The organism is Acidovorax delafieldii, assembly GCF_007993815.1.
In the GTDB taxonomy this organism is placed as follows: Bacteria; Pseudomonadota; Gammaproteobacteria; order Burkholderiales; family Burkholderiaceae_C; genus Acidovorax; species Acidovorax delafieldii.
On the sequence record NZ_VJWE01000012.1, the window covers coordinates 1 to 114,101 of the forward strand.

Annotated in this window: 100 protein-coding genes and 2 tRNA genes; 55 read left to right on the forward strand and 47 right to left on the reverse strand. The window is 64.9% G+C overall.

All coding sequences use genetic code 11. The annotated features are described in order from the left end of the window. Positions 1–63: 63 nt before the first annotated feature. Positions 64–357, reverse strand: coding sequence for a hypothetical protein (locus ATF69_RS09380; RefSeq protein WP_056639501.1), 294 nt, complete (start codon positions 355–357; stop codon positions 64–66). Between the two features lie 275 nt (positions 358–632). Between ATF69_RS09380 and ATF69_RS09385 the strand changes: the two genes are divergently transcribed. The 3 genes from ATF69_RS09385 (at position 633) to ATF69_RS09395 (ending at position 5,192) form a co-directional block, all read left to right on the forward strand. Further along, a complete protein-coding gene (locus ATF69_RS09385; protein WP_056744415.1) occupies positions 633–3,002 on the forward strand; it encodes a Tex family protein in 2,370 nt (789 codons plus the stop codon). Positions 3,003–3,089: 87 nt separating this feature from the next. Then, the gene (locus tag ATF69_RS09390; RefSeq protein WP_056063447.1) at positions 3,090–3,920 is read left to right on the forward strand and encodes an HDOD domain-containing protein; all 831 of its coding nucleotides are present in this window, start codon (positions 3,090–3,092) and stop codon (positions 3,918–3,920) included. 99 nt (positions 3,921–4,019) lie between these two features. Then, a complete protein-coding gene (locus ATF69_RS09395) occupies positions 4,020–5,192 on the forward strand; it encodes a patatin-like phospholipase family protein (protein WP_146870758.1) in 1,173 nt (390 codons plus the stop codon). A 60-nt stretch (positions 5,193–5,252) separates the two neighbouring features. Here the strand turns inward: ATF69_RS09395 and ATF69_RS09400 are convergent, their stop codons facing one another. Next, positions 5,253–8,075, reverse strand: coding sequence for an EAL domain-containing protein (locus ATF69_RS09400; protein WP_146870759.1), 2,823 nt, complete (start codon positions 8,073–8,075; stop codon positions 5,253–5,255). Positions 8,076–8,342: 267 nt separating this feature from the next. Beyond that, on the reverse strand, positions 8,343–9,479 hold the full coding sequence (locus ATF69_RS09405; protein WP_099730428.1) for an iron-containing alcohol dehydrogenase: 1,137 nt from the start codon (positions 9,477–9,479) through the stop codon (positions 8,343–8,345). A 96-nt stretch (positions 9,480–9,575) separates the two neighbouring features. Here ATF69_RS09405 and ATF69_RS09410 point away from each other — a divergent pair, with 96 nt between their 5' ends. The 3 genes from ATF69_RS09410 (at position 9,576) to ATF69_RS09420 (ending at position 12,338) form a co-directional block, all read left to right on the forward strand. After that, the gene (locus tag ATF69_RS09410; RefSeq protein WP_099730427.1) at positions 9,576–10,448 is read left to right on the forward strand and encodes a 2-keto-4-pentenoate hydratase; all 873 of its coding nucleotides are present in this window, start codon (positions 9,576–9,578) and stop codon (positions 10,446–10,448) included. Between the two features lie 61 nt (positions 10,449–10,509). Then, a complete protein-coding gene (locus ATF69_RS09415) occupies positions 10,510–11,472 on the forward strand; it encodes an alpha/beta hydrolase (protein ID WP_056744423.1) in 963 nt (320 codons plus the stop codon). Between the two features lie 8 nt (positions 11,473–11,480). Then, a complete protein-coding gene (locus ATF69_RS09420; protein ID WP_056744425.1) occupies positions 11,481–12,338 on the forward strand; it encodes a YbgC/FadM family acyl-CoA thioesterase in 858 nt (285 codons plus the stop codon). Between the two features lie 63 nt (positions 12,339–12,401). Here ATF69_RS09420 and ygfZ read toward each other — a convergent pair whose 3' ends face one another. After that, on the reverse strand, positions 12,402–13,319 hold the full coding sequence (ygfZ, locus tag ATF69_RS09425) for a CAF17-like 4Fe-4S cluster assembly/insertion protein YgfZ (RefSeq protein ID WP_056744427.1): 918 nt from the start codon (positions 13,317–13,319) through the stop codon (positions 12,402–12,404). A gap of 45 nt (positions 13,320–13,364) precedes the next feature. Here ygfZ and mltG point away from each other — a divergent pair, with 45 nt between their 5' ends. From mltG to ATF69_RS09455, 6 genes are all read left to right on the forward strand, one after another. Next, complete coding sequence (gene mltG / locus ATF69_RS09430; RefSeq protein WP_235511566.1) at positions 13,365–14,351, forward strand: endolytic transglycosylase MltG; 987 nt, start codon at positions 13,365–13,367, stop codon at positions 14,349–14,351. Positions 14,352–14,375: 24 nt separating this feature from the next. Next, positions 14,376–15,053 carry a dTMP kinase gene (gene tmk / locus ATF69_RS09435; RefSeq protein WP_099730425.1) on the forward strand — a complete coding sequence of 226 codons (678 nt, stop codon included), beginning with the start codon at positions 14,376–14,378 and terminating at the stop codon, positions 15,051–15,053. After that, positions 15,050–16,057 (forward strand): DNA polymerase, encoded by a 1,008-nt coding sequence (locus ATF69_RS09440; RefSeq protein ID WP_056063416.1) that lies wholly within the window; start codon positions 15,050–15,052, stop codon positions 16,055–16,057. Before tmk ends, ATF69_RS09440 begins: the two co-directional genes overlap by 4 nt. Before the next feature lie 15 nt (positions 16,058–16,072). Next, on the forward strand, positions 16,073–16,432 hold the full coding sequence (locus ATF69_RS09445; RefSeq protein WP_015013859.1) for a PilZ domain-containing protein: 360 nt from the start codon (positions 16,073–16,075) through the stop codon (positions 16,430–16,432). 63 nt (positions 16,433–16,495) lie between these two features. Beyond that, positions 16,496–17,302 carry a TatD family hydrolase gene (locus ATF69_RS09450; RefSeq protein WP_056744435.1) on the forward strand — a complete coding sequence of 269 codons (807 nt, stop codon included), beginning with the start codon at positions 16,496–16,498 and terminating at the stop codon, positions 17,300–17,302. Further along, the gene (locus tag ATF69_RS09455) at positions 17,299–17,973 is read left to right on the forward strand and encodes an ankyrin repeat domain-containing protein (protein WP_146870760.1); all 675 of its coding nucleotides are present in this window, start codon (positions 17,299–17,301) and stop codon (positions 17,971–17,973) included. The genes ATF69_RS09450 and ATF69_RS09455 overlap by 4 nt, the downstream gene beginning before the upstream one ends. Positions 17,974–18,064: 91 nt before the next feature. On the opposite strand, the gene msbA is transcribed toward ATF69_RS09455, so the two are convergent. After that, complete coding sequence (msbA, locus tag ATF69_RS09460; protein WP_146870761.1) at positions 18,065–19,867, reverse strand: lipid A export permease/ATP-binding protein MsbA; 1,803 nt, start codon at positions 19,865–19,867, stop codon at positions 18,065–18,067. Positions 19,868–20,007: 140 nt separating this feature from the next. Here msbA and tolB point away from each other — a divergent pair, with 140 nt between their 5' ends. From tolB to ATF69_RS09485, 5 genes are all read left to right on the forward strand, one after another. Continuing rightward, on the forward strand, positions 20,008–21,327 hold the full coding sequence (tolB, locus tag ATF69_RS09465) for a Tol-Pal system beta propeller repeat protein TolB (protein WP_146870762.1): 1,320 nt from the start codon (positions 20,008–20,010) through the stop codon (positions 21,325–21,327). 44 nt (positions 21,328–21,371) lie between these two features. After that, a complete protein-coding gene (gene pal, locus ATF69_RS09470; protein WP_056744443.1) occupies positions 21,372–21,914 on the forward strand; it encodes a peptidoglycan-associated lipoprotein Pal in 543 nt (180 codons plus the stop codon). Next, positions 21,914–22,705, forward strand: a complete 792-nt coding sequence (gene ybgF, locus ATF69_RS09475; RefSeq protein WP_146870763.1) for a tol-pal system protein YbgF — start codon at positions 21,914–21,916, stop codon at positions 22,703–22,705. The genes pal and ybgF overlap by 1 nt, the downstream gene beginning before the upstream one ends. Beyond that, complete coding sequence (locus ATF69_RS09480) at positions 22,705–23,544, forward strand: tRNA threonylcarbamoyladenosine dehydratase (protein ID WP_146870764.1); 840 nt, start codon at positions 22,705–22,707, stop codon at positions 23,542–23,544. The genes ybgF and ATF69_RS09480 overlap by 1 nt, the downstream gene beginning before the upstream one ends. Positions 23,545–23,586: 42 nt before the next feature. Further along, a tRNA-Lys gene (locus ATF69_RS09485) sits at positions 23,587–23,662 on the forward strand. Between the two features lie 140 nt (positions 23,663–23,802). Here ATF69_RS09485 and ATF69_RS09490 read toward each other — a convergent pair. After that, a complete protein-coding gene (locus tag ATF69_RS09490; RefSeq protein WP_146871093.1) occupies positions 23,803–24,867 on the reverse strand; it encodes an AI-2E family transporter in 1,065 nt (354 codons plus the stop codon). A gap of 243 nt (positions 24,868–25,110) precedes the next feature. Between ATF69_RS09490 and ATF69_RS09495 the strand changes: the two genes are divergently transcribed. The 5 genes from ATF69_RS09495 (at position 25,111) to ATF69_RS09515 (ending at position 32,696) form a co-directional block, all read left to right on the forward strand. Then, positions 25,111–27,990 (forward strand): 2-oxoglutarate dehydrogenase E1 component, encoded by a 2,880-nt coding sequence (locus tag ATF69_RS09495; RefSeq protein ID WP_056063390.1) that lies wholly within the window; start codon positions 25,111–25,113, stop codon positions 27,988–27,990. A gap of 51 nt (positions 27,991–28,041) precedes the next feature. Beyond that, the gene (gene odhB, locus ATF69_RS09500; RefSeq protein ID WP_146870765.1) at positions 28,042–29,307 is read left to right on the forward strand and encodes a 2-oxoglutarate dehydrogenase complex dihydrolipoyllysine-residue succinyltransferase; all 1,266 of its coding nucleotides are present in this window, start codon (positions 28,042–28,044) and stop codon (positions 29,305–29,307) included. Positions 29,308–29,397: 90 nt separating this feature from the next. After that, positions 29,398–30,825: a dihydrolipoyl dehydrogenase gene (gene lpdA, locus ATF69_RS09505; RefSeq protein ID WP_146870766.1), complete on the forward strand. Its 1,428-nt coding sequence runs from the start codon at positions 29,398–29,400 to the stop codon at positions 30,823–30,825. Between the two features lie 81 nt (positions 30,826–30,906). Further along, complete coding sequence (gene zapE / locus ATF69_RS09510; protein WP_056063379.1) at positions 30,907–32,004, forward strand: cell division protein ZapE; 1,098 nt, start codon at positions 30,907–30,909, stop codon at positions 32,002–32,004. Continuing rightward, a complete protein-coding gene (locus tag ATF69_RS09515) occupies positions 32,001–32,696 on the forward strand; it encodes a hypothetical protein (RefSeq protein ID WP_146870767.1) in 696 nt (231 codons plus the stop codon). Before zapE ends, ATF69_RS09515 begins: the two co-directional genes overlap by 4 nt. 133 nt (positions 32,697–32,829) lie before the next feature. Here the strand turns inward: ATF69_RS09515 and ATF69_RS09520 are convergent, their stop codons facing one another. Beyond that, positions 32,830–33,636 carry a PP2C family protein-serine/threonine phosphatase gene (locus tag ATF69_RS09520; protein ID WP_056063373.1) on the reverse strand — a complete coding sequence of 269 codons (807 nt, stop codon included), beginning with the start codon at positions 33,634–33,636 and terminating at the stop codon, positions 32,830–32,832. Positions 33,637–33,743: 107 nt separating this feature from the next. On the opposite strand from ATF69_RS09520, the gene ATF69_RS09525 reads away from it, so the two are divergent. Both ATF69_RS09525 and yoaA read left to right on the forward strand, forming a co-directional pair. Next, positions 33,744–33,947, forward strand: coding sequence for a YdcH family protein (locus ATF69_RS09525; RefSeq protein WP_146870768.1), 204 nt, complete (start codon positions 33,744–33,746; stop codon positions 33,945–33,947). After that, entirely contained in the window at positions 33,947–36,019 is a 2,073-nt protein-coding gene (yoaA, locus tag ATF69_RS09530; RefSeq protein ID WP_146870769.1) for a DNA repair helicase YoaA, read from the forward strand. Before ATF69_RS09525 ends, yoaA begins: the two co-directional genes overlap by 1 nt. Here yoaA and ATF69_RS09535 read toward each other — a convergent pair. Further along, complete coding sequence (locus ATF69_RS09535; RefSeq protein WP_056744462.1) at positions 35,982–36,779, reverse strand: outer membrane protein assembly factor BamD; 798 nt, start codon at positions 36,777–36,779, stop codon at positions 35,982–35,984. The two genes, yoaA and ATF69_RS09535, sit on opposite strands and share 38 nt — an antisense overlap. Positions 36,780–36,988: 209 nt before the next feature. Between ATF69_RS09535 and dnaE the strand changes: the two genes are divergently transcribed. The 3 genes from dnaE to clpA all read left to right on the forward strand — a co-directional run bounded on the left by dnaE (position 36,989) and on the right by clpA (position 43,394). Continuing rightward, the gene (gene dnaE, locus ATF69_RS09540) at positions 36,989–40,522 is read left to right on the forward strand and encodes a DNA polymerase III subunit alpha (protein ID WP_146870770.1); all 3,534 of its coding nucleotides are present in this window, start codon (positions 36,989–36,991) and stop codon (positions 40,520–40,522) included. Between the two features lie 97 nt (positions 40,523–40,619). After that, positions 40,620–40,988, forward strand: coding sequence for an ATP-dependent Clp protease adapter ClpS (gene clpS / locus ATF69_RS09545; protein WP_146870771.1), 369 nt, complete (start codon positions 40,620–40,622; stop codon positions 40,986–40,988). A 57-nt stretch (positions 40,989–41,045) separates the two neighbouring features. Next, complete coding sequence (clpA, locus tag ATF69_RS09550; protein ID WP_146870772.1) at positions 41,046–43,394, forward strand: ATP-dependent Clp protease ATP-binding subunit ClpA; 2,349 nt, start codon at positions 41,046–41,048, stop codon at positions 43,392–43,394. A gap of 111 nt (positions 43,395–43,505) precedes the next feature. Here the strand turns inward: clpA and ATF69_RS09555 are convergent, their stop codons facing one another. Further along, positions 43,506–45,701, reverse strand: coding sequence for an AsmA family protein (locus tag ATF69_RS09555; RefSeq protein ID WP_342212239.1), 2,196 nt, complete (start codon positions 45,699–45,701; stop codon positions 43,506–43,508). A 191-nt stretch (positions 45,702–45,892) separates the two neighbouring features. Here ATF69_RS09555 and ATF69_RS09560 point away from each other — a divergent pair, with 191 nt between their 5' ends. Together ATF69_RS09560 and ATF69_RS09565 are read left to right on the forward strand one after the other, a co-directional pair. Beyond that, the gene (locus ATF69_RS09560) at positions 45,893–46,801 is read left to right on the forward strand and encodes a pseudouridine synthase (RefSeq protein WP_146870774.1); all 909 of its coding nucleotides are present in this window, start codon (positions 45,893–45,895) and stop codon (positions 46,799–46,801) included. A 284-nt stretch (positions 46,802–47,085) separates the two neighbouring features. Next, the gene (locus ATF69_RS09565; protein ID WP_280178996.1) at positions 47,086–49,026 is read left to right on the forward strand and encodes a Cache 3/Cache 2 fusion domain-containing protein; all 1,941 of its coding nucleotides are present in this window, start codon (positions 47,086–47,088) and stop codon (positions 49,024–49,026) included. A gap of 73 nt (positions 49,027–49,099) precedes the next feature. On the opposite strand, the gene ATF69_RS09570 is transcribed toward ATF69_RS09565, so the two are convergent. Beyond that, positions 49,100–49,173, reverse strand: a tRNA-Gly gene (locus tag ATF69_RS09570). Between the two features lie 244 nt (positions 49,174–49,417). Here ATF69_RS09570 and ATF69_RS09575 point away from each other — a divergent pair. From ATF69_RS09575 to ATF69_RS09585, 3 genes are all read left to right on the forward strand, one after another. Then, the gene (locus ATF69_RS09575; RefSeq protein WP_208758713.1) at positions 49,418–50,311 is read left to right on the forward strand and encodes a sulfurtransferase; all 894 of its coding nucleotides are present in this window, start codon (positions 49,418–49,420) and stop codon (positions 50,309–50,311) included. Positions 50,312–50,436: 125 nt separating this feature from the next. Beyond that, complete coding sequence (locus ATF69_RS09580) at positions 50,437–51,660, forward strand: YeeE/YedE family protein (RefSeq protein ID WP_146870777.1); 1,224 nt, start codon at positions 50,437–50,439, stop codon at positions 51,658–51,660. Between the two features lie 38 nt (positions 51,661–51,698). Continuing rightward, entirely contained in the window at positions 51,699–51,965 is a 267-nt protein-coding gene (locus ATF69_RS09585) for a hypothetical protein (RefSeq protein WP_146870778.1), read from the forward strand. Between the two features lie 139 nt (positions 51,966–52,104). Here ATF69_RS09585 and ATF69_RS09590 read toward each other — a convergent pair whose 3' ends face one another. The 6 genes from ATF69_RS09590 to gabT all read right to left on the reverse strand — a co-directional run bounded on the left by ATF69_RS09590 (position 52,105) and on the right by gabT (position 59,510). After that, complete coding sequence (locus ATF69_RS09590; RefSeq protein ID WP_146870779.1) at positions 52,105–53,601, reverse strand: NAD-dependent succinate-semialdehyde dehydrogenase; 1,497 nt, start codon at positions 53,599–53,601, stop codon at positions 52,105–52,107. Positions 53,602–53,795: 194 nt separating this feature from the next. After that, complete coding sequence (locus tag ATF69_RS09595; protein WP_108499256.1) at positions 53,796–54,614, reverse strand: ABC transporter permease; 819 nt, start codon at positions 54,612–54,614, stop codon at positions 53,796–53,798. A 31-nt stretch (positions 54,615–54,645) separates the two neighbouring features. Then, positions 54,646–55,890 (reverse strand): ABC transporter permease, encoded by a 1,245-nt coding sequence (locus tag ATF69_RS09600; protein ID WP_146871094.1) that lies wholly within the window; start codon positions 55,888–55,890, stop codon positions 54,646–54,648. Between the two features lie 101 nt (positions 55,891–55,991). Then, positions 55,992–57,026 carry an ABC transporter substrate-binding protein gene (locus ATF69_RS09605; protein ID WP_146870780.1) on the reverse strand — a complete coding sequence of 345 codons (1,035 nt, stop codon included), beginning with the start codon at positions 57,024–57,026 and terminating at the stop codon, positions 55,992–55,994. Between the two features lie 51 nt (positions 57,027–57,077). Continuing rightward, entirely contained in the window at positions 57,078–58,187 is a 1,110-nt protein-coding gene (locus ATF69_RS09610) for an ABC transporter ATP-binding protein (protein ID WP_146870781.1), read from the reverse strand. Positions 58,188–58,217: 30 nt separating this feature from the next. Further along, positions 58,218–59,510 (reverse strand): 4-aminobutyrate--2-oxoglutarate transaminase, encoded by a 1,293-nt coding sequence (gene gabT, locus ATF69_RS09615; RefSeq protein WP_146871095.1) that lies wholly within the window; start codon positions 59,508–59,510, stop codon positions 58,218–58,220. A 201-nt stretch (positions 59,511–59,711) separates the two neighbouring features. Here gabT and ATF69_RS09620 point away from each other — a divergent pair, with 201 nt between their 5' ends. After that, entirely contained in the window at positions 59,712–61,148 is a 1,437-nt protein-coding gene (locus ATF69_RS09620; protein ID WP_146870782.1) for an aminotransferase-like domain-containing protein, read from the forward strand. Between the two features lie 278 nt (positions 61,149–61,426). Here the strand turns inward: ATF69_RS09620 and ATF69_RS09625 are convergent, their stop codons facing one another. From ATF69_RS09625 to ATF69_RS09665, 9 genes are all read right to left on the reverse strand, one after another. Further along, entirely contained in the window at positions 61,427–62,101 is a 675-nt protein-coding gene (locus ATF69_RS09625; protein WP_056744569.1) for a GntR family transcriptional regulator, read from the reverse strand. A gap of 67 nt (positions 62,102–62,168) precedes the next feature. Next, a complete protein-coding gene (locus ATF69_RS09630; protein ID WP_146870783.1) occupies positions 62,169–63,188 on the reverse strand; it encodes a TRAP transporter substrate-binding protein in 1,020 nt (339 codons plus the stop codon). Positions 63,189–63,246: 58 nt separating this feature from the next. Further along, on the reverse strand, positions 63,247–64,512 hold the full coding sequence (locus ATF69_RS09635) for a TRAP transporter large permease (protein WP_146870784.1): 1,266 nt from the start codon (positions 64,510–64,512) through the stop codon (positions 63,247–63,249). A gap of 37 nt (positions 64,513–64,549) precedes the next feature. After that, on the reverse strand, positions 64,550–65,185 hold the full coding sequence (locus tag ATF69_RS09640; protein WP_146870785.1) for a TRAP transporter small permease: 636 nt from the start codon (positions 65,183–65,185) through the stop codon (positions 64,550–64,552). A 149-nt stretch (positions 65,186–65,334) separates the two neighbouring features. Then, complete coding sequence (locus ATF69_RS09645) at positions 65,335–66,702, reverse strand: NAD(P)/FAD-dependent oxidoreductase (protein ID WP_244303691.1); 1,368 nt, start codon at positions 66,700–66,702, stop codon at positions 65,335–65,337. Continuing rightward, on the reverse strand, positions 66,699–66,959 hold the full coding sequence (locus tag ATF69_RS09650; RefSeq protein WP_199737542.1) for a 2Fe-2S iron-sulfur cluster-binding protein: 261 nt from the start codon (positions 66,957–66,959) through the stop codon (positions 66,699–66,701). Before ATF69_RS09650 ends, ATF69_RS09645 begins: the two co-directional genes overlap by 4 nt. 23 nt (positions 66,960–66,982) lie before the next feature. Further along, positions 66,983–68,098 carry an NAD(P)/FAD-dependent oxidoreductase gene (locus ATF69_RS09655; protein ID WP_146870786.1) on the reverse strand — a complete coding sequence of 372 codons (1,116 nt, stop codon included), beginning with the start codon at positions 68,096–68,098 and terminating at the stop codon, positions 66,983–66,985. A gap of 25 nt (positions 68,099–68,123) precedes the next feature. After that, entirely contained in the window at positions 68,124–69,059 is a 936-nt protein-coding gene (locus ATF69_RS09660; RefSeq protein WP_146870787.1) for a 4-hydroxyproline epimerase, read from the reverse strand. A gap of 34 nt (positions 69,060–69,093) precedes the next feature. Continuing rightward, positions 69,094–70,011 (reverse strand): dihydrodipicolinate synthase family protein, encoded by a 918-nt coding sequence (locus tag ATF69_RS09665; RefSeq protein ID WP_055398099.1) that lies wholly within the window; start codon positions 70,009–70,011, stop codon positions 69,094–69,096. Between the two features lie 255 nt (positions 70,012–70,266). Here ATF69_RS09665 and alaS point away from each other — a divergent pair, with 255 nt between their 5' ends. Together alaS and ATF69_RS09675 are read left to right on the forward strand one after the other, a co-directional pair. Further along, positions 70,267–72,894, forward strand: coding sequence for an alanine--tRNA ligase (gene alaS, locus ATF69_RS09670; protein WP_146870788.1), 2,628 nt, complete (start codon positions 70,267–70,269; stop codon positions 72,892–72,894). Positions 72,895–72,994: 100 nt separating this feature from the next. Next, complete coding sequence (locus ATF69_RS09675; protein ID WP_146870789.1) at positions 72,995–75,976, forward strand: HD domain-containing phosphohydrolase; 2,982 nt, start codon at positions 72,995–72,997, stop codon at positions 75,974–75,976. A gap of 104 nt (positions 75,977–76,080) precedes the next feature. On the opposite strand, the gene ATF69_RS09680 is transcribed toward ATF69_RS09675, so the two are convergent. The 5 genes from ATF69_RS09680 to ATF69_RS09700 form a co-directional block, all read right to left on the reverse strand. Beyond that, positions 76,081–77,136, reverse strand: a complete 1,056-nt coding sequence (locus ATF69_RS09680) for a GGDEF domain-containing protein (protein WP_146870790.1) — start codon at positions 77,134–77,136, stop codon at positions 76,081–76,083. Between the two features lie 39 nt (positions 77,137–77,175). Further along, entirely contained in the window at positions 77,176–77,949 is a 774-nt protein-coding gene (gene trmB / locus ATF69_RS09685; protein WP_146870791.1) for a tRNA (guanosine(46)-N7)-methyltransferase TrmB, read from the reverse strand. Next, a complete protein-coding gene (gene gluQRS, locus ATF69_RS09690; protein WP_244303692.1) occupies positions 77,946–78,959 on the reverse strand; it encodes a tRNA glutamyl-Q(34) synthetase GluQRS in 1,014 nt (337 codons plus the stop codon). Before gluQRS ends, trmB begins: the two co-directional genes overlap by 4 nt. Next, positions 78,956–79,960: an NAD(P)/FAD-dependent oxidoreductase gene (locus ATF69_RS09695; protein WP_233584327.1), complete on the reverse strand. Its 1,005-nt coding sequence runs from the start codon at positions 79,958–79,960 to the stop codon at positions 78,956–78,958. Before ATF69_RS09695 ends, gluQRS begins: the two co-directional genes overlap by 4 nt. Positions 79,961–80,195: 235 nt before the next feature. Continuing rightward, the gene (locus ATF69_RS09700) at positions 80,196–81,134 is read right to left on the reverse strand and encodes a LysR family transcriptional regulator (protein WP_056063168.1); all 939 of its coding nucleotides are present in this window, start codon (positions 81,132–81,134) and stop codon (positions 80,196–80,198) included. A 104-nt stretch (positions 81,135–81,238) separates the two neighbouring features. Between ATF69_RS09700 and ATF69_RS09705 the strand changes: the two genes are divergently transcribed. The 5 genes from ATF69_RS09705 to ATF69_RS09725 all read left to right on the forward strand — a co-directional run bounded on the left by ATF69_RS09705 (position 81,239) and on the right by ATF69_RS09725 (position 84,449). Beyond that, complete coding sequence (locus ATF69_RS09705) at positions 81,239–81,940, forward strand: pirin family protein (protein ID WP_146870792.1); 702 nt, start codon at positions 81,239–81,241, stop codon at positions 81,938–81,940. Between the two features lie 40 nt (positions 81,941–81,980). Further along, entirely contained in the window at positions 81,981–82,394 is a 414-nt protein-coding gene (locus tag ATF69_RS09710) for a DoxX family protein (protein WP_056744599.1), read from the forward strand. Positions 82,395–82,537: 143 nt separating this feature from the next. Beyond that, entirely contained in the window at positions 82,538–83,092 is a 555-nt protein-coding gene (locus tag ATF69_RS09715) for a flavodoxin family protein (protein ID WP_056744601.1), read from the forward strand. 59 nt (positions 83,093–83,151) lie between these two features. Further along, positions 83,152–83,559: an OsmC family protein gene (locus ATF69_RS09720; protein WP_099730380.1), complete on the forward strand. Its 408-nt coding sequence runs from the start codon at positions 83,152–83,154 to the stop codon at positions 83,557–83,559. After that, entirely contained in the window at positions 83,556–84,449 is an 894-nt protein-coding gene (locus ATF69_RS09725) for a pirin family protein (RefSeq protein ID WP_146870793.1), read from the forward strand. Before ATF69_RS09720 ends, ATF69_RS09725 begins: the two co-directional genes overlap by 4 nt. Before the next feature lie 63 nt (positions 84,450–84,512). On the opposite strand, the gene ATF69_RS09730 is transcribed toward ATF69_RS09725, so the two are convergent. The 4 genes from ATF69_RS09730 to ATF69_RS09745 all read right to left on the reverse strand — a co-directional run bounded on the left by ATF69_RS09730 (position 84,513) and on the right by ATF69_RS09745 (position 88,801). Next, positions 84,513–85,295 carry a sulfurtransferase gene (locus ATF69_RS09730; protein WP_099732121.1) on the reverse strand — a complete coding sequence of 261 codons (783 nt, stop codon included), beginning with the start codon at positions 85,293–85,295 and terminating at the stop codon, positions 84,513–84,515. A gap of 87 nt (positions 85,296–85,382) precedes the next feature. After that, positions 85,383–86,237 (reverse strand): MinD/ParA family protein, encoded by an 855-nt coding sequence (locus ATF69_RS09735; protein WP_146870794.1) that lies wholly within the window; start codon positions 86,235–86,237, stop codon positions 85,383–85,385. Positions 86,238–86,247: 10 nt separating this feature from the next. Further along, on the reverse strand, positions 86,248–87,021 hold the full coding sequence (locus ATF69_RS09740) for a GGDEF domain-containing protein (protein ID WP_056065041.1): 774 nt from the start codon (positions 87,019–87,021) through the stop codon (positions 86,248–86,250). A 91-nt stretch (positions 87,022–87,112) separates the two neighbouring features. Further along, positions 87,113–88,801: a SulP family inorganic anion transporter gene (locus ATF69_RS09745; RefSeq protein WP_146870795.1), complete on the reverse strand. Its 1,689-nt coding sequence runs from the start codon at positions 88,799–88,801 to the stop codon at positions 87,113–87,115. 145 nt (positions 88,802–88,946) lie between these two features. Here ATF69_RS09745 and ATF69_RS09750 point away from each other — a divergent pair, with 145 nt between their 5' ends. The 4 genes from ATF69_RS09750 to ATF69_RS09765 all read left to right on the forward strand — a co-directional run bounded on the left by ATF69_RS09750 (position 88,947) and on the right by ATF69_RS09765 (position 91,978). Further along, a complete protein-coding gene (locus tag ATF69_RS09750; protein WP_056063145.1) occupies positions 88,947–89,438 on the forward strand; it encodes a BON domain-containing protein in 492 nt (163 codons plus the stop codon). 100 nt (positions 89,439–89,538) lie between these two features. Continuing rightward, positions 89,539–90,777, forward strand: a complete 1,239-nt coding sequence (locus tag ATF69_RS09755) for a PLP-dependent transferase (protein WP_146870796.1) — start codon at positions 89,539–89,541, stop codon at positions 90,775–90,777. A gap of 104 nt (positions 90,778–90,881) precedes the next feature. Then, entirely contained in the window at positions 90,882–91,751 is an 870-nt protein-coding gene (locus ATF69_RS09760; RefSeq protein WP_244303693.1) for a DUF2189 domain-containing protein, read from the forward strand. 47 nt (positions 91,752–91,798) lie between these two features. Further along, the gene (locus tag ATF69_RS09765) at positions 91,799–91,978 is read left to right on the forward strand and encodes a hypothetical protein (protein WP_146870797.1); all 180 of its coding nucleotides are present in this window, start codon (positions 91,799–91,801) and stop codon (positions 91,976–91,978) included. Between the two features lie 181 nt (positions 91,979–92,159). Here ATF69_RS09765 and ATF69_RS09770 read toward each other — a convergent pair whose 3' ends face one another. Continuing rightward, positions 92,160–92,840 (reverse strand): arylesterase, encoded by a 681-nt coding sequence (locus tag ATF69_RS09770; protein WP_146870798.1) that lies wholly within the window; start codon positions 92,838–92,840, stop codon positions 92,160–92,162. A 15-nt stretch (positions 92,841–92,855) separates the two neighbouring features. On the opposite strand from ATF69_RS09770, the gene ATF69_RS09775 reads away from it, so the two are divergent. The 4 genes from ATF69_RS09775 to ATF69_RS09790 all read left to right on the forward strand — a co-directional run bounded on the left by ATF69_RS09775 (position 92,856) and on the right by ATF69_RS09790 (position 96,537). After that, complete coding sequence (locus ATF69_RS09775; RefSeq protein ID WP_146870799.1) at positions 92,856–93,557, forward strand: ABC transporter ATP-binding protein; 702 nt, start codon at positions 92,856–92,858, stop codon at positions 93,555–93,557. A 117-nt stretch (positions 93,558–93,674) separates the two neighbouring features. Continuing rightward, positions 93,675–94,421: a 23S rRNA (guanosine(2251)-2'-O)-methyltransferase RlmB gene (gene rlmB, locus ATF69_RS09780; protein WP_056063133.1), complete on the forward strand. Its 747-nt coding sequence runs from the start codon at positions 93,675–93,677 to the stop codon at positions 94,419–94,421. A gap of 34 nt (positions 94,422–94,455) precedes the next feature. Then, on the forward strand, positions 94,456–95,181 hold the full coding sequence (locus ATF69_RS09785) for an SIR2 family NAD-dependent protein deacylase (RefSeq protein ID WP_146870800.1): 726 nt from the start codon (positions 94,456–94,458) through the stop codon (positions 95,179–95,181). A gap of 189 nt (positions 95,182–95,370) precedes the next feature. After that, positions 95,371–96,537: an ABC transporter substrate-binding protein gene (locus ATF69_RS09790; protein ID WP_146870801.1), complete on the forward strand. Its 1,167-nt coding sequence runs from the start codon at positions 95,371–95,373 to the stop codon at positions 96,535–96,537. Positions 96,538–96,658: 121 nt separating this feature from the next. Here the strand turns inward: ATF69_RS09790 and ATF69_RS09795 are convergent, their stop codons facing one another. Together ATF69_RS09795 and ATF69_RS09800 are read right to left on the reverse strand one after the other, a co-directional pair. Further along, positions 96,659–97,273 (reverse strand): chromate transporter, encoded by a 615-nt coding sequence (locus ATF69_RS09795; RefSeq protein WP_146870802.1) that lies wholly within the window; start codon positions 97,271–97,273, stop codon positions 96,659–96,661. Further along, the gene (locus tag ATF69_RS09800) at positions 97,270–97,866 is read right to left on the reverse strand and encodes a chromate transporter (RefSeq protein WP_099732119.1); all 597 of its coding nucleotides are present in this window, start codon (positions 97,864–97,866) and stop codon (positions 97,270–97,272) included. The genes ATF69_RS09795 and ATF69_RS09800 overlap by 4 nt, the downstream gene beginning before the upstream one ends. A gap of 256 nt (positions 97,867–98,122) precedes the next feature. On the opposite strand from ATF69_RS09800, the gene ATF69_RS09805 reads away from it, so the two are divergent. Further along, a complete protein-coding gene (locus tag ATF69_RS09805; protein ID WP_146870803.1) occupies positions 98,123–98,968 on the forward strand; it encodes a fumarylacetoacetate hydrolase family protein in 846 nt (281 codons plus the stop codon). Positions 98,969–99,038: 70 nt separating this feature from the next. Here the strand turns inward: ATF69_RS09805 and ATF69_RS09810 are convergent, their stop codons facing one another. Continuing rightward, a complete protein-coding gene (locus tag ATF69_RS09810; RefSeq protein WP_146870804.1) occupies positions 99,039–99,323 on the reverse strand; it encodes a 7(1) septoil knot domain-containing protein in 285 nt (94 codons plus the stop codon). A gap of 237 nt (positions 99,324–99,560) precedes the next feature. Here ATF69_RS09810 and ATF69_RS09815 point away from each other — a divergent pair, with 237 nt between their 5' ends. Further along, entirely contained in the window at positions 99,561–100,268 is a 708-nt protein-coding gene (locus ATF69_RS09815) for a VIT1/CCC1 transporter family protein (protein WP_146870805.1), read from the forward strand. Positions 100,269–100,379: 111 nt separating this feature from the next. On the opposite strand, the gene ATF69_RS09820 is transcribed toward ATF69_RS09815, so the two are convergent. From ATF69_RS09820 to ATF69_RS09835, 4 genes are all read right to left on the reverse strand, one after another. Then, positions 100,380–101,441 carry a phytanoyl-CoA dioxygenase family protein gene (locus ATF69_RS09820; RefSeq protein WP_235511576.1) on the reverse strand — a complete coding sequence of 354 codons (1,062 nt, stop codon included), beginning with the start codon at positions 101,439–101,441 and terminating at the stop codon, positions 100,380–100,382. A 42-nt stretch (positions 101,442–101,483) separates the two neighbouring features. After that, entirely contained in the window at positions 101,484–102,836 is a 1,353-nt protein-coding gene (locus tag ATF69_RS09825; RefSeq protein WP_146870806.1) for a type II toxin-antitoxin system HipA family toxin, read from the reverse strand. Positions 102,837–102,880: 44 nt separating this feature from the next. Continuing rightward, positions 102,881–103,183 carry a helix-turn-helix transcriptional regulator gene (locus tag ATF69_RS09830; RefSeq protein ID WP_056744627.1) on the reverse strand — a complete coding sequence of 101 codons (303 nt, stop codon included), beginning with the start codon at positions 103,181–103,183 and terminating at the stop codon, positions 102,881–102,883. Positions 103,184–103,253: 70 nt separating this feature from the next. Further along, positions 103,254–104,231 (reverse strand): LysR substrate-binding domain-containing protein, encoded by a 978-nt coding sequence (locus ATF69_RS09835; RefSeq protein ID WP_146870807.1) that lies wholly within the window; start codon positions 104,229–104,231, stop codon positions 103,254–103,256. 93 nt (positions 104,232–104,324) lie between these two features. Between ATF69_RS09835 and ATF69_RS09840 the strand changes: the two genes are divergently transcribed. The 4 genes from ATF69_RS09840 to ATF69_RS09855 are packed head-to-tail and all read left to right on the forward strand — an operon-like array spanning position 104,325 to position 109,491. Then, on the forward strand, positions 104,325–105,689 hold the full coding sequence (locus tag ATF69_RS09840; protein ID WP_146870808.1) for a D-serine ammonia-lyase: 1,365 nt from the start codon (positions 104,325–104,327) through the stop codon (positions 105,687–105,689). Positions 105,690–105,748: 59 nt separating this feature from the next. Continuing rightward, the gene (locus ATF69_RS09845) at positions 105,749–106,735 is read left to right on the forward strand and encodes a Bug family tripartite tricarboxylate transporter substrate binding protein (protein WP_146870809.1); all 987 of its coding nucleotides are present in this window, start codon (positions 105,749–105,751) and stop codon (positions 106,733–106,735) included. 34 nt (positions 106,736–106,769) lie between these two features. Continuing rightward, the gene (locus tag ATF69_RS09850; RefSeq protein WP_146870810.1) at positions 106,770–108,332 is read left to right on the forward strand and encodes an amidase; all 1,563 of its coding nucleotides are present in this window, start codon (positions 106,770–106,772) and stop codon (positions 108,330–108,332) included. 13 nt (positions 108,333–108,345) lie between these two features. Next, positions 108,346–109,491 (forward strand): NAD(P)/FAD-dependent oxidoreductase, encoded by a 1,146-nt coding sequence (locus ATF69_RS09855; RefSeq protein ID WP_146870811.1) that lies wholly within the window; start codon positions 108,346–108,348, stop codon positions 109,489–109,491. 28 nt (positions 109,492–109,519) lie between these two features. On the opposite strand, the gene ATF69_RS09860 is transcribed toward ATF69_RS09855, so the two are convergent. From ATF69_RS09860 to ATF69_RS09870, 3 genes are all read right to left on the reverse strand, one after another. Next, entirely contained in the window at positions 109,520–109,735 is a 216-nt protein-coding gene (locus tag ATF69_RS09860) for a YjfB family protein (protein WP_056744641.1), read from the reverse strand. Positions 109,736–109,835: 100 nt separating this feature from the next. Next, positions 109,836–111,251 (reverse strand): dihydrolipoyl dehydrogenase, encoded by a 1,416-nt coding sequence (locus ATF69_RS09865; protein WP_146870812.1) that lies wholly within the window; start codon positions 111,249–111,251, stop codon positions 109,836–109,838. Positions 111,252–111,405: 154 nt separating this feature from the next. Further along, the gene (locus ATF69_RS09870; protein ID WP_056744645.1) at positions 111,406–111,999 is read right to left on the reverse strand and encodes an IMPACT family protein; all 594 of its coding nucleotides are present in this window, start codon (positions 111,997–111,999) and stop codon (positions 111,406–111,408) included. A gap of 226 nt (positions 112,000–112,225) precedes the next feature. On the opposite strand from ATF69_RS09870, the gene ATF69_RS09875 reads away from it, so the two are divergent. Continuing rightward, the gene (locus ATF69_RS09875) at positions 112,226–112,426 is read left to right on the forward strand and encodes a hypothetical protein (protein WP_146870813.1); all 201 of its coding nucleotides are present in this window, start codon (positions 112,226–112,228) and stop codon (positions 112,424–112,426) included. 41 nt (positions 112,427–112,467) lie between these two features. Here ATF69_RS09875 and ATF69_RS09880 read toward each other — a convergent pair whose 3' ends face one another. Both ATF69_RS09880 and ATF69_RS09885 read right to left on the reverse strand, forming a co-directional pair. Next, positions 112,468–113,013 (reverse strand): GNAT family N-acetyltransferase, encoded by a 546-nt coding sequence (locus ATF69_RS09880; protein WP_146870814.1) that lies wholly within the window; start codon positions 113,011–113,013, stop codon positions 112,468–112,470. A gap of 63 nt (positions 113,014–113,076) precedes the next feature. Continuing rightward, positions 113,077–114,039 (reverse strand): bifunctional helix-turn-helix transcriptional regulator/GNAT family N-acetyltransferase, encoded by a 963-nt coding sequence (locus ATF69_RS09885; protein WP_146870815.1) that lies wholly within the window; start codon positions 114,037–114,039, stop codon positions 113,077–113,079. Positions 114,040–114,101: the final 62 nt, after the last annotated feature.

Below are 114,101 nucleotides of genomic sequence, written 5' to 3' on the forward strand. Positions count from 1 at the left end.
GTGCCACCGCCATGGGAAGTCCCGCAACTGCTTCAAACCAATCTCAGCAGTTGGTCTGCCAAATTACATGGCGCTGAATTCGCCCGAAGGGATCTGGCCGGTGCGCACGGCTTCGGCAGCTTGGGCACGCACGGCAGCGCGGTCGGCGGTGGACTTATAGGTCACCACACGCGAGCCTGCGGGTTCCATGTTGTGGGTGCGGGCTTCGACAACAGCTTCGGCAGCCACTTCAGCGCGGGTGCGGTTGGTGTCGAACTTCAGGGCAAATTGCGAGCCATCGGCTTCATCGGCATGGGCGCCAAAGGCGGCGAAAGCGGCAACAGCGGCGACGGAGAGGAAACGGGCGGTCTTGTTCATGATGAAAATCCTTAAAAGCTAAAAAAGCGTCTCAAAAAAGCCGGGTCAAAAACCATTCCTGAACCGGGTTCGGTGAGTCGCCTTGCGGGTTCGGCTCATCGATGGGATGAACTGTACGTCGATGGTGTTCAGGGAAAAACCACCCAGTCGCAAACTAACTGTTCCAGTATTGGGAACAATCCGCCGAGCGGTCTAAGGGCTGCCAGAACCGCCTGTGGCAAACTCGCGCGCTTCGCTTTTTTGTTTGACCGAGTCTCAGAGAGTCCGCCCCACCCATGCAGCAGATCGTTCGGCAGTTGGCCGCAGAAATCAAAGTCAGTGAACAACAGGTGCGCGCAGCGGTGGAGCTGCTGGATGGCGGTGCCACGGTGCCCTTCATTGCGCGCTATCGCAAGGAAGTAACGGGCGGGCTGGACGACATTCAGCTGCGCGAACTGGAGGCGCGACTGTCCTATCTGCGCGAGCTGGAAGACCGCCGCGTGGCCGTGCTCAAGGCGATTGACGAGCAGGGCAAACTCACCGATGCACTGCGTGCCGCCATTGCGGCCGCCCCGACCAAGCAGGAGCTGGAAGACATCTACCTGCCGTTCAAGCAAAAGCGCCGCACCAAGGGCCAGATCGCCCGCGAGTTCGGCATCGAACCGCTGGCCGACAAGCTGTTTGCCGACCCCACGCTGGACCCCGCCGTCGAAGCTGCGGCGTTCACCAAGCCACCCGAAGTGCTGGATGACGGTAAGCCCGGTGCCGATTTCTCCACCGTGCCCGCTGTGCTGGATGGTGTGCGCGACATCCTCAGCGAGCGCTGGGCTGAAGACCCGGCGCTGGTGCAGAACCTGCGTGAGTGGCTGTGGGCCGAAGGCCTGCTGCGCAGCAAGAAGGTGGACAGCAAGAACGAGAACGACCCCGAGGTCTCCAAGTTCCGCGACTACTTCGACTACGACGAACCCATCGGCCGCGTGCCCTCGCACCGCGCACTGGCGGTGTTTCGCGGGCGCGGACTCGAAATTCTGGAAGCCAAGCTGGTATTGCCGGTGGAGCCCGAACCCGGCAAGCCCAGCATCGCCGAAGGCAAGATCGCCCTGCACCTGGGCTGGAGCCATCAGGGCCGCAAGGCCGATGACCTGATCCGCAAGTGCGTGGCCTGGACCTGGCGCGTGAAGCTCAGCCTCTCGACCGAACGCGACCTGTTCGCCCGCCTGCGCGATGAGGCCGAGAAGGTGGCGATCAAAGTGTTTGCCGACAACTTGCGCGATCTGCTACTGGCCGCACCGGCCGGCCCGCGCGTGGTGATGGGGCTGGACCCAGGCATCCGTACCGGCGTGAAGGTGGCCGTGGTGGATGCCACGGGCAAGCTGGTGGAGACGGCCACGGTGTACCCGCACGAGCCCAAGCGCGACTGGGATGGCTCGCTGATCACACTGTCCAAGCTGGTGGAAAGACACGGCGTGAACCTGATCGCCATTGGCAACGGCACAGCCAGCCGCGAGACCGACAAGCTGGCCGCTGACCTCATCAAGATGGCCGCCAAGGCCGACCGCGCCATCGAGAAGGTGGTGGTGAGCGAGGCGGGGGCTTCGGTCTATTCCGCCAGCGAATATGCGTCGCAAGAGATGCCCGATGTGGACGTGAGCCTGCGCGGTGCGGCGTCCATCGCCCGCCGCCTGCAAGACCCGCTGGCCGAGCTGGTGAAGATCGACCCCAAGAGCATCGGCGTGGGCCAGTACCAGCACGACGTGAACCAGAGCGAGCTGGCCCGCACGTTGGGCACGGTGGTGGAGGACTGCGTGAACTCGGTGGGCGTGGACCTGAACACGGCCAGTGTGCCGCTGCTCAGCCGCGTGTCGGGCCTGTCGGGCAGTGTGGCCAAGGCCGTGGTGCGCTGGCGCGAGGCCAATGGTGCTTTCAAGAGCCGCAAGCAGCTCATGGATGTGGCCGGGCTCGGTGCCAAGACCTTTGAGCAGAGCGCGGGCTTCTTGCGCATTCGCGGTGGTGACAACCCGCTGGACATGACGGGCGTGCACCCCGAGACCTACCCGGTGGTCGAGCAGATCATGGAAAAGACTGGCAAGCCGGTGGCCGAGATCATGGGCCGTACCGACATGCTCAAGACCCTGAAGCCCGAGCTGTTTGCCAACGAGAAGTTTGGCGTGATCACTGTCAAGGACATCCTGGCCGAGCTGGAGAAGCCCGGCCGCGACCCGCGCCCCGACTTCAAGGTGGCGCGCTTCAACGACGGCGTGGAAGACATCAAGGACCTCAAGGAAGGCATGATCTTGGAGGGCACGGTGAGCAACGTGGCCCAGTTTGGCGCTTTCATCGACCTGGGCGTGCACCAGGACGGCCTGGTGCATGTGAGCCAGCTGGCGCACAAGTTCGTGAACGATGCGCGCGAGGTGGTCAAGACCGGCGACATCGTCAAGGTCAAGGTCATGGAAGTGGACGTGGAGCGCAAGCGCATCGGCCTGTCGATGAAGCTGGATGCCGCGCCACCGCGCCAGGGCGGCGACCGGGGCGCACCCCGTGACAACCGCTTTGAGGGCGCAGGCCGTGGCTACGCACAACCCCAGCGCCGTGGGCCCGAGCCTGTGCAGCAGTCGGCCATGGCGTCCGCATTTGCGAAGTTGCAACAGGCCAAAGGCCGCTGACGCAGCCGGCTGTGCCGCCGGTGGTTTTTTGGCCGTGCAGGGGCCCATAATCGCCAGCACCTGAACCAACCACCGGCGCCGTACCCCATGGAGTTGAACGCACTGCTGGCCCAACCTGTGGCACTGCCCAGCCTTCCGCGCGCCGTGGCGCTGCTGATGAGCGAGCTGGCCCAGAACGAACCCAGCTTGCGGCGCCTGAACCAGCTGTTTGGCACCGATCCGGCCCTTGCGGCTCGTTTGCTGGAACTGGCCAATTCCCCCACCTTCCAGCTGCCCGGGCAGATCGCGGGCATCCCCGAGGCGCTGGCGCTGCTGGGCACCGCACAGCTGCGCACGTTGGTCACTTCGGCGCCGCTGGGCACCACGTCGCGCTCGGTGCCAGGGGTGAACATGCAGCAGTTCTGGCGTTACAGCCTCAACACCGCCAAGCTCGCGCGCTCGCTCGCTGGCATCGTCCACCACAACCAGATCGCGGCGTATACCGCCGGTTTGCTGCATGCCCTGGGCGAGCTGGTGATCCACCTGGCCGACCCCGAGAAGGCACAGTCGGTCAACACCCTGGTGGCACCGTTTGACCTGCGCCGCGACAAGATCGAGCAGCGCATCTTTGGCTACAGCTACGGCCAGGTCACTGCGGGCTGCGCGCGCCGCTGGCAACTGCCCGAGGTGGTGATTGACGCCCTGCAGCACCAGCACGCACCGTTTGACAACAAGGTCTACGAACCCCTGGCGGGCGTCATCCACCTGGCCGCCTGGCGCGCCCGCGCCCGCGAGGCCGAGCTCAACGAAAAAGAGCTGGCCGTGTCCTTCCCTGGCGAAGTGGGGCTGGCCCTGGGGCTCGACATCGACATGGTGCTGCAGCAAGACCCCATCGACTGGACCGCTCGACCGGATGCGGCGGCGGATTTCATCGTCTAGTTGCCCGGTTGCGGGTCAGGCGGTTGCCGGGGAAGGCGCTGTTGAGTAAGGTCTACGGATTGACGGTGCTGCCCCAGCCGCTTTGCGACAATCAGCGCCATGAAAGCACTGCGCATCCATGCTGGCCCCCGCGCCCGCCAACACCTGGAACAACAGGGCCTGCGGCCCGCTGACGTGAGCGTAATCCCGGCAGCGGCTGGCGGTCCCAAGGGACTGATCCTGGGGCCGATGGACCGGTTCATTTTTGGGGAGTGGCTGCCGCGCTCCGATCAGCCCGTGCACTTGGTGGGCGCCTCGATTGGCGCCTGGCGCATGGCCACGGCCTGCCTGCAGCAATCGGTGGCGGCTTTTGAGCGGCTGGAGCATGACTACATCCACCAGGACTACGAGCTGCCACCCGGCAAAAAGCGCCCCACGGCCGCCCATGTGAGCGAGCGGTTCGGCCAGAACCTGGAGGCCTTCTACGGCGGGCGGGTGCAGGAAGTGCTCAGCCACCCCCGCTACCGCCTGCACATCGTCACGTCCCGGGGCCGCCATGTGCTGGGGCGGGAGCATGCGCTGGGCACGCCGCTGGGGTATCTGGGGGCGTTTGTGACCAACACCGTGCACCGCAAGGCGATGGGGGCCTGGCTGGAGCGGGTGGTGTTTTCCTCGTCGGGTGCGGCCTTGCCTTTTGCCACGACCGACTACCGCACCCGGCAGGTGGGGCTGAACGCAGACAATTTCATGCAGGCGCTGCAGGCCAGCTGCTCGATCCCGTTTGTCTTGCAGGCCGTGCACAACATCCCGGGCGCCCCGCGGGGCGCTTACTGGGACGGCGGCATCACCGACTACCACCTGCATCTTGCCTATGGTTTGCCGAATGGTGTTGCTTCTGAATTGATAGCTGCTCAGGCAATAAGCACTAGCGCTCCCAGCGAAAAAGGCTCAAAAACTGCGGCCGAGCCGCTGCGCGCGGGCCCCGGGGGCATCGTGCTCTACCCCCACTTCCAGCACCGCGTGGTGCCGGGCTGGCTGGACAAGGGGTTGAAGTGGCGCCACAAGGCCACGTCGGCGCTTGACAACATGGTGGTGCTGTCGCCCGACCCGGACTGGGTGCGCCGCTTGCCCAATGCCAAGCTGCCCGACCGCAATGATTTCACCCACTACGGCACGGACAGCCGTGCCCGGGCCCAGGCGTGGCTCGCGGCCACGCGTGCCAGCCAGCAGCTGGTGGACGAGTGGCGCGAGTGGCTGGAGCGGCCTGACATGGGCGCGGTGCAGCCGCTGTAGGCCACCAGGGCGGACGCGCCTCTGGGGCTCATTGGGTCTCCTGCGCTGGCCGAAGGTTTCTCAGTTCGAGGCAGAACGACGTGCCGCCTCTTGCACCGCCCGGGCAGCATGGCGTGCAGCGTGGTCCCGGGCCCAAGGCAGCACGTCGGCCGCGGGCATGGGTCGGGCAATGCCATAACCTTGTGCGCGTTCGCAACCCAGCTCTAGCAGCTTGGCGCAGTGCTCGGCGGTTTCGACGCCTTCGGCCACCACATGGCGGTGGAACGCAGCCGCCAGCGCCACGATGGCTTTGACGAGGGTGAGGTCGTCGCCATCCTCCAGAATGCCGCGCACGAAGGACTGGTCGATCTTGATGGTCTCCGCGGGCAGGCGCTTGAGGTAGGACAGGGACGAAAAGCCGGTGCCGAAGTCGTCCAACGCAAAACGCACGCCCAGGGCCTGACAGCTTTGCATCATGCGGCGCATGTACTGCATGTCTTCGAGCGCGGCGGATTCCAGGATCTCCAGCTCCAGCCGCGAGGGAGACACCTCGGGGCAGGTGTGCAGGATGTCCTTGAGCCGCTGCACAAAGTTGGGCCGGTGAAAGTGGGGCGCTGCGATGTTGACGCTGACCTCCCATCCCATGCCCGCATCGCTCCACACCCGCATCTGCGCCAGGGCCTGGCGCAGCACCCATTCGCCCAGCTCGACCTGCAGGTCCGTGTCCTCCACCAGCGGCAGCACATGCTGCGGGCCCAGCAGCCCCTCTTGCGGGTGTTGCCAGCGCAGCAGGGCTTCGAGCCCGATGATCTCGCCCGTGCGCAGGTTGACCTTGGGCTGGTAGTGCAGCACCAGCTCGCCCGCGTGCAGTGCGCGGGCCACCCGGGTCTGGCGGGTGTGCTGGGTCTGCACGGCGTGGTCGTGTTGCACGTCGAACACGTGCAGCTGGTTGCGCCCGAAGCTCTTGGCCTGGCACATGGCCTGGTCGGCATGGCGCAGCAGGGTGTCGGGGTTGGCGTCGTCTTGCGGAAACACGGCCACGCCAATGCTGACGGTGATGTTCACCAGGCGGTCGTCAATCGCATAGGGCGCGGCCAGTTGCTGCATCAGCACGGCCAGGCGCGCCTCGATGGCGGGCACATCGGGCTGTTCGCCCAGCAGCAGCACAAACTCGTCGCCGCCCATGCGGGCCACGGCTTCGTGGGCCGTGATGAATGCGCCCAGGCGCCGCGCCACTTCCTTGAGCAGACGGTCGCCCACGCGCTGGCCAAAGGTGTCGTTCACGGCCTGGAAGTGGTCCAGGTCCAGCATGCACACCGCCAGCAGCAGCTGCTTGTTGCGGGCCACAAACAGGGCGTGTGTGAGCTTTTCGGCCAGGGCCGCACGGTTGTACAGACCGGTGAGCGCGTCGTGGCGGGCGTGCCACGAGATCTGGTGGCGCAGGTTGCGTGTTTCGGTCACGTCGCGGAATACCAGCACGCAGCCCGCCGCGTGGCCGCTTCCTTCGCGGATGGCGGCTGCCGTGTACTCGATGGCATAGCGCTCGCCAGAGCGGTGGATCAGCACCTCGTAGGTGGCCTGCTGCAGCCCACCCGGCTGGGTGTCGCGTTCGGCGGCCGCGCTGGCGGTGCGGCTGGCGGGCTCTTCGTAAAGACGGAACACGTCGTCCAGCTGCCGGCCCAGCGCCTGGTCGGCCGTGAACCCGGTCATGAGCTGTGCGGCCTCGTTGATGGTCTCGATGCGCCCGCCCGGGTCGGTGGTGATGACCCCGTCGCCGATGGAGGCGAGGGTGACCTCGGCACGTTCCTTTTCAGCGCGCAGGGCTTCCTGGGCGCGCTTGCGCTCGGTCACGTCCACCAGCGTGCCGATGGTGCCAGCCAGTTCGCCGTTGGTGCTGGTGAAGGGCGCTTCGAAATAGGCCATGTCCAGCGGGGGCTGGTGGGGCGGGCGGATGCGGATCTCGTTGTCGTGCGCGCTGGCGATCCGGGCCGACCGTTCCGGGGCCAGTTCGGCCGGCAGGCTGGCCCCTGTAGCGCCGTCAGCACCTGGCTGCGACTGGAACAGGCGCTGCCATGCGCGGTTGGCGTCCAGGTAGGTGCCGTCGGCATGGCGCACAAACACGGGCAGGGGCAAGGCATCGATCAACTGGCGGGTGAAGTGCAGTTGCTCGCTTTGCTGGCGCTGCGTTTCGTGCAAGGACAGCACCAAGGACTGCACCTTGCCCGCCATGTCGTTGAAGGTCTCGGCCATGGCGCGGGACTCCAGCGTGCCGGTGACTTCCATGCGGGTGCTCAGATAGCCTTGGCGAAACGCGTCGGTGGCCTGGGCCAGGCGCTGCAGCATGCGGGCATTGGCCCGCAGCAGCAGCGTCAGCAGAAAGAAGATGGTGAAGATGTTGAGCGCCGAGATGCGCGCCTGTACCAGCACCGTGGCCCACACCTGGTCCGCCAGGGGCTGCGGGTGGGCCGTCACCGTCAGTCGGCCCGATGTGCCGTCTGCCAGCGCGAGGCCGGACTGCTGCACAGGGGCGGAGAGGTCCAGCCAATCGGTAAACCATTTCGGAGCATTGGCGGGGTAGGGAAGGGCGGTGACCTCAATGGCGGGCTGGTCGGCGGCCTGCCATTTGATGGACGCCACCGCTGGCGCCGCCTGCGCCAACCCCTCGGTCAGGATACGGGTCACGGTGTCGGCATCGGGCGCGGGCACGGCGGCCAGGCGCAGCTGCAAAGGATCGCTGGCGCGCCGCAGTTCGGTAGAGCCTTGCTGCAGGGCTTCGTCGGTTTCCGCGGCCAGCAGGTAGTGGTAACGCACCCCGGTGACCAGCAGGATGATCGCCACGATGGACACATACAGCCGGGGGTAGGTGCCCCGCAGAAGCCAGGTGGTGAGATTTCCGGTGCGCATTGACGGTGGTCCTCCCCTACAACCCCAGTGGTAATGAATGGTTAATTAATTGTTGACAGCGGCGAGTCTATCTTGTGAGAAGTTGTGAGCGTGGTTTTGCATCGCGCTACCGGCGCGGTGTTGCTGATGTGTGACGTTTTGTAAAACTGCGGAGCTGCCCGCACGCGCAATGCGCGCCTGACAAGTGCCCGGGCACGCGCTGGCTCCCCGCCATGTGCCCCCGCGCCCAGGTGCGCGGCAGTTGGCCCAAGGGTGAGGCGGCTGGGTTCAGAGCGACTGGGCCAGCATGTCGCGGTATTCCTCGGGTGTGGCGATGCGCGGGTTGGTCTTGTGGCAGTGGTCGGCCATCGCGCCCTTGATGATGTCGTCGAACATCGCCTCGTTCACGCCCATCGCGGCCAGGCCGGTGGGCAGGCTCAGGCGGGCGTTCATGTCGCGGATGGCTTCGGGAATATCGCCTGCGCTGGCCAGGCCCATGGCGTGGGCCATGCGTTCCAGGCGCTTTTCCTTCTGCACCGATTCCGCCTGCGCATTGAAGCGCACCACGGCGGGCAGGAACATGGCGTTGAGCGTGCCGTGGTGCAGGCGCGGGTTCACGCCGCCCAGGCTGTGGCTGAGCGAGTGCACGGCGCCCAGGCCCTTCTGGAAGGCCATGGCGCCCTGCATGCTGGCGCTCATCATGTGCAGGCGTGCATCGCGGTCGCTGCCGTTTTTGGTGGCCTGCTCGATGTTCGCCCAGCCGCGCGTGAGGCCGTCCAGCGCAATGCCGTCAGCGGGCGGGTTGAACGCGGCGGACATGAAGGTTTCCATGCAGTGCGCAATCGCGTCCATGCCCGTGGCTGCTGTGAGCATGGGGGGCAGGCCGAGGGTGAGTTCGGGGTCGCAGATGGCGGTCTTGGGCACCAGGTTCCATGAGTGGAAGCCGAGCTTGCGGTGGTCGTCCACGATGATGATCGCGCCGCGCGCCACCTCGCTGCCCGTGCCGCTGGTGGTGGGCACGGCGATCAGCGGCGCGGCGCGGTCGGTGATGCGGGGCGAGCCGCCTTCGATGGTGGCGTAGTACGTCAGCGGCCCCTCGTGCGTGGCCGCAATCGCGATGCCCTTGGCGCAGTCGATGGCGGAGCCCCCGCCCACGGCGATCAGCCCGTCGCAGCCCTGGGCCTTGTACATGTCCACGGCGGCGCGCACGGCGGCCTCCGTGGGGTTGGAGGGGGTCTGATCAAACACGGCCACCGTCATGCCGGGCAGCGCGTCCAGCGCCTTTTGCAGCACGCCGGCGGCCTTCACGCCGGGGTCCGTCACGATCAGAGGGCGGGTGATGCCCACGCGGTCGCATTCCTGCTTCAGCAGCTGGACGGCGCCGAATTCAAACTGGATCTGGGTGACGTAGTAGATGAAAGCCATGGTGCAACAAGGTGTGTGAATGGGGGTGCCAGCGATTACGATAGCTCGCCAGCCTTTGAAAAGGTTCTGAGCCCACTTTATAAGGAGGAGACAGCCTTGAAAACGAAGCAAACCCTGATGGCGGCCCTGGTGGCCGTCGCATCTGTGACAACAAGCGCCCAGGCCCAGTGCCTCACGGACGCGCAGGCCGCCGACCTGGTGGCCAACTATGTGGCCAAGACCCCGGCAGCCAACCCCGAGAACCTGACGGACGCCGACGGCGCCTGCACACGCGGCAAGGTCAACGCCTTGCTGGCCCAGCGCATGGGCAAGGTGATTGGCTACAAGGCGGGCCTGACCAACCCCGCCGTGCAAAAGCGCTTCAACACCGACAAGCCCGTGTGGGGCAAGCTCTACGAGGGCATGGTGCTGCCCAGTGGCGCCACGGTGGATGCAGCCTTCGGTGCCCGCCCCCTGTACGAGGCCGACATGCTGGTGCGCGTGAAAAGCGCCGCCATCAACCAGGCCAAGACCCCCATGGACGTGCTGGACGCCGTGGACCAGATCATCCCCTTCATCGAGCTGCCCGACCTGATGGTGCAGGCGCCGCCCAAGCTCAACGGCGCGGGCGTGACCGCCATCAACGTGGGCGCGCGCCTGGGTGTGGCGGGTGCCCCGATTGCCGTGCCGGCGTACCGGGGCGAGCGTTTTGCCATGCTCCAGGCCCTGGCCGACATGAACGTGTCGCTGACCGATGGCGCGGGTGCGCGCCTGGGTGGCGGCAAAGGCAGCGACATCCTGGACCACCCGCTCAACGCGGTGGTGTGGCTGGCCGGTGCGCTCGCGCAGGAAGGCCTGGCCATGCAGCCGGGCGACCTGATCAGCCTGGGCTCGTTCTCCGCATTGCTGCCGCCCAAGGCTGGCTTGTCGGTGACGGCCACCTACGACGGCTTGCCCGGCGCGGCACCCGTGCGACTGAGCTTCAAGTAACCCACCCCTGATCGGCCCGCCGCCTTGCGGGCCGTTGTCTTTTCTGCCGAGACCCCGACCGTTGATCGACCTGCACATCCATCACACCCGCCTGACCCCCCAGATGCGCAGCGTGCTCGAACGCATGGCCCGCGCCGGGCACCCGCCGCTGCACACACGCACGCCGCAGGAGGCACGCATCGCCTACCAGGCGGGCGCCGACGTGCTGGAGGTGCCCAAGGCCGCGCTGGCGCGGGTGGAAGACCTGCAGATCCCCGCCCGCGACGGTGCCATGCTGCCCGCACGGCTGTACGCGCCCAGCACCGACAAGGGCTTGCCCGTGCTGCTGTACACCCACGGCGGCGGCTTCACCATTGGCAACATCGCCACGCACGACATCCTGTGCCGCGAGCTGGCGCGTCTGGCCGGTTGCATGGTGGTGTCGCTGGACTACCGGCTGGCGCCGGAGCACCGCTTTCCCACGGCCAGCAACGATGCGTGGGATGCGCTGCAGTGGCTGGCTGCCAACGCCGAGCGCCTGGGTGCCGACCCGCAGCGCCTGGCCGTGGGGGGCGACAGCGCGGGGGGCACGCTGGCCGCGGTCAACGCCATTCTGGCGCGCGATGCGGGCCTGCCGCTGGCGCTGCAGCTGTTGATCTACCCCGGCTGCGCGGCGCACCAGGACACTCCTTCGCACGCCACCTTTGCACGTGGCCTGGTGCTGGAGGAGCCCGCCATCAGTTGGTTCTTTGGCCACTACGTGACCACCCGCGAGGAGCGCGAGGACTGGCGTTTTGCGCCGCTGCTGGCGCCGGACGTGGAGGGCGTGGCGCCCGCGTGGATCGGCCTGGCCGAATGCGACCCGCTGGTGGACGAAGGCGTTGACTATGCCGACAAGCTGCGCCTGGCGGGCGTGCCGGTGGACCTGGACATCTACCGGGGCGTGACCCACGAATTCATCAAGATGGGCCGCGCCATCCCCGAAGCGCGCAAGGCCCATGCCGACGCAGCCCGCGCGCTGCGGCTGGCTTTTCATCTGGAGTAAACGAACCCATGCAAAGCAGTGATTTCCGTTGTTTCCACCGCCTGCGCGTGCGCTGGGCCGAGGTGGACATGCAAAAGATCGTGTTCAACGCGCACTACCTCATGTACGTGGATACCGCCATGTCCGAGTACTGGCGCGCGCTGGCGCTGCCGTACGAGGCGAGCATGCTGGCGCTGGGCGGCGAGATGTATGTGAAGAAGGCCACGGTGGAGTACCACGCCTCTGCGCGGCTCGACGACACGCTGGACGTGGGCCTGAAGTGCGCGCGCATCGGCAATTCGTCGTGCCTGTTCACGGCGGGCATTTTCTGTGGTGACCGCCTGCTGATCTCTGCCGAGCTGGTCTATGTGTTTGCCGACCCGGCCACGCAGACCTCGCGTCCGGTGCCGCCCGCACTGCGTGCGATCTTTGAAGGTTTTGAAGCGGGCGCTGAGATGGCCGAGGTGCGCACCGGCGATTGGAACACCCTGGGCCGCGATGCCGGCCGCGTGCGCACCGATGTGTTTGTGCACGAGCAGGGCATTCCGGCCGAGGTCGAGGCCGATAGGCACGACATTTCGGCGCGCCACGCTGTGCTGTACAACCGGCTGGGCATGCCCGTCGCTGCGGGCCGCCTGCTGCAGCACGCACCCGGCGTGGGCCGCATCGGCCGCATGGCGGTGGACCGGTCGGTGCGCGGTGCGCAGTGGGGCCGCCAATTGCTGGATGCGCTGGTGGACGCGGCGCGTGCCCGGGGCGATGCCGAAGTGCAATTACACGCTCAGCGCAGCGCCGAGGGCTTTTACCGCCGCGCGGGGTTCACGGTGGTGGGCGAGCCGTACGAAGAGGCAGGCATTGCGCACATCGCCATGGCCCGCAAGCTTTGATGGTTTGCTATTAAAAGGAGAGCTACTCGGGCATGTTGGACTAGCGCCTGTGCCCGATTTGGCTCAAATATCGTCCAGCAGCGGGTAGGGCAGGGGCAGCAGCGACAGCGCCACGCCGCCTTCTGCGCCCACTTGCAGAGAGCCCTCTTGGGCGGCGCTGATCTGTAGCGACACGATGCTGTCAAACCCGCCGCCCGGCGCAGCGGCCACCTGCACCACGGTGCCGCAGGGTTGTTCGAGGTCGCTGGTGCTGAACACCTCGGCGCCCACCGCCACCTCGGCTGCTGCATGGGCAATGTAGGCGCGGCGCTTGAGCGTGCCACGGAACTGGCTGCGCGCCACCACTTCCTGGCCGGGGTAGCAGCCCTTCTTGAAGTTCACGCCGCCCACCGATTCGTAGTTGAGCATCTGGGGCACAAAGGCTTCGACCACCGGCGTGGTCAGCGTGGCGACACCGCTGATGACTTCGCTCCAGAGCCACAGCGTGGCATCCAGCGCAGGGCCTGCGGGCGCGGGCTCTGTGGCGGGGGCTAACCAGAGGGCGCGCGGGGTGCCATCGGCGGGGTACAGGTGCACCACGGTGGCGGCACCCACATCGGCCTTGGTCCAGGCGGGCTGGGCGCTGCCAGCTACGGAGTTGATAGCGTCTCCGGCAACGCCATAGAGGGCGATGTCGGCGGTGGCATCGGTCAGCTTGGCCTTGGCGCGCAGCACAAACATCGACAGGCGTTTGAGCGTGGCGGGCAGCAGGTCGCGGCTGCAGACCAGCAGCACCTCGCTGGCGCTGCGCTTGAAGCCGATGAAGCTGGCCTGCATGCGGCCCTTGGCCGACAAGAAGGCCGCGAGGCGGGCCTGGTCCATGCCGAGCAGGGCGAAATCCTGGGTGAGCTGGCCGTGCAGAAACTTGGCGGCGTCTTCGCCTTCCACGCGAATCACGCCGAGGTGGGACAAGGGGGCTATGCCATTCAAGGGGTAGGTCATCGCTGAATTATGATGCCCTGATTCATACATATTGGTAGCAGGGTTGTGCGACGTTTACTGGCTTTGATCGTGTTGGTGGGGATCGCACTGGGCGGCGCTGCGTATTGGTGGCTGCACCAGCCGCTCGACGTGGGCCCCGAGCCGCTGGAGCTGGCCATCGAGCCCGGCACCACGCCGCGCGGCGTGGCCCGCGATGTGGTGGCGGCCGGGGTGAAGACGGACGCGCGCCTGCTCTACGCCTGGTTCCGTGTCTCGGGGCAAGACCGCGCCATCAAGGCGGGCAACTACGAAATCCCGCCCGGCACCACGCCCATCAGCTTGCTGCAAAAGCTGGCCCGGGGCGAAGAGGCCTTGCGCGCACTCACCCTGGTCGAAGGCTGGAACTGGCGCCAGGTGCGCCAGGCGCTGGCCAAGGAGGAGCAGATCAAACACGATGCTGCCGCCTTGACCGACGAGGTGCTGATGGCCCAGCTGGGCCGCCCCGGCGTGGCGCCCGAGGGGCGGTTCTTCCCGGACACCTACACCTACGCCAAAGGCTCCAGCGACATCGCCTTGCTGCGCCGGGCTATGCACGCCATGGACCGCCATCTGGAGGCGGCCTGGGCTCAGCGCGCGGCCGACACCCCGCTCAAGTCGGCGGACGAGGCGCTGACGCTGGCCAGCATTGTCGAAAAGGAAACTGGCAAGGCCAGCGACCGGGGCCAGATTGCAGGCGTGTTCGTCAACCGCCTGCGGGTGGGCATGTTGCTGCAGACCGACCCCACGGTGATCTATGGCCTGGGCGAAAAATTTGACGGCAACCTGCGCAGGCGCGACCTGCAGACCGACACCCCCTGGAACACCTACACCCGCCCCGGCTTGCCGCCCACGCCCATCGCCATGCCCGGCAAGGCCTCGCTGCTGGCCGCCGTGCAGCCGCAGGCCACGCGCGCGCTCTACTTTGTGGCCAAGGGCGACGGTACCAGCCATTTCAGTGCCTCGCTGGAGGAGCACAACCGCGCCGTCAACCGCTACCAGCGCGGGCAGCAGTAAACAGTTTCTTGAACCAAGGCGCCCATGTCACGACCCGGTCTGTTCATCACGTTTGAAGGCATCGACGGTGCGGGCAAGTCCTCGCACATCGAAGGCCTGGCCGCGGCCTTCCGCACCCAGGGCCGTACTGTCACCGTGAGCCGCGAGCCCGGTGGCACGCCGCTGGCCGAAAAGCTGCGCGAGATGGTCCTGAACGACCCGATGGATGCGCTCACCGAGTCCTTGCTGATCTTTGCGGCCCGCCGCGACCATCTGCGCAACGTGATCGAGCCCGCGCTGTCCCGTGGCGACGTGGTGCTGTGCGACCGGTTCACCGACGCCACCTTTGCCTACCAGGGCGCGGGGCGGGGCTTCGATCTGGGTGTGCTATCAACTTTAGAGCGCCTGGCGCAGACGGGACTAGCGCCTGAGACCAGTTTGATGCGTGAACCCGACCTGACGGTGTGGTTTGACCTGGCGCCCGAGGTGGCGGCCGAGCGGCTGGCCGGTGCGCGTGTGCCTGACCGCTTCGAGGCCCAACCGGTCGAGTTCTTCCGCCGCGTCGCCCAGGGCTATGCAGACCGCGCAGCCGCTGCACCGCAGCGGTTTGCGCGCCTGGATGCGGCGCAGGACCGCCACCGCGTGTGGCAGCAGCTCACCAGCGTGTTTGTGCGCAAGGGCTGGCTTGCCATCATGGTGGCTACGCAGGGAGGGGCGCAATGAGCGAGACCGCCGTGGCCCTGGCGCCCTGGATCGCTGCGCAGCGCACCAGCCTGCTGGCCCAGCGCGGCCACGCGTGGCTGTTGCAGGGGCCGTCGGGTCTGGGGCAATACACCCTGGGGCTGGAAATGGTGCGCGCGTGGCTGTGCGATGCGCCGACAGAGCAGGGCGCCTGCGGCCACTGCGGCAGCTGCCACGCCATCGACGTGCGCACCCATGCCGACCTGTGCGTGCTGATGCCCGAGGTGCAGATGATGGCGCTGGGCTGGCCTCTGTCGGAAAAGGCCCAGGCCGACATTGACGACAAAAAGCGCAAGCCCAGCCGCGAGATCCGCGTGGAGGCCATGCGCGATGCGGTGGAGTTTTCGCAGCGCACCTCGGCGCGTGGCAAAGGCAAGGCCGTGCTGGTTTACCCCGCCGAGCAGATGAACCATGTCACGGCCAACGCGCTGCTCAAGACGCTGGAAGAACCGCCGGGCGACGTGCGTTTTGTGCTGGCCAGCGAGGCTGCGCACCAACTGCTGCCCACCATCCGCAGCCGCTGCCTGGGCCACACCATGGTCTGGCCTGTGGAGGCCGACAGCTTGGCCTGGTTGCAGGCCCAGGGCGTGGCCCGGGATGCGGCATTGTCGTTTCTGCGTGCAGCAGGCGGGCGGCCCGAGGACGCCCTGGCGCTGGCCCAGTCGGGCCGCAGCCCGCAGGCCTGGTCCGCCTTGCCCCAGGCCGTGGCGCGGGGTGATGTGACGGCGCTGGGCGACTGGGCCCCGGCCCAGGTGATCGACGCGCTGCAAAAGCTCTGCCACGACCTGCTGGCCGCCAGCGTGGGCGCCGCGCCGCGCTACTTTGCGCAGGCCGACCTGCCCAAGACGCCGCCACTGGGTGCGCTCACACGCTGGTCTCGCGCACTGTCCAAGGCGGCGCGCACGGCAGACCATCCGTTCAATGGCGGGCTCATGCTGGAGGCGCTTGTCGCCCAGGCGCGAAACACCCTACACTCCAGACACTAAGCCGCACACCCACCCATGAGCAGTCCATCCACCGCGCCCCGTCCCAGCGTCATGCAGCTGGCCATCAAGGAAAAGGCCGCTCTCTACGCCGCCTACATTCCTTTTTTTGCAGAAGGGGGCATCTTCGTGCCCACCCAGCGCGACTACAAGCTGGGCGACGATGTGTATGTGCTGCTGACCCTGCCCGACGACACCCAGCGCTACCCCGTGGCAGGCCGCGTGGCCTGGGTGACACCGGCCCGTGCTGCAGGCAACCGCACCCAGGGCGTGGGCATCCAGTTCCCCAAGGACGAAAAATCCCGCCAGCTCAAGGCCAAGATCGAGGAATTGCTGGGAACTGCGCTGGGCTCCGACCGTCCTACCCAGACGATCTGACCGCGCCACCGCCGCCCCCGTGCCGACCCGCGCTGGCTGGTCGGCTTTTTTGTTTTTCATCACATGTTCACTGATTCGCACTGCCACCTCAACTTCCCGGAACTGGTCAGCCAGCTGCCCGCCATCCGCCAGGCCATGGCCGAGGCGCAGGTCACCCGGGCCCTGTGCATTTGCACCACCATGGAAGAGTTCGAGGGCGTGCACGCCCTGGCCCTGGCCCATGACAACTTTTGGAGCACGGTGGGCGTGCACCCCGACAACGAGGGCGTGACCGAGCCCAGCGTGCAGGATCTGCTGGACCGCGCGGCGCTGCCCCGCGTGGTGGCGATTGGCGAGACCGGCCTGGACTACTACGGCATGGAAGATCGCAAGGGCGGGCGCAGCATTGCCGACCTGGAGTGGCAGCGCGACCGCTTCCGCACCCACATCCGCGCGGCGCGCGCCTGTGGCAAGCCCCTCATCATCCACACGCGCAGTGCCTCCGACGACACGCTGGCCATCCTGCAGGAAGAGGGCGAGGATGGCGCAGGCAATCTGGCGGGCGGCGTTTTCCACTGCTTTACCGAATCGATGCAGGTTGCGCGGGCCGCGCTGGATCGGGGCTACTACATCTCGTTCTCGGGCATCGTCACCTTCAAGAGCGCGCAGGAGCTGCGCGACGTGGTGGCCTTTGTGCCGCTGGACCGCATGCTCATCGAGACCGACAGCCCCTACCTGGCCCCGGTGCCCTACCGTGGCAAGACCAACAATCCATCGTATGTGCCCCATGTGGCCCGGCAGGTGGCCGAGACCAAGGGCCTCACGCTGGAGGTGGTGGCGGAGGCCACCAGCCGCAATTTCGACCGCTTGTTCCCTGAGGTGATGGCATGAGCCTGCAACGACGTTCTGCTTTGGCCGCCGTGGCGTTGGGCCTGGTGTCAGTCCGGGCCTGGGCCGGTGCCTATGAAGATTTTTTTGTGGCCGTCCTGCGCGATGACGGTGATGCAATCACTGCGCTGCTGCGCCGGGGGTTTGATCCGAACACCCGTGATCCCAAGGGGCAGGTGGGGCTCATGATTGCCCTGCAAAACGGCGCGAACAAGGCCGTTGCTGCGTTGCTGGCATCCCGTCGGCTGAATGTGGAGGCCCGCAATGCCAAGGACGAAAGCCCGTTGATGATGGCTGCCATCAAGGGCAACGTGGAGGCCGTCAAGGCGCTTATCGCGCGCGATGCCGATGTCAACAAGACGGGCTGGACCCCGCTGCACTACGCCGCGTCGGCAGGTTCGCCGCAGCATGCGGTGATCATTTCATTGCTGCTCGAAAACCACGCCTACATCGACGCAACATCGCCCAACGGCACCACGCCGCTGATGATGGCGGCGCATTACGGCTCTACCGAGGCGGTGCAACTGCTGCTGGACGAAGGTGCCGATCCCACGCTCAAGAACCAGCTGGGCTTGACCGCCGCCGATTTCGCCTTGCGTGTGAGCCGTACCGAGTCTGCAGAAAGAATCGCCGTGGCCATCCGCCGCCGCCAGCCCAACCGGGGCAAGTGGTAACCACAGCAGGCGACGGCAGCACGCTGGTGCAAGGCGGAGCACGGCGGCTGCATTGAAGCCATCGGCGGCCACCCTGGTGGGCCGTGCGTGCTTATTCGGCGATGGCCCCTGTGCCCGACGCGGCGCGTGTCTGCAGCCGCGCATACAGCCCACCCTGCGCCATCAGCTCGCTGTGGGTGCCTTGCTCGGCGATGCGCCCGCGCTCCATCACCACGACGCGGTCGGCATGCTCGATGGTGGACAGCCGGTGTGCAATGACCAGGGTCGTGCGGCCCTGCATCAGGCGCTGTAGGGCCTCTTGCACCAGGCGTTCCGATTCGGTGTCCAGGGCAGACGTCGCCTCGTCCAGGATGAGGATGGGGGCGTCCTTGTACAGGGCCCGCGCAATGGCCAGCCGCTGACGCTGCCCACCTGACAACTGCGTGGCGTTGTGTCCCACCACCGTGTGGATGCCCTGCGGCAGACCTTCTACATGCTCCGCCAGGTTGGCGGCAGCCAGGCATTCCCGCACCCGGGTTTCGTTCACGGCCTGGCCCAGCGCCACATTGGTGGCAATGGTGTCATTGAACATCACCACATCCTGGCTCACCATGGCAAATTGCGACCGGAGGGAGGGCAGGTCCCAGTCCGGCAAGGCATGCCCGTCGACCGCGATGGTGCCCGCTGAAGGCATGACAAAACGCGGGAGCAGGTTGACCAGCGTGGTCTTGCCGGCGCCAGAGGGCCCCACCAGTGCCACGATCTCGCCCGGGGCCACCTGCAGGTTGACCCCGTCCAGGGCGGGGGCGTGGTCGGCGCCAAACGATACAGTGACATTGCTCAGCGTGAGTGCGCCTTGCACGCGGTCCTTGCGGTAGATGCCACCAGTTTCTGCACCCGTGTCGCCCAGCAGCCCAAGGCCGCGTTCCAAAGCTGCTACACCCCGGGTCACGGGGCTGGCCACATCAGCCAGGCGCCGGATGGGCGCAATCAGCATCAGCATGGCCGTAATAAAGGACACAAACCCGCCCACGGTCACGTCCTTCGTATCGACCGCACCCCGGCTCTGCCAGAGCGCAATGCAGATCACCACCGACAGCGCAGCGGCGGCCAGCAACTGGGTCAGCGGTGTCATGGCTGCGGAGGCGATGGTGGACTTGATGGCCAGGCGGCGCAGGCTGCGGCTCAGGTCGGCAAAACGCTGCGCCTGCCCGCCTTGCGCGCCATGCAGGCGCACCATACGATGCGCCAGCACGTTTTCTTCGACCACATAGGCCAGCTCATCCGTGGCCTGCTGGCTGCTTTTGGTCAAGTGGTACAGCCGCCGCGACAGGGTCTTCATGATCCAGGCGACCCCCGGAACGACGACGGCAACAATCAGTGTGAGCTGCCAGTTGAGGTACAGCAAATAGACCAGCAGCGCGACCAGCGTGAAGCCATCGCGCGACAGGCCGAGCAGGGCCTGCACCAGCAACGTGGCACCGGTCTGCACTTCATAGACCACGGTGTTGGAGAGGGCACTGGCCGACTGGCGCGCAAACAATCCCATCTCTGCGGCCAGAACACGATCAAACAGCGCCTGGCGCAGTGTCAGCATGCCTTCGTTGGCGATGCGCGCCAGTGCATATTGACCCACAAACTGGGCTACGCCGCGGACGAAAAAAACCCCCAGAATCGCCAGGGGCACCATCCACAGCTGCAAGGTCCCTTGGGTAAAGCCCTTGTCCAGCAGCGGCTGCAGCAGGGCAGGGATCAAGGGTTCGGTGATTGCACCCACCAAGGTTGCAACAATGGCCAGACTCCAGGCCATTCGCTGGTCGCCAAAGTACACCGACAGCCGCCTCAGGCGCGCCATCAAGGTCGTGGGGGGAGTAGGGGCTGTGGCGGGCTTGGTGCCCGTGTCGGTGGCTTGCATGTCGCCCGGATTCTACGTTTGTGCCATGCGCAGCCTGTCCGGCACGGTGGGTCGCGCACAGTTTGTCACAGGGGGCTCGCCGCTGTGTGTAACATTCGGGTTTGCCCTTTCGGCACTTGTTCGGCCACTGCTGGATGCCAATGACCACAGATCGAATCTCCCAACACCCATCTTTCGCAGCTCCGCTGCTTCCCCTGCGCCGCCAGTTGCTGGCCGCACTCATCGCCTCACCATCCATTCCAGCGCTTGCTCAGTTCCGTGTGGAAGTCACCGGCGTTGGGCTGACCCAATTGCCCATCGCCATTGCTCCGTTTCGGGGCGAGGCGCAATCGCCCCAAAAAATTGCGGCCATCGTCCAGGCCGACCTGGAGCGAAGCGGGCAGTTCCGCGCCATTGACGCCTCCGGCGCAGCGCTGGACGAAACCGCGCGGCCAGACGTCGCGCTGTGGCGCCAGAAAAGTGCGGATTCGCTGGCCACTGGCAGCGTCACGCGTTTGGCTGATGGGCGTTTTGATGTGCGGTTTCGTTTGTGGGATGTGGTCAAGGGCCAAGACCTGGGCGGACAGAGTTTTGTGGTCACGCAGGGCGACCTGCGCCTGGTGTCGCACCGCATTGCCGACTTCATCTACGAAAAGCTCACGGGTGAGCGCGGTATCTTCTCGACGCGCATCGCCTATGTGACCAAAACCGGCCCCCGTTACAGCCTTTGGGTCGCGGATGCCGACGGCGAGAACGCCCAGTCCGCACTGTCCAGCCCCGAACCCATCATCTCGCCTGCATGGTCGCCCAACGGGGGGCAACTGGCCTATGTGTCGTTCGAGTCGCGCAAGCCGGTGGTCTATGTGCACGATGTGGCCACAGGTCGCAGGCGCCTGATCGCGAACTTCCGTGGCTCCAACAGTGCGCCAGCCTGGGCGCCGGATGGCCGTACGCTGGCGGTCACGTTGAGCCGCGATGGCGGCTCGCAGCTGTACACCATTGATGCCAACGGCGGCGAGCCGCGCCGCCTGATGCAAAGCGCAGGCATCGATACCGAACCTGTGTTCTCGGGCGATGGCCGCAGCATTTTCTTTGTGAGCGACCGGGGCGGTGCCCCGCAAATCTACAAGGCGGGTGCGTCCGGTGGCAATGCGGAGCGCGTGACCTTCACCGGCACCTACAACATCTCACCCAGCGTGAGTCCGGACGGTCGCTGGCTCGCCTACATCTCCCGCGTGGGGGGCGCATTCAAGCTGCATGTGATGGACCTGTCCACGGGCACCGTCAATGCTGTGACAGACACGACGGCCGACGAAAATCCCAGCTTTGCGCCCAACAGCCGTCTCATTGTTTACGCCACCCAACAGCAAGGCCGTGAAGCCCTCATGACCACCACCCTGGACGGCAAGATCAAGGCGCGTCTTGCCGGTCAGGCGGGCGACATCCGCGAGCCGGACTGGGGCCCGTTCCAAAAGCAATGAACTTATCTGCACTTTCAGTTATCAAGCCTTCAGGAGAAATTTGGATGATGAAACGTATTACCCTTGCCCTCACCGTTGCCGCTCTCGTGGCGGGCTGCAGCTCTGGCGTGAAGCTGGATGATGTGCCGGTCGAAGACAAAAATGCCACCTCCACCATGGGTGGAGCCAACAACGGTGCCAACTCCGGCAATACCTCGCAAAGCGGCGTGGCGGGCGTGGACCTCGGCCAGTCCGGCCGTGACGGTGCAGGCCCCGTGGGGGTCGCGCGCGTCGTGTACTTTGATTACGACAGCTACGTGATCAAACCCGAGTTCCAGTCGCTGATTGAAGCGCATTCCCGCTTCATCAAAGCGGTCCCCAACCGCAAGGTCATGATCGAAGGCCACACCGATGACCGTGGTGGCCGCGAGTACAACCTGGCACTGGGCCAGAAGCGTGCAGAAGCCGTGCGCCGCTCGCTGGGCTTGCTGGGCGTGCCTGACAGCCAGGTCGAGGCCGTGAGTTTTGGCAAGGAAAAGCCTGCAGCCCAAGGGGCTACCGAAGATGCACGCGCCCAGAACCGCCGCGCTGAACTCTCGTACCGTTGATGACATCCGCTGCACCGGTTTTCTCGTTGCGGGCGCTGGCCACGGCGGCACTGCTCGCCGTGTCGCTGTCTTCTGCCCATGCCGCCATCTTTGAAGATGGCGAAGCGCGACGGGCTATCCTGGAGATGCGACAGCGCGTTGATGGTCTGCAGTCATCTCAGCAGCGTTCTGCCGAAGAGGTGCGCAAGCTGGGCGAAGAAAACGCTCAGTTGCGCCGCAGTCTGCTGGATTTGCAGACGCAGATCGAAACCTTGCGTGCCGAGCAAGCCAAACTCAACGGCCAGAATGAGCAGCTTTTGCGCGATGTCGGTGAACTGCAGCGTCGGCAGAAAGACATCGCGCAGGGTGTGGATGAGAGATTGCGGCAGTTTGAGCCCATCAAGGTCAATGTGGATGGCCGCGATTTCCAGGCAGATCCTGCCGAAAAGCGGGATTTTGAGGCGGCTCTGGCTGTCTTTCGCTCCGGCAAATTCCCTGATGCAAGTGTCGCTTTCGCGGGCTTTGTGCGGCAGTATCCGCGCAGCGGCTACGTGCCCTCTGCGCGTTTCTGGTTGGGAAATGCCCAGTACGCTACGCGTGAGTACAAGGAAGCCATCGGCAATTTCAAACAAATGCTGACCGATGCCCCCACGCACGCCCGTGCGCCCGAGGCAGCTCTGTCCATCGCCAATTGCCAGATTGAGCTCAAAGATACACGCACCGCGCGCAAGACACTGGAAGACCTCATCCGGGCTTATCCGCAGTCTGAGGCCGCTGTGGCCGCTAAAGAACGCCTGTCGCGGCTCAAGTGATGGCGGGTGATGTGGCTTTTGCCTCGCAGGCTGCGCCAGATGGTGGTGCGGAGCACGCTTCGGAGCACGCTTCGGAGCGCCGCTTTGGTGGGCTTCAGCGGCTCTACGGAGTGCAGGGCGCAGCCAGAATTCGCTCCGCACACGTGGCCGTGGTTGGTATTGGTGGAGTCGGGTCGTGGGCCGCAGAGGCCCTCGCGCGCAGTGGCGTCGCGCAAATTACCCTGATCGATTTGGACCATGTGGCTGAATCCAACATCAACCGACAGATCCATGCGCTCACCGATACGGTGGGACAGGCCAAGGTTTTGGCCATGCGTGATCGCATCGCACAAATCCACCCGGACTGCATCGTTCATTGCGTGGAGGAGTTTGTGGAGCCTGGAAACTGGCCTGCCTTGCTGCAAACGTCCGTAGACGCTCTCATTGATGCCTGTGACCAGATCAAAGCCAAAACTGCACTGTCCATATGGGCGCAGGCCCATGGGGTGCTGCACATCACCGTGGGTGCAGCAGGGGGCAAGCGGCATGCGCACAAGGTGGATGTGGATGATCTCGCACTGACCACCCATGACCCGCTGTTGGCCCAAATGCGCTATCAGCTGCGCAAACACCACGGTGCACCGCGGGAGGGCAAGAAGATCGGGGTCACCTGCGTTTTCAGCCGTGAGGCCGTAGCCCCGCCAGATGCTTCCTGCAATATCGATGGCGATGGTTCTTTGAACTGCCACGGCTACGGCTCGGTGGTCGCTGTGACCGCGACCTTCGGCCAATGTGCCGCAGGCTGGGTGCTCGATAAACTTGCAACCAATTCCCAATCGGCTGGAAAAAAGACGCTATAATTCAAGGCTTTGCAGCAATCGACACGATAGCTGCAATCGGTCGGGACGTTAGCTCAGTTGGTAGAGCAGCGGACTTTTAATCCGTTGGTCACAAGTTCGAATCTTGTACGTCCTACCACCCGATTCAAAGCGCATCATTGAATGTGTGTTCATCCAAAAGCCTCCCTTGGGAGGCTTTTGTTTTTGGCGGCCATTTAAAGCGCCAGTCAAAGGCCATCGATGCCCCTGACTGGTAAATGTGGCCGAGGCTGGAGGGGATCACCGGGTGGGTGCGTCCGTCTCCGGCGGTGGTGAAAAAAGGTCCCAGCTGGCCATGAACAGTGCAGCTATCACTGGACCGATCACAAACCCCGTGAGTCCGAACAAGGCCATGCCGCCCAGGGTAGAGATCAGCACGATGTAGTCGGGCATCTTGGTGTCTTTGCCTACCAGGATGGGGCGCAAGATGTTGTCCACGAGTCCGATCACGCAGATGCCGAATGCAGTCAGCACCACGCCTTGCCACACAGCGCCTGTTGCCAGAAAGTAGATGGCCACAGGCACCCAGATCAGCCCGGCGCCGACGGCTGGCAAAAGGGACAGGAAGGCCATGAGCACCCCCCACAGCACCGGTCCCTGGATGCCCAAGATCCAGAAAATCATGCCGCCCAGCGCGCCCTGAGAAGCCGCCACCACAATGTTGCCTTTGACCGTGGCCCGGATCACGGTCGTGAATTTACCGACCAGCTGGCGCTTGTGCGCTTCTTCCAGGGGGGTGGCCTGCCCGATACGCTGTGCCAGACTGGCTCCGTCTCGCAGCAGGAAGAACAACAGGTACAACATGATGCCGAAGCTGACAATGAACTCCAGGGTGTTTTGACCGATGCTCAGCGCCTGTGTCGCAACGAATTGACTGGTCTGTACCGCGAAGGACGAGAGCTTTTGCTGCAACTCGCCTACGCTGGTCAGTTGGAGGCGGTCAAGCAGGCCTGCAGCCCAAGCTGGCAGTGCAGCAATGACCTGCTGCAGGTACAGCCCAAAATTGATTTGGCCTGAGCGCACCCGTTCGTAGATTGCTGTGGCTTCCTGAATGAGCGACACCGTGATGGCCGTCATCGGCAAGATCACCACCACAAGGCACAAACCGAGTGTGCATAAGGCCGCAAGCGTGGGCCGCTTGGGCATTTTTCGCAGCAGTTTGCGGTGCAGTGGGGCAAAAAGAATGGCGAGGATGACGCCCCAGAAAACGGCTCCGTGAAACTGCCACAGGATCGCACCGAACGCGACGGTGACGAGGGTGAGCAGCAGCAAAAAGGCTTTGTCCTGGAGGTGTTGATGCGGCATGGAGTGGGGTTTGCAATGAGATACCCGGAATGTACGCGAGGCGTCGATCAGCGCGGCTTCTTGCGCTGTGCGGCGATGGTTTGGATCCACTTTTTGGGGGTGGACTTCGGTTCGGTGGCACAATGGCGCCCGTACCAAGGCCCTTCCCCAGCCACAGTCGCATCCGCCAACCGGTTCAGCCGTGTCGCGGAAGGTTTCTCAACCAGCTAATGCTTTCCCAAGGAAAGCGGAGGTCAGCGGAATATGAGCGATACGACATCCGTCTATCAAGCCTACCAAGGCAACACCTACCTCTTCGGCGGCAATGCGCCCTATGTCGAAGAGATGTACGAGAACTATCTCGCCAATCCCGGTAGCGTGCCAGATACCTGGCGCGAGTACTTTGACGCGCTGCAGCATGTCCCCGCCGTGGATGGCAGCAACGCCAAAGACGTTCCCCATCTGCCTGTCATCAATGCCTTTGCCGAGCGTGCCAAGCAAGGCGGCACCAAGGTTGTGGTTGCGACGGGCGCCGACTCTGAACTGGGCCGCAAGCGTACCGCCGTTCAGCAGCTGATCGCCGCTTACCGCAATGTGGGTCAGCGCTGGGCCGATCTGGATCCGCTCAAGCGCACAGAGCGTCCCGCAATTCCTGAACTGGAGCCTTCGTTCTACGGTTTCAGCGACGCTGATCAGGAAACGGTGTTCAACACCAGCAACACGTTCTTCGGCAAAGAGTCGATGACGTTGCGTGAACTCATCAACGCGCTGCGTGAGACCTACTGTGGCTCCATCGGCGCTGAATACATGTACGCCACCGACCAGAACCAGAAGCGCTGGTGGCAGGAGAAGCTGGAAAAGATCCGCAGCAAGCCCAGCTTTGGTGCTGACAAGAAAAAACAAATCCTTGACCGCCTGACGGCTGCTGAAGGGCTGGAGCGCTTCCTGCACACCAAGTACGTGGGGCAGAAGCGCTTTTCGTTGGAAGGCGGCGAAAGCTTTATTGCTGCGATGGATGAACTCATCCAATCTGCAGGCGCCAAGGGCGTACAAGAAATCGTGATCGGCATGGCCCACCGCGGCCGCCTGAACGTGCTGGTCAACTCGCTGGGCAAGATGCCCAAGGACCTGTTCGCTGAGTTCGATCACACCGCTCCCGAAGACCTGCCTGCGGGTGACGTGAAGTACCACCAGGGCTTCAGCTCGGATGTGACGACCCCCGGCGGTCCGGTTCACCTGTCGCTGGCATTCAACCCCTCGCACCTGGAAATCGTGAACCCCGTGGTCGAAGGCTCTGTGCGTGCTCGAATGGACCGCCGTGCCGATCCACACGGCAAGCAGGTTTTGCCAGTGCTGGTGCACGGTGACGCAGCCTTTGCAGGTCAAGGTGTCAATCAGGAAACTCTGGCGCTGGCCCAGACCCGTGGCTACTACACGGGTGGTACGGTGCACATCATCATCAACAACCAGATCGGCTTCACCACGTCTGATCCACGTGACACCCGCTCCACGCTGTACTGCACCGACATTGTCAAGATGATCGAGTCGCCCGTACTGCATGTGAACGGTGATGATCCGGAAGCAGTGGTGTTGGCCACTCAGCTCGCGCTTGAGTTCCGCATGGAGTTCAAGAAAGACGTGGTGGTGGACATCATCTGCTTCCGCAAGCTGGGTCACAACGAGCAGGACACCCCGGCTCTGACGCAGCCGCTGATGTACAAGAAGATCGGCGCACACCCTGGCACACGCAAGCTGTACGCCGACAAGCTGGCGGCGCAGGGTCTGGGCGAGTCACTGGGCGACGACATGGTCAAGGCCTACCGCGCTGCTATGGATGCGGGCAAGCACACGGTCGATCCCGTGCTGACCAACTTCAAGAGCAAGTACGCGGTGGACTGGAGCCCGTTCCTGGGCAAAAAGTGGACCGATGCTGGAGACACGGCTATTCCTCTGGCCGAGTGGAAGCGCCTGGCTGAGAAGATCACCACCATCCCCGAGAGCGTGACGCCGCATCAGTTGGTGAAGAAGGTGTATGACGACCGCGCGGCCATGGGCCGTGGTGACATCCCTGTGGACTGGGGCATGGGTGAGCACATGGCATTTGCCTCGCTGGTGGCCAGCGGCTATCCCGTGCGCCTGTCCGGTGAAGACTGCGGCCGCGGCACGTTCACGCACCGCCACGCCGTGATCCATGACCAAAAGCGCGAGAAGTGGGACATTGGTACCTACGTGCCGCTGCAGAACGTGGCCGACAACCAGGCCCCGTTTGTTGTGATCGACTCCATCCTGTCCGAAGAGGCCGTCCTGGGCTTCGAGTACGGCTATGCGTCGAACGACCCCAACACACTGGTGATCTGGGAAGCGCAGTTCGGCGACTTCGCCAATGGCGCCCAAGTGGTGATCGACCAGTTCATCGCCTCCGGCGAAGTGAAGTGGGGCCGGGTAAACGGCATCACCCTGATGCTGCCCCACGGCTACGAAGGCCAGGGCCCGGAGCACAGCTCTGCCCGCCTGGAGCGCTTCATGCAATTGGCTGCCGACGCCAACATGCAGATCGTGCAACCCACTACGGCCAGCCAGATCTTCCACGTGCTGCGTCGCCAGATGGTGCGTGATCTGCGCAAGCCGCTGATCATCATGACGCCCAAGTCGCTGCTGCGTAACAAGGATGCGACCTCGCCGCTGTCCGAGTTCACCAAGGGCAGCTTCCAGACGGTGATTCCCGAGCAGGATGAAGCCATCGTCAAGAAGGCTGCCAAGGTCAAGCGCGTGATCGCATGCTCTGGCAAGGTTTACTACGACCTCGTGAAGAAGCGCGCAGAGAAGGAAGCCGACGACGTGGTGATCCTGCGCGTCGAGCAGTTGTACCCCTTCCCGCACAAGGCGTTTGCCGCTGAATTGAAGAAGTACCCCAACGCCACCGACGTGGTGTGGTGCCAGGACGAGCCGCAAAACCAGGGTGCCTGGTTCTTCGTGCAGCACTACATCCACGAGAACATGCTCGAAGGCCAGAAGCTGGGCTACTCCGGCCGCGCTGCTTCGGCATCGCCAGCCGTGGGTTACTCGCACCTGCACCAAGAACAACAAAAGGCGCTGGTGGACGGCGCGTTTGCCAAGCTCAAGGGTTTTGTCCTGACCAAGTAAGGCCAGCTGCGACCCGACAACAGAACAAAACCCCATTCCGAAAGAATTGATATGGCTATCGTAGAAGTCAAAGTCCCCCAGCTGTCCGAATCCGTGGCCGAAGCCACCATGCTGACCTGGAAGAAAAAGGCCGGTGAGGCCGTGGCGGTGGACGAGATCCTGATCGAGATCGAAACCGACAAGGTTGTGCTCGAAGTGCCCGCACCGTCCGCTGGCGTGTTGGCTGAAATCATCCAGGGCGACGGCGCCACGGTGGTTGCCGACCAGCTCATCGCCAAGATCGACACCGAAGGCAAGGTTGGTGCCGCGGCTCCTGCTCCGGCAGCAGCAGCTCCAGTTGCCGCCGCAGCGCCTGTTGCTGCCCCTGCCGCTGCCGGTGGCTCCAAGGGCGATGTGGCCATGCCTGCCGCCGCCAAGCTGCTCGCCGACAACAACCTGTCTGTGTCGGCCGTGGCCGGTTCGGGCAAGGATGGCCGTGTGACCAAGGGTGATGTGCTGGCCGCTGTGGCCGGTGGCGCCAAGGCTGCCGTGGCAGCCCCCAGCGTGATCCCCACCGGTGTGCCTTCCAAGACACTGCCCCAGGTGGCAGCGCCCGCTGGCAAGGAAGACCTGAGCGGCCGCCCCGAGCAGCGCGTGCCCATGAGCCGCCTGCGTGCCCGCGTGGCCGAGCGTCTGCTGCAGTCGCAATCGACCAACGCCATCCTGACCACGTTCAACGAAGTGAACATGGCTCCGGTGATGGACCTGCGCAAGAAGTTCCAGGACAGCTTCACCAAAGAGCACGGCACCAAGCTGGGCTTCATGTCCTTCTTCGTCAAGGCTGCTGTGCATGCCCTCAAGAAGTACCCTGTGCTGAACGCCTCGGTGGACGGCAACGACATCGTCTACCACGGCTACTTCGACATCGGTATCGCCGTGGGCTCGCCCCGTGGCCTGGTGGTGCCCATCCTGCGCAATGCAGACCAGATGAGCTTCGCCGACATCGAGAAGAAGATCGCCGAGTTCGGCAAGAAGGCTGCGGAAGGCAAGCTGGGCATTGAAGAAATGACCGGTGGCACGTTCTCCATCTCCAATGGCGGCACGTTCGGCTCCATGCTGTCCACCCCCATCATCAACCCGCCCCAGTCGGCCATCCTGGGCGTGCACGCCACCAAGGATCGCGCCGTGGTCGAAAACGGCCAGATCGTGATCCGCCCGATGAACTACCTGGCCATGTCCTATGACCACCGCATCATCGACGGCCGCGAAGCCGTGCTGGGCCTGGTGGCGATGAAGGACGCGCTGGAAGACCCATCGCGCCTGCTGTTCGACATCTGATCCCCTGACTGTATCGACCCACCCGCGTGGCCCGGCCTCTGGTCCTGCCCGCCGGTGGGTCTTTCTCCAACTGACTGAACGAGATTTCCCATGAGCAAACAATTTGATGTGATCGTCATCGGTGGCGGCCCCGGCGGCTACATCGCCGCCATCCGCGCCGCCCAGCTGGGCTTCAATGTCGCGTGCATCGACGAATGGAAGAACGAAAAGGGTGGCCCCGCACCGGGCGGCACTTGCACCAACGTGGGCTGCATTCCCTCCAAGGCCCTGCTGCAGTCGTCAGAGCATTTCGAGCATGCCAACAAACACTTTGCCGAGCATGGCATCACCGCCACTGGCGTCAAGATGGACGTGGCCAAGATGATTGCCCGCAAGGACACCGTCGTGAAGCAGAACAACGACGGCATCCTGTACCTGTTCAAGAAGAACAAGGTCAGCTTCTTCCATGGCCGTGGCTCGTTCGTGAAGGCTGCCGAAGGCGGTTACGAGATCAAGGTGGCAGGTGCCGCTGAAGAGACGCTGACTGGCAAGCAGATCATCATCGCCACCGGCTCCAACGCCCGTGCGCTGCCCGGCACGCCGTTTGACGAAGAGCTGGTGCTGTCCAACGATGGCGCGCTGCGCGTGGGCGCCGTGCCCAAGAAGCTCGGCCTCATCGGCTCGGGCGTGATCGGCTTGGAAATGGGCTCGGTCTGGCGCCGCCTGGGTGCTGAAGTCACCATCCTCGAAGGTCTGCCCACTTTCCTGGGCGCGGTGGATGAGCAGATCGCCAAGGAAGCCAAGAAGGCCTTCGACAAGCAGGGCCTGAAGATCGAGCTGGGCGTGAAGGTCGGCGAGATCAAGACCGGCAAAAAGGGTGTGAGCATTGCCTACACCAACGCCAAGGGCGAAGCCCAGTCGCTGGACGTGGACAAGCTCATCGTCTCCATCGGCCGCGTGCCCAACACCATCGGCCTGAACACCGAAGCGGTGGGCCTGCAGCTCGACGAGCGCGGCGCCATCGTGGTGGATGCCGACTGCAAGACCAATCTGCCCGGCGTCTGGGCGGTGGGCGACGTGGTGCGCGGCCCCATGCTGGCCCACAAGGCCGAGGAAGAGGGCGTTGCCGTGGCTGAGCGCATTGCCGGCCAGCATGGCCATGTCAACTTCAACACCATCCCCTGGGTCATCTACACCAGCCCCGAGATCGCCTGGGTGGGCCGCACTGAGCAGCAGCTCAAGGCTGATGGGGTCAAGTACAAGGCGGGCAGCTTCCCGTTCCTGGCCAATGGCCGCGCACGTGCGCTGGGCGACACCACCGGCATGGTCAAGATGCTGGCGGATGCCGAGACCGACGAGATCCTGGGCGTGCACATCGTGGGCCCACAGGCCAGCGAGCTGATCTCCGAGGCCGTTGTGGCCATGGAATTCAAGGCCAGCAGCGAAGACATCGCACGCATTTGCCATGCGCACCCCAGCTTGAGCGAAGCCACCAAGGAAGCAGCGCTGGCGGTGGACAAGCGCACGCTGAACTTCTGATATTGGGTCTCAATCGGTTGCAAGCGCATGATTAACATGCGCTTGTAGCTATTAATTTTGTAGTATCAGAGCAACCGCAAAGTGACCGTCAAACAGGCTTACCTGGCCGAGCTGGCCGCCAAAGGCTATCAAAGCGACCCCGCCCAGCTGCGAGCAGTGGAAGCCCTGCAGCGCTGTGCTGACGAGTGGGCCCAGTACAAGGCTCGGCGCTCCAACGCGATCAAGAAGCTGATCAACCGCCCGGAGATTCCCCGCGGTGTCTACATGTATGGCGGGGTGGGGCGCGGCAAGAGCTTTTTGATGGAGTGCTTTTTTGACGCTGTGCCCCTGAAGCGTAAGGTGCGCTTGCACTTTCACGAATTCATGCGTGAAGTGCATCGCGAACTGGCAGCCCTTCAGGGCACGGTCAATCCGCTGGATGTGTTGGGCGAGCGCATTGCCAAACGCTACAAGCTCATCTGTTTTGATGAGTTCCATGTGGCGGACATCACGGACGCGATGATCCTGCACCGATTGCTGGTGGCGTTGTTCGACAACGGCGTCGGCTTCGTGACCACTTCCAATTTCAAGCCTGACGACCTTTACCCCGGTGGCTTGCATCGGGACCGCATCTTGCCCGCCATTGCACTGCTCAACGAGCGGCTGGAGGTGGTCAATGTGGACAATGGCACCGATTACCGCCGGCGTACGCTGGAGCACGTAAAGCTGTATCACACGCCACTGGGCGCAGAGGCGGATGCCGAGATGAACCAGGCGTTCGACCAACTCGCTGAAGTGCACGATGAAGATCCCGTGCTGCATATCGAGGCGCGCGAAATTCGCGCCCGTCGCAAGGCTGGCGGGGTGGTGTGGTTTGACTTCAAAACACTGTGTGGTGGTCCTCGATCGCAAAACGACTACCTGGAAATTGCAACGCAGTTCCACACGGTGTTGCTGTCCGATGTTCCTTACATGCCTGTGAGCATGGCGTCGCCTGCGCGGCGCTTTACCTGGCTGGTGGATGTGCTGTACGACCGCCGGGTCAAACTCATCCTGTCGGCGGCTGTACCGCCCGAGCAGTTGTATACCGAAGGGCCTTTGGCTCACGAGTTTCCGCGCACAGTGTCCCGGCTCAACGAGATGCAGTCCAAGGAGTTTCTGGCGCTGGAGCGCCGCATGGTTGATACGGGGTTGACATGAACAAGACCGGTGGTCGCTTTTTGGCGGTAGTGCTGGCGCTGGCTTGCTCAATACTGCCTGTGCTGGTAGCCCCGGCCCGGGCCGCGACGGGGGTAGAAGTAGATGCCGCATCCGCGTCGACCGCTGCACATCGCAAAGTGGAGCGTGACCGAATCAAAATGGAGCGCGAGGCACTGACGGCCCGGCGGCAGCAGGATGAGGCGGTGTGCTACCAACGCTTTGCTGTGGAGGATTGCTTGCGCGGCGTACGTGCCAAGGCACGGGAGTCCCACGACCGATTGCGTGCGCAGGAAATTGAACTCAACGATGCCGAGCGCAGGGAGAAAGCGGTGGAGCGCCTGCGGGCCATTGAAGACAAGCTAATGGCCGTACCGCCAGCGAGCAAACGCGCTGACGCGCAGGTTCGCAAGCCATCCGCCGATCCGGATGTTGCCAAGGCACAGAGGGACCAGGACGCACACCAACGCGCGCAGCAACAAAATAGCCGTGCCCAGGTTCAGGCCAGTGAACAGGCGGCCCGCGCTGCGGGGACTGCTGAGCGCGCTGCCCAATCGCGTGCCAAACATACCCAGGCGCTCCAAGCGGCGGAGGAGCGCCGCGCGCGGGTCGAAAAATCTCAAGCTGATGCCCTGGCTCAGGGCCGCAAGCCTGCAGCGCCCTTGCCAGCGCCTGCTACTTCTGCGCCTCGCTGAGTTTGGAAGGGCCGCTGAGCCACGCAATCAGTGGCCGAGTGGCTGACGATAGGGTAGCGGCGACTACCTGCTGGTTGCTCGATGGGTTTGCGTTCACCCGTCGATACACCGACGGGTGGTGCAGACAAGGCCCTCAGGGCCGACCCGTGTCCAGCGGCGTCAGGCGCGCAATCTTTTTCTCTTCGGCCAGGGCTTCGATCTTGACGACCACCAGCGACAGGTTGTCGCCGCCTCCGCGTGCCCGGGAGCGGGCTTTTTCAATCAGGAACTCCGTCGCTTCGCGGGGCGACAGCGAATCGACCACTGATGCCAGTTCGGTGGGAGAAAAGTAGTGCCAAACCCCGTCGCTGCAGGCCAGCAAGACATCGCCCGGCTGAAGTTGGGGAATGACGTGGGTAGTGATGGGCGGGTCACTCTCTGTGCCCAGGCAACCCACCAGAATGTTGGAATGAGGATGGTTGTTGGCCTCGGCTTCCGTCAGCTCACCCCGGTCCACCAGGGCTTGCACATAAGAGTGGTCGCTGGTGCGGAATGCCAGCCGTGACCCTTGAAAGTGGTAGATGCGCGAGTCGCCCGCATGCACCCAATGGCAGTCGCCCCGGGGATTGATGAGAAACGCAGCGATGGTGCTGTGAGGTTCCTGCTCTGCCGATATGGCAGTCAACCGGATAACGATGTGGGCCTCTTCAACCATGTTCTTGAGCATTGCCACCGGGTCATCGGTGTCGGGCGAGTACCGCTCGAACAGTTGTCGTGCTGTCATCATGACCTGGTCTGATGCCTTGCGCCCCCCGCTGCGGCCGCCCATCCCGTCGGCAACCACACCCAGAACGCAGCCGTTGTGCCGCTCGTGGGAGATCAGGGCCACCTGGTCTTGCTGGTATTCGCGGTCACCCTTGTGGATGCCGGTGGAGGCGATGAGGCGAAACGCTTTGGTCATGCTGCAGATTGTGGGGGCGCCTACGCGAACGCCTGTCGTGGAAAGCGGGCCAAGCGCGTATTATCCGCCCGCCTGTGGCATTTTTGCCATGCCCATGGCCTCCTGCCTTGAAACCCAGTCTGCACTCTCCCCACCGTCAGTTGATCGAGCTGCGCATGGAACATGCCGATCTCGACGCACTCATCGACCGGTGTACGCCCGAAGCGGCACCCGACGAACTCACCCTGCGCCGTCTCAAAAAGCGCCGACTCGTGTTGCGTGACGCGATGGAACGGCTGGAGCGGCAACTTCAACCGCAAGAGCCCGCCTGATGTCACTGGAGGCCATGGTGCCCGAGGTGTTTGCCTCCGATGGTGTGCTGGCGAGGGCGGATGGGCATTTTCAACCGCGTGACGGTCAGACCCAGATGGCCATTGCGGTGGCCCAGACCATTACAGAGGGAGGGGCGCTGGTGGTGGAGGCAGGCACCGGAGTGGGCAAGACCTTTGCCTACCTGGTGCCGGCCTTGCTGAGTGGCGAGCGGGTGCTGTTGTCTACGGCCACCAAGGCCTTGCAAGACCAGTTGTTCGCCCGCGATCTGCCCCGCTTGGCGCACATCCTGGGGCTGCCCGTTCGCATGGCCCTGCTCAAGGGGCGCGCCAGTTACTTGTGCCTGCACCGAATGGAGCAGGCGCGGCAGGATGCTCAGGCCTTGGACCGAGGCGTCGCCCGTGTGCTGGCCAAGGTGGAGGATTGGTCGCGCCAGACCGTATCCGGCGATCTGGCCGAGCTGACAGGGTTGGACGAGCGATCGCCCGTGATCCCCTTGGTCACCTCGACGCGTGAGAACTGCCTGGGGTCTTCCTGCCCGCGCTTTCGGGAATGCCATGTTCATCGGGCGCGGCGCGAGGCGTTGGCGGCTGACATCGTGGTCATCAATCACCATCTGTTCTTTGCGGATGTGGCGGTACGCGAGTCAGGCATGGCCGAGTTGCTGCCGACGGTGCGTGTGGTCGTTTTTGATGAGGCCCACCAGATCAATGAGACTGGCGTGCAGTTCTTGGGTACGCAGATTTCCACGGGGCAATGGATAGACTTTGCCCGTGACCTTTTGATAGCCGGGCTGCAGCATGCGCGCGGTCTGGCTGACTGGACAGGCCTGGCGCAGCTTCTGGAGTTGTCTGCGCGGGACCTCCGTCTGGTCGTGGGCACCGCTGCTTTCCAGGGGCTGAATGGCATTTCGGGAGGGGGCAGATTGCGCTGGACGGAGGAGGCACCCGAAGGTGTCTCGGGCGCCGTATGGCAGTCCGCGCTGCGCGCATTGGCCTCGGCCTGTGCTCAGGCGCTGGAGGCCCTGGACACCGTGAGCGAAATGTCTCCCGATCTGGAGCGCTTGTACGAACGGGGCAGTGCACTATTGGCCCGGCTGGCCAGGTTTTCAGGCCCGTGCCAGGCCGATGCGGTGCGTTGGCTCGATGTCGGCAACCAGTTGCGCCTGATCGAGTCCCCGCTGGACATTGCAGACGCCATGCGCACCCGGATTCTGGCGTCGCCCGCTGAAACCTCGGACGGCGAAGCTTGGCCCGAGGAGCCTGGCTCAAACGCCGGCAGGGCGTGGATTTTCACCTCTGCGACCCTCGGTGCGGACGACGCGTTGACCTGGTTCACCGAACGAGCTGGGCTCACGGATGCTCGCATCCTTCGGGTGGCCAGCCCCTTCGACTATGCGCGGCAGGCGGCTTTGTATGTGCCGCGCCAGTTGCCGTCGCCTGCAGATCCGTCCCACAGCCGTAGTGTGGCGGACTGGGTTGCACTGGCCGCCGAGCCGCTGGGCGGGCGCACGCTGGTGCTGACCACTACGCTCAAGGCCTTGCGCACCATTGGCGACGCACTCAAAGCACGTTGGCAGGCTTCAGGCACGTTGGAGGTGCTGGTGCAGGGCGAGTGGCCCAAGCGGCGCCTGATGGAGCGTTTTCGCGAGGGGGCATCGCACGGGCGGCCGGGTTGTGTGCTGGTGGCTTCGGCGTCCTTCTGGGAGGGGTTTGATGTGCCAGGCGATGCTCTGCAACTGGTGGTTATCGACAAGCTGCCTTTTCCGCCCCCGGGAGATCCATTGGTGGAGGCTCGCACCCAACACATCGAAATGGCCGGTGGCAAAGCGTTCACTGCCTACGCTCTGCCAGAGGCGGCGGTGGCACTCAAGCAGGGTGCCGGGCGTTTGATCCGGCATGAAGCGGATCGGGGTATTTTGGTGGTGGGCGACACGCGCCTCATCACGATGGGCTATGGCAAGCGCTTGCTGGCAGCTTTGCCCCCCATGCGCAGGCTGGAATCGCTCGAAGAGTTTCAGTCTGCGCTGATGGCGCTTACCAAACCTTCCACCACGGATCCGACTTGCCTTTGACGCCGCCATTCAGATAGGCGCTTTGAGGGTAGGACTTGTCCATCACGCGGCGTGCATCGTCTCGCAGCTGGGTCATTCCGAGCGCGTCGTACGACTGGATCAGGATGTACAACGCCTCTTCCAGCGCGGGCACGCCCTGGTAGTCTGCCAATGCGACCTGCGCGCGACTGATGGCAGCCACATAGGCGCCACGCTGGAAGTAGTACCGCGCCACATGCACTTCATATTGGGCCAGCGAGTTGACGATGTAGGTCATGCGCTGGCGCGAGTCCTGCGCATAACGGGACTCAGGAAAGCGTGTGACCAGTTCGCTGAATGCTTCAAAGGAGTCTTTGGCCGCCTTTTGGTCACGCTCTGATAGATCCTGGCGCGAGATAAATGAGAACAGACCCAAGTTGTCGTTGAAGTTGACCAGGCCCTTCAGGTACAGCGCATAGTCCAATGCAGGGCTGGCAGGGTGCAGCTTCATGAAGCGGTCCAGCGTTGCGACGGCTTGCGCCTTTTCGCCCGCCTTGTAGTGGGCATAGGCTTTGTCAATCTGGGCCTGCTGTGCCAGTGGCGTGCCTGCCGCACGGCCTTCCAGCTTTTCCAGCAGAGGAACGGCCTTGTCATACGCCCCGCTGTTCATTTCGTCCTGGGCTTCCGAGTGGATGCGATTGGGACTCCAGCCTGCCGTTTTATCAACTGTGGTGCTGGAGCAGCCAACCAGCAAACCAGCCAGCAGCAGGGCGGAAACAAGGGGCAGTGGGGCACGCAGCATCGCAAGCAGCTTTCAGCAAAGAAGGAAAAAGGTGCACAAAGAAAGGCCCGAGGGTTCAGTCATAGGGGAGTGCGCTCTGCGTACTCGTCACGGAAGCCTTCGGCGCCATTTCGGGCACGAAAAAGCATTGTACTGGTGGCGCCAGCAGCGCCAAGGCGCTGCCGACGCAAGTCCTGTTGGAGAGTCGCAGGGGTTTCTACAATGCCTGCATGTTTGTTCATTTGCGCCTGCACACCGAGTTCTCCGTCGTTGACGGTACCAATCGCATCGACGAGGTGGCCAAAGCGGCCGCCAAGGACGGCCAGCCCGCTCTGGCCATCACCGATCTCAATAACCTTTTCGGGGCGATCAAGTTCTACAAGGAAGCGCGAGGTAAAGGTGTCAAGCCCATCTTGGGTGCAGAAATCTTTCTTGAAGGCGAGGCGGGAGGTGTCCCATCGCGCCTTATCCTCCTGGTGCAGAGTCGCCAGGGGTATCTGAATCTGTCGGAGCTGCTGGCCCGGGCCTGGACGCGCAATATCGTCAAGAATCTGGCGCTGAGCACTTGGACGTGGCTGGAAGAGCTGTCAGAGGGATTGATTGCCCTGTCTGGCGCGCAGGCGGGCCCGGTAGGGCAAGCGCTGATGAAGGGGGATGAGTCAGGTGCCGCCGACGTTGCGTTGCGCTTGGCGGGCATTTTCCCGCACCGGTTTTACATCGAGCTGCAACGGGCCGGCCGAAACGACGATGAAGCCCATGTGGTGGCAGCCGCTCAGCTTGCTGCCCGGTTGAACCTGCCGGTGGTGGCGACCCACCCCGTTCAGTTTGCCGAGCCCGATGATTACGAGGCCCACGAGGCGCGCATCTGTATCGCCGAGGGGGAAATCCTGGCAAACCCGCGTCGTGTCCGCAAGTTCACCCGCGACCAGTATTTCAAGTCCTCGGCGGAGATGGAGGCCTTGTTTGCCGACCTGCCATCGGCCATCGCCAATACGGTCGAGATTGCACAACGCTGCAACCTGACCCTGGTGCTGGGCAAGCCGCAGCTCCCGGATTTTCCGACGCCCAACGGCATGCCCATCGACGAGTATTTCCGCTACGCGTCGTTCGAAGGGCTGGAGGAGCGCCTGAAACATCTTTTTCCTAACGAAGCTGAGAGGGACAAGGAGCGCCCGCGCTATGTCGAGCGTCTGGAATTCGAGCTGGGCACCATCCTCAAAATGGGGTTCCCGGGCTACTTCCTGATCGTGGGTGATTTCATCCAGTGGGCGAAGCAGAACGGCTGCCCAGTGGGGCCCGGCCGTGGCTCCGGCGCCGGTTCGCTGGTCGCTTATGCGCTAAAGATCACTGACCTGGACCCGCTGCAATACAACCTGCTGTTCGAGCGGTTCCTGAACCCGGAGCGCGTGTCGATGCCCGACTTCGACATCGACTTTTGCCAATCTAACCGCGACCGGGTGATTGACTACGTCAAGGACAAGTACGGCAAGAACGCCGTGAGCCAGATCGCTACCTTCGGCACGATGGCGGCCAAGGCGGCCATCCGCGACGTGGGCCGGGTCATGGACATGAGCTACACATTTTGTGATGGCATCTCCAAGCTGGTGCCAGGCAAGCCTGGCATGTCCTACACCCTGGCCTATCCGCCTGAGGTGAAAAAGGACGGCGACAAGAACAACTATGCGCTGGAACTGGAGCCCATGCTCTACGAGCGCGTGCGCAAGGAAGAAGACGTCAAGACCGTCATCGAGATGGCACAAAAGCTTGAGGGTATGACGCGAAACATCGGCATGCATGCCGGTGGCGTTCTGATCGCGCCCGGCAAACTCACCGATTTTTGTCCGCTGTACCAGCAGCCGGGTAGCGAGTCCGCCGTGAGCCAGTATGACAAGGACGACGTGGAAGCCATCGGCTTGGTGAAGTTCGACTTCTTGGGGCTTGCCACGCTCACCATTCTGGAAATTGCGCGCGAGTTCATCATGAAGCGGCACAAGGGCCAGGAGAATTTTGCGTTCGAGAATATTCCCCTCGACGACGGACCCACTTATCGGCTGTTCTCTGAGGGTAAGACCGAAGCAGTGTTCCAGTTTGAAAGCCGCGGCATGCAGGGCATGTTGAAAGAGGCGCGGCCCAGTCGGCTGGAAGACCTCATTGCCCTGAATGCGTTGTACCGGCCGGGGCCTATGGACCTGATTCCCAGCTTTGTGAACCGCAAGCATGGCAAGGAAGAGGTCATCTACCCCCACCCGCTGGTAGAGCCGGTGCTGGCCGAAACCTACGGCATCATGGTGTACCAGGAGCAGGTGATGCAGACCGCCCAGGTGCTGGGCGGATATAGCTTGGGCGGCGCCGACATGCTTCGGCGTGCCATGGGGAAAAAGAAGGCCGAGGAAATGGCCGAACACCGCGCCATTTTCCGCAAGGGTGCAGCGGAGAAAGGCATCAGCCAGGAGAAGGCCGACGAGGTGTTCGACCTGATGGAGAAGTTCGCGGGCTATGGCTTCAACAAGTCACACGCGGCTGCTTACTCCCTGCTGGCGTACCACACTGGCTGGCTCAAGGTGCACTACACGGCCGAGTTTTTCTGCGCCAACATGACCGTAGAAATGGACGACACCGACAAGCTCAAGGTGCTGTTCGAGGATGCACACAAGATGGGGCTGTCGTTCGAGCCGCCGGACGTGAATCGGGGCTTTTATCGGTTTGAACCAGTCACCGACAAGATCATCCGTTACGGTCTGGGGGCGGTGAAAGGCACTGGACAGCAGGCGATCGAAGCTATCGTCGGGGCCCGTGAAGGGCGCGGTGAAGGCCCCCAGGGTTCGACCAAAGGGCCCTTCAAAAGTCTGTTTGACTTCTGCGTGCGAGTGGACAAGGCCCGCATGAACAAGCGCACGGTCGAGGCCCTGATCAAGGCGGGTGCCTTTGATTCGATCCATCTCAATCGGGCGGCCCTGGTGGCCTCTATTGATCGGGCCTTTGACTTTGCTGCCGCAACGCTGGCCAACGTCAATCAGGGCGGCTTGTTTGACATGATGGGTGATGATGCCCATGGCTCCGGCACCCAAGAGCCCGATCTGGTGGACGCAACGCCCTGGGGTATCAAGGAGCGGCTTACGCTGGAGAAAACCGCCGTCGGGTTCTACCTGTCTGGCCATCTTTTTGATGAAGTGGCGACCGAGGTGCGCCGTTTTGTGCGCACCCAGATCGATGAGCTGCTTGACAGCCGAGAGCCCCAGGTACTTGCCGGCATCATCAGCGACTTTCGGGTCATCAACGGGCAACGCGGGAGGCTGGGACTCTTCAAGCTGGACGACAAGTCCGCTGTGATTGAGGCTTCTGCCGATGAGGCGTTGCTCAATACCTACCGCAATCAGCTCAAGGAAGATGAGTTTGTAGTGATGATGGGCCGGCTGCAGCTGGACCACTTCAGTGGCGGTCTGCGCGTCAAGGTGCAGCAGGTGTGGGACCTGGCGGGCGCGCGTTGCCGGTTTGGCAAATACCTGCATGTGACTGTGGGTGATAAGGCGCCAGATGTGCCGCGCTTGGTACGCGAGTTTCCGCCGTTGCGCGAAGAGGTCGCCGAAGGGGGGTTGGTGCACGGGTTGCGCGTGCGCATGGGCGTGCGCTGCCAGTCGGACGATGCTGCTGCAGTGGCAGAGTTGCAACTGGGTGAAAACGCGCGTTTCTACCCCAGCGATGCTGCGTTGGCGGCATGGACCGCCCAAGTGGGTGCCGGTGCCGCCAATGTGGTGTACGAGTGATTGAGTTCCCCGCAGAAGTTTCTGTAAGCCGTGGGTTGAAAAATACCTGGTCAACAACCAGCTTCTCCTGCAGCGGCACCCTGTTCGGGTCGCTAGAATGATTTTCATGGCAACAAAACCACCTTCACCCCCCACCGCGCCGCCCGTGACCCGGCCTGCGCGGGATGATGGCGGTTCGGTCGTGCTCGAGAGGCGCACCCAAAAGACCCAGCCGCCGCAGATGTACCAGGTGGTCATGCTGAACGACGACTACACGCCCATGGAGTTCGTCATCGTGGTTCTGCAGGAGTTTTTCAGTAAAGACCGCGAAACTGCCACCCAGATCATGTTGAAGATCCACCTCGATGGCAAAGGCGTCTGCGGCGTTTATTCGCGCGATGTGGCAGCCACCAAGGTAGAACAAGTGCTTGACGCCGCCGCCAAGGCGGGCCACCCACTGCAATGTGTGAGTGAACCTGTTGCATAACAGGTTTTTCATCCCCACTTAGAGTTATCTTTTCCACGCAAGCACAAAGGAGTTCACATGATTGCCCAGGAACTGGAAGTCAGCTTGCACATGGCCTTTGTTGAGGCCCGCCAGCAGCGCCACGAGTTCATCACCGTGGAGCATCTGTTGCTTGCACTGCTTGATAACCCCAGCGCAGCGGAAGTGCTGCGCGCGTGTTCGGCCAACATCGATGACCTGCGCTCATCGCTGGCCAACTTCATCAAGGACAACACCCCCCAGGTGGCCGGCACCGACGAGGTGGACACCCAGCCCACGCTGGGTTTCCAGCGCGTGATCCAGCGCGCCATCATGCACGTGCAGTCCACCGGCAACGGCAAGAAAGAGGTGACGGGTGCCAATGTGCTCGTGGCAATTTTTGGCGAAAAGGACTCGCACGCCGTGTACTACCTGCACCAGCAAGGTGTCACGCGGCTGGATGTGGTGAATTTCATCGCCCACGGTATCAAGAAGGGCGAGCCGCCCGAGCCTGCTAAGGCCGAGAATCAGGCCGAGGGCGAAGAGGGCGGAGGTGGTGAGCGTAACGAAAAGGCGTCGCCGCTGGAGCAATTCACCCAGAACCTGAACCAGGCCGCCAAGGATGGCAAGATCGATCCATTGATCGGCCGCCATTACGAGGTCGAGCGCACGATCCAGATTCTGTGCCGTCGCCGCAAAAACAATCCTCTGCTGGTGGGCGAGGCAGGGGTGGGCAAGACTGCGATTGCCGAGGGCCTGGCTTGGCGCATCACGCAAAACGATGTGCCCGAGATCCTGGCCGAGGCAACGGTGTACTCCCTGGACATGGGTGCGTTGCTTGCGGGCACCAAGTACCGCGGCGATTTCGAGCAGCGCCTGAAGGGTGTGCTCAAGTCGCTCAAGGACAAGCCCAACGCCATCTTGTTTATCGACGAGATCCACACCCTCATCGGTGCGGGTGCAGCGTCGGGCGGCACGCTGGATGCGTCCAACCTGCTCAAGCCGGCGCTCTCCAGCGGCCAGCTCAAGTGCATCGGCGCCACCACGTTCACCGAGTACCGCGGCATCTTCGAAAAAGACGCCGCCCTGTCGCGCCGCTTCCAGAAGGTGGACGTGGTCGAGCCGACCGTGGCCGAGACCATCGACATCCTCAAGGGCCTGAAGTCGCGCTTTGAGGAGCACCACAGCGTGAAGTACGCCGCTGCCGCCCTGCAGGCCGCTGCCGAGTTGAGCGCCAAGTACATCAACGACCGCCACCTGCCCGACAAGGCGATCGACGTGATCGATGAGGCCGGTGCGGCCCAGCGCATCATGGTGCCCAGCAAGCGCAAGAAGACCATTGGCAAGACTGAGATCGAGGAGATCGTCGCCAAGATTGCGCGCATTCCGCCCGCCAACGTTTCCAACGACGATCGAGGCAAGCTGCAGACGCTGGAACGCGACCTCAAGAGCGTGGTGTTCGGCCAGGACAAGGCCCTGGAAGTGCTGGCCAGCTCGGTCAAGATGGCGCGCTCGGGCCTGGGCAAGGGCGACAAGCCGATTGGCTCGTTCCTGTTCAGCGGCCCCACCGGCGTCGGCAAGACCGAGGCGGCCAAGCAGCTGGCCTACATCATGGGCATCGAGCTGCTGCGTTTTGACATGTCGGAGTACATGGAGCGCCACGCCGTGAGCCGCCTGATTGGCGCGCCCCCGGGCTACGTGGGGTTCGACCAGGGTGGCCTGCTGACCGAAGCCATCACGAAGAAGCCGCACGCGGTGCTGCTGCTCGACGAAATCGAGAAGGCGCACCCGGACATCTTCAACGTGCTGCTGCAGGTCATGGACCATGGCACGCTGACCGATAACAACGGACGCAAGGCCGACTTCCGTAACGTGCTCATCATCATGACCACGAACGCCGGCGCCGAGACCATGAACAAGGCGACCATTGGCTTTACCAACCCGCGGCAGGCGGGCGATGAAATGGGTGATATCAAGCGCCTGTTCACGCCTGAGTTCCGCAACCGGCTGGATGCCATCGTCAACTTCAAGGCACTCGATGAACAGATCATCCTGCGCGTGGTGGACAAGTTCCTGCTGCAGCTGGAGACGCAGTTGGCCGAGAAGAAGGTGGAGGTCACCTTCACCGATGCCCTGCGCAAGCACCTGGCCAAGAAGGGGTTCGATCCGCTGATGGGCGCGCGCCCTATGCAGCGCCTGATCCAGGACACCATCCGCCGCGCCTTGGCCGACGAGTTGCTGTTTGGCCGCCTGACGGAAGGGGGACGCCTGACCGTTGATATCGACATGAAGAAGGACGACAAGGGTGTGGAAACACCCGACGTGCTGCTGGATATCCAGCCTTTGCCGAAGAAGGAGCGTTCGGCGAAGTCCGAGCCTGCAGAGCCTGAAGAGGCGACGGCCGACTGACCTCGGGTTCCTCGCAGATCCACGAAAAGCCCACGGTTCACGCCGTGGGCTTTTTCATTGGCGATGGCCGCCGGGGCCCATACACCCGCCGAGGCGGTGTTGAACTGTTTTTTAGCGTGATGGCGTGCGCGCGACCGGCGCGCCAGCGCGCCCTGCCTTGACCGGTTGTGTAGCTTGAGCAAGCAAGGGCGCACACTGCGCGTCGTCGTCAGCTCCGGGTACCGTTACAGGCAACAATGCCAAGGCGGCAGGCGCGGCCACCGCAGCGGCAATGGCTGCCCCGGCGCGCAACAGCAGGGGGCCTGGTTCTGCGCCCACATCGGGTTTGCCCAGCGTGCCGCGCACGTACAGCGGAGTGCGCAGCGAGAAGAACTTCCACTCCAGCGACGCTGGTTTCACGCTCAGGTTCAGGCGTTCCTCTGCCATGTCGATGGTGCCCGTGACATCCACCACCGCCTCGTTGGTGCTCAGCTTGGCGGTGCGGACCGTGGCAAGGCCTTCGCGCACCGCCAGATCTGCCACCGCGCAATGCAGTTGCACTTCTTTGTTGTCGCCAAACAGTTTGCCCACCACGATGCTGCCCACGTTGAGTGCAGCGCGGTCGAGTAGTTCGCGGCTCAGAGTGCCATCGCGCACATACAGGCGGGCCTCGCCGCTGCTGCTGCCAAGCCACTGCGCTACGGAATTCCCCTGGCCATTCAGCGCCATGGCGCCATCGAGTCGCCCCAGGCTTTTTTGGGTCAGTTCCACCTCGGGAAACAGCGCAGCGAGCCGCAGGTTTTGCACGCGGGTGTCCATGTGTACCGTCAGCGGTCGTTTGCGGCTGTCCAGCACCAGTTTGGATTCAATCTGGCCTTTGGCCACACCAAAATGCAAGGGTTCCAGGCGCAGCACGGCATCGTCCAATACAGCATGCACGCTAAGGTCCTCCAGCGGCAGGCTGTTGGGTCGGATCACACGCTGCCCCGCAAACTTGAGATCCATATCCATGGTGCTCCAGCGATCGGTGGCAAACGCAGCGTTGGGCAGTACCTTGCCATTGCGGCCAGGCTGGGCAGTCGCCGTGGTGGCTGTACCGAGCACTGGTCCCAGGTCCACCAGGCGCAACTGATTGGATGTGATAGCGCCTGAAAGTTTGCCGCGTGGCGCAGCCGACACGAAGCGCAGATTGCCGTGCAGATCGCTCTGGCCTACCGTACCAGTGAAGTCACGGTAGTCCCATACAGCACGGCCTGGTTGCAGACTGCCCTGCAATCGTCCCTGGGTCTGAAATGCGGGCGTATTGGGCAGTACAAGACCCGTGAGTGCATACAGGTCTGCCATGCTGGCGCCTTTGAGCATGACTTGGAAATCCATTCCTGACAGCGCACCAGGGTTTGCCAGAATGCCCCGAACGGCCGTTTCTACGCTGCCCGCCTTGGCGGTGAATTGCAGGGGGTAGTTCACCTCTTTGTCGCGTAGCGAGAGCACAGAGCCGGCCTGACCCTGACCCTCGATACGCGCCTTGCCCAGCGTGCCCTTGAGGTCGAAGCGCACGCCATAAACTGGGGTGCTGGAGGCACTCGCCGTGCCAGACGCAGGCGATGCAGCATTCCCCGATGCAACGACTGTCTGCCCTTCGCTCAGGGTGTCGACGCGGGCGGTCAGATCAAGGTCTTGCTTGGCGTCGTTATATGCCAAATGCCCCCCGCGGACCGCTAGCTGATGAATGCTGAACGCCCAGCGCGGCGTGGCGTCATCGGGATCCCTCTTTGGGAGCAGTGTCCAATTGTTGCTACCGTCGCGCAGGCGGGCGAGGGAGATGTCCGGGCCAGACAGCTCCAGGGTATCAATGACCACTTGCCGCCCCAGTAGTGGCCAAAGCTTGAGCGATGCGCGCGCCATCTCGGCGCGTGCCGTGGTTTGGGGCGTTGCGGCTTTGCCAGGACGGGCAAATCCTGGCGGGTCTTGCAGAACCAGCTGGGTTCCCTGCACAGTGATGCCGGGAACCCAGCGGTGCCACCCTTCTTCAAGGGGCTGTGGCCAGTGCCAGGATGCGGATAAATCGCCCTCCACCGCAAACTGTCGTCCGGCTGCCTCGCTGAGGGTTTGGTTGATCCAGGGTTTGGAGCGGTTCCAATCCCACTGGCTCAGCGTTACCGCGCCTATCAGCAGCAGTCCTACCATGACTCCCGCTACGCCACAGGCAATGCGGACCCTGCTATGGCCCTGCCTCGGGCGAGGCGTTGAAGTCACTCCCGCTGGTGCCATTGCCGTCGCCATTGCGCGTGCAGATGTGGTGTGCTGGTCCGTTTGGGGCCTTGTCATAGAGCAGCCATGCTAGCCCGCAGAACGCAAATTTGCGTCGATTGCGTTGGTCAAAAGGCCTTTTGGCGTGCTTGTCCTACAGCGTTGCTCTGCATGGGCTTTGTGCTCCACCTGTATGCGCGGGTGAAGCGCTATCCCCGGTCGGGACTGGCGTATCTTGACGCCGACCAACCCCCTAGAATTTGCACGCCATGCACAACCCTCGCCATCCCCATGTATTGCCCGTGCGCGATGGGGTGAGCCCCAGCTGCGTGGTACTGCCTGCGCGAGGGCAGGGCAGCATGCTGGATTTTTTGACAGAGCGGCTGCCGGCCGTATCCCGTGAAGGGTGGCAGGAGCGCATGGAGGCGGGTGTCGTGGTGGATGAACGCGGGCGGGCCGTGTTGCCTGATCGGGCTTTTGAGGGAGGGCTGCGCCTTTACTACTATCGTAGCCTTCCCTCCGAGCCCGCCTTGCCGTTCAGTGAAGCGGTGGTGTACCAGGACGAGCATCTGGTGGTGGCAGATAAGCCGCACTTCATGCCGGTAACGCCCTCAGGCCGGTATCTGCATAACACCTTGCTGGTACGCCTCAAACGGCGGTTGGGGCTGCCCGAGCTCTCGCCATTGCACCGCATTGACCGTGATACGGCTGGGTTGGTGATGCTGTCAGTGCATCAGGCAACGCGCGGAGCGTATCAGGCGCTGTTCCGCGATCGACAGATCATCAAGCATTACGAGGCCGTTGCGCCGTGGCGCGCCGACCTGACCTTCCCGCGTGACCACCGCAGCCGGTTGGAGGAGAGTCCGCAGTTCTTTCGTATGCAGGAGGTGTCGGGCGAGCCCAATAGCTACACCCATATCCAGGTGCTAGAGGTCACAGGCGACTGGGCTCGGTACCTGCTGTCGCCCGTCACTGGCAAGCGCCACCAGTTGCGCGTGCATATGGCGGCCCTGGGGCTGCCACTGCGCAACGACCCTTTTTATCCCGTCGTCAACGACCCGCCCGAAGGCGACTACTCGCGGCCTCTGCAGCTGTTGGCGCGGTCTCTTGAGTTTGTGGATCCCGTAACTGGGGTGCAAAGGGTTTTTGAAAGCAGACAGGCGCTGAGCCTGCCTTGAACACGCTGGGACCTCGACGCAGACCTGCATGACCACTTCTGTGTGCAGCAGCGAGTTGTTGTTGTGGTGAGTTTTTGCAAGGGTTTTCCCTATGCCTAAAAAGGCCATTGCACTGGCGATGGTTTTGTTTTTGCGCGACTTCGGGTACTTTGGTTCTCCGTATGCAAGTCGATGCATAAATTACCCAAACGCACCAGATGATTCCCTCAAGCTCCCGCCATTCCGTCGCCTTCAAGCTGTCCTTGACGGCTTTGCTCAGTCTGTTGGCGGTTTTGTTGGCCACGATGGGCATCGTCAGTACCCTGCTCTGGAAAGACTTCGGTCGCCTCGCGCGTGGTGATGCCATGCAATACGCCGCCCAGGTACGCACTTTGGTCCAGACCTTTGATGAAACGGCGCAAGAGCAGGCCAAGCGCGACTTCACCCTGTTCAAGGCGAATTTCCCAGGTCAATTCACCGTCGCAGAGTCGCCCGGGGCCGATGGAAAGCCCGAGGCGGTGCTGTCTTTCCAGGGGGCCTCCGTCAACGGCGACTTTGAAGTGGTGGACCGATTCTCCAAGGACAGCACGGGAGCAGTGGCCACGATTTTCGCGCGCACCGGCGACGATTTCATTCGTGTGACCACATCCCTCAAAAAGCAGGATGGTGAGCGTGCTTACAAGACCCTGCTGGACCGTAAGCACCCGGCCTATGCCCTCATGAATGAGGGCAAAACCTATATCGGCCGTGCCAGCCTGTTTGGCCGTGAGTACATGACCGTGTATGAGCCCATCCGCGACGGGACTCGCACCATCGGCATCCTGTTCATTGGCTCCGACATGGGTGCCATTCTGGGCAAGCTCGACACCGTGATGGCGGGACAAAAATTGTTTACCTCGGGTGCTGTGTATGCCGTCAATCTCTCATCAGGCCCCGCACGGGGCAGTGTTTTCGGGTTGCCCGGCGCTGGCAAGTCCCTGAAGTTGGATGACAAGGACGACAACGCCAAGGCTTGGCTGGCGTCGTTGGCTGCGGTCCAGTCCTCTGGCGATCTGGAGTCCGGTTGGTCGCCCCGTCGAAGCGGTGAGAGTGATACCGCCACCCGCTACGTGGCGGTTGAGCACTACAGACCCTGGAGCTGGGCCATCGTTGCCGAGGCACCTTTGACAGAGATGATGAGTGAGGCGCGCGGCGTGCTCACCTGGCTTTGGCTGGGTGTGGCGGTGGCACTCGCGTTGCTCACTGTGGTGCTGTTGGTGGCTACGCGCAGGCTGGTGGGTGCCCCCGTGCAGCAGCTAAGCACAGCCCTTGGCTATCTGGCGCAGGGGGATCTCACGCACGCGGTGTCCGTCCGGTCGCGCGATGAAATCGGCTCTCTGGCCCAGGCCATGGAAGGCTTTCGCGTCCGGTTGGTGGAAAGTTTGGGCACGGTGCGTACCAGTGCCGACAGCGTATCTGCTGCCAGTACGGAGATTGCACAGGGCAACCAGGACCTGTCAGGCCGTACCGAAAGTCAGGCCAGTGCGTTGGAGCAGACGGCGGCCAGCATGGAGCAACTGGGCGCCACCATACGCCACAACGCCGACAGCGCAAGCCAAGCCAACCAACTGGCCGTGGGGGCCAGCCGGGTTGCCCAGCAGGGTGGTGAGGTGGTGTCCAAAGTGGTCCGCACGATGCAGGACATCAACAGCAGCAGCCAGAGGATTGCCGACATCATTGGCGTGATCGACGGCATTGCCTTTCAGACCAACATCCTGGCACTCAACGCGGCGGTCGAGGCGGCACGCGCGGGTGAACAAGGTCGCGGCTTCGCGGTGGTGGCCGCCGAGGTGCGCAATCTGGCCCAGCGCACGGCAGCTGAAGCCAAGGCCATCAAGGAGCTGATTGGCGCCAGCAGCGCCATGGTGCAACAGGGCTCGGTGCTGGCCGATCAGGCCGGCGCCACGATGCAGGAAGTCGTCAGCTCTATCCAGCGCGTGGCCGACATGGTCTCTGAAATCAGCGCGGCCAGTAGCGAGCAGACCGCCGGCGTTGGCCAGGTGGGTGAGGCTGTCACGCAGCTCGACCAGACCACGCAGCAGAACGCGGCGCTGGTGGAGGAAATGGCTGCGGCTGCCAGCAGCCTGCGCACGCAGGCGCAGCAGATGGTTGAGGCCATTGCGCGGTTCAACCTGGGCCAGGATGCGACAACGGCGCGTATGCCTGTGTCCGCATCGGACCGTGCCGTGCCAAAGCTCGGCGGCTAGAGAGCATCGACAGAAAGACATCAGCCCATGAAAAAACCTGCCAGGCATTGCTGCCTGGCAGGTTTTATTGATTTGGAGCGGGTGAAGGGAATCGAACCCTCGTATGAAGCTTGGGAAGCTGCCGTTCTACCATTGAACTACACCCGCGACGCTCCGGATTATAGGCAGCATCCGCCAGCCGTCTGGCAAGCGCTTTGTGCAAGCGTGCAAAACGCATATCCATAGCCGAACATGTTGGTTGGGTGTGATCGCGTCGGGCTCTAAATTCCTTCTACCTGCTGCACTGCACAGGCACTTCAAAGAAAGGGAACGGATGCCAATGACAACCCAACGCACTCTCTCATCACAATGGTTTGGACGCCGCTGGATGCGTGCCTCCTTGGCATCCTGCATGGCGTTATTCGGTGGAACTTTGCTCGCTGCCACACCCATCCCCGCAGGCCCTCTGGTCACCACCGAGTGGCTGGCGCAGAACCTGGACAACCCGCAGTTACGCATTGTGGAAGTGAGCGTGAACCCGGGCCTGTACGAGCGGAGCCATGTGCCGGGTGCGGTCAACTTCTCGTGGCACCAGGACCTGAACGACCGGGTGCGTCGTGACATCGTGAGCAAGGAGGCGTTTGAGGCCCTGTTGTCCAAGGCGGGCGTGTCGCAAGACACCACGGTGGTGCTGTACGGCGACACCAACAACTGGTTTGCTGCCTGGGGCGCGTGGGTGTTTGACATCTATGGTGTCAAGAACGTGAAGCTGCTCGACGGCGGCCGCAAGAAGTGGGAGGCGGAGAACCAGCCGCTGAACAACCGCGTGCCCGAGTTTGCAGCCACCAGCTACCGGGTGGCCAAGGTGAACACCGACCTGCGGGCCCGCCTGTCCGATGCATTGGCTGCGGCAGAGGGCAAGAGCAATGCAAAGCTGGTGGACATCCGGTCGGCCGACGAATACGCGGGCAAGATTTTTGCCCCGGCCGGTGTGCCCGAGCTGAGCATCCGTGCTGGCCATATCCCCGGCGCGGCTAACGTGCCCTGGGGCCAGGCAGTCAAGGAGGATGGCACCTTCAAGTCCGCCGAGGACCTCAAAAAGCTCTACGCCAGCGCGGGCGTGGATGGCAGCAAGCCCATCATCACCTACTGCCGCATTGGCGAACGCTCCAGCCACACCTGGTTTGCGCTGTCCAAGATCCTGGGCTACAGCGTCAAGAACTATGACGGTTCGTGGACGGAATACGGCAATGCGGTGGGCGTGCCCATCACCAACCCGGCGGGCACCATCTGGGCCGCGAAGTGAATGGGCTGACCGACAGAACCTTTTGGGAAGAAGCTGCAATGCAAAACAAAGAGATCTTTTGAGTTTTGGTAGGGGGTCTCCTTTACAGCCCGCCTGGTGCGGGCTTTTTTTATGGGTGCGGTGCAATGACATACAAGATCAAGGTCTCTGGCGCAGGAGCCCTGGCGTCGCTTGCAGCGCTGGCGGCATTGGGTTGGGCGGCCCAGGCGGTTCAGGGCTTGCTAGGCGGGCGCACGCTCGTTTTTGCTCTGATCACGGGCGCGGTGCTGGGGCTCGTGCTGCAGCGCTCGCGCTTTTGCTTTTACTGCCACGCGCGCGACTGGTTTGAAGACCGCAATCCGCGCGGGCTGCTGGCCATCGTGCTGGCGCTGGCGGTGGGGGTGGTGGGCTACACCGTGGTGCTGGGCAACTGGGTGCCGGTGCCCCAGCCGGGTAAGCTGCCGCCCGACATGCACGTCGGCCCCGTGAGCTCGGTGCTGGTAGCGGCTGGGCTGTCGTTTGGTACCGGCATGGTCGTGTCGGGCTCGTGCATCAGCGCGCACTGGTACCGGCTGGCCGAGGGGGCCACGGTATCGCCGTTCGCGCTGGCCGGGTCGGCACTGGGCTTCATCCTGGGTTTCAAGACCTGGAACCCCTTGTACAGCCTGAGTGTGGCCGATGCGCCCGTGGTGTGGCTGCCTGCCCACCTGGGGTATGGCGGCGCCTTGCTGGTGCAACTGGGCGGGTTGGCCATGGTGGCTGCCTGGCTTTGGCGGGGCTTTGCGCAGGAGGCCACCGCATCATCAGCGCCGGGTGCAGTCCCTGCCGTACCAAGACTTCGTGCCGTGTGGCGCAACCTGTGGACCGGGCGCTGGCACTACTGGGTAGGCGGGTTGGTCGTGGGGCTGATTGGCGCATTTGCCATCGTGCGCATGCGACCCCTGGGCGTGACAGCCACGCTGGGCAGCGCCGCACGCCAGTGGGCACAAGGGCAGGGCTGGATTCCAGGCCGGCTCGATGGACTCGACGGATTTGCGGGCTGCGCTACCGTGCCGCAGGCCACCTGGGTTACCCCCAATGCCATGCTGTTGGTGGGCCTGGTGGCGGGGGCGTTCGTGGCAGCCACGGCCAGCTGCCAGTTTGTGCCGCGCTGGCCCACGTGGCTCGATGCTGTACGAGGCCTGTCGGGCGGCGTGTTCCTGGGCTGGGGGGCGATGACCGGGCTGGGCTGCACCATTGGCACGCTGCTGTCCGGCGGCATGGCGGGCGCGCTGTCGGGTTGGGTGTTTGGGCTGTCCGTATTTTTTGCGGTGTGGGCCGGTCTGCAGATCAAGCGGCTGTGGCTGAGCGGGGGGCCGCAACAACGCTGAGTCCACCCCGCAGTCCTATCCGATACACTGCGGGCCGCATGGACGCGCACATGAAACCGATGACTCTGACGGCTTGGCTCTGGCGGGCGGTGCTGGCCGCAGGTGTGGCTGGCTGCGCCTACACACCCCCCGCGCCGTTCGTTGTTGTTGGCAACGGGAAGTCGGTATCCATCAACTGGGAAAATTCAACGCTGGGCCCTGACGGAGCCCTCAATGCGGCCGAAAAACACTGCGCGCGATATGGCCTGGGGGCAGAACTGTTGGCCCAGGTCAGTCGCTTTGAAGTGATCTACCGCTGCGTGTAAGCCCCTCGCTGCAGACTCGCAATCCAACTGCGCTTTCAGACATTTTGGGCTCGAAGCGCTAGAAATATCTGCCTGTAAAGCTATAAAAATAATAGCTATTCACCGGCAGAGCGAAGCGACAGCCCCCCGGGGCATCCGCTCACTGGCCGCTCTGGATGTCGCCCAGGCACAGGTATTTGATCTCCACATAGTCGTCCATGCCGTAGTGCGAGCCTTCGCGGCCCAGGCCCGACTGCTTGACGCCGCCAAAGGGTACGTGCTCTGTGGCCAGAATGCCCACGTTGGCACCGACCATGCCGTATTCCAGCGCCTCGGTCACGCGGAAGATGCGACCCACGTCGCGGCTGTAGAAGTAGCTGGCCAGGCCGAACTCGGTGTTGTTGGCTGCGTCGATGGCTTCCTGCTCGGTCTTGAACTTGAACACGGGCGCAAACGGGCCAAAGGTTTCTTCGCGGGCACACAGCATGTCGGCCGATGCATTGGCCACCACCGTGGGCTCGAAGAACTGCCCGGAGCCCAGGCTCTTGAGCCGCTGGCCGCCAGCCACCACCTGTCCGCCCTTGGCCAGCGCGTCGTCCACGTGGCGCTGCACCTTGGCCAGAGCCGCTTCCTCGATCAGCGGGCCCTGGTTCACTCCGGCTTCAAAGCCATTGCCTACCTTGGCCGTCTTGACCTTGGCGGCGAACTTGGCCACGAACTCGTCGTACACGCCTTCCTGCACGTAAAAGCGGTTGGTGCATACGCAGGTCTGGCCCGCGTTGCGGTACTTGCTGGCAAAGGCGCCTTCCACGGCGCTGTCGATGTCGGCATCGTCAAACACCAGGAAGGGCGCATTGCCGCCCAGCTCCAGCGACATCTTCTTGACCGTGGGGGCCGACTGCGCCATCAGGATGCGGCCCACTTCGGTGCTCCCCGTGAAGCTGATGTGGCGCACAACGTCGCTTGCGCACAGCACCTTGCCGATGGCAATGGAGTTGTCGCTGTCCGCGGGCAGGATGTTGAACACACCGGCCGGAATGCCCGCGCGGATGGCCAGCTCGGCGGCGGCCAGGGCGGTGAGTGGTGTCAGCTCGGCCGGCTTGATGACCACGGGGCAGCCCGCAGCCAGCGCAGGCGCGACCTTGCGGGTGATCATGGCCAGCGGGAAGTTCCATGGCGTGATGGCCGCGCACACGCCGATGGGTTGCTTGAGCACCAGCAGGCGCCGGTTGTTGTCAAACTGGGGCAGGGTCTCGCCGTTGACGCGCTTGGCCTCTTCGGCAAACCATTCCACAAAGCTCGCGCCGTAGGCGACCTCGCCCTTGGCTTCTGGCAGGGGCTTGCCCTGTTCGGCGGTCATGATGCGGCCCAGGTCGTCCTGATTGGCCATGAGCAGGTCAAACCACTTGCGCAGGATGATGCTGCGCTCCTTGGCGGTCTTGGTCTTCCAAGGGCCCCAGGCGGCGTTGGCGGCGGCAATGGCGGCCTCGGCATCCTGCGGGCCCAGATTGGCCACGTCGGCCAGCTTCAGTCCCGTGGCTGGGTCGTTCACGTCAAAGCGGCTGCTGCCCGCCACCCACTGGCCGTTGATGAGGCCGTCAGTCTTGAGCAGCGTGGGGTCGTTCAGCAGTGTGAGGGGAGATGTCTTCATGTCCATGGGAATACTTCCGGGAGAGGTGACGAAACAGAGGGCGAGCAGAAAAGAGAAGGGGAGCAGAGCGGGTAGCCAACGACCCGCGTACATCTAGCCAAAGGCTAGCATGGGCGGGGCTGCGCCATGCGTCGCCAAAGTGGCACGGGCAACAGGGGCATGGGTGTGGATGCGTGCATGGTTGAACACGGCTTGCGCCGTCATGCGCGCCGGCCCCGCAGCCACTCCAGCGCCAGCAAGAGGCTGGTGGTGAAGAGGATGAGCAGTGTGGCCACGGCGGCAATGGTGGGCGAAATGTTCTCGCGGATGCCATTGAACATCTGGCGCGGCAGCGTGGACTGGTCGGCCCCGGCCAGGAAGAGGGTGACCACCACTTCGTCAAAGGAGGTGGCAAACGCAAACAGCGCGCCGGAGATCACGCCCGGCGCAATCACCGGCAGCGTGACGCGGAAGAAAGTGTTGAGCGGTGTCTCACCCAGGCTCAGCGAGGCGCGCACCAGGTTGTGGTTGAAGCCCGCCAGCGTGGCCAGCACGGTGGTCAGCACAAAGGGTGCGCCCAGGGCTGCGTGCACGATGATGAGGCCGAAGTAGCTGTCGGCCAGGCCCAGCGGCGCGAAGTACAGGTAGGTGGCCACGCCCACCACGATGATGGGCACCACCATGGGGGCAATCAGGATGGCCATGAGCAGTCCCTTGAACCGAAAGTCCGCCCGCGACAGGCCCACGGCGGCCAGGGTGCCCAGCACAGTGGCAATCAGCGTGGCTGCGGGCGCCACGATGAAGCTGTTGCGCGTGGCACGGGCCCATTCGGCCGACTCGAACAGGTTGCGGTACCACTTGAGCGACCAGCCGTGGATGGGGTAGGCGAGGAAAGAGCTTTCGGAGAACGACAGCGGCACCATCACCAGGATGGGGGCCAGCAGGAACACCAGCACGGACACGCACAGCGCGCGCACGGCCCACCAGCCGAGCTTGTCGGCCAACGTGGCGTACAGGGGGAATTGGGGCAGGCGAAACATGGGCAGCGACTTTCAGCTTTGGAGGGAGTGATCAGCCCAGACTCAATTCTGCTTTGCCAATGCGGCGGTACACGCCGTACAGCAGCAGCGTGGCAGCCAGCAGCAGGGCACCCAGCGCGCAGGCCATGCCCCAGTTCACTTCCACATTGGTGTAGCGGGCGATGTAGTAGCTCAGCATCTGGTCATCGGCCCCGCCCAGCAGCGCGGGCGTGACGTAGTAGCCAATGGCCAGGATGAACACCAGCAGGGCACCCGCGCCAATGCCGGGGTAGGTTTGCGGCACATACACCCGAAAGAACGCGGCAATGGGCGAGCTGCCCAGCGACACCGCCGCACGCAAGTAGGTGGGCGGCACGCTTTTCATCACGCTGTATAGCGGCAGGATCATGAACGGCAGCAGGATGTGCACCATGGCAATCACCACGCCCGTGCGGTTGAACAGCAGCGCCAGCGGCTGTTCGATCACGCCCAGGCCCATCAGGCCCCGGTTGACCAGGCCTTCGGATTGCAGCAGCACGATCCAAGCGGCCACACGCACCAGGATCGAGGTCCAGAAAGGCACCAACACCAGGATCATCAGCACGTTGGCCGAACGCGCAGGCAATGAGGCCAGCCACCAGGCCAGCGGGTAGCCCACCAGCAGGCACACCAGTGTGACCACCAGGCTGATGTGGAACGTGCGCAGCAGGATGCCGCCGAAGGCGCGCTGCTCCTCGGGCATGCGCTCGACCTGGCCCAGTGCGTCGCGCTGCAGGTCCACCGATGCAAGCAGGTAGTCGGGCGTCCAGCGGGCGCCGTTCTTGGCAATGGCGCGCCAGAAGGGAGTCTCGCCCCAGCGGGGGTCGGCGCCCAGCAGGCGCTCCCTGATGGCGTCGGCAGAACCTTCAAAAGGCAGGTCGCGGTAGGCCCCCATCACCATGGAGCGTGCGCCCGGCACCTCGGAGTTGAGCCGGCGCGCCAGGGCTCCAGCGTCCGAACGGTCGGGCAGGCGGGCTAGATCGCCCACCAGCGCGGCGTAGGCCGCCGCCGGTGGTGCGTCGCGCCGGTCCCAGCCGTCAAGGGCACGCATGGTGCCGGGCAGTGCGTTGGCCACTTCGGGGTTCTCCACCGCGCGCTGCAGCAGCGCGGCAATGGGCACCAGCAGCGTGAGCAGCAGAAACACCAGCAAGGGCAGCGTGAGGCTGAACGCCCGCCATTTGCGCCGCACTTCGGCGCGTGCCAAGGCTTTGCGCAGCGCGCCGGGGGCGTGGCTGTCCTGTGCGCGGTGCGGGGCCATATCAGGGGCGTTCATGGCGATCACGCCGGAGTGGGCTTGCATGGTGGTGGGCTCTGTCTGCTGCTGGTGTGGGCTCATGGCTCAGGCGGGCGGGCGCAGGCTTACTGCGTGGCCCAGGCGGCAAAGCGCTTTTCCAGCGCCTCGCCCTGGTCGGCCCAGAAGCCCACGCTGAACTGCAGGGCCTCCTTGGCGTTGGTGGCCGAGGTGGGCAGGTCGTCCAGCACCTTCTTGTCCAGCGACGCCAGGGCCTTGGTGTTGGCCGGACCATAGGCAATGTTCTGTGCATAGGCGGCTTGCTGTGGGGTCTGCATCGTGAAGGCGATGAACTTCACAGCAGCATCCTTGTTGGGTGTGCCCTTGGGAATGGCCCAGTAGTCCAGGTCGTAGATGCCGCCGGGCCAGTAGATCTTGAGGTTGCGGCCTTCGCGGTTGGCGGCGTCGATGCGGCCGTTGAACACCGTGGTCAGGGTCACATCGCCTGCGACCAGGAACTGGGGCGCCTGGGCACCGGCCTCCCACCACTGGATGTTGGGCTTGAGTTCGCTCAGCTTCTTGAACGCGCGGTCGGCGCCGTCCTTGGTGGCCAGCACCTTGTACACGTCGGCGGGCTTCACGCCATCGGCCAGCAGCGCAAATTCGAGGTTGTAGCGCGCGCCCTTGCGCATGCCGCGCTTGCCCGGGATCTTCTTGGTGTCCCAGAAGTCAGCCCAGCTGGTGGGTGGGGTCTTGAGCTTGTCGCCGTTGTAGGCCATGACGGTGGACCACACAAAGATGCCCACGGCGCACTCGTTCACCGCAGCGGGCAGCAGGTCGGCCTTGGGCACGATCTTGCTGTAGTCCAGCTTTTCGTACAGGCCTTCATCGCAGCCGCGCGCGGCGTCGGGCGATTCGACCTCGACCACGTCCCAGGTCACCTTCTTGGCCTCGACCATGGCCTTGACCTTGGCCTGCTCGCCGTTGTACTCCACGGCCACGATCTTGTTGCCTGCCTTTTCGTAGGGCTCGTAGAAGGCCTTCTTTTGTGCATTGGCGTTGGCACCGCCGAAGTTGACGACGGTGAGTTGCTGCTGCGCCAGGCTGGGCAGGGCCAGGCAGGCAGACAGGGCAGCGCAGGCGATCAGGCTCTTGTTTTTCATGGTGCGGTTTCCTAGGGTTGAGGGAAGGGGACGGGGAACAAAAAATGCGGTTCAGTGAACGGTGGTCGGGGCGTAGATGCGCACGGACTCCGTGGGGAACTCCAGCAGCACCGCATCGCCAGGTTCGGGGTGCGGGTTGGCGTCGGCGCGGGTCAGCGGCAGCTTGACGGTGGCCTGCGCCTGGCCGGCGCCGATGTCGCACATCAGGCGCAGGTGGTCGCCGTAATAGATGGCACGGGCCACCGTGGCGCGCAGGGCGGGGGCCTGGGGCGTGGCGCTGGCGGCATGCAGCGCAATGCGCTCGGGGCGGATGCAGGCCTCGGCCGGGGCGCCGGGTGCCAGGTGGTTCACATTGAGGCCGGGCAGGCGCTGGCCGTCAGGCAACTGCAGTGCCCACGCCGTACCACTGCCTTGCAGCGTACCGGTGATGACCGTGCTGTCGCCCACAAAACCCGCCACAAAGCGGTTGGACGGGGTCTCGTACAGTGACTCCACATCGGCCAACTGCTGAATGACACCTTCGTTGAACACCGCCACGCGGTCGCTCATGGTGAGGGCTTCGCCCTGGTCATGGGTCACGTACACAAAGGTCACACCCAGCTGGCGGTGCAGCTCTTTCAGCTCGATCTGCATGTGCTCGCGCAGCTGCTTGTCCAGTGCGCCCAGGGGCTCGTCCATCAGCACCAGCTGGGGGTTGAACACCAGGGCGCGGGCCAGCGCCACGCGCTGCTGCTGGCCGCCCGACAGGCGTGCGGGCAGGCGGTCGGCCATGCCCGACAGGCGGACCATGTCCAGCGCCTTCTTCACGCGTTCGGCCTGCTCGGCCTTGGGCACCTTGCGCACGGTGAGCGGGTAGGCCACGTTCTGCCCCACGGTGAGGTGGGGGAACAGCGCGTAGTTCTGGAACACCATGCCAAAGTTACGCTTGTGCGGCGGCGTGCGCGTGATCTGCTTGCCATCGAGCAGGATGTCGCCCGCGGTGGGCGACTCGAAGCCGGCCAGCATCATCAGCGTGGTGGTCTTGCCAGAGCCCGAAGGCCCCAGCAGGCTCAGGAACTCGCCGCGCTGGATGTCCAGGTCCAGCGCACGCACCACAAGCTGTTCGCCGTCGTAGGTTTTTTGCACGCCGCTGAAGCGGACCAGGGGTTCTGCGTGGTTCATGGTGGTGGGGGCAATCAAGGGAGAAGGGATTCAGCCCACAGCCGCGAAGCTGTCGGCCAGGATGGCCAGGCCTTCGTGCAGCAGTTCGTCCGATGCCGTCAGGGGCACCAGGATGCGGATCACGTTGCCGTAGGTGCCGCAGGACAGCAGGATGAGCCCGCGCCGCGCGGCTTCGGCCACGACCTTTTTGGTCAATGCGGCGTCGGGGCGGTGTACATCGCCGTTTTCAAACAGCTCGATCGCCACCATGGCACCCAGGCCGCGCACGTCGCCGATGGCGGGTACTTTGGCGGCCATTGCTTTCAGGGCACTGACCAGCAGCGCGCCCATGTCCTGGCTACGGGCCAGCAGGTTTTCCTGCTCGAACGCATCGATCACCGCCAGGGCTGCCGCGCAGGCCACCGGGCTGCCCGCATAGGTGCCGCCCAGGCCGCCAGCTGCAGGCGCGTCGATGATGTCAGCGCGGCCCACCACGCCCGACAGGGGGAAGCCGCCCGCCAGCGACTTGGCGGCGGTGATGAGGTCGGGGGCCACCGGCCATTGTTCGCAGGCGAACCACGTGCCCGTGCGGCCCGCGCCGGTCTGCACTTCGTCGGCAATCAGCAGGATGCCGTACCGGTCTGCGAGGGCCTTGAGGCCGGTGATGAACTCGGGCGGGGCCACATAGAAGCCGCCTTCGCCCTGCACGGGCTCGACGATGAAGGCGGCCACGCGCTCGGGCTCGATGTCGTTCTTGAAGATCAGCTCCACCGAATGCAGGGCCTGCTCCACGCTCACACCATGCAGTGCGTTGGGGAACAGCGCGCGGTAGGTCTCACCCGGGAACGGACCAAAACCCACCTTGTACGGAACGACCTTGCCGGTGAGGCCCAGCGTGAGGTTGGTCCGGCCGTGGTAGCCGCCCGTGAAGGCGATCACGCCAGGGCGCTTGGTGTAGGCGCGGGCGATCTTGATGGCGTTTTCCACGGCCTCGGCGCCGGTGGTGAGCAGCAGGCTCTTTTTGGCAAACGCGCCGGGGGCCAGCGTGTTCAGGCGCTCGCACACTTCCACGTACGGTTCGTACGCCACCACCTGAAAGCAGGTGTGGGTGTACAGGTCCAGCTGGGCCTTGACGGCGGCGATCACGCCAGCGTGCAGGTGGCCGGTGTTGAGCACCGCGATGCCACCGGCAAAGTCGATGAAGCGGCGGCCCTCCACATCCCACAGCTCAGCGTTGCGGGCCTTGTGGATGAAGAGTTCATGGGCCTGGCCCACGCCCCGGGCCACGGCGGCGTGGCGGCGGGTGAGGAGGGCGGCGTTGGTGAAATGGCGGTCTTGCTGCATGGTGTGGGCGGTGGCTGTGAAGGACAAAAAGGGAATGAAAACCAGGAATGGGGCGAATTCTGGAATCCACGCCACGGCCCGTCCATGTACAGCGCAGCGCTGTTTGGCGCGCACTGTGCAGGTCTAGAATCCTGTACAGGCAATCCCTGATTTGGTGTGCGCCAACCCAGTGCACAATTCGCCCCCTTTTTTGCTCCCCTGATGCTCACTCTCAGCCCCGACCTCCAGACACCTCTGGTCAGCCAGATCGTCGATGGTCTGCGGGGGCTCATCGCAGGGCAGGTGCTCAAACCCGGCAGCAAACTCCCGTCCATCCGCGCTTTTGCCGCTGCGCACGGCGTGAGCGTGTTCACCGTGGTCGAGGCCTACGACCGCCTGGTGGCGCAGGGCTGGCTGGTGTCGCGGGCCAACGCAGGCTTTTTTGTGAAGCGGCGGGGCGACGAGGGCGCTGCGCCCGGCACTGGTGCGCCCGAGCGGGCCGTGCCCCGCTTTGATGCGCGCTGGTACCTCAAACAAATTTTTGAAAACCGCAACCTGCCCATGAAACCGGGCTGCGGCTGGCTGCCGCACGACTGGCTGTTTGGCGATGCGGTCAAACGCAGCATGCGCCAGCTGTCGTCCGACGGGCCCGAGCTGGACGGCTATGGCCTGCCGCACGGCCACATGGCGCTGCGCATGGTGGTGGCCGAGTCGCTGGCCGAGCACCATCTGGCGGTGGACGCCGACCAGGTGCTGCTCACGCAGGGCTCCAGCCAGGCGCTGGACCTGGTGGCGCGTCGTCTCGTCAAGCCTGGCGATGTGGTGCTGGTGGACGACCCCGGCTATCCCAACCTGCTGTTCATGTTGCGCTTTGCGGGAGCGCAAGTGGTGGGTGTGCCGCGCACCGCCACCGGCTACGACCTGCCCGCACTGGAGACTCTGCTGGCCGAGCGCCAGCCCACGGTGTTCTTCACGCAGCCGCGCCTGCAAAGCCCCACCTGCTCGGTGGCATCGGTGGCGCACCTGCACCGGCTGCTGCAATTGGCCGAGCAGCACAACTTCATGCTGGTGGAGAACGACATCTACGCCGACATGGACCCCGGTGTGCGTCCCTCGCTGGCCAGCCTGGACCAGCTCAACCGCGTGATCTACCTGGGCAGCTTCTCCAAGACGATTTCGCCCAACCTGCGCACCGGCTTTCTGGCTGCGCGGCGTGACCTGCTCGACGAGCTGGTGCAGCTCAAGATGATCTCGGGCCTGACCTCGTCAGAGATCACCGAGCGCATCACGTTTGGTGTGGTGACGGATGGGCGTTGGCGCAAGCACCTCAAGTCGCTGCGCGAACGCCTGGCCGAGGCGCACCGCACGGTGGGGCGGCGCTTGCTGAACCTGGGGTTCGAGCTGTTCCACGAGCCCGAGGCGGGCATGTACCTGTGGGCCCGGCACCCCGACCTGCCCGACAGTGCCGAGCTGTCGAAAGAGGCCACCGGTGCGGGCATCATGCTCGGGCCGGGTCAGCTGTTTCTGGTGGAGCCCCGGCCTACGGGCTGGCTGCGGTTTAACGTGGCGTTCAGCCAGGACGAGCGGATGTGGCGCTTTCTGGAGCAGCGCATCGAGATGGGCCAGCAGGTGGCGGAACAGGGCAGTTCCCTGGCCTGAGTACGCGGTTTGAAGCGTTTTGGGGCGGGTGCGCTAGTGCAATATGCCTGGATTGCTATCAAATAGATAGTGATTGACGCAGCTGCCCGTGGCCCCGGGGGGGGCTGCTCCATAGGGACCCTCTGCACGAATCACCGCGTCGTGTGCATCAGCGGGCTCGGGCGGTCTGCAGCGTTGCAAATACTCGCAATAGCTACGGCTATTGCTGCGTTTTGCGCCTTGCAGCCCCTCCCGCTCCGCTGCGCTCACTTGGCCAGCGAGATTCGTGCAGAGGGTCCCTAGCGGTCGATGATGCGCCGCGCAAAGCGCTCCAGGTACTCCATCAGCTGCTCCGCGCCCGCCACGGCCTGGGCCTCGTCGCCACTGGCAATGCCCTGCGCCAGTTGCATGTGCGCGCGGGCACCCTCTGACACCTCGCCTTCGTGCTGGTAGGCGTACCAGAAGCGGCGGCACTGCACGATGAGCGGTTGCACGCATTTGACGGCCGAGTGGTTCTGGCTGGCCTGGTGGGTGACGAGGTCCAGCTCATGGTCGGCCAGCATGTAGTCGTCGAGGTGGCCGCGCGCTGCGGCCTGCACCATGTTTTCCGCACACCGCACGATGGCCTGGCGCTGCGGCGCGGTGGCGCGGCGTGCGGCGTTGGAGGCCAGCAGGCGCTCCAGCACGCGGCGGGTCTGGATCACGTCCAGGTGGTCGGCCAGGTCGATGTGCGACACCAGCAGCCCGCGCCGGGGCTGCTGCACGATGAGCCCGATGGACACCATGCGCAGCAGCGCCTCGCGCACCGGTGTGCGGCCCAGGCCCGTGCTCTCGGCGATCTCGGCCTCCACCACGGGGCTGCCGGGCTGCAGCTGCAACGTGGAGATCATGGTCTCGATGGCGTCGTAGGCCACGTCCGCCGCGCGCCGCTTGGGCGCGGGGTCTTGCTGGGGGGAGGGGCGGCGGAGTGTCATCGGGCGTGAAGGACGTTGCGGGAGGCCGCATCTTATGGGATGCGGCCCCGGTGACGCTTGCGGACTGTCAGAGGCTTGCGCCCGCCTTGCGCAGCTCGGCAATCTGCGGCGCCTTGGGCAGCCACAGCTTGTCGAACTCCTGGATGATGCCGTCGGGGTTGAACGACGATGCCGTCTTGAAGGCGATGGACGTGCCCTTGAACTTCTCGATCAGCCCGGCCTCGGTGGTCACGATGTCATTGATCTGCGCATCCAGCGACTGGGCCACCAGCTTGCGGATGATGTCCTTGTCCTTGGCATCCAGCCCTTGCCAGATGCGGCCGGAGACCAGCGGCGCGAACGGCATGAACAGGGCGTTCATCTGCAGCAGGGCCTTGGCCACCTTGTCGAAGCGCTGGTTCCAGGAGAACTCGATGTCCGCCTCCAGCCCATCCACCTGGCCGTTGCTCATGGCGTCGAACACCTGGGGCGTGGGGATGGGCGTGGGGGCGGCGCCCAGCATTTGATAAAAGTCGCGGTACACGGGCGTGGGGTTGATGCGCAGCTTCATGCCCTTGATGTCGGTGGGCACGTTGATGTCCTTGGTGGAGAACACGGCGCGCATGCCGGTAATGCCCCAGCCCAGGCCAATGGTGCCGGTTTCGCGCGGCAGCACTTCGAGCAGCTTGGTGGCAGAGGGGTGTTTGACGAGTTTGGCCACGGCAGGCGTGGAGCGCACCAGGTAGGGCGCATTGATGGCCGCGATGCTGGCCACGCGCGAGCCCAGCTCGGCGGCCTGGATCCAGCCCATGTCGAGCGCGCCGGACTGCAGCTGCTGCATCATCGCCGCCTCGTTGCCCAGCTGGCCCGAGTGGAAGACCGTGACGCTCAGTCGGCCATCGGTTTCCTTCTTGAGTGCCTCGCCAAACTGCAGCGCGGCGCGGTTCCAGGAGTGGCCCGCAGGCGTGATCAGCCCCAGGCGAAACTCCTTGGCATCGGCTGCACGTACCAGCGCTGGAAAGCCCAGCCCCGTGACGGTGGCAGCGGCCACGGCGTGGCGCTGGATGAAATGGCGGCGGGTGACAGTGTGGGCGGGCGTGGTCGTCATGGTGAACTCCGTGTGAAAGAACCTTGGGAGGGGGACGGGGGATCTGTTGCTCGACGGGCTACTTGAGCAAACCGAGCGACAGGCTGGGGAACAGCGACAACATCACCAGCGCCACGCAGCTGATGATGAAAAACGGCAGCGTGACGATGAACATCTTTCCGGGCTTGGCCCCGGTGACGGCCGACGCGACAAAGAAGCTCAGGCCCACGGGCGGAGTCATCAGCCCCAGCACCAGGTTGACGACGATCACCACACCAAAGTGGCGCGGGTCAATGTGATAGACCTCGGTGGCAATCGGCAGCAGGATGGGCGCGGTCATGATGAGACCGGGGATGCCGTCGATCACCGTGCCGATGACCAGCAGGATCACGTTGGTGATCAGCAAGAAGGTGACCGGATCGTGTGCCACGGTCTGCACCCAGGCGGCCACCATCTGCGGCACCTTGCCGTAGATCAGCAACCACGAGAACACGGCCGCCGCCGCCACCAGAAACAGCACGATGGCCGAGTAAATGGCTGAGCGCAGCAGGATGGCGGGCATCGCGTTGAAGCGGAACTCCTTGGTCACGTACCGACCCACCAGCGCCGACACCAGCGCACCCACGGCGGCAGATTCGGTCGGGTTGGCCAGGCCACTCAGGATGGAGCCCACGATGATGATGGGGATCAGCAGCGTGGGGCTGGCCTGCACCACGGTGCGCGCGCGCTGGGCCAGCGTGCGCTTTTCGCTGCGCGGGTAGTTGTAGACAAAGCCCATGAGCGCGATCACGACAAAGAACAGCACGGTGAGCAGCACGCCGGGCAGGATGCCGGCAATCAGCATGTCGCCCACGGCCACCTGGGCCAGCACGCTGTAGACCACAAACATCACCGAGGGCGGGATGATGGGCCCGAGCATGCCGCCGTACACCGTGAGGCCCGCCGCAAAGGTCTTGTCGTAGCCCTGCTTTTCCATCTCGGGCACCATGACCTGCGACATGATGGCCACCTGCGCGGTGGCCGAGCCGATGATGGATGACACCAGCATGTTGGCCAGGATGTTCACGTAGGCCAGCCCCCCTTTGACGGAGCCGATGAAGGCCATGGACAGGTCCACCAGCCGCCGCGTGATGCCGCCGCTGTTCATGATCTCGCCGATCAGGATGAACAGCGGGATGGCGATGAGGCCATAGCTGTCCACCCCGCCGAACATCTGCATGGGGAACGACTGGAACAGCACCGGGCTGCCGATGCTGAGGATGTACACCGCGCCTGACAGGCACAGGCACACGCCGATGGGCACACCCACCATCAAGGCGGCGAGGAAGAACAGGGTGGTGATCATGGTCGGGCTCTGATGGGTTTTGCGGGCGTAGGGGCGCTCAGTTCACGGCGTCGGCGTTGACTACGTCGAAGCCCGCGTGCTGCACACGCTCTGCGGCGCCCATGTCTTCGAACAGGTTGGCCAGTGCATGCACGCTGAAGGTGGCCGAGAAAATCGGCAGGATGAGTTGCAGCACCCAGGTGGGCCAGTTCAGCGTCTGGGTGCGCTCGGTGTAGATGAAGTTGAAGCTCTCGGCGGCAAACTCCTTGGCGTCAAAGCCGTAGCGCGCAATACCGATGGGGTCCATCCACACCCAGCACATCACCAGCATGGCCAGGCCAAACAGCAGCACGCCGGAGGTGGCCACCACCTTGAATGCCTTGGCGCCCCGCGCGCCGAGGTGGTCGGTCAGCATGGTCACGGCAAAGTCCATACGTAGCCGCGTCATGACCGAGGCGCCCACAAAGGTCAGCCAGACCACCGTGTAGACAGCCGCCTCGTCCACCCAGTAGATGGGCATGCCGGTGTAGCGCGTGACCACGTTGAGCAGGATCAGCAGCACCAGCAACGTCATGAGGGCGGTGAGCAGATGCCGCTCCATGCGCAGAACCTGCGTGGACAGCACCAGCACCCAGCGGACGGGAGCGCGCGGCGCCGGAGATTGCGGGGCGGGTGGACTGTTGGGCGTGGGCATGATGGGGTTCCTGGGGAGGAGGGCGCAGCGATGAAAGAAAAGCCTGGTGCTTTTTAATATCTAACAAATATATTTAAAAGCAAGATGGATGCCTGCTGGGTGCGGGTAAGCCCTGAAAGGAAGGACGGGGGAAAACGGCTGCGCGCGCGTCAGCCCGAGGGAGTTGCGGGCCCGCGCTGAGCGCTGGTGGTGGGCGCGGACGTGCAGGCGGCCAGCGTGCCAATGCGTGTGGGCGCCAGCAGATGCCGTGGGGGCGCAGGCGTCCAGCCAAACAGGTGCTGTGCGGCAGCGCCGCAAATGCGCCCCTGGCACGCACCCATGCCGCAGCGGGTGTGGAGCTTGGCATCGATCCAGCCGTTGCGATCGGCCAGTGCAGCGTAGGGCACGTCTTCGCAGCGGCACACCAGGGTGCCAGGCTGCGCCAGGGTTTTGAGTGCTTCGTTCAGTGGAAAAGAAGCCTGCAACGCCTGCGCAAAGCGCTCCCAGCGTGTCAGCTGCGGGCGCAGCGCCTGGGCCTGTTGCACCTGTCCCGCTGCCACATGTCCTGCCATGGCGCCCTGAACCAGTGCACGTTCGCTGCCGCCAAAGCCGGTGGCTTCACCCGCGGCGAACACTCCGGGCGCGCTGGTGCGCATCTGTGCATCGACAGCCAGGCCCTGGCCACCGCTCAACGGCCCGCCCAATGCGCAGCCCAGCATCTGCCCCAGGTAGGTGTTGGGCACCAGCCCGAACCCGCAGGCCACGCGGTCGCAGGCCATGGTTTCTTCGGCGTGTTGCCCTTTGCGCAGCCTCACTGTTTGCACCTGCGTGGTGCCTTGGACTTCCAGCGCATGGCTGCTGGCGCGCAACTGCGGGTGAAGCAGCGTGAGGGCTTGCAACGCCTTGGCAGGCCAGCGCGGCAGTTGCGCTGCAAAGCCAGCGAGCGCGCTCCACGGCGCCTGCTCCGCCACGCGCACCACGGTGGCACCAGCTTTGTTGGCGGTGGCGGCAGCGGCCAGCAGCAGAGGGCCTGTGCCTGCAATGACGATGCGCTGGCCGCGCACGTCGAGCCCTGCCTTGATGAGGGCCTGCAAGGCGCCTGCACCCGTCACACCGGGCAACGTCCAGCCCGGAAAGGGCAGCAGCAGCTCGCGGGCTCCGGTGCACAGGATGATGCGGTGGCTGTGCTGGGTCCAGCCCCGGTCAGCGTCTTCCAGCAGCAGGGCCGGGGCCTTGTCGCTGGGTTGGGAATCACCCAGGCCCACCACGCGGGTGGCAGGCAGCAGGCGGATGTTGGTGTGCCGGGCCAGCGCCGCGCGGTGCTGTTGCGCCAGGGCGGGCAAGACCACCTGGGGGCCGTCGCGCCAGATTTGCCCACCGGGCTGCGGGTTGTCGTCCACGATGTTGATCGCTGCCCCGCTGGGCGCAGCAGCAAGGGCTGCGGCCAAACCTGCAGGGCCCGCGCCGATGATGAGGATGTCGCAGCGCTCGTGCGCCGAGTGTTGCTCGGTCATGGGTGGGGTCACGGGCTGGTTCATGGTGTGGCGCTCCCGGGTGCTGTGCCGACATCGGTGTGAATCGACATGCCCTCGGTGCAGACCGTCTGGCACGCCAGGCGGGTGCGGCCGTGGATGCGGACTCTGCATTCGTGGCACACCCCCATGCCACACAGCGGTGCCCGCGCCGCGCCGGTGACCGAGGTGCGTGTGGTGCCGGGTGTTTGCTGCGCCAGCGCGGCGGCGACGCTGGTCCCTGGGGGCACCTGCAGGGGGGTGCCATTCACCACGATGTGCACCAGGGCGGGTGTTCTGGATGCGGTCATGATGTGCTCAGGCCCGCAAAGCGGGCAGGTGCAAAGGGCGTGGGGTCGATCGCCGGGGCGCCCCCTACGATCTGGGCCGCCAGCAACTGCGCGGTGGCCGGGGCGGTGGTCACCCCCAATCCTTCATGTCCCACGGCCAGCCACACGTGCGGGTGTTCGGGGTGCGCGCCAATCAGCGGCAGGCTGTCCGGCGTGGCGGCGCGAAAACCGGTCCAGGTGCGGATGGCGTTGAGGTCGGCCAGGCCTGGCAGGTAGTCGAGTGCCCGTTGCAGCATGCGCGCCATCACGGCGTTGTTGACGGCGGGGTCGGTGGTGTCGAACTCGCGCGACGAGCCGATCAGCAACTGCCCTGTGGGCCGGGGCTGCACGTTGAAGGCCACCGAGGTACCGTCGCTGTGGTGCGCGCTGGTGATGTAGCCCAGCTCCACCAGCTGGTGGTGCACGGTGCCTGGGTAGCGGTCGGTGATGACGAGGTGGCCCTTTTTGGGGCGCAGCGGCAGGCCGGGGCACAGCTGCGGGGCGTGGATGCCGCTGGCCAGCACGATGGCGCCTGCGCTGCGCTGGCTTCCGTCGCGCAGGGTGACGGTGTGGCCGTCGATCTGCATCGCTTCAGCCTGCTCCAACACAAGGTGTCCGTGGGCTGCGGCCTGGTCCAGCAGCCACTGGGCTGCGCGCGGGGCGTAGACCACGCTATCCCCCTGCACCTTGAGCGCACCCGCCAGACCGGGGCGCAGTGCGGGTTCTGCGCGGGACAGGGCGGCCGCGTCGAGCATGTCGCAGGCGATTCCGTGTGCTTGCAGGGTGCTGCGTTTGTCATGGGCCGCCTGCAGCTCTGCATCGTTGGCGGCCAGCCAGAGCGTGCCGCAGGGCGTGAACGCACAGCCCGCATCCATGTGGGGTGCCCAGGTGTGCCAGAGGTCCAGCGATGTCTGGCTCAGCGCCAGCTCGGCAGGGTTGTCATCCATCACCACCAGATGGCCCATGCCCGCCGCCGTGGCACCGCCGAGGCGCGCATCGATGACGCGTACCGACAGCCCTGCCAACACCAGCGCATGGGCGCAGGCGGCACCCACGATGCCAGCGCCAATCACAAGGACATCGGTGTGTTGCATGGGGCGCACGTGCAGCAGGGCCGGGTTATAGCCGGATGCCCCAGCCAAAGGGGTCCTTGTCTTCAATCAGCAAAGTAGCGTCGGCGCTCATGTGCGCGCGGCCCCGCAAGGTGGGGATGACCTTGCCATCGTCCTGCAGTGTGTAGCTGGCCTCGAACTGGCTTCCGATGATGCTGGCCTGGCGCCAGAGTGCGCCCGGTGCGAGCTTGCCGTCGGCCGCCAGGCAGGCCACCTTAGCGCTGGTACCCGTGCCGCAGGGCGAGCGGTCATAGGCCTTGCCGGGACACAGCACATAGTTACGGCTGTCGGCCTGGTCGTCGTCGGCAAACAACTCGATGTGGTCAATCTCACCGCCGTTGTCGCCCCGAATGCCCTGGTCTTTGAGGGCTTGCTGCACGGCGCAGCTGTAGGCCATCAACGCCTCCAGGTTGTCGCTGGCTACACGCTGGCCATGGTCGGAGATCAGGAAGAACCAGTTGCCGCCCCAGGCCACATCGCCCACCACGCGGCCATGGCCGGGCACATCCACCGCCAGCTGGTGGTGCAGTCGGTAGGCGAGCACGTTGCGCACGCTGACCGAACCATCAGCGTGCAGGGTGGTGGTGACGGTGCCCACCGGGGTTTCGATGCGGTGCTCTCCAGGGGTGATGCGGCCCAGATAGGCGAGCGATGCGATCAGCCCGATGGTGCCGTGGCCACACATGCCCAGGTAGCCGCTGTTGTTGAAGAAGATCACGCCCGCTGCATTGGCCGGGTCTTGCGGCGCGCAGAGCAGCGCCCCCACCACCACGTCGCTGCCACGCGGCTCCAGCACAGTGGCGGTCCGCCAGGCATCGTGGCGCTCGGCCAGCAGCGCACGCCGTTCGGCCATGGTGCCGGTGCCCAGGTCCGGGAAACCGTCGATGACAAGCCGGGTCGGCTCGCCGCCCGTGTGGGAGTCGATCACGTGGATGCGTTGCATGGTGCTGTGGTGGTGGAGTAGGGCGCTCAGTGTCTCAGGCGACAGACTGGTATTTTGTAGGGCGCGTGGCCAGGGCCTTGCGCACCACACTCTCGACAAATGCGCGTTCGTCGCCCACCAGGGGCAGGCGGGGGCGGCGCATGTGTTCGGTGCCCACACCCACCAACGCATCGATGAGCTTGAGGTTCTGCACGAGCTTGTTGGACACATCCAGGTGCAGCATGGGCGTCATCCACTGGTAGAGCGGCAGCGCCTCGGCAAATTTGCCCGCTTTCATCAGGTCGTACAGCGCCACGGTTTCGCGCGGGAAGGCGCAGCCCACGCCGGCCAGCAGGCCGTCGCAGCCCAGGGCCAGGCCTTCGTAAGCCAGGTCGTCCACGCCCAGGAAGAGCTGGTAGCGGTCACCCACGGTGTTGCGCAGGTCGGTGATGCGGCGGATGTCGCCGGTGCTTTCCTTGATGGCGGCGATCCACTCGCAGTCGGCCAGCTCCACCATGTGCTCGGGTTTCAGGTCCACGCGGTAGGCCACAGGGTTGTTGTAGACCATCAGGGGGCGCTGGGCGGCACCCGCCATGGCGCGCACATTGGCCATGGCCTCGCGGGCGTCGGCCACGTAGATCACCGAGGGCATGACCATGTAGCCGGCCACGCCGAGCTTGTTGCCGCCGTCGATGTAGCGCAGGGCCTCGCGGGTGCTTGTTTCGGACACGTTGGCGAGTACGGGCACGCGGCCGTCAGCGGCTTCGAGGGCGATCTTGGCGACCTGGAGCTTTTCCTCCAGCGTGAGTGTGCTGGCTTCGCCGAGAGAACCGCAGGTGACCAGCCCGTGGATGCCGTTGCGGATCTGAAAGTCGATGTGGCGGGCTGTGCCCTCGGCGTCGATGGACTCGTCGGCGTGGAACTTGGTGGTGATGGCGGGGAAGATGCCTTGCCAGCGGGGTTGTGGGTTCACGAGGGGCTCCTTGGATCAGTGGATGGGTTGCGGTTATTAATATATTAACAAGATATTTAAAGCGCGCAAGCGGATTTTTCCGCATTCGTTGGCGCATGGAGTGGAGGCGTCAGTCCCCGCCCTGTCGCCCTCCCGCCACGGACCGCCAGACGGCAAACCTATAATGAAAGGTTGGTCCCCATAGGGGCAGCGACAGGCAGCGCGCAGGCGCGGGTCCTGCGGTCTGCCTGCTGCGTGCAACCACTCCACAACACCATGAGCACTCCCACTTTTTCTGTCGCTGACATCCGCAAGTCCTTCCTGGACTTCTTCGTCTCCAAGGGCCACACCGTGGTGCCGTCGAGCCCTCTGGTGCCTGGCAACGACCCCACGCTGATGTTCACCAACTCGGGCATGGTGCAGTTCAAGGACGTGTTCCTGGGCACCGACAAGCGCTCGTACAACCGGGCGGTGTCCGTGCAGGCCTGCCTGCGTGCGGGTGGCAAGCACAACGACCTGGAAAACGTGGGCTACACCGCGCGCCACCACACCTTCTTTGAAATGCTGGGCAACTGGTCGTTTGGCGACTACTTCAAGCGCGAATCGCTCAAGTGGGCCTGGGAGCTGTTGACCGAGGTTTACAAGCTGCCGCCAGAGCGCCTGCTGGCCACGGTCTACCGGGAGGACGACGAGGCCTACGACATCTGGACCAAGGAAATCGGCTTGCCACCCGAGCGCGTGATCCGCATCGGCGACAACAAGGGCGGCCGCTACAAGTCCGACAACTTCTGGATGATGGCCGACACCGGCCCCTGCGGCCCCTGCAGCGAAATCTTCTATGACCACGGCCCGCACATTGCAGGCGGCCCTCCCGGCAGCCCCGATGAAGACGGCGACCGCTTCATCGAGATCTGGAACAACGTGTTCATGCAGTTCAACATGGACGAGACGGGTGCCGTGACCCCGCTGCCCGCACCCTGCGTAGACACCGGCATGGGCCTGGAGCGCCTTGCAGCCATCCTGCAGCACGTGCACAGCAACTACGAGATCGACCTGTTCGACGCGCTCATCAAGGCCGCCGGCCGCGAGACCGGCGTGACGGACCTCAACAACAAGAGCCTGCGTGTGATTGCCGACCACATCCGCGCAACCGCCTTCCTGGTGAGCGATGGTGTGATCCCCAGCAACGAAGGCCGTGGCTACGTGCAGCGCCGCATCGTGCGCCGTGCCATCCGCCACGGGTACAAGCTGGGCAAGAAGACCCCGTTCTTCCACAAGCTGGTGTCCGACCTGGTGCGCCTGATGGGTGACGCCTACCCATCCCTGCGCGAGCAGGAGCAGCGCATCACCGAGGTGCTCAAGGTGGAAGAAGAGCGCTTCTTCGAAACGCTGGCCAACGGCATGGAAATTCTGGACGCGGCCCTGGACGGCGGCGCCAAGGTGCTGCCTGGCGACGTGGCGTTCAAGCTGCACGATACCTATGGCTTTCCGCTCGACCTGACCAATGACGTATGCCGCGAGCGCGACGTGGAAGTGGACGAGGCAGGCTTCAAGACCGCCATGGAAAAGCAGAAGGCCCAGGCCCGCGCTGCTGGCAAGTTCAAGATGGACAAGGCGCTGGAGTACACCGGTGCCGCCAACCAGTTCACGGGCTACGAACACCTCGCAGAGACTGCAAAAATCGTAGCAATCTATGTAGACGGTACTAGCGCTGCAGCACTGAAAGCCGGCCAAAACGGCGTGGTGGTGCTGGACACGACCCCGTTCTACGCCGAAAGCGGCGGCCAGGTGGGTGACGAAGGTGTCATCACCAGCGGCTCGGCCCGTTTTGCGGTGGGCGATACGCTCAAGATCAAGGCCGATGTGTTTGGCCACCATGGCATGCTCGAAGAGGGCACACTGAACGTGGGTGACACGGTGCAGGCCCAGGTGAACACCGCCGTGCGCGCAGCCACCGTGCGCAACCACTCGGTCACGCACATCATGCACAAGGCCCTGCGCGAAGTGCTGGGCAGCCATGTGCAGCAAAAGGGCAGCCTGGTCAATGCCGACCGCACGCGCTTCGACTTCACACACAACGGCGCCGTGACGGCGGCTGAAATCCGCGAGATCGAACGCCGTGTGAACGAAGAAATCCTGGCCAACCAGCCCACGCAAGCGCGCGTGATGGACATCGAGTCGGCCCAGAAGACCGGCGCCATGATGCTGTTTGGCGAGAAGTACGGCGAGACCGTTCGCGTGCTCGACATCGGCACCAGCCGCGAACTGTGTGGCGGCACGCACGTGCAGCGCACGGGCGACATCGGCCTGTTCAAGGTGGTGGGCGAAGGTGGCGTGGCTGCTGGCATCCGCCGCATTGAGGCCGTGACCGGCGCCAACGCACTGGCGTACTTGCAGAACCTGGAAGACACCGTGAACCAGGCCGCCAGCACCCTCAAGGCGCCGGTGGCCGAGCTCAATGGCCGCATCAGCCAGGCGCTGGACAACGCCCGCGCGCTCGAAAAGGAAGTGGCTGCCTTGAAGGGCAAGCTGGCCTCGAGCCAGGGTGACGAACTGGTGAACCAGGCGGTGGAGGTGAAGGGCCTCAAAGTGCTGGCTGCGGCGCTGCCGGGTGCCGACGCCAAGACCCTGCGCGACACCATGGACAAGCTCAAGGACAAGCTCAAGACCGCTGCCATCGTGCTGGCCGCCGTGGATGGCGACAAGGTGCAGATCGCTGCGGGCGTCACCGCCGACAGCGTGGGCAAGCTCAAGGCGGGTGAACTGGTCAACTTTGTCGCCCAGCAAGTCGGCGGCAAGGGCGGCGGCAAGCCCGACATGGCCATGGCTGGCGGCACTGACGCGTCCAAGCTGCCCGCAGCACTGGCTTCGGTGACAGGCTGGGTCACGCAGCAACTGGGCTGATGTACCGGTCACCACAGCGGCACCCGCCGCTGTGGTGTGGTAGCCATGGCTGCCAAAAAGAGGGTGACGGAACGCCAGCTTTCACCCTAAAGTGCAGCGCATGGACACCCTGCGCGACAGCCCCCAAGACCCGCCGCCGTCCGCTGTGCTTCGCGGTACGGGCGCTGCTTCGGTGGGCCAAGGCGGCCACCTGCCGTGGTGGCGCCGCATCACCATCCCCTTTGAGGTCCTGATCGCCACCGTGGTGGTCACCGCCATGCTGTTGTTGACAGCGTTGCTGGTGTACCAGGTCAGCACCAGCGCGCGCCAGGCCATCATTGCGGCGTCGGACGAGAGTGCGCAGCGCATCAGCCAGCTCATTGCAGAACGGGTACACCGCATCGTGGACCCGGCCGATGCCACCATCCGCCTGCTGGCGTTCGACCCGGTGGCCTCTGCGTCCACCCTGCCAGCGCGGCTGCGGCGCCTGCCTGTACTGGCGCGGCTGCTGGAGCAGAACCCGCTGCTGTCGGCGGTGTTCATCGGTTACCCGGACGGGCAGTTTTTGCTGGTGCGGCCGGTGCGAAACGAGGCCTTGCGGGTGCGGCTGGATGCACCGCCCAAAACGGCGTACCTGGTGCAGTCCATGGCGCGCGAGCGCGGCTTGGCGGGCATGGTGGGGCGCTGGAGTTATTACGACGCGGACCTGCGGCTGATCGATTCGGCCGTGCGCCCGGAATACCGCTACGACCCCCGCACCCGGCCTTGGTACGCCGAGGCGCTGGAGCAGAACACCCAGATCCTCACGGCACCCTATGTGTTCTTCACCACGCAGGAGGTGGGCATCACGCTGAGCCAGCCCAGCGAGGACGGGCGTGCGGTGATTGGCCTGGACGTGGCCCTGACCGACCTGGGGCATGAGATCAGTGGCCTGCGCCTGATGCCCCGCACCGAGATCGCGGTGGTGGACAAGGACGGCCGCGTGCTGGCCTATCCCGACATGTCGCGCGTGCTACTGCGTGATGGCAACACGCCGGGCCTGCGGCTACGTGCCCTAGACGATCTGGGTGTGCCCAGCCTGCATGCGCTGCAGGCGCTGGGCCTGAAAGATGGCGAGTCACGCCGCCTGCAGGCCGACGGCGAGGAATGGCTGGGCCGTTCGCTGCCGCTGGCATCGATGCGCTGGCAGGGGCTGCAGATCCTGATGGCGATTCCTACCAAAGAGCTGCTGGCCGAGGTGAACAACAACCTGCGCCAGCAGGTGTGGCTGTCGGTGTCGCTCATCGGCCTGATGCTGCCGTTGGGCTGGCTGGCCGGCCGGCGCGTGGGGCGCAGTCTATTCGGGCTGGCGTTGCAGGCCAGGGCGCTGGCGCGGTTTGATTTCCGGCGGCCCGAACGCCGGGTGTCGCCGGTGCGCGAGGTGCGCGACCTGGGGCAGGTGATGGACCGCATGTCCGACACCATCCAGGAGTTCTTGCACATCACCCACCACATCAGCGCCGAGTCGCGCACCGACCTGATGCTGTCGAGCGTGCTGTACGAGCTGGTGCGCGCGACCAGTTGCACCGGCGGTGCGGTGTACCTCGTGGACCCGCAACGCACCGGCTTGCTGCGCGCGGCCCGCCATTGCGAAGACCCGGAGCAGCAGTCGCGCTACCCCGAGCACCTGGCCATGGTGCATTTCATCAACCATACCGAGCCCCAACCTGGCGACCAGCACGAAGACGACGACGACACCGAGCCCGCGCGCGTGCTGCGGGTGCAGCTGCGCACCCGTGACGGGCAGCCCCTGGGCCTGCTGGTGCTGCGCTACATCGCGGACCAGACGCAGGACGACGCGCATTTCCGCGCGTTTGTCGAGAAGTTGTCCGGCACGCTGTCGGTGGCCATCGAGACGCGCAGCCTGATCGAAGGCCAGAAGAAGCTGCTCGATGCTGTCATCCGCCTGCTGGCCGACGCGATCGACGCCAAGAGCCCCTACACCGGTGGCCATTGCGAGCGCGTGCCGGAGCTGGCCGAGGCGCTGATGGACCGCATGTGTGCGGCCAAGGACGGTCCGTTTGCCCAGGTGGCCATGACCGATGCCGAGCGCTACGAATTCCGCCTGGGGGCCTGGTTGCATGACTGCGGCAAGGTCACCAGCCCCGAGCACATCATCGACAAGGCCACCAAGCTGGAGACGCTCTACAACCGCATTCACGAGGTGCGCATGCGCTTTGAGGTGTTGTGGCGGGACGCTGAGCTGGACTACTGGAAGCAGCATGTGTCCGGCGTGGACCCGGTGCGCCTGCAGCGCGAGCTGCTGCAGCGGCGCGAACAACTGCAGGAAGACTTTGCCTTTGTAGCCCGCTGCAACGTGGGGGGCGAATTCATGGCCGAGGCGGACATTGCCCGCCTCAAGACCGTCGGCCGCCAGATATGGCAACGGCATTTTGACGACCGCCTGGGCCTGTCGGCCGCCGAGATGCTGCGACTTTCCAGCGTGCCGGTGCGCCCCTTGCCCGCCAACGAGCCGCTGCTGGCCGACCGGCCCGAGCACATCGTGCCCTGGGGCACACGCAAGCCGCCGGTGGAGGCGGGCAACCCCGCCAATCGCTGGGGCTTTGACATGGTGTTGCCGCCCTACGAGGCGCACCTGGGCGAATTGCACAACCTGTCCATCCAGCGGGGTACGCTCACTGCCGAAGACCGCTTCAAGATCAACGACCACATCGTGCAGACCATCATCATGCTCAGCGGTCTGCCGTTTCCGCCGCACCTGGCGCGCGTGCCGTCGATTGCCGGGTCCCACCATGAAAAGCTGGACGGCACCGGCTACCCCCGGCGCCTGAAGGCGCCCGAGCTGACGCTGGCCGACCGGGTGATGACCCTGGCCGACATCTTTGAGGCGCTGACTGCGGCCGACCGGCCCTACAAGCCACCCAAGACCTTGTCCGAGTCGCTCAAGATCATGACCCACATGGTGCGCGAGCGTCACATCGATGCCGAGGTGTTTCGCTTCTTCCTGACCAGCGGCGTGTGGCGCGACTACGCAGAGCGCTTTCTGACACCTGCGCAGCGCGACGAGGTCAATGTGGAGGCCATTCTGGCGTCGCTGGGCTGAGAGGGGAAAGGCGCCCTACGGTGGACGATGGAGCGCTACGTTCTTGCCCGGACCAGCCTTGTCGCAGCGGACAGCGGGCCATATGGCCATGGGGCCCGGCCCGGTCAGAACAGCTCGACGTCGTCGTTGGCGACCTTGGTCGCCAGTTGACCGCTGGCCACCAGATCGTCATAGAAGCAGACCTGGTTGCGGCCATGTTCCTTGGCGTAGTAAAGCGCCTGGTCGGCCTGGCCCAGAATCTCTACGGGCGAGCCGCGCGTGGTGCTCACAAAGCCCAGGCTCACCGTGACCTGGCCCACCTGCGGGAAGTGGTACTCCTGCACGGCCAGCCGGAAGCGGTTGAACACCTTGTGGGCGGTGCTCAGCGTGGTGGAGCGCAGCAGCACCACAAACTCTTCGCCGCCAAAGCGGAAGATGCGGTCATGGCTGCGGAAAGAGCTGCGCAGGATGTTGGCGATCAGGATCAGCACCTCGTCGCCATACAGGTGGCCGAACCGGTCGTTGACCTGCTTGAAGTGGTCGATGTCCACCACCGCCAGCCATTGCTGCAGGGGCTCGTTGTCGCTGGCCACTGCGGTTTCCTCGGCCGCAAAGGACTCGGTAACGGCGCCCTTACGGCTGGCCAGCCCGCTCATGGTGTAGCGGGAGAACTGCTCGTCAAACGTCTTGCGGTTGAACAGGCCAGTGAGCGCATCGCGCTCGCTGTAGTCGAGCAGGCTCTGGTAGTTCTGGTACACCTGAAACACGCCCATGAGCACGTCAAGCTTGTGGGCCGAGAACGGGCGCGACTGGGTGATCTCCAGGCAGGTACTGACCTTGTCGTGCATCCACACCGGCAGCCAGAGCACATGGCGGCCCCGGCGGGGCGAGGCCAGGGCGCTTTCGCCACGGCTGTCCACGCAGTCCCGCAGCGCGGGGTATTGGTCCAGCGGCTCGCGGCGGGGGTCTGCGGCGGCTTCGGAGTCGGTGGACACGAGCTGGCCGTTGTCCACCCAGGTACGGGGCCGCACATGGGGCACGCCACCGTCCGTGAACAGCTCCAGGGCCCGCACCTCGATGATGCTGCTGAGCTTTTGCAGCGTGGACAGCACCGACACCTCGAGCCGCAGGTGGTCGCGGTGGCCAGTCATCTCCACCAGGTTTTGCAGGATGGGTTTCATAGGCGGTGTGGTGCGGGCCGATCGGGGCATGTCGTGGGGTCAGTTACGGCGCACAAACACCACGTCCCACACCCCATGGCCCAGTCGCAGCCCACGGTTTTCGAATTTGGTCAGCGGGCGGTAGTCGGGTTGCGGTGCAAAGCCGTCTGCGGTGTTTTGCAGCAGGGGTTCGGCGCTCAGCACCTGCAGCATTTGCTCGGCGTAGGGCTGCCAGTCGGTGGCGCAATGCAGGTAGCCGCCGGGCTTGAGGCGTGCAGCCAGCTTGGCCACCAGCGGGGGCTGGATCAGGCGGCGCTTGTTGTGCTTTTTCTTGTGCCAGGGGTCGGGGAAGAAGATGTGCACACCGTCGAGGACGCCGGGCGGCAGCATGTGGTCGATCACCTCCACGGCGTCGTGCTGCAGGATGCGGATGTTGGTCAGCCCTTGTTCGCCAATGCGCTTGAGCAGGGCGCCCACGCCGGGCTCATGCACCTCGCAGCACAGAAAGTTGTCGTCAGGCCGCACGCGGGCGATATGGGCCGTGGCCTCGCCCATGCCAAAGCCGATCTCCAGCACCAGCGGCGCACTGCGGCCGAAGGCGGCGGTGGCGTCCAGCGGGGCGGGGGTGTAGGGCAGCACAAAACGCGGGCCGAAGTCCTCAAAGGCCTTGGCCTGGCCCGTGGTGGTGCGGCCGGCGCGGCGCACAAAGCTCTTGATGGTTTTGGGGTGGGTCACACCGGCGGGGGCAGAGCCCTGCACGGCGGGCGCTGTAGGGACGGCGGCTGCGGCAGGCGCAGCACTGGCGGGGGCGGAAGCTGTGGTCAATTCGGTCACGGTGGGCCATTGTAGTTTCGTCGCCACGCCGCCACCCACTGTGCCAGTGCGTCGGGTATGCAAATGTTGTGCAGATTTGCCACAGCGGGCAGGCCCAGTGCCAGCGCGGCTTGCGACAGGGCCACCACCGGGTTCTGCAGTTCCAGCGCCTGCGCGCCGTTTTGTTTGGAGAGTTTTTCGCCGTTGTCCCCGCACACCAGGGGGGTGTGCAGGTAGCGCGGTGTGGGCACCCCCAGGGCCTGCTGCAGCAGGATCTGGCGGGGCGTGTTGTCGGCCAGGTCCTCGCCCCGGACCACATCGGTGATGCCCTGGTCAGCGTCGTCCACCACTACGGCCAGCTGATAGGCCCACAGTCCGTCTGCGCGGCGCAGCACAAAGTCGCCTACGGCGTTAGCCACCTGTTGCTGCTGGCGTCCCAGGCGGCGGTCGCGCCACTGCAGCATTCCGTCTGCTACTGAATATGTAGCGCTCCAGGCATGATCCACTAGCGCAATAGGTTGTTTTGGCTTGAAGTCTGTGACATTGAAGCGCCAGGAGCGCCCCGTGCGGCCGTGCAGCCCATGGCGGCAGGTGCCGGGGTAAGGCAGCGCGGCATGCCTCTCGCGGGCATGGCCCTGGGCGGCATGGGCGTCTTCGATATCCTTGCGTGAGCAGGCGCAGGGGTAGGCATCGCCCTGTGCCACCAGCTGGTCCAGGGCACGCTGGTACAGACTGCTGCGCGCGGACTGCCACTGGGGCGGGGCATCGGGGTGCAGGCCACAGGTGGCCAGTTGCTGAAGGATGAAGGTGTCCGCCCCCGGCACGCAGCGGGGCTGGTCCACATCCTCGATGCGCACCAGCCACCGCCCGTTGTGTGCGCGTGCATCCAGCCAGCTGGCCAGCGCGGCCACCAGAGAACCCGCATGCAGCGGGCCCGTGGGAGAGGGGGCAAACCGCCCCACATAGAGCCCTTCAACGCGTACTGCGGGGCTGCCCTTGTCGTGCGGCGTTGCGCCCACGCCCCGCGTCATGCCACGGCAAGTGCCAGTTCCAGGCCCGACACAAAGGCATCTTCCAGCCGGTGCCCCAGGCACCAGTCTCCGCACGCACCCAGGCCGGCCTTGGCGTCCCACAGGTGGCTCTTGCCCAGCGGGTGGGTGGTCTGCGCATAGCGCCAGCGGCGGGTGTCGGCATGCGCGGGCTCGGCCCGGATGCCGGTGACCTCGGCAAATGCCTTGAGCAGCTTGGCCTGCACGCGGGCTTCGTCGTCTTCGAGGTGTTCTGCCGACCAGGCGGGGCTGGCCTGCACCGTCCAGCGCTCCACCACATTGCGACCCGGCTTGGACGACTCGCGCGCCAGCCAGGCAATGCGGTGGTGGGTGCTGCGCGCGGCGTTCCATTGCGGGCCCAGTGTGGTCAGGCCCGGGCGCACGGCCTGGGGGTAGGCCAGCATCAGGGTCCAGCAGGGGGCAATGGCCACCTTGGACATGGCGTCGGCCAGTGGGGAGTCGAGTCCGGAGCCGGAAATCAGGGCCTGCGCAGGCACGGAGGGCTGGGCCAGCAGCACGGCATCGAAGCCTGCGTACACGTGTTGTTCGCCACCCGCGCCTTCGGTGCGCAATTGCCAGCCTGGTGCGTTCACGGCGTCGGGTTCGATGCGGGTGACGCGGGTGTGGGTGATGAGCTGGCCTGCCTGAACCAGGGGGTCGGCCCAGGTGGTGACCAGCGACTGCATGCCCGGGCTGGCCACCCAATGGGCCTCGCGGTGGGGCAGGCCCACGGCGGCTACGCGGCCTGCAGCGTCCAGCACCTGGACCGAATTGGCGCTCCAGCGCTTGCAAATGCCGGGCACGGTGTCGATGGCGCGGGCAAAACGCGGGTCGCGCACGGTGAAATATTGGGCGCCGGCATCAAAGTTGCCAAAGGGGCTGTCGATGGTGGCGGTGCGGCCACCGGCCTGGTGGGATTTTTCGAACACCGTCACCCGGTGGCCGGCCTGGACCAGGGTGCGGGCGCAGGCAATGCCCGCCATGCCTGCGCCGATGATGGCGAAGTGGCGCTGCGGTTTGCCGGAGGGGGTGACTGGGGTGGCGGGCGCTGCGGAGGCCGCAGGGATCGGGGCGCTGGTGCGTCGGAGCCGTTTGGCGGGGAGAGGATCAGGTTTGCTCATGGGAGGCCTTTCGGTGACGGTCGGCAAAAGAAATGCGATGCAGAACCAACAGGAACCACTCTACACGCGGTGCCGGCCTGTGCGCACTTGATCAGGGTCACAAATGATGGTGGTTTTCCAGCAGAGCGCGGCGTGTGGCGGGACTTTGCAGCTGGTTCAGCCACCACTGCAGCGCGCGGCCGGGTGCGGTGAAGCCGGGACCACCCCAGGCGTAGTGCACGCGCACGTTGCGTTCGGGCCGGGCCACGCGGCGCGCCACCAGACGGCCTGCCTCCAGGTAGGGGCGCACCATGGGTTCGGGCAGAAAGCCGCCGCCCAGGCCGCGCAACTGCACGCGCACCTTGGCCTGCATGGTGTCCACCGTCAGCACATCCTGCCCACCCAGCAGGCCCATGGTGGCGCCGCCCCGGGTGGCCGAATCGGCCACGGCCACGGCGCGGTGTTCGAGAAGCGTGGCGTCGGAGATGGGCTCGGGCGCGGTGGCCAGCGGGTGATGGGGCGCCACCACGTAGATGAAAAGCACGTCACCCAGCAGCCCTTGCTGCAGGCCGGCCACGTTGTTGCTGGCCACCGAGACGCCAATGGCCAGGTCTGCGCGGCCGGAGGTCAGCGCCTCCAGCGTGCCGGTCATGATGCCGTCGCGCAGCTTCAGCCGCGTCGGGGGCTTCATGGCGTAGAACGCGTCCACCAGCTCCAGCAGGGTGTGGGGCGAAATGATGCCGTCGATGGACAGCGTGAGCTGCGGCTCCCAGCCCGTGGCCACGCGGCGCACGCGGTGGGCCACGGCGTCGATGTCTTGCAGCAGGCGCGCGCCTTCGCGCAGCAGCTCCACCCCGGCCTCGGTGGGGCGGGCCTGGCGTGCGCTGCGGTCGAACAGCAGCACGTCCAGTGCGTCTTCGATCTGGCGCACGCGGTAGGTGAGGGCGCTGGGCACCAGGCCCAGTTGCCGTGCGGCGGCGGCAAAGCTGCCAGCCTCGGCAATCACCTGCAGCATGGTCAGCGCATCGGGGGTGAGGACATCGCGGGCGTTTTGCATGGTGGCGCCATGTTAATTCAGATTATTTGAATAGTGCCATCAATCCGTCTGTGCCCGAAGAGGAGGCTGCGGTCCTACAGTCGAGTCTTGAAAGGAGCACTCACATGCTGACTGTTCGTAAATCGCAAGACCGGGGCCACGCCGACCATGGCTGGCTCAATTCCTTCCACAGCTTCTCGTTTGCCGGGTACTACGACCCTGCCCACATGGGCTTTGGCAACCTGCGGGTCATCAACGAAGACCGCATTGCGCCGGGCACCGGGTTTGGCACCCATGGCCACCGCGACATGGAAATCATCAGCTACGTGCTGTCGGGCGAGCTGGCCCATAAGGACAGCATGGGCAACGTCAAGGGCATCCCGCCCGGTGACGTGCAGCGCATGAGCGCAGGCACCGGCGTGCAGCACAGCGAGTTCAACCACGCTGTCGGCCAGACCACGCATTTTCTGCAGATCTGGATCGAGCCGAACGTGCGCGGCATCCCGCCCAGCTACGAGCAAAAGACCTTTGCCGAGTCGGAAAAGCGCGGCGCCCTGCGCCTGGTGGCATCGCCCGACGGCGCCCAGGGCTCGGTGAAGATCCATGCTGACGCAGCCTTGTATGCGGGCTTGCTGAATGGTGACGAGTCCGCCACCCTGGCGCTGAACCCCGCCCGCAAGACCTATGTGCACCTGGTGCGTGGCGCGCTGAGCGCCAACGGCCAGGCCCTGTCGTGCGGCGACGCGCTGCTGATGGAAAAGGAAACCACCTTGTCGTTGACCGATGGCCACGACGCCGAGGTGCTGGTGTTTGACCTGGCCGCCTGATCTTTACTTCGTAACCACTTTCACTCAGGAGTTCTTCACCATGTTCACATCCCTGCAAAACCCTCTGGCCCTGGCATCGCGCCTGCTGCTGGCCGCCCTGTTCCTGCCTGCGGGCATCAGCAAACTGACCGGCTTTGCCGGTACCGTGGGCTACATCACTTCGGTGGGCCTGCCCATGCCCACGGTGGCGGCAGCCGTTGCGGCGGCGGTCGAAGTGCTGGGCAGCCTGGCGCTGATCTTTGGCGTGGGCACCCGTTTTGCCGCACTGGCGTTGGCCTTCTTCACGCTGGTGGCCAGCTTCTTCTTTCATGCCTACTGGAACCTGCCCGCTGACAAGCAAATGATGCAGCAGCTCATGTTCTTCAAGAACGTGGGCGTGACCGGCGGCCTGCTGGCCCTGGCAGCGTTTGGCGCCGGCGCCTGGAGCCTGGACGCACGCCGCTCGGACCGCTGATCCGGTTGGCATGGAAAGGGCCTGCAACCCGCAGGGGTGCAGGTTCTGGCATTCAATCTCGTCGTTGGTTGTCGTTCTGTTGGTAGTTCTTTTGGTTCTTTCCCCTGGTCTCGTTCCCTCATCGTTTCAACAGGAGTTATCTCATGGCACACATCGCAGTTGTTTACCACTCGGGTTATGGTCACACGCAGCGCCTGGCGCAGTCTGTGGCGGAAGGTGCAGGCGCCCAGCTGGTCGCTATTGATGCAGAGGGCAACCTGCCCGAAGGCGGCTGGGAAACGCTGGCCGCTGCCAGCGCCATCATCTTTGGCTCGCCGACCTACATGGCGGGCCCCAGCTGGCAGTTCAAGAAGTTTGCCGACGCATCTTCCAAGCCCTGGTTCAGCCAGGCCTGGAAGGACAAGCTGTTCGCGGGCTTCACCAACAGCGCCAGCACCAATGGCGACAAGCAGATCACGCTCGACTACATGTTCCACCTGGCCATGCAGCACGGTGGCATCTGGGTGGGCAACGGCATGATGCCCGCCAACTCCAAGGCGGCCACGCGCAATGATGTGAACTGGATCGGCTCGTTCAGCGGCGCCATGTCCCAGTCGCCGTCCGACGCCTCGGCCGCCGAGATGTTCCCTGGCGACCTGGAAACGGGCAAGCAGTTCGGCCAGCGCGTGGCTGACGTGGCCCGCCGCCTCGTCCGTTAAGGCGAGGCCCCCGTTTGGCGCTACAGTGGCGCGCCCCAATACAACCAGGAGAACACCCCATGGCAGTTGAATTGCGGCGCGTCCCCGGCGCGCCCATGGCCCAGACCGTGCATATCCGCGCGCACGATCTCGTGGCCGATGGCAGTGTGGAGGAGGGCGGCGCTGACAGCGGCCCCAGCCCGCACGACCTGTATGACGCTGCCCTGGGGGCCTGCAAGGCGCTCACGGTGTTGTGGTACGCACGCCGCAAGGGCCTGCCGGTGGAAGATGTGCAGACCGTGGTCGAGCGCGACGCATCGGCCGAACGCACGGGGGTCTACCGCCTCGCGACCCGGCTGCAGGTCAGCGGTGACCTCACCGATGCCCAGATCGCCGAGCTGGAAACCGTGGCGCAGAAATGCCCTGTGCACAAGCTGATGACCACGGTGACGACCGAGATCAGCACTTCGTTGGAGCGTGCATCATGAGCGATACCCCCAGCTTTCTGCCCCTCGCGGGCCATGCCAAGGATCTGGGCGGCGGTTTCACCGTGCGCCGCCTGCTGCCCGCTGTGCAGCGCAAGGCCGTGGGGCCCTTCCTGTTTTTCGACCACTTCGGTCCGGTGACAGTGGCACCGGGCGACAGCCACGATGTGCGGCCCCATCCGCACATTGGCCTGGCGACGGTGACCTACTTGTTCTCTGGCGCCATCATGCACCGCGACAGCCTGGGCTACGTGCAGCAGATCGAGCCCGGCGCCATCAACTGGATGACGGCGGGGCGCGGTATCGTGCACTCCGAGCGCCGCCCGGAGAGCCTTGCGAACCAGGCTTATGTGAACCATGGCATCCAGCTTTGGGCTGCGTTGCCGGCCGCCCACGAGGAAGCCGACCCCTCGTTTGTGCACACGCCTGCGGCGGCCATTCCGGAGCTGCTGGTGGATGGCGCCACCGTGCGGGTGTTGATTGGCGAGGCCTTTGGTCAGACCTCGCCGGTGGCCACGTATTCGCGCACCTTGTACCTGGACATTCAGTTGCCTGCCGGCGCCACGATAGAGATTCCGGCGCTGGTGCCCGAGCTGGCGGTGTACACCGTGGATGCACCCGTGTCGCTGAACGGCGATGAGGTGCAGGCGCACATCCTGGCCGTGGCGGAACCCGGCCGGCCCCTGCGCCTGACGGCGGGCGAGAGCGCCGTGCGCCTGATGGTGATTGGCGGCGAGCCGCTGGATGCGCCACGCCACATGTGGTGGAACTTTGTCTCCAGCCGCAAGGACCGCATCGTGCAGGCCGCCAGCGACTGGGAGGCCCAGGCCATGGGCCAGGTGCCGGGCGAGGTGGAGTGGATACCCCTGCCGGAACACCGCTTCAAGGCGTGATCAAAGTGTGATATGTAGATAAAAATGGGCTGTAGCGCCAGTACATAAAACGCTGGCAGCTCATTATTTGATAGCGCCTTCTGTAGCGGCTGCAGCCGCTGTAGGCGTGTCGATGGCGAGCCCGGTGTCCAGCACGCGGCGCTCGTCAAACACAAAACACCCGCCGTGGTAGTGCGCGCCGTCTGTCAGCTCAAAGTATTTCAGGATGCCACCCTCCAGCTGGTAGACATGGGGCAGGCCTTCCTCGCGCATGAGGATGGCGGCTTTTTCGCAGCGGATGCCGCCGGTGCAGAAGCTCACCACCGTCTTGTCCTGCAGTTCGCTTTTGTGCGCGCGCAGCGCAGGGGGAAACTCGGTGAACTTGTCGATGCGCCAGTCGATGGCGTTGTCGAACGTGCCTGCGTCCACCTCGAAGGCGTTGCGGGTGTCGAGCGTGACCACTTCGCGGCCGTCGTCGTCATGGCCCTGGTCCAGCCAGCGGCGCAGCGTGGCCGGGTCTACAGAAGGCGCACGGCCTGCGGCGGGGCGGATGGTGGGGTGGTCCATGCGGATGATCTCGCGCTTGACCTTGACCAGCATCTTGCGAAACGGCACCGTGGCCGACCAGCTCTCCTTGGGCTCCAGGTCGGCAAAGCGTTCGTCGGTACGCAGCTGAGCCACAAAACCCCGCACAGCTTCGGCCGGACCCGCCAGAAAGAAGTTGATGCCCTCTTCGGCCAGCAGGATGGTGCCCTTGAGATGGGCTGCCACTGCACGCTCATGCAGCACATCGCGCAGCGCGGCGGCATCGGGCAGCGGCACGAACTTGTAGCAGGAGATGTTGAGGACGGTGTCGGTAGTGTTCACGGCAGTAAAAATGCACAAAGGCCCGCTGGCGGGCCTGTGGGTCACAGTGGCCGGGCTGCGCCTCATGCGCCGCCTGGCGTATCCGGGTCAGGCTGCAGGCGACAGCAGCGTGGACTCGATCTTGTTGGCCAGCTGGGCAATGGCCAGTGCCGCCGGGCAGCCGGGGGTCTGCAGCAGCAGCAGCTGGCGGCGCATCACGGCGTCGCGCACCGAGGGGTCGGCCGGGATGTCGCCCATGTGGATCAGCCGCATGGGGCGACCGGATTCGGTGCTCACAAAGCGGTCGAGCACCTGCTGCAGCTGGCTGGTGATGGCCCGGCCGTCGCCCGGACGCGCCGCCTGGTTGATGACCATGCGCACATGCTGGCGTTTTTGCTGCATGGCCAGCACCTTGATGGCAGCGTAGGCGTCGGTGAGCGAAGTGGGCTCGGGCGTGGCCACGATCAGCACCTCGGAGGCCAGGGACACCGAGAACAGCACCACGTCGGAGATGCCCGCGCCTGTGTCGAGCAGCACCACGTCGTAGCGCGGCGTGAGCGCCTGGATCACGTTCAGGAACTGGTTGCGCACTTCGGGCGTGAGGCGCGAATACTCCACCATGCCCGAACCGGCCAGCAGTACGTCAAAGCCACCGGGCGCGGCGATCACAGCATCGTCCAATGCGGCCTTGCCGGTGAACACGTCGTGCAGGGTGATCTTGGGGTGCAGGTTCAGCACCACGTCCAGGTTGGCCAGGCCCAGGTCGGCGTCGAGCACCAGCACGCGCTGGCCTCGGCGGGTGAGGGCGGCGGCCAGGTTGGCCGATACGAAAGTCTTGCCCACACCACCTTTGCCGCTGGTCACCGCAATGATGCGGGCGCCAGGAGCGGCAGAGGCCAGGGGGGTGGCAGGGCCTGCAGGGGCTGCAGGCGTTGTGGGTTGGGGGGACAGCGCGTCGCTCATCATCTAACTTTCAGTAGGCGCTGCCTGTTGGGTTGGGGTCCAGTGGAGGCAGGTCGCCCCAACCCGAAGGGGTGTAGAGCGGGCCAAACAACAGGCTTTTCTCTTCGGCACTGACGGTGCTGTCGGGTTGTTCCTCGATGCTGACGCGGTTGCGGCCCGACGCCTTGGCCTGGTAGAGCTGGTGGTCGGCCCGGTCGGTCCACAGCAGGGTGGTGGATCGGATCCACTGCATGGCAAACGCTCCGCCGATGCTCACGGTGACGTTCAGCTCCACCGTGGGGGAAATGCGGATGGGCGTGTTGGCCACTGCGCGCCGGATGCGTTCTGCCACCACGCGGCCAAAGGCAGCCTGGCAGGCCGGCAGCACCACGGCAAATTCTTCACCGCCGTAGCGGGCCAAGGTGTCCATGGGGCGCACGCAAGCACTGAGCGTGCGGGCCACCGACTGCAACACCACGTCACCAGCCAGGTGGCCGTGGGTGTCGTTCACCTTCTTGAAATGGTCGATGTCCAGCATCAGCAGCAGGGCCGCCTCGCCTGAGCGTGTGACACGGTCGATCTCGCGCTCGAGCACCGCGCGGAAATGTCTGCGGTTGGCCAGGCCGGTGAGCGGGTCTTTGAGCGACAGCTCGCACAGGCCATCGATGAGACCCTGCAGGTACAGGGAAGGCACCTCGCGGTGCAGTGCTGCCTCGCTGCCGCCGGCCTGAGCCACCAGAGCGTGAGCAGTATCCAGGCGAAGGTCGCGCAAATCTACCAGATGAGAGGCCGCAGAGTCAGACACAAATTGGAACAAAAAGAGTTAGGCAAGTGTACCAGTGCGCCAGCAAGAACAGGGCCAACGCAAGGCCGGCGCAGCGTAGGTAAAACCCGGCTCACGCCCGCGCCACGGGCTGGGGAAGCTGCTGCAGTGCCACCAGCGCCTCGGCATCGGTGCGGTACATGGCCAGCCCGGGGCCCAGCTTCAGCAACCCCGCCTGCCGCAGCACCTGCTCTGCTGGCAGCTTCAGTCCGCTCAGATGCAATGTCCCACCCCGCAGTCCCATTTGCGCCAGCAACTGGGCGAAGGTTTCCACGCCGGTCACATCGATGCGGTTGATGGGCTGCGCCAGCAGACACAGGTGCAGCACCTCGGGGTGGGCGGCCAGGTGTTCGGTCACGCGCCGCTCCAGAGCGCTGGCAGAGGCAAAGTCCAGCTCCGCGTCCATGCGCAGCGCCAGCAGCCGGGGTGCCAGTGGCGGCAAGTGCCACAGGTGCCGGTCGCGCAGGCTCCCATCAGGGTGCAGGCCCACTTCAATGATGCGCGGGTGCAGTCGCTGGTAGAGAAAGTGGCTCAGATTCATCAGCAAGCCCACCAGCACGCCCCAGTACATGCGCGGCGCCGTGGCCAGGGTCAGGGCAAAGGTGACGCCGCCGATCACTGCCTCTACCCGCGACACCCGCCACAGCCTCATCAGGGTGCCCGGTTTGATGAGGCTGGTGACGGCCGTGACCACGACCGCCGCCAGCACCGACTGCGGCACGTGGTACAGCGCGGGCGTCAACCACAGCAGCACGACCAGCACCAGGCTGATCGCAAACAGTGTGGCCCAGCCCGTCTTGGCACCGGCGTAGAGGTTGATGGCCGAGCGTGAAAACGACGCACTCGTGGCAAAACTGCCGCACAGGCCACTGCTGATCTTGGCCAGGCCCTGGCCAATCAGGTCCTGGTTTTCGTTCCACTGCTCCTTGGAGCGCTGGCTTTCCACCTTGGCGCTCGATGCCGTCTCCAGAAAGCTCACCAGCGTCACCACCAGCACGGGCATGACCAATGCACTGAAGCTGGACCAGGGCAGGGCACCGGGCCAATAGGGCGCTGGCAAGCCCGATGGCAAGGCGCCCACCACTGCGCCACCTGCATCGGCATAACCCAGAGCCCAGCTCAGAGCACCCGCAGCACCCACCACCACGATGGCCGCCGGGAACTGGGGCAACACGCGGCGCGCCAGCATCAGCAAAGCGAGGCTCCCCAGGCCGAAGCCCGCTGCAGTCAGGTCGAACAGCCCCAGCGATGGCGTGGACAGCAGGGCGCCCCAGTCGGCAGCCCGCAACCCGGTCAGTGCCACCAACTGCGACCCCAGGATCAGCAGGGCCGCCGCCTGCGTAAACCCATTGAGTACGGGTGAGGTCACGAGGTTGAGCAACCAGCCAAAGCGCGCCATGCCCATCACCATCTGCAGCAGACCCGACAGCAGGGCCATCCATGCCGCCAGGGCCACCCACTGCGCACTGCCTGGCTCCGCCAGGCCGGTGAGCGAGGCGCCGATCAGCAAACTGGTGAGCGCTGTGGGCCCCACCCCCAGCCGCGTGGATGAGCTGAACAGCACGGCGACCAGCGCCGGAATCAGCGATGCGTAGATGCCCGTGACCAGCGGCATGCCCGCCAGCGCCGCGTAGGCCACACCCTGCGGTACCAGCATCAGCCCCACCGTCATGCCCGCCCAGAACTCCCCTTTGAGCAGTTGTCGGTCAGGGCGGGGCCATTTCAAAAAAGGAAGCCAACGGGCGAGCGAAGACACGGTCATGCCCCGATTGTCACCCGCTCCGCAGGGAGTGCGGCCGATACGCGGCTGGCGTTGCCGTCCTACAAGCACTTCGGCGATGTCCGACCCGCAAGCCGCGGCCCGCTGCCTACAGTGAGGCCATGTTTCAACCGCAAGGAGTCATTGCATGAACCCCAAGAATCTGATCGACCGTCCCGCCCATCGCGTTGCGAGCATTCTGGCCGTGAGCGCCCTGGCCCTGGGCCTGGCCGCCTGCAACAAGACCGAAGAGCCCACCGTGGGCCAGCGACTGGACTCTGCCGTCGAAAAGACCGAACAAGCCGCAGCTGACGCCCGTGTGAAGGCTGAGGGCGCGATGCAGAACGCAGAGACCAAGATGGAGCAGGGCGCGGCCAATGCGGAAGCCACGGCCAAGCAGGCAGCCAACTCCGCCAAGGGCGTGATCGACGATGCCACCATCACCGCCCAGGTGAGCGCGGGCCTGGCCAAGGACCCCGACCTGAGCGCCGTCAAGATCAATGTAGACACTGTCAACGGCAAGGTCACGCTCAACGGGCCCGCACCCTCCACGGTGGCCCGTGACCGCGCCGAGACCATTGCCAAGGGCGTGAGTGGCGTGACCTCGGTGAACAACCAGCTGGTCGTGACGGCTGGTTAATGCCAACCTGCAGGGCTTGTGGTGCATGCATCCCAAGCCCTGCGGTGTGATCGCCAAGCGATCTGAGCGCCGCCCGGGTCACTCCGGACGGCGCGCTACCATGGCTGGCATGAAAGACCACGACATTGATCTTGCCACCCATATCGTCCACCACGACTACCAGCCTCCCGCCGGGTTTGTAGCCCCCCAACCGGGGGTTTTCAAGGCCTCCACCGTCATCTTTCCCAGCGTTGCGGCCATGCGCTCGCGCGAGTGGAAAGACAAAAGCGGCTACACCTACGGGCTGCACGGCACGCCCACGACCTTCATCCTCGAAGAGCGCCTGTGTGCGCTGGAGGGCGGTCTGCAGTGTGTGCTGGTGCCCAGTGGCTTGGCGGCCATTGCCAACGTGGGGCTGGCGCTCCTCAAGCCCGGCGATGAGGTGCTGATTCCCGACAACGCCTACGGGCCCGGCAAGGATCTGGCCAATGGCGAACTCGCCCGGTTCGGGATCACCCATGTGTTTTACGACCCTTTGGATCCGGCTGACCTGGCTGCCCGCATCACGCCGGCCACCCGTCTGGTCTGGCTGGAGGCGCCGGGCTCTGTCAGCATGGAGTTTCCGGACCTGTGCGAGCAGGTGCGCATTTGCCGCGATAGGGGCGTGACAACCGCGCTGGACAACACCTGGGGCGCGGGCCTGGCGTTTGCGCCCTTTGACCTGACGGGCGACGGCAGCCTGGGGGTGGACATCTCGGCCCATGCGCTCACCAAGTATCCGAGCGGTGGAGGTGATGTGCTCATGGGCAGCGTGATCACGCGCGACCCGGGCCTGCACATGAAGATCAAGCTGACGCACATGCGGCTGGGACTGGGCGTGGGGGCCAACGACGCCGAGGCCGTGCTGCGTGCGCTGCCCAGCATCGGACTGCGCTATCGCGCCCACGATGACGCTGCCCGCCAGCTGGCGCGGTGGTTTCAGCAGCAACCCGTCATTGCGCAAGTGCTGCACCCCGCGCTGGAAGGCGCGCCCGGCCATGCGCACTGGAAGGCCCTGTGTGGTGCCGCTCACGGCGGGCAGGGGCTGGCAGCTGGCTTGTTCAGCGTGATGATCGACGCCCGGTACACGCAACAGCAGGTGGATGCCTTCTGCGACGGCTTGCGCTTGTTCAAGCTGGGCTACAGCTGGGGCGGCCCCATGAGCCTGGTCGTCCCTTACAACATTGCCAGTATGCGCAGTCGGCCGCCCGCCCATTTGAAGCCTGGCACGCTGGTGCGGTTTTCGATCGGCCTGGAGGCTGTGGAGGACCTGCGGCGCGACCTGCAACAGGCGATGGAACGCGCCTTCACCCAGGGCTGAGCGGCCTCGGCAAGGGTCCGGCGCGGCCCACTGCCGCTGGATTTCGTGTGGGATACGGGCTTTCCTCAGTGGCGCAGCCGAACGGGCGGGCTTAGTGTGGCGGCATGAACGCGACATCCTCCAAGCCTGCGCCGGACACCCTTGGCACCCCAGACACCTCCGAGGCCCGGCAGGCTGAGGCCATTGCCGACCGCGTGAAGGCCCAGACCGCCCAGCCCGTGCAGCTGCAGCCGTTGCGCGTGGCCGACCCCTTCCGGTGGCTGCGGCGCGGCCTGGACGATGTGCGCGCCGCGCCGGGCATTGCTGTTTTCTATGGCGTGTGCTTCTGGGTCATGGCGGGGGTGCTGGGCTGGGTGTTCCGCACGCGGCCTGAATACACCATGTCGCTCGCCAGTGGCTGTCTGCTGGTGGGGCCTTTTCTGGCCATGGGGCTTTACGACACCAGCCGTCGGCGCGAGGCGGGCCTGAAGCCGCAGCTGAGCGAATCCCTTACCTGCTGGGACAGCCACATGGGCAGCATGGGCATGCTGGTGCTGGTGCTGGTGGTGCTGGAGCTGCTTTGGGGCAGGGCCTCGCTGGTGGTGTTTGCCGTGTTCTTCAACACCGGCATGCCCTCGACCACCGGTGTGCTGCAGGCGGTGTTCAACCCGCAGAACTGGAGCTTTGTGGCGGTGTACACGGTGGTGGGCGGTGTGTTTGCGGCGCTGGTGTTTTCCACCTCCGTGGTGTCCATCCCCATGATTCTGGACCGCGACACCGACGCGCTGACTGCGGGCATCACCAGCATGCGTGTGGTGATTGAAAACCCCGGCGTGATGCTGCTGTGGGGCGCATTGATCACCCTCATCGTGGCCGTCTCGCTGTGGTTTTGGGGGGTGGGCCTGGTGCTGGCGGGGCCTGTGCTGGGCTTTGCCAGCTGGCATGCGTACCGAGCTGCCGTCATTCCGCTGCAGCGCACCCCGGCAGGGGCCTGAAAACCCCGTCCTGTTACAGTGAGTCTCAACTTCAGGAAGCAACTACCTTGGCAACACCCAACTACGGATACGAAAAACGCCAGCGCGAACTCGCCAAAAAACAAAAAAAGGAAGAGAAGCTGAGGGCCAAAACACAGCGCAGGCCGAACGATCCGCATGGGGATGACCAGCCCGCTGACGACCAGCCAGCGGGCGCTGCAGGCCATCCCGAGCAGCCTGCAGGCTGAGTGACCTGGCTGCGTCACAGGGGTCCGCTGCACCAATCGCCGCGCCCTGTGCATCTGCGGTCTCTGGCGGTCTGCAGCGTTGCAAATACTCTTAATAGCTACGGCTATTGCTGCGTTTTGCGCCTGGCAGCCCCTCCCGATCTGCAGCACACACTGATCGCTCGATGCGTGCAGCGAATCCCTAACGCAGCAGCTTTTTGAGCTCTGGCCACACGTTGGCCAGCATTTGCGGATGCGCTTCGGCGCGAGGGTGAATGCGGTCGGGCTGGAACAGGCGGGTCGGGTCCGGTCCGTCAGCCACACCCTTCAAGAAAAATGGCACCACGGCCGCCTTGTGGGCCTGCGCCACGGTGGTGAATAGGCCCGCAAACTTGTTCGCGTAGTCGGTGCCATAGTTGGGCGGCACCTGCATGCCCACCAGCAAGACCCTGGCCCCGGCCTTTTGCGCCGCCTGGGTCATCCAGGCCAGGTTCTCTTCGGTGTTCTTGAGCGGCAGGCCGCGCAGGGCATCGTTGCCCCCCAATTCAATCACCACATGGCTGGGCTTGTGCTGCGCGAGCAGTGCAGCCAGGCGCGAGCGGCCGCCCGAGGTGGTCTCGCCGCTCACGCTGGCATTGACCACGGTGGCTGAGAGCTTGTCTTGCGCCAGTTGTTTTTCCAGCAGTGCCACCCAGCCCGTGCCCCGCGCCAGGCCGTATTCGGCGCTGAGCGAGTCCCCCAGCACCAGAATCACCGAAGGGCGTTCGGCAGTCCCTGCCTTGGCGGCGGCCTGCGCAAAGGCCGTGGGCGCACAAAGCCCCACCACCAGGCCGATAGATGCGCTCAGGATAAAGTGGCGCCGTTGCTGCAGATTGCGAATCAAAGTAAAGAGCCTTTCATGTCCGAACCCTCCCCGCTGCCCAAGACACCGCCCGCCACCCCCATCATTGCCGTGGAGCATGTGTTCAAGTCGGTGACGGATTCCACCGGAACCCTCGACATTCTGCGGGATATCGATTTCCGCCTGGCTGCCAGGGAAACGGCGGCCATCGTCGGCGCCTCGGGCTCGGGCAAGAGCACGCTGCTGTCCATCATCGCGGGGCTCGATACCCCCACGCGCGGAACGGTGCGGCTGGACGGCCACGACCTGTTTGCCATCGATGAAGATGCGCGGGCTGCATTGCGGGCCCAGAAGGTGGGTTTTGTGTTCCAGAGCTTCCAGCTCATGGGCAACCTCACAGCGCTGGAGAACGTCATGCTGCCGCTCGAGCTGGCCGACCGCCGCGATGCACGCAAGGCCGCCACCGAGATGCTGGCGCGCGTGGGGCTGGGGCAGCGCCTGTCGCACTACCCCAAGGTGCTGTCGGGCGGCGAGCAGCAGCGCGTGGCCCTGGCCCGGGCGTTTGTGGTGCAGCCTGCCGTGCTGCTGGCCGACGAGCCCACGGGCAGCCTGGACTTTGCGACCGGCGAAACCATCATGAAGCTCATGTTCGAGCTCAACCGCGAGTTGGGCACAACGCTGGTGCTGGTGACCCACGACCGCGCGATGGCCGCGCAGTGCGAGCGGCGCATCACGATCGATGCAGGGCGCGTGGTGTGAGTGGTGGGTGGGGTTTTTGAGCGTTTTGGGCTGCAGGCGCTAGTGAAACATGCGCAAGCAGCTATGAATTTGATAGTGGTCTGAGGGAGTAGGCTGCGCCCAGCGGATAATCCCCCCATGTCCAGCCCCAAAGTTCTCTTCGGCTTTCACGCCGTGGGCGTGCGTCTGAAGACCGCGCCGCAATCCATCATCGAGATTTACTACGAAGCCACGCGCCGCGATGCGCGCATGCGCCAGTTTCTCGACCGTGCCCGCGAGGCAGGTGCCCGCCTCATCGAAGCCGACAGCGTGCGCATTGCCAAGCTGGCGGGCAGCCATGGCCACCAGGGTGTGGCCGCGCGCGTCGAGCCCGTGGCGCAGGTCACCTCGCTCGATGAGCTGCTGGAAAACCTCGAAGCCGCAGGCATCGAGCAGCCCCTGCTGCTGGTGCTGGACGGCGTGACCGACCCGCACAACCTGGGTGCCTGCCTGCGTGTGGCCGACGGCGCGGGTGCCCATGCGGTCATCGCCCCCAAGGACCACGCAGTGGGCATCAACGCCACCGTGGCCAAGGTGGCCAGCGGTGCGGCCGAGACCATGCCGTATTTCATGGTCACCAACCTCTCGCGCACCCTGAACGAACTCAAGGAGCGCAACATCTGGTGCATCGGCACCAGCGACGATGCGCCCAAGACCATTTATCAGGTGGACCTGAAAGGCCCCGTGGCCCTGGTGCTGGGCGCCGAGGGCGACGGCATGCGCCAGCTCACGCGCAAGACCTGCGATGAGCTGGTAAGCATCCCCATGAAGGGCGCGGTCGAGAGCCTGAACGTGTCCGTGGCCAGCGGCGTGTGCCTGTACGAGGCGCTGCGCCAGAGGACTTGATCCTCGGCCCGCTGGCTCCACCGAGGAAGGCACCATGCTGGACACCGTGAAAGCCTGGGTCCGGCAAAGCCAGCGCATCGCCGTGCTGACGGGCGCAGGGGTCAGCGCCGAATCTGGCGTGCCCACCTTCCGCGATGTGCAGACGGGCTACTGGGCGCAGTTCCGCCCCGAAGACATGGCGACCGAGGCAGGCTTTCGCGCCCACCCGCAGCGGGTATGGGACTGGTACCAGTACCGGCGCGACCTGCTGGCTGGCGTGTCGCCCAACGCAGGGCATCTGGCGCTGGCCGACTTTCAGCGCCGCTGCCCCGACTGCATCACCCTCATCACCCAGAACGTGGACGGGCTGCACCAGCGCGCGGGCAGCACCGGCGTGCTGTGCCTGCACGGCGACATTTTTCAGGACCGCTGGCTCGACACCCCGCGCAACTGCTGCTTCATCGACCACGCAGTGGCCGGCCACCCGCCGTACTGCGACCGCTGCGGCAACATGCTGCGTCCGGGCGTGGTGTGGTTTGGAGAGCCTTTGCCGCTGGCGACGTTGGAGGCCGCCGAACAGTCGGCCAACCAGTGCGACCTGATGCTGGTGGTGGGCACGGCCGGTGCGGTGTACCCCGCAGCGGGTCTGGCCCACCAGGCTCGGGCCGCCGGTGCCAGGGTGGTGGTGCTCAACCCCGCGCCCAGTGCGTTGGACGATGCAGCGCACGCGGTGCTGCGCGGCACGGCGGCGACGGTGCTGCCGCAGTTGCTGGGCGATTGAGCGGGTGTGCGTGGCGCAGGCGCTCAGCCCCGGGTTGCGCGGTGCTGCAGGGGGCGTTCACACGCTGTCGAATCCCGGTAGAAACCCTGATTTGACGTACTCCTGCCACCCTTTGTCGCACAGCTGACAGGCGGGGAGGCGCTCTGGCCGGTAGCCTGCTCCACCTTTGTTTTATCTGCCCTGCACACCATGAGCCGTCGCCACTTTCTTTTGCGTGCCACCCAGGCCGTTGCCGCCACTGGCCTGCCCGCATGGGCCCACACCGCGATGGCGGCCGAGGAGGCGTTGACTGCGCGCTCCATTACCCTGGGCTGTTCCATTGCCCTGACGGGCCCGCTCGGCCAGGCAGGCATCGAGCAGGTGGCGGGCATGAAGGCCGCGTTTGCCGAGGTGAATGCCGCTGGCGGCGTGTTGGGCCGCGAGATCCGCATGGAGGTCAAGGACGACGGCTACGTGGCTGCGCGCACGCTCAAGAACGTGACCGAGATGGTGGAGGCGCAGTCGGTGTTCGCACTGATCTCGCCCCTGGGCACGGCCAACACCGCGTCCATCCTGCCGCTCATCGAGTCCAAGGGCATCCCCACCGTGGGTCCGGTGACCGGCGCCACATCGCTGCGTGCAGCGGCCAACAAGCACGTGTTCTTCTTGCGCCCCAGCTACCGCGAAGAAACCCAGCGCCTGGTCAAGCAGATCGTGGACATGGGCCTCAAGCGCATTGCCGTGGTGTACCTGGACAACCCGTTTGGCAAAGAGGTGCTCAAGGACATGTCTGCGGCGCTGGACGAGATCAAGGTCGAGCGCGGCGGCGAGTTTGCGCTGGCGGTGGACGGCAAAAATGGCGCCGAGCTGGCCGACAAGGTGGCGGCAGAGCGCCCCGGTGCCGTGCTGCTGGCCACCACGGGCACGGCCAACACCGCGTTTGTGCAGGCTTTCCGTGCCAAGGCGCAGGGCGTGCCCCTGGCCGGCCTGTCTGTCACGGTGATCTCGTCGGAGTTGCCCAAGCTGGCCGCGTCCACGCGCGGGCTGGCGCTGGTGCAGGTGTTCCCGGATGCCAACTCGCAAAAATCGGTGGTGGTGCGCAAGTTCCAGAGCACCATGAAGGCCACGGGGGGTGATCCTGCGTTCTTGAACAGCGGCAGCGCGCTGGAAGGTTGGCTTAACGCCCAGATCATGATCGAAGGCTTGAAGAACGCAGGAAAGGAACCCACGCGCGAACGCCTGCGCGCCGGGCTGATGGCCATCCGGTCTCTGTCGTTTGGCGACTTCAACGTGGGCTTTGGCAACAAGGCGCCCTACATCGGCTCGGACGCCATCTACCTGGCGATCTACGCGGAGAACGGTCGCCGGATCAGCTAGCGCGCAGATCGCGCCCTCCCGCTCAGCGGCAAGACCGACAGCCTCACAAGGTGCAAGGGCCAGCGCATGCGCTGGCCCCTTTTTTGGTGGCACCGCCAGGTGAGGTGTCTCACCCCGTAGCTCAGACCAGCCCCAGCGCACCCAGCAGTGCACCGGCGCCCAGCATCCACAGCAGGTGCAGCTTGGTGCGCCAGACCAGCACCGTGGCTGTGGCGGTTAGCAGCCACAGTGGCCAGTCGGTGGTCCATTCGCCATGGGCGCGCGCCAGCACCCAGGACGTAGCCACCAGCAGGCCGATCACCACCGGGGCCATGCCTTGCTTGAACGCGCGCACGCCGCGCCGCTCGCGGTTGCGGTGGCCCCAGCGCGTGGCCGTCCAGGTCAGCAGGCTGCTGGGCAGCATCACGCCCAGCATGCACACCGCCATGCCCAGCGCGCCCAGCAGCCAGCCAGCCACACCGGGGCCGCCTGCGTTGATGCCCACGTTCCAGCCCAGCAGGGCGATGAACAGCACGTTGGGGCCCGGTGCGGCCTGGGCGATGGCGATGGAGGCGTTGAACTGCGGGTCGGTCAGCCACGCCTGGCGTTCGACCAGAAAGCGGTGCATGTCGGGCGCGGTGGCAATGGCGCCACCCACAGCCAGCAGCGACAGCGACAGGTAATACAGGAACAGGTTGAACCAGTCGCCGATGCTCAGGGCCATCAGCGGCGCGGTGAGGGAGGCGGTGCTGCTCATGGTGCGAGCTTTCTCCAGGTCAGCAGGCAGGCGGCCCCGCCGATCACCGGCAGGATCCAGAAGAGCGGCCAGCGCAGCCAGGCCATGGCCACGATGGTCAGCGCCGTGATGGCCAGGCACAGGGGGCGGCCGAGCGGATGGTTGCGGATGGAGACAAACAGCTTGATACCCACCCCGGCAATCAGGCCTGCCGCCACGGCCCCCATGCCACGCAGCGCGCCTGCCACGGCCGGTTGGGCAGAGAACTGCGCATACACCACCGCCAGCGCCAGCACCAGCATCAGCGGAAACGTCAGCATGCCCGCCAGCGCTGCAAACGCGCCGCGCAGGCCAAAGTAGCGGTCCCCGATCATGATGCTGAGGTTGACCACGTTGGGGCCCGGCATGATCTGCGCCACGGCCCAGTCTTCGACAAACTCTTCGTTCGTCATCCAGCGTTTTTTCTCCACCAGTTCGCGCTGCACGACCGCCAGAACACCACCAAAACCCTGCAGCGCCAGCCAGGTGAAGGACCAGAACAGATCGGTCGGGTTGCGGGGCTGCGGGCGCGCAGGCGTTTCGGTGGGGGGGGGTGAGGCGGTGGCGGGTGCCATGGGTGCTAGATTCAGTGAAAAGTGGCTGATGCGCCGGTAATTCATGCCTTGATAGCTATCATTGTGATAGCTGTTCGGTGATGCGGCGGCCCCCGTGATGTTACGCGCGCATGAGGCGGTGCGCTGGCGTCGGGGCGTCGTCATCGGGCAAGCCCGGGGCGGCCATTGGTGCACGCGCGCAAGGCGGTGTGCCGCTATGCTGCCGGGTGGTACGCCCCCCGGGCCCTGGATTCATCCATAGAGACAAGGACACCCCATGAAACTCATTCGATACGGCCAGCCTGGTGCAGAACGCCCCGGTCTGGTGGACGCCCAAGGCACGCTGCGCGACCTGTCCATGCTGTTGCCTGATATCGGCCCCGCGCAGCTCAGCCCGCGCGCCCTGTCGGCGCTGGCCGCCATTGACGCGCGCCGCCTGCCTGCCGTCTATGGCTCGCCCCGCCTGGGCAGTCCGGTGGGCGGTGTGGGCAAGATCGTGTGCGTGGGCCTCAACTATGCCGACCACGCCAAGGAGGCGGGCATGCAGCCGCCCGCCGAGCCGGTGCTGTTCATGAAGGCCGTGACCGCGCTGAGCGGCCCCAACGATGATGTGCGGATACCGCCTGGCGCCATCAAGACCGACTGGGAGGCGGAGCTGGGCATCGTCATCGGCACCCGCGCCCGTCATGTGTCCGAGGCCGACGCGCTGGCCCATGTCGCCGGATATGTGCTGGCCAACGATGTGTCCGAGCGTGCCTGGCAGTTGGAGCGCGGCGGGCAGTGGGACAAGGGCAAGAGCTACGACACCTTTGCGCCCATTGGCCCCTGGCTGGTGACGGCCGATGAGGTGGCCGACCCCCACGCCATCGACCTGTGGCTAGAGGTGAATGGCCAACGTGTGCAAAACGGCAGCACGCGCAATTTCATTTTTGGCGTGCCCACCGTGGTGTCGTACATCAGCCAGTTCATGACCCTGGAGCCGGGCGACCTCATCCTGACCGGCACGCCTGCAGGCGTGGGCCTGGGGCAAAAGCCCGCGCCGTGGTTCCTCAAGCCTGGTGATGTGGTGCGCCTGGGCGCCACGGGGCTGGGCGAGCAGCTGCAAAAGTGCGTGGGTGGGTGAGGCTGGCTGAGACCAGCAGGGGCGTAGTGTGGTCACGCACACCCGAGGGGGGTAGGCCCATCGGGCTTCGTCAGGCCAGCTTGCCCTTGAGCGCATGCCCCTGGGTGCGCCAGCCCGCTTGGTCTGCATGGGCCACCTTGAAGACCTTGAGGTCCGCCTGGCTCTCGCGCTTGACCTTGAATATTTTGAAGCTGGCCTGGTTCTCGTAGTTCACGAAGAACCAGGACGCATCGCCTGTGGCCTGTGTGGCGTAGGCGACCTCGTGCCAGCACAGGTCGGCCTGGCTCTCGTAGGCCACTTCGCACACGCGTGCATCGGCCTGGTTCTCGTATTTCACTTCCAGAATTTTGGCCACGGGCGTCCTTCGGGTTGTAGGTCTGCTAACGCTGGGAGCCTGCAAACGGCAGCCCTTTGCAGGTTTCAGCCGAGAGGTTGGCGGCAGCGCGGCCCACCAAGATAATCCAAAACCGCTGGCATCGTGCTGGCAGCGGTGCAAGAGGATGTAAGAGCCCGCTGCGGCCACCTGTTGGTTTGGCTTGTCGGGAGTGTGCATGTATGGTGCTGGCTTGTACCTTTGACTTTGGAAGCCCCCATGCCCCATACCGCGCGCCGTGCTCATACCGAGGGCCACCGTTCTGACCGCATTGGCTGGCTACGCGCCGCGGTGCTGGGGGCCAATGACGGCATCGTCTCCACCGCCAGCCTGGTGGTGGGCGTGGCGGCTGCGCAATCGAGCCAGTCCACCATCGTGGTGACGGCGGTCGCTGGGCTGGTGGCGGGCGCCATGTCGATGGCGGCGGGCGAATATGTGTCGGTGCATTCGCAGGCCGACACCGAAAAGGCAGACCTTGACCGCGAGCGCGCGGAGCTGGCCACAGACCCTGCGGCCGAGGCGCGCGAACTGACCGCCATCTACGTCGGCCGAGGCCTGACCCCCGAGCTGGCCCAGCAGGTGTCAGCGCAGCTGATGGCGCACGACGCGCTGGGCGCACACGCGCGGGACGAGTTGAATGTGTCCCCAGCGCTGGCTGCCCGACCGGTGCAAGCGGCCCTTACATCAGCCGCCAGCTTTGCGGTAGGGGCAGCCCTGCCGCTGGCTGTTGCCGTGGTGGCGCCCGCCAGCAGCCTGCTGTATGCGGTGGCGGGCTCGGCGCTGATCTTTTTGGCGCTGCTGGGGGCTGTGGCAGCGCGCACAGGTGGCGCAAGCATGGCCGTGGGGGCCTGGCGCGTGAGCTTCTGGGGGGCTCTGGCCATGGCCATTACGGCGGGGGTGGGTGCATGGTTTGGGGCGCCGGTGTGATGTCCGCTGGAGCGTACGGCTCAAAATGGCTCAAAGTGCTTGATTTATATGCCTTGAATGCTATGAATTTTCTGGTTTTTGCTGCGCCTGCTGTGCTCCTTCCCCCGCACTTCAAACCCAGTGTTCATGACAGGGCACGTGAGCAGGTGTCAGGTTGATGTACTGCACCAGCCGCGGCCGTGTGCCCCGATTGGGGCTGGGGCCGTGGGGCAGGGCCTGGTGCCAGATCACCAGGTCGCCTGCGTCGGCTCCGATGGGCGTGGCGCCCAGGGCTTGCAGGTCTTGCTGGCGGGGAGCGGCATCCGCGGGGAGCTGGCTCAGCCAGTCACCCATGCGGCGATGAAATCCCGGCACCAGGGTGAGGGCGCCTTGTTCGGGGGGCGTGTCGGTCAGGTACAGGATGCCTTGGGTGGCAAAGGGTATGGGCTGGTAGAGGCTCACATCCCAGTGCATGCCCTGGCCCCCGTAGGGGTAGCCGGGACGCTCGGGCGCGTTGAAGCCGCACCGGTCGGTGCTGCGCCATAGGTCGGCTGTGCCCCATAGCTGGGCGAACGCCTTGTGGATGCGCAGGGAGCGGCGGTTGACTTCAAAAGCTGGGTGTTGAAACAGTTGCACCATGGTGTTGCGTGGGGCGTGGGCATACCAGGATTGCGCATCTGCAGGGTCTGCCCGCACTGCGTCCCACACCACCTGCGCTGCCGCGGCGCTGTCGGCTGCGGGGACGGCTTGGCGCACGACCACATAGCCATGCGTTTCCCAGTGGGCCAGGTCGTCGGCATCCAGCACCGGCTCCATGGCATCGATTTGGGCGTGAAGTTCCACAAAGGCTTGCGGTGCAGGATGGCCTTCCACAAGCGCTTGAAGTCGCTCCACGGTGATTGCGTCGGGCACGCCCCCCGTGCGGACGATCCAGTCTTCAAAAGTAGCAAAGTCTGGGGCCTGGCGCATCACGTACTGCATGGTTTGCTCCAACCCCACACCCAGCGCTGACAGCACGATCTGCGTGCGGTGGGCTTCAGCTTGCGCACCTGCTGCAACCAGCCCCTGCCGGGTTGACATCCAGCGCGCCCAGCAGCGCTTGATGTGTGGGACTTGCAGGGCGCCCACCTCCGCATCGTGCGGCAAGGATGCATGGGCTGGCGCGAGCATGGATTTCTGGATGGGGGTGTACATGGATGGACGCAGAAAGCTAAGACGGTTCAGTGTGGTCAATCATCACGGAGTCAGGGCTATGCCGCCCGCAAGCCTTTGGGTTACCGTACTGCGTACACTGGACGGGGCATCCCGCAGCAGGTTCGGCCATTCGCTACTGGCTCGCTTCACCACATCCCGCAGCAGCGCCAGGTGCCGGGGCACGCGCAGCAGCCCGGCGGATTTCATCAGGCCTTCCATGTCATCCCAGGTCAGCGCCCGCAGGGTTTTGTCGATGGCTCGGTTCACGGCGTACTGCTGGTCTGGCACGCCATCAAAAAACGCGGCCACGCATACCGGGTCATACAGCGGGGCCAGTTGGGGCACGCGGCCATCGGGGTAGATCAGGGCCCAGTTTTTCAGGTGGGCGTCGGTGTTGCCCATCAGGATGAAGGCCACCATGCGCGCGAGAAATTCTCGCGTGTCCTGCACCGGCTGCCGGCTCAGGCGGTTGAGCACACGCAGCATGGTGGCCCAGTCGTGCAATACCCCCTTGCCGTGCGACTTGCCGTATTTTTGGCGGGGCGTGTAGCCCAGCACCTGGTTGAACTCCTCCATGTGCACACGGGCGCCGCCGGGCAGGTGGTCAAAACGCTGCACGGCCAGGATGTCGTTGAAGGGAACGGTGTCGGGCAGGTCGGCCTCGGCGCGGGTGATGACGCGCGCCGAGGCCACGTTCAGCCCCAGCGCCATGCACAGCTGGTAGCCGGTGTACTCGTTGGCCACCAGGTCCGGGTGCGCGCTGGTAGGCAGCTTCAAAATCACGCTGCCCGCCGCGCCCTGGCGGTGCACGGTGTAGCGGCGGCCGTCCTGCACCGCGCTGAACTTGGTCACCACGCCGGGGAGCGAGGCTGCGTCTTCCACCGGGAACTCCACAAACCCTGGCTCCAGCACATCGAGCCCCTGTGTGGTGTGCCAGTAGCGCACCACGTCCGGGATGCCGTCTTGCGCGGGCACGGGCTCCACCTCCAGCGCGCCCATCAGATCATGGCCTGCAGCGGCCAGCAGCTCGAACTCGTCGTCGGGGCTGCAGCCGCGCTCGCGCGCCAGCCGCTCGCGGTTGTGGCCTTCGGGCAGCAGGTTCTGGAAGTACACGGGCCAGCGCCCATCGGTGCGCACCAGCCGCGCATCGCGTGCTGATGCCAGGATCTGCTGCGTGGCGGCCTCGTCCGCGCCCTGGTAGCTGAGCGACAGGGTGGGGCGCTGCGGGTTGCGGATGTAGCTCTCGTCAAACGACACACGCAGGATGTCGCCGTATTGCGAGAGGTAGCCGATGGCCTCACGACGACTTGCTGTCGTACCTGACTCGCCCGCACTGCCGTCCGCCTGCGGGGGGCGGTGCAGGTACAGGCGCAGGTAACGGATGGAGGTGCTCATGGGGTTTGGGCTGGGCAGTGCGGTAGGGTGGTGCGTCGTCAGAGTCAGCGGCGCAGGCTATCCACCACCGAGGGCGGCGCATCCACCCCCTCGGGCTGGCCCAGAAACTTGCCACCGGCCTGAATGAATGCCTCCAGGCTGGGCCGCAGGCTGCTGGGTACGGCAATGATGTCCATGCCCAGCACCCGCGCCATTTCGGCCAGGGTGGAATAGCGGGGGTCCAGGTCGCCGCCTTCGGTGCGCTGCACCGTCATGCGGGAGAGACCCGCACTTTCGGCCAACTGGGCCTGGGTCATCTGGTGGGCTTTGCGGGCGGCGGCGAGAGCGGGGATGAGATCGTTTGGCATGATGATATTTATACTCTTTTTTAAGACAAAGAGTATATAAATATACAAATTTTCGCTGCCATGACTCGGTTTAGAACGAAGCCAACGAAGCCAACGAAGCCAACGGAGGCAATACCTCGCTGCGCTCTGTGCAAAACCGCTGGGCCTCCTCCAGCAGCCACTCTTTCACCAGCTCCATTGCCGGGCTAGGGTGCGTGGTGGTCACAAACGAATAGGCCGCGCGCGATGTCACGCTGCGCCCCAGCAGCGGCACCAGGCGCCCGGCCTTCACATCCTGCAGCACCAGCGCGGCGCGGCCCATGGCAATGCCCTGGCCGGCCAGCGCTGCGCCGAGGGCCAGTTGCGACAGGTTGAACTGCTGGCCGCCCGCCCAGGGCGGTGGTGCGGCGCCCCTCTGCGCAAACCAGTGTTGCCATTCTTCGTAGGTGTCTGCGCCTTCCCAGGCGCTGCCGTCGTGCAGCAGCCATTCGCCGTGCAGATCATCGGGCGCGTTGATGGGAGGGTGTCGGGCCAGGAACTCGGGGCTGGCCACCGGAATGAGCCATTCGTCCAGGAACACGGTGGCATTCAGGTCGCGGTAACCACCCAGGTCAAAGCGCACGGCGGCTTCCACGCCGTCGCGCACCATGCGGGTGCGGTCCAGCGTGTGGAACTCGCCAAACACGCGCAGCCCGGTGTGGGGGTGCTGGCGAAAGAAGTCGCCCAGCCGGGGGGTGAGCCAGCTCATGGCAAACGAGGGCGAGCAGCTCAGCGTGGCGGTGGCGGCCTCTGTCGGCTGGCGCATCTGGGCCAGGGTGCTTTCTATGGCGTCAAAGCTCTCTCGCAGCACCACGGCCAGCCATTTGCCCTCGGGCGTCGGCACCAGGGCGCGCGGCGTGCGCAGGAACAGGGGGCGGCGCAGCCAGTCTTCGAGCTGCTTGACCTGCTGGCTCACGGCGCCCTGTGTGATGCACAGCTCGGCCGCCGCCTTGGTAAAGCTGCCGTGGCGGGCGGCTGCATCAAAACTGCGCAGCCAGGCGAGCAGGGAGGGGGAGAGGCGAATATCCATTATTAATACTAATGATGCGCTCAATATAAATGGTTTGTGACGGGGGCGTGACCGGCGAAGAATGGGGGCAAGACTTTTCGAGATGAACGCGCCATGACGATTGCCGAACCCCAAGCTGCCATCGATGCCTTGCTGGCCACCCGCCTGCGCAACGCCCAGCCCGCCCTCTGGACCAACCCGGCGCGGCAGGCACAGCCCGCCGCCGCGCTGCCTGCACTGGGCAGAACCATTAGTCTGGATGATACGCAAGGAGCGGCTGCCCGCCTGGCCCGTTTTGCCGGACTGCTGGCGCAGGTGTTCCCCGAACTGGCCGCTACCGGGGGCGTGGTGGAGTCGCCCTTGCTGCCTGCTGCGGCGCTGGCGCCTGCACTGGGCTTGGCCGAGGCGCAAGGCAGGCTGTTCATCAAGGCCGACCACAGCCTGCCCGTGGCGGGCTCCATCAAGGCGCGCGGCGGCATGCACGAGGTGCTGGAGTTTGCCGAGGGGCTGGCGCTGCAGCATGGTTTGGTAGAGCCCGGCGGCGACTACCGAGCGCTGGCGACGCCGCAGGCGCGCGAGCTGCTGGGTCGTTACCAAGTGGCGGTGGGTTCCACCGGCAACCTGGGCATGAGCATTGGTGTGGTGGCGTCTGCCTTAGGTTTTCAGGCCACGGTGCACATGTCGGCCGATGCCAAGGAATGGAAGAAAGACCGCCTGCGCCAGCGTGGCGTGCAGGTGGTGGAGCACGCGGGCGACTACGAACGCGCCGTGGCCGCAGGCCGTGCCGAGGCGGCCAGCAACCCGCAGTGCCACTTTGTGGACGACGAGCAATCGTTCTCGCTGCTGCTGGGCTACAGCGCAGCGGCGCTGCACCTGCAAAAGCAACTGGCCGAGCAGGGCGTGGCGGTGGATGCCGAGCACCCGCTCATCGTTTACCTGCCGTGTGGCGTGGGTGGTGCGCCAGCGGGCATCACCTTTGGTATGCGGCAGGTGCTGGGGCCGCATGTGCACTGTTTTTTCGCCGAGCCGGTGCAGTCGCCGTGCTTCATGGTGCAAATGATGGCCGATGCAACGCAAGGTGTGGGGCGGCACCCCTCGGTCTACGACTGGGGCCTGACCAACCGCACCGAGGCCGATGGCCTGGCCGTGCCGCGCGCGTCGCTGTTGGCGGCCGAACTGATGCGTCCGCTGCTGTCGGGCGTGTTCACTGTGGCCGATGACACCCTGTTTGCACACTTGGTGCGGGTGCTGGACGCCTTGGGCGAGCGCTTCGAGCCCTCGGCTGCCGCAGGCTTCAGCGGCCCGGCCATGTTGACGGGTACCACGGCCGGGCAGGCCTGGCTGCGCAGCACGGGCATTGAGGCCTTGCTGCACCAGGCCACGCATCTGGTGTGGACCACGGGCGGCCTGCTGGTGCCCGATGCGCAGTACCAAGGCTTTGTGCAGCGCGGGCGGGCCGTGCTGGCTGCGCAGGCCTGATGGCCCGCCAACTTTTTTCCTCTTTTTTTCTTTTCACTTTTTCTATCTGGAGCCACGCCATGAACCGCAAGCAACTGCTTTTGTCTGCCGTCCTCTGTGCCGCCCTGGGGGCCACTGCGTGGACTCCGGCAATGGCGCAGGAGGCTGCGTTCCCCACCAAGCCGATCACGCTGGTGATTCCGTTCCCGCCCGGTGGCGCCACCGATGTGCTGGGGCGGCTGATTGGCAAAAAGCTGGGCGACAAGCTGGGCCAGAGCGTGGTGATCGACAACCGCGCGGGGGCGGGCACGGTGATCGGTGCGACGTCGGTGGCGCGGGCGGCGCCGGATGGCTACACGCTGCTCATGAGTTCGGGCACCACCTTCACCGTCAACCCCGCCGTGCGCGCCAAGCTGCCGTACGACCCGGTCAAGAGCTTTGAGCCCATTGGCATCACGGGCCGCACGGGGTTGATTCTGCTGGCCAACAAGGATGTGCCGGCCAGCGACCTGAAGCAGTTCGTGGCCCTTGTGAAGGCGGCGCCCGACAAGTATTCGTATGGCTCGTTCGGCACGGGCACTACCTCGCAGTTTGCGGGCGAGATGTTCTTCCACGCGGCGGGTCTCAAGATCCAGCATGTGCCGTACAAGGGCAGTGCACCTGCGATGACCGACCTGCTCGGCGGGCAGATCCCGTTCACGGTGGATACCGTGTCGGCTGCGCTGCCGCAGCTCAAGGACGGCAAGATCAAGGCCATTGCGGTGACCTCTGGCAAACGCTCGGCCCTGCTGCCCAAGGTGCCTACGCTGGCGGAGAGTGGCTACCCCGGCCTGGAGATGGACACCTGGCTGGCCATGGTGGCGCCCCGTGGCCTGCCGCCGGCCGTGAAGTCCCGCCTGGAGCTGGCGCTGGCCCAGGTGGTGTCGGACCCCGAAACGCGTGACAAGATGATCGCGGTGGGGTTCGAGCCGTCCTATGCTTCGTCCAAGGCGTTGGCCGACCTGATCGACAAGGAGCTGCCGCTGATGCGCGCCATTGCACAGCGCGCAGCCATCACCGCAGACTGAACCCGTGTGACCAAAATAAGAAGACAAGCCCGAGATGACCACAACAAGCCCCCAAGCCCTGGTTGAGCTGACCGCCAACGAACTGCGCCATCACATCGGCACGCGCGAGATTTCGCCGGTGGAGCTGCTCGACGCCTGCATCGCCCGCATCGAGGCGGTGAACCCGCATGTGAATGCCGTCACTGCCACCTGCTACGACCGCGCCCGCACCGAGGCCAAAGCGGCCGAGCAAGCCGCGTTGCGCGGCGAACCACTGGGCCTGCTGCATGGCCTGCCCATGGGCGTGAAGGACCTGGAGGCCACTGCGGGCTTGCTGACCACCTATGGATCGCAGATCTACCGTGAGCACATTCCGGCCGAGGACAACGTGCTGGTGGCGCGCTTGCGCGCTGCGGGCGCCATCGTCACGGGCAAGACCAACATCCCCGAGATGGGGGCGGGCGCGAATTCGCGCAACACCGTGTGGGGCGCTACGGGCAATCCGTTCAACCCCAACCTGAACGCCGGGGGTTCTTCAGGCGGCTCGGCCGTTGCGCTGGCTTGCGACATGCTGCCGGTGTGTACGGGCTCGGACACGGGTGGGTCGCTGCGCATTCCTGCATCCATCTGCGGGGTGGTGGGCTTCCGGCCCTCGCCCGGCGTGGTGCCCAGCTCGCGCAAGCTGCTGGGCTGGACGCCGATTTCGGTGGTCGGCCCCATGGGCCGCACGGTGGAAGAAGCCTGCCTGCAGCTGGCGGCATCGGCCGGCATGTCGGCGGGCGACCCGCTGAGCTACCCGCTGGACCCGATGAGCTTTCTGTTACCCGAAACCGTGGACCTGAGCCGCCTGCGCGTGGCTTATACCGAGGACTTTGGTGCCTGCGCTGTGGACAACGGTATCCGCGCCGTGTTCCGCCGCAATGTACAGGCCATGAAGCACCTGTTTGCGCGTTGCGACGCCATCGACATCGACCTGGGCGATGTGCACCGCTGCTTTGACGTGCTGCGCGCCGAGGCCTTTGTGGCCAGCACGCGCGAGGCCTACGAGCGCGACCCCGCCAGCCTGGGCCCCAACACCCGCGCCAACTACGAAATGGGCGCCGCCATGACGCTGCTCGACAGCGCCTGGGCGCAGGCCGAGCAGACACGCATCCTGGCGCGGTTCCAGAAGCTGTACGAAGAGTACGACGTGATCCTGGCGCCCACTACGCCGGTGTCGCCGTTTGCGTGGACCGAGCTGTTTGCCAGCCATATCAACGGCGAGCCGCAGGCCAACTACTACCGATGGCTGGCGTTGACTTATGTGACCACGCTCACCACCCACCCGGCGCTGAGCCTGCCCTGTGGGCTGGACGACGCCGGGATGCCGTTTGGCCTGCAGATCGTGGGGCGCTTCCGTGCCGACCGCCACACGCTGGGCGTGGGGCATGCGCTGGAGCAGGCGTTCAAGGGCATTGCTGGGCTGGCACGGCCCCGGCCCGACATCGCCAAGCTGATGCAAACCAATGCCGAACCCGCGCTGACCTCCATCGTGACCGTGGCACCCGACCCCCGCGATGCCCGCAGCCTGCCGCGTGACGACCGTGCGGCATCGGCAGCGCAGGTGTCGGCCGTTTGAGCAGGAGGAGCAGATGCAAACCGTAGACACCATCGTCATCGGCGGAGGCATTGCCGGGGCCTCCGTGGCCTGGCAACTGGTGCAGCCCGGCGCCGCAGGGCAGAGCGCCAGAGTGCTGCTGCTGGAGCGCGAATCGCAGCCCGGCTACCACACCACCGGCCGCTCGGCAGCGCTGTACATGGCGACCTATGGCACGCCCAACATCCAGGCGCTGACGCGGGCCAGCCGGGCGTTTTACGACGCGCCGCCGGTGGAGTTTGGCTCTGACCCCATCCTCTCGCCCCGGGGCGTGGTCTATGTGGCCGGGCCGGACCAGCTGGACCTGCTCAAGCAGACCTACGACGAAGCACATGCCACCTCGCCCAATGTGCAATGGGTGGACAAGGCCGAGCTGCAGGCGATGCTGCCCTGCCTCAAACCCGAGGCTGTGGCAGCCGGCATGAGCGAGCCCGAGGCGGCCGACATTGATGTGAACGCCCTGCACCAGGGCTACCTGCGTGGCCTGCGCCAGCATGGCGGCCAGGTGCTGACGAACGCTGAGGTCACGGCTGTGCGCCGCGAAGGCACTGTGTGGCAGGTGACGCTGGCCGATGGGCGATTGTTTGCCGCCCCCACCATCGTCAATGCCGCGGGTGCCTGGGCCGATGTGGTGGCGGGCCTGGCCGGTGTACCACCCATCGGGCTGGAGCCGCGCCGCCGTACGGCATTCACCTTTCCTGTGCCTGATGGCATGGATGCCACCCACTGGCCAGCCGTGATTGGCATCGACGAGAGCTTTTACTTCAAGCCCGACGCGGGGCAACTACTGGGCTCACCGGCCAATGCCGACCCTACACATCCGCACGATGTGGTGCCGGAAGAGCTCGACGTGGCCACCGGGATTTATCACATCGAGGAAATGACCCGCTTCCAGATCCGCCGCCCGTCGCACACCTGGGCCGGGCTGCGCTCCTTCGTGTCGGATGGCGACTTGGTGATCGGCTGGGACAACCACGTGCCCGGCTTCTTCTGGCTGGCCGGGCAGGGCGGATACGGGATTCAAAGCGCGGCGGGCGCCTCGTTGCTGGCGCGGCAACTGTTGCGGGGCGAGCCGCTGTCCGAGGAGCTGGTGCGCGAGGGCGTGGGGGTGGAAGGGCTGTCGCCTGCGCGTTTGCGCTGAGGTGCCCAGACGGGAGGGGCTCAGCCTCTCAGGCGAAGGTGTTGACGTTGGTGCCCAACGTGCCGCTGGTGGCCAGCTGGGGCTGGGGCATGGACTGCTGCATGGCGTCGATCATGGTGGCGGCCGATACGGCCTGCATGTCCAGCGCCTTTTTCAGTACCACCATGTTCAAGGCGTCCGACGTCTTGGCGCTGGCCAGGTTGGTAGCGGTGTTGACGATGCTGTTGGTCAGGGCGACGTCCATGGTGACTCCTCGGGGCAATGGTGGGTTATCGGCGCGGCAGAACGCGGCTTGAGCGTTGTTACATGTTCAGCGGTCGTGAACCTGCCCTGTAGTGCTCCGCCTAGTCCAGCGCGGGTACCCCAAGGGCTGGGCAGGCGGCCAGGTCGGAGGCGTGGGTGTGTGGCAGCTGGCGGGCTGCGTCGCGCAAGGCGGTGCGCAGGCCTTCTTCCAGCGTGGGGTGATAGAAGGGCATGCCCAAGAGGTCGTGCACTGTCAGTTGCTGCTGCACGGCCAAGGCCAGCAGGTGCGCCAGGTGCTCGCCGTCAGGGGTGCACAGCTCGGCGCCCAGCAGGCGACCACTGGCATGGTCCGCATAGACGCACAGGCGTCCATGGTTGCGCTGGGCGGTGCGGGCACGGCCCTGGTTTGTGTAGCTGGCGGTGCCGGTGACGGTACTGTGCGCGTCCATGTCGGCCACGCGCGGTCCCACCACGGCCACGTTGGGGTCGGCGAACACGATGGACAGCAAGGTGCGGCGTCGAAAGCGCGTGGGATTGGGGGCCAGGGCGTTCAGGCCTGCAATATGGCCTTCATCGGCCGCCTCGTGCAACAACGGGGTGTGGGTGTTGGCGTCACCCGCCAGAAACACCGGCAAATTGCCAATTTGCTGGGTTTGTGGGTCTACGGTGGGCAGGCCGCGCGCATCCAGCGGTACGCCCAGTGTCTCCAGTCCCAGGTGTTCAATATTGGGCACCCGGCCCATGGCGGCGATGACCTGGTCCACTACCACGCGGTTGGCGCCGCTGGCGACTTCAATGCCTCCAGGCACTTCGCGCAGCTGCGCCTCGGCGCCCATGTGCAGCACCATGTCCTGCTTGAGCAGGGCCGCCAGCTCGGCATTCAGCGTTGGGTCGCTCAAGCCAGCCAGCGTGTGGCCAGTGGTGAACGCAGCCACCTGCAGGCCCAGCCGCGCGAGCGCTTGGGATAGCTCCACTCCAATCGGTCCCATGCCGATCACTGCAATGCGGGGGCCTAGGGTTGGTTGTTCGAACAAGGTGTCGGTGGTGAGCATGCGGTCGCCAAACGCCAGCCATGCCTCGGGCACACGGGGGCGTGATCCCGTGGCGATGATGATGCTGCGCGTGGCGTAAGCCGTGCCATCAATGTCCACCGAACGCGGCCCCAGCAGCGTGGCGCGCCCTGACACCTTGTTGTTGCCCAGTTCATGGGTGGCTTTGAGGGCGCCCGCCACGAAGTCGTCGCGCAGTGCGCGCACGCGCTGGAGCACGGAAGGCAGGTCTGCGGTCAATGCACTGGCGCCCCGAAGGCCAAATGCTTCAAAGGTGTGGCGGCGGTGGAAAGCGTTGGCCGCCTCGATCAGCGCTTTGGACGGCATGCAGCCCACGCGGGCGCAGGTAGTGCCCCAGGGGCCTTCATTGACAATGAGGTAGCGGTCGGTGCGCTTGCGCACTTCACGCAGCGCGGCCAGGCCCGCCGTGCCTGCGCCAATGATGATGGTGTCGAGCGGTTGGGCCATGGGGCTTTCTCGGAGTCTGAAAACCCGGAGTGTGATGCGCGAGCCGCCGCAACGTTGTAGGCGCACAGGCCGTTTCAGTGAGGCCGCTGAGGGCGCTTGCGCGCATGTGAAAACCGAGCTGGTTGCCCTTTGGGGGCCCGGTCTCGGCGTCCGATCAGGCCTCGGGGTCCGTCCAGCCCACTCGGCCTTGCCCGTGGTCGTTGATGCGTTGCACAAAAGGGGTGGCTTGCGTCTGGGGCAGGCGCAGCTGCAAGGTGACCAGGGTGCCATGCTGCACGTCCACCAATTCGGCGCCAGCAGCTTCAATTTCGCGGCGCAGCAGGCCTTCCAGGGCATAGGGCACCTGGCACTGCAGCAGGGCCATGCGCTGCAGCGTGACCTTGGGGGCCGTCAGCAGTGCCTGGGCAATTGTGTCGGTGTAGGCGCGCACCAGGCCGCCCGCACCCAGCTTGACGCCGCCAAAGTGGCGTACCACCGTGGCCAGCACGCCTTCCAGGTCCTGGTGGCGCAACACGTCCAGCATAGGGCGGCCGGCGGTGCCGCCGGGCTCGCCGTCGTCCACCGCAGCTGACTGTCCGCCCGCCAGTAGCGCCCAGCAGATATGGGCTGCGCCAGGGTGTTGCTTCCACAGCGCATCCACTGCCGCCTGAGCGCTGGCGCGGTCGGCCATGGGCTGCACGCAGCCGATGAAGCGGCTTTTCTTGATGATGAGTTCGCTGTGCGCCGGGGCAGCCAGAGTCTGGGGCATGGGGCAGCGAGTGTACGGCGAGCGCTTTGGGTGCCAGCAGGGAGCCGTGTGTGACGGAAGTCACAGCCCGGACCCTGAAGGGTGTGGATCGGCACAAATCGCGGTGGGAATGTGCGTTCTGTCACACATGCCATAGGCGTGCGTTCCTACACTGCGAACTTGTTGCTGTGGCCTACGCTGTTGCTACGCATTTGAAAGCGCCCGGGCCATCAGAAAAGGAACCGCCATGTTTGCCACTTCGCTCTCTGCACCTTTGCCTACCTCCCTCGCCAGCCATCTGTTCGGCCGTTTCATCTCTCCCTCGGTATCCCAGGCATCGGGTGCCAGCATGGTGGCATCGACCGGCGCGATGCCAAACGCAATGGAAGAGCACGACGACGAGATGCCGGACCTGGCGCAGCGCGTGCGGGAAATCGGTGAGTGGTGACACGGCGTGTTGCGTGACGTGACAAGCCACGCAGCGTCCCGTCACCCCGTGTTGCCCATGCCACCGTCTGCTGCGCCCAGGTCGCGTGCCATGAGCACGCTGGTGTAGTTGGTCAAAGGGCGCCAGTCGCACTCGCCGACCACCCGGTAACCCCAGGATTCATACATCGCTATCAAGGCCGTGGCCGGTTGCGCAGTGTCCAGCGCCATCACCCGGGCGCCCGCTCTGCGGGCATAGTCCAGGGCATAGGCGTGCAGCTGTGTGCCGTAACCCCGGCCTTTGGCGTCAGGGGTGATGCAGAACTGGCACAAAGACCACACCGAAGGGTCGCGGTACAGCGGCACTGAGGATTCGGGTTGCGGCGGTCGCAGCGTGACAGTGCCCACATAGTCTTCGCCGTCCAGCATCACCAACCCCGTGCCTGACGCAAACCGCTTCGCCGTATCTTCCACAGACTGGCGGGTGCCCCAGAAGCGCAGACCCCGCAGCGCGTGGGGTGCATAGGCGCAGTGGATGAGGGTGGTCAGGCGTGCGAGGTCATCGTCGGCCGTGACCGGGCGAATCAAAAGCGAATCGGACAAAGTCATCGAGATACTCCGTGGCCTCGCGTTGAAGGCCGCTGGTCGGTCAGCGGGTCGTGTTGCCTCATTTCAAAGCTTTAGCTCCCAGGTCTCTCCCACCAATTGCTGACCAAAGCCTTCGTAGGGCTCGGTCTTGACCAGCCGAAAACCGCGCTGACCGTAGATGCCACGCGCAGCTGTGAGGCAGCTGTTGGTCCATAGAACCATCTTTTTGTAACCTTTTGCACGTGCAAAGGCAATGCATTCGTCGGTGAGGCGGGCGCCCAGGCCGAGGCCCCTGGCTTTGGGGCTGAGGATGAGCATGCGCAGCTGCGCCGTGGTGGCCGATTTGCGCACCACAAACACCGAGCCCACACGCTCGCCGTCCAGCTCGGCGATCCAGGCTTTCTCCCATGCAGGCTGGAACTTGCGCAAGAACTGCGCTGCGATGTCTGCCACCAAGGCCTCAAAACGGTTGTCCCAGCCGTACTCGCGCCCATAGATCTCGCCATGCTGCTGCACTACCCAGCCCATGTCGCCGGGCAAAGGGTCGCGCAGGACGGCGATTCGGGTGCCATCCGCCGCGTTGGAGGGGGAGGACAGCAGGGTTTCGATCCGGTCCATGGCCTCCACGACCTCCTGGCGCCGAGCCGGGGGCAAGGGGGCGAGCAGTGCGGCAGCTTCGTCGCGCGAACGCTGCTGCAGCGGCTCGAACGCCTCGCGTCCAGCAGCGGTGAGCGTGACCAGGCTTTGCCGCGCGTCCTTGGCGTTGGCATGCCGTTCTATCCACCCGGCCTGCTCAAAACGCCGCAATATCCTGCTCATGTACCCGCCGTCCAGCCCCAGCTCCCGCGCGAGTTCGCTGGCCACAGGGGCCTCGCGATGGGCGAGTTCGTAGAGCACGCGCACGTCAGTCAGTGATAGCTTGCTGCCCAGGTACGGGTCCAGCACGCCAATGCGGCGGGTGATGAAGCGGTTGAACCGGCGCACGGCTTTCACCGCACTCGCAGGCACCGGGACGGACTCGGGAAGGGTAGAGGTGTTGTCGCTCATAAATGCCTCTGTCAGTTAATTAATTGACAAAAGCAAGTATATGTCTGACGGCCATCAAGCCT

Coding starts and splice junctions, on each gene's coding strand:
- clpA (WP_146870772.1), top strand. CDS start 41,046: ATGATTGCCCAGGAACTGGAAGTCAGCTTGCACATGGCCTTTGTTGAG.
- ATF69_RS09885 (WP_146870815.1), bottom strand. CDS start 114,039: ATGAGCGACAACACCTCTACCCTTCCCGAGTCCGTCCCGGTGCCTGCG.
- clpS (WP_146870771.1), top strand. CDS start 40,620: ATGATTTTCATGGCAACAAAACCACCTTCACCCCCCACCGCGCCGCCC.
- gabT (WP_146871095.1), bottom strand. CDS start 59,510: ATGCAGCAAGACCGCCATTTCACCAACGCCGCCCTCCTCACCCGCCGC.
- ATF69_RS09385 (WP_056744415.1), top strand. CDS start 633: ATGCAGCAGATCGTTCGGCAGTTGGCCGCAGAAATCAAAGTCAGTGAA.
- ATF69_RS09450 (WP_056744435.1), top strand. CDS start 16,496: ATGTTCACTGATTCGCACTGCCACCTCAACTTCCCGGAACTGGTCAGC.
- ATF69_RS09455 (WP_146870760.1), top strand. CDS start 17,299: ATGAGCCTGCAACGACGTTCTGCTTTGGCCGCCGTGGCGTTGGGCCTG.
- ATF69_RS09835 (WP_146870807.1), bottom strand. CDS start 104,231: ATGGATATTCGCCTCTCCCCCTCCCTGCTCGCCTGGCTGCGCAGTTTT.
- ATF69_RS09860 (WP_056744641.1), bottom strand. CDS start 109,735: ATGGACGTCGCCCTGACCAACAGCATCGTCAACACCGCTACCAACCTG.
- ATF69_RS09825 (WP_146870806.1), bottom strand. CDS start 102,836: ATGAGCACCTCCATCCGTTACCTGCGCCTGTACCTGCACCGCCCCCCG.
- ATF69_RS09640 (WP_146870785.1), bottom strand. CDS start 65,185: ATGCCCACGCCCAACAGTCCACCCGCCCCGCAATCTCCGGCGCCGCGC.
- ATF69_RS09555 (WP_342212239.1), bottom strand. CDS start 45,701: ATGACAAGGCCCCAAACGGACCAGCACACCACATCTGCACGCGCAATG.
- ATF69_RS09635 (WP_146870784.1), bottom strand. CDS start 64,512: ATGATCACCACCCTGTTCTTCCTCGCCGCCTTGATGGTGGGTGTGCCC.
- rlmB (WP_056063133.1), top strand. CDS start 93,675: ATGTCCAGCCCCAAAGTTCTCTTCGGCTTTCACGCCGTGGGCGTGCGT.
- gluQRS (WP_244303692.1), bottom strand. CDS start 78,959: ATGACGCGGGGCGTGGGCGCAACGCCGCACGACAAGGGCAGCCCCGCA.
- ATF69_RS09520 (WP_056063373.1), bottom strand. CDS start 33,636: ATGACCAAAGCGTTTCGCCTCATCGCCTCCACCGGCATCCACAAGGGT.
- ybgF (WP_146870763.1), top strand. CDS start 21,914: ATGACATCCGCTGCACCGGTTTTCTCGTTGCGGGCGCTGGCCACGGCG.
- ATF69_RS09715 (WP_056744601.1), top strand. CDS start 82,538: ATGGCACACATCGCAGTTGTTTACCACTCGGGTTATGGTCACACGCAG.
- ATF69_RS09700 (WP_056063168.1), bottom strand. CDS start 81,134: ATGCAAAACGCCCGCGATGTCCTCACCCCCGATGCGCTGACCATGCTG.
- ATF69_RS09600 (WP_146871094.1), bottom strand. CDS start 55,890: ATGGCCCCGCACCGCGCACAGGACAGCCACGCCCCCGGCGCGCTGCGC.
- msbA (WP_146870761.1), bottom strand. CDS start 19,867: ATGCAAGCCACCGACACGGGCACCAAGCCCGCCACAGCCCCTACTCCC.
- ATF69_RS09585 (WP_146870778.1), top strand. CDS start 51,699: ATGGACGCGCACATGAAACCGATGACTCTGACGGCTTGGCTCTGGCGG.
- ATF69_RS09380 (WP_056639501.1), bottom strand. CDS start 357: ATGAACAAGACCGCCCGTTTCCTCTCCGTCGCCGCTGTTGCCGCTTTC.
- ATF69_RS09865 (WP_146870812.1), bottom strand. CDS start 111,251: ATGGCCCAACCGCTCGACACCATCATCATTGGCGCAGGCACGGCGGGC.
- ATF69_RS09675 (WP_146870789.1), top strand. CDS start 72,995: ATGGACACCCTGCGCGACAGCCCCCAAGACCCGCCGCCGTCCGCTGTG.
- ATF69_RS09775 (WP_146870799.1), top strand. CDS start 92,856: ATGTCCGAACCCTCCCCGCTGCCCAAGACACCGCCCGCCACCCCCATC.
- ATF69_RS09790 (WP_146870801.1), top strand. CDS start 95,371: ATGAGCCGTCGCCACTTTCTTTTGCGTGCCACCCAGGCCGTTGCCGCC.
- ATF69_RS09580 (WP_146870777.1), top strand. CDS start 50,437: ATGACATACAAGATCAAGGTCTCTGGCGCAGGAGCCCTGGCGTCGCTT.
- ATF69_RS09845 (WP_146870809.1), top strand. CDS start 105,749: ATGAACCGCAAGCAACTGCTTTTGTCTGCCGTCCTCTGTGCCGCCCTG.
- ATF69_RS09755 (WP_146870796.1), top strand. CDS start 89,539: ATGGCTGGCATGAAAGACCACGACATTGATCTTGCCACCCATATCGTC.
- yoaA (WP_146870769.1), top strand. CDS start 33,947: ATGTCACTGGAGGCCATGGTGCCCGAGGTGTTTGCCTCCGATGGTGTG.
- ATF69_RS09610 (WP_146870781.1), bottom strand. CDS start 58,187: ATGAACCACGCAGAACCCCTGGTCCGCTTCAGCGGCGTGCAAAAAACC.
- ATF69_RS09750 (WP_056063145.1), top strand. CDS start 88,947: ATGAACCCCAAGAATCTGATCGACCGTCCCGCCCATCGCGTTGCGAGC.
- ATF69_RS09655 (WP_146870786.1), bottom strand. CDS start 68,098: ATGCAACACACCGATGTCCTTGTGATTGGCGCTGGCATCGTGGGTGCC.
- alaS (WP_146870788.1), top strand. CDS start 70,267: ATGAGCACTCCCACTTTTTCTGTCGCTGACATCCGCAAGTCCTTCCTG.
- ATF69_RS09720 (WP_099730380.1), top strand. CDS start 83,152: ATGGCAGTTGAATTGCGGCGCGTCCCCGGCGCGCCCATGGCCCAGACC.
- ATF69_RS09445 (WP_015013859.1), top strand. CDS start 16,073: ATGAGCAGTCCATCCACCGCGCCCCGTCCCAGCGTCATGCAGCTGGCC.
- ATF69_RS09680 (WP_146870790.1), bottom strand. CDS start 77,136: ATGAAACCCATCCTGCAAAACCTGGTGGAGATGACTGGCCACCGCGAC.
- ATF69_RS09420 (WP_056744425.1), top strand. CDS start 11,481: ATGCAAAGCAGTGATTTCCGTTGTTTCCACCGCCTGCGCGTGCGCTGG.
- ATF69_RS09800 (WP_099732119.1), bottom strand. CDS start 97,866: ATGGCACCCGCCACCGCCTCACCCCCCCCCACCGAAACGCCTGCGCGC.
- ATF69_RS09390 (WP_056063447.1), top strand. CDS start 3,090: ATGGAGTTGAACGCACTGCTGGCCCAACCTGTGGCACTGCCCAGCCTT.
- pal (WP_056744443.1), top strand. CDS start 21,372: ATGATGAAACGTATTACCCTTGCCCTCACCGTTGCCGCTCTCGTGGCG.
- ATF69_RS09515 (WP_146870767.1), top strand. CDS start 32,001: ATGAACAAGACCGGTGGTCGCTTTTTGGCGGTAGTGCTGGCGCTGGCT.
- ATF69_RS09805 (WP_146870803.1), top strand. CDS start 98,123: ATGAAACTCATTCGATACGGCCAGCCTGGTGCAGAACGCCCCGGTCTG.
- ATF69_RS09850 (WP_146870810.1), top strand. CDS start 106,770: ATGACCACAACAAGCCCCCAAGCCCTGGTTGAGCTGACCGCCAACGAA.
- ATF69_RS09875 (WP_146870813.1), top strand. CDS start 112,226: ATGTTTGCCACTTCGCTCTCTGCACCTTTGCCTACCTCCCTCGCCAGC.
- ATF69_RS09785 (WP_146870800.1), top strand. CDS start 94,456: ATGCTGGACACCGTGAAAGCCTGGGTCCGGCAAAGCCAGCGCATCGCC.
- ATF69_RS09590 (WP_146870779.1), bottom strand. CDS start 53,601: ATGGACATGAAGACATCTCCCCTCACACTGCTGAACGACCCCACGCTG.
- ATF69_RS09480 (WP_146870764.1), top strand. CDS start 22,705: ATGGCGGGTGATGTGGCTTTTGCCTCGCAGGCTGCGCCAGATGGTGGT.
- tolB (WP_146870762.1), top strand. CDS start 20,008: ATGACCACAGATCGAATCTCCCAACACCCATCTTTCGCAGCTCCGCTG.
- ATF69_RS09660 (WP_146870787.1), bottom strand. CDS start 69,059: ATGCAACGCATCCACGTGATCGACTCCCACACGGGCGGCGAGCCGACC.
- ATF69_RS09815 (WP_146870805.1), top strand. CDS start 99,561: ATGCCCCATACCGCGCGCCGTGCTCATACCGAGGGCCACCGTTCTGAC.
- ATF69_RS09645 (WP_244303691.1), bottom strand. CDS start 66,702: ATGAACCAGCCCGTGACCCCACCCATGACCGAGCAACACTCGGCGCAC.
- odhB (WP_146870765.1), top strand. CDS start 28,042: ATGGCTATCGTAGAAGTCAAAGTCCCCCAGCTGTCCGAATCCGTGGCC.
- ATF69_RS09710 (WP_056744599.1), top strand. CDS start 81,981: ATGTTCACATCCCTGCAAAACCCTCTGGCCCTGGCATCGCGCCTGCTG.
- ATF69_RS09735 (WP_146870794.1), bottom strand. CDS start 86,237: ATGAGCGACGCGCTGTCCCCCCAACCCACAACGCCTGCAGCCCCTGCA.
- ygfZ (WP_056744427.1), bottom strand. CDS start 13,319: ATGACCTACCCCTTGAATGGCATAGCCCCCTTGTCCCACCTCGGCGTG.
- ATF69_RS09705 (WP_146870792.1), top strand. CDS start 81,239: ATGCTGACTGTTCGTAAATCGCAAGACCGGGGCCACGCCGACCATGGC.
- ATF69_RS09745 (WP_146870795.1), bottom strand. CDS start 88,801: ATGACCGTGTCTTCGCTCGCCCGTTGGCTTCCTTTTTTGAAATGGCCC.
- ATF69_RS09855 (WP_146870811.1), top strand. CDS start 108,346: ATGCAAACCGTAGACACCATCGTCATCGGCGGAGGCATTGCCGGGGCC.
- ATF69_RS09535 (WP_056744462.1), bottom strand. CDS start 36,779: ATGCTGCGTGCCCCACTGCCCCTTGTTTCCGCCCTGCTGCTGGCTGGT.
- lpdA (WP_146870766.1), top strand. CDS start 29,398: ATGAGCAAACAATTTGATGTGATCGTCATCGGTGGCGGCCCCGGCGGC.
- ATF69_RS09620 (WP_146870782.1), top strand. CDS start 59,712: ATGCTCACTCTCAGCCCCGACCTCCAGACACCTCTGGTCAGCCAGATC.
- dnaE (WP_146870770.1), top strand. CDS start 36,989: ATGTTTGTTCATTTGCGCCTGCACACCGAGTTCTCCGTCGTTGACGGT.
- ATF69_RS09760 (WP_244303693.1), top strand. CDS start 90,882: ATGAACGCGACATCCTCCAAGCCTGCGCCGGACACCCTTGGCACCCCA.
- ATF69_RS09565 (WP_280178996.1), top strand. CDS start 47,086: ATGGGCATCGTCAGTACCCTGCTCTGGAAAGACTTCGGTCGCCTCGCG.
- ATF69_RS09840 (WP_146870808.1), top strand. CDS start 104,325: ATGACGATTGCCGAACCCCAAGCTGCCATCGATGCCTTGCTGGCCACC.
- ATF69_RS09395 (WP_146870758.1), top strand. CDS start 4,020: ATGAAAGCACTGCGCATCCATGCTGGCCCCCGCGCCCGCCAACACCTG.
- ATF69_RS09695 (WP_233584327.1), bottom strand. CDS start 79,960: ATGGCGGGCATTGCCTGCGCCCGCACCCTGGTCCAGGCCGGCCACCGG.
- ATF69_RS09870 (WP_056744645.1), bottom strand. CDS start 111,999: ATGCCCCAGACTCTGGCTGCCCCGGCGCACAGCGAACTCATCATCAAG.
- ATF69_RS09490 (WP_146871093.1), bottom strand. CDS start 24,867: ATGCCGCATCAACACCTCCAGGACAAAGCCTTTTTGCTGCTGCTCACC.
- ATF69_RS09595 (WP_108499256.1), bottom strand. CDS start 54,614: ATGTTTCGCCTGCCCCAATTCCCCCTGTACGCCACGTTGGCCGACAAG.
- ATF69_RS09440 (WP_056063416.1), top strand. CDS start 15,050: ATGAGCGAGACCGCCGTGGCCCTGGCGCCCTGGATCGCTGCGCAGCGC.
- ATF69_RS09880 (WP_146870814.1), bottom strand. CDS start 113,013: ATGACTTTGTCCGATTCGCTTTTGATTCGCCCGGTCACGGCCGACGAT.
- ATF69_RS09605 (WP_146870780.1), bottom strand. CDS start 57,026: ATGAAAAACAAGAGCCTGATCGCCTGCGCTGCCCTGTCTGCCTGCCTG.
- ATF69_RS09400 (WP_146870759.1), bottom strand. CDS start 8,075: ATGCGCACCGGAAATCTCACCACCTGGCTTCTGCGGGGCACCTACCCC.
- ATF69_RS09795 (WP_146870802.1), bottom strand. CDS start 97,273: ATGAGCAGCACCGCCTCCCTCACCGCGCCGCTGATGGCCCTGAGCATC.
- ATF69_RS09725 (WP_146870793.1), top strand. CDS start 83,556: ATGAGCGATACCCCCAGCTTTCTGCCCCTCGCGGGCCATGCCAAGGAT.
- tmk (WP_099730425.1), top strand. CDS start 14,376: ATGTCACGACCCGGTCTGTTCATCACGTTTGAAGGCATCGACGGTGCG.
- ATF69_RS09575 (WP_208758713.1), top strand. CDS start 49,418: ATGGCGTTATTCGGTGGAACTTTGCTCGCTGCCACACCCATCCCCGCA.
- ATF69_RS09830 (WP_056744627.1), bottom strand. CDS start 103,183: ATGCCAAACGATCTCATCCCCGCTCTCGCCGCCGCCCGCAAAGCCCAC.
- ATF69_RS09625 (WP_056744569.1), bottom strand. CDS start 62,101: ATGACACTCCGCCGCCCCTCCCCCCAGCAAGACCCCGCGCCCAAGCGG.
- ATF69_RS09560 (WP_146870774.1), top strand. CDS start 45,893: ATGCACAACCCTCGCCATCCCCATGTATTGCCCGTGCGCGATGGGGTG.
- ATF69_RS09495 (WP_056063390.1), top strand. CDS start 25,111: ATGAGCGATACGACATCCGTCTATCAAGCCTACCAAGGCAACACCTAC.
- ATF69_RS09820 (WP_235511576.1), bottom strand. CDS start 101,441: ATGTACACCCCCATCCAGAAATCCATGCTCGCGCCAGCCCATGCATCC.
- ATF69_RS09630 (WP_146870783.1), bottom strand. CDS start 63,188: ATGACGACCACGCCCGCCCACACTGTCACCCGCCGCCATTTCATCCAG.
- ATF69_RS09405 (WP_099730428.1), bottom strand. CDS start 9,479: ATGGCTTTCATCTACTACGTCACCCAGATCCAGTTTGAATTCGGCGCC.